Consider the following 115343-nt stretch of genomic DNA (forward strand, 5'->3'; position numbering starts at 1 on the left):
TGCAACAGCGTCTGCAATCAATGGGGCAACAGCTGACAGATTTATTTGCCTTCAAAGACCAGCAGTTAGCGCAAAAAGCACCTGAAAAAACGGACCCCTTAAGTGAAATGCAGTTGCAAAAGTGGATTTTAGAAATCAACACGCAATGGTTATTAGCGGGCAATATTGTCCAAACCCAACAGCGTTTGCAGGCCTTAGAACAGGCGGCGGGCTTAAGTGATTTTTCACAAAAAATGCACTTGATGCGTCTTATCGGAGAAGACTTGGCGCGTTTAGATAATCTGAATACAACAATGGCTACTGCGCTATGGAAACCTGAGGCATCTAGTGCCTTAAAAGTCTGGTTGTCAAAACAGTCGCAACAAAAACAGGCGGCGAACCCAGAAAACACAGCGCTAAAAATGCCGCTGTCAGAAGAATCAAACATTCAAACCCCAGAAACACTTTCGCCCTGGCAGCGTTTGCAACAGGCATTTGCATCGGTATTTACCGTTAAAAAGCGCGAATCTGATCAAGACCTCACGCGTGTTGAGCAAAGCCTGATGCAAGATGTGTTGTTACAGCGTGCTTATTTGTGGGTAGAGCAGTTGGATTGGGCAATGCAATCTGGCTCTGAAATCAAAAAGCAGCAGGCCTTAACGCAACTCAATACCTATGTTAGCCAGTATTGGCCAACATCAAACCAGGCAGAATTAGACAGCTTATTACAGCCCTATGAGTCTGTGCAATTTAAAGCACTACAACCCTTAAGCGTGGTGAATGCATTATGAGTCATTTAACCAAATGGGGCTTAGCACTTTTTGTGGCAACCCTAGTGACCAGTCTGGCACTTTTGGACAATGGCCAAGTGTCGATGGTTTGGCAAGATTGGGTCATAGAAACCTCCATGACCTTTGCCTTAGCAGTTTTTTTGGTGGTTTTTGTGCTCAGCTATTTTGTGGTGCGTTTGGTGATGAACTTAATCGGTTTTCCAGCCTTTTGGCGTCGTCGTCGCCAAATCAAACTTTACAGCAAGGCGGAGTCGTCTATGGCGCAAGGCATGTTGGCGTTAGAGTATGGAGATTGGAAAACTGCCGAGCGTCAGTTACTGCGTTCGGCAAAAACCTCACAAGTTGGGTTGGTACACTATTTAAATGCCGCCAAAATGGCGCATAATCAAGCCGCTTATGACCGCCGAGAACAATATTTGGCTGAAGCGCGCCGTCGTTTCCCAGATGAATATATAACGATTGGGTTGGTCGAGAGCCGCTTGCTCAGCGACAAACAGCCAGAAATTGCCCAAGCCATTTTGGCGGAATTGCATGAGCAAAATCCCAGTCATCGATTATTACTCAAAGAATACGCAGGCGTTTGCGAAACCCTAAATGACTGGGCGCAGGTTGAACAATTATTGCCCAAATTAAAAAAAATCGGCGCCTTGCCTAAGTTAGAGATTCAAGCCTTAGAAGAAAGATTGGTGTCAGGTAAGTTAATGAATGCCACTTCTGTGGAAGCTTTAGAAGCGCTCTGGAGCAGTCTGTCTTCTGCGGTTCAACAGTCGCCAGCGGTATTGGCGGAGTATGTTGAAAAGCGTTTGGGCTGGGGGCAAGAAGTGGGCTTGGCACAAGCCATTGAAAAAAATCTGCGCAAACACTGGGATGATCGATTGGTTTACCAATATGGTCGCATTACCTTAGGGCCTGCGTTTGAACGCCTTAAAAAGGCAGAAACCTGGTTAAAATCCCAACCGGAAAATCCGGTGTTATTTTTAACGCTTGGTCGTTTGGCTTGTATGAGCCAATTATGGGGTCAAGGTCAGCATTTTTTAAAGCAGAGTTTAAAGTTGCGAGCCGAGTTAGAAACTTTTCATGCGCTCGCAAAATGCTACGAGGCAGAAGGGGAAGAAGGGCGCGCTGCGCTGACTTACAAAGAAGCCATTTTGCAGCTGGAAAAGAAATCCTAACGCAGATATCTAGGCAAAGAAACTTACTCAACTCTTAAGCTTAAGCCTATTTAACCTAACTTAACACTAAGTTGCTGCTAGGGTTATTTGCCCATGCGTTCTAAAGCCGCTCTGGTTAATCCTTTGCTTTCAATCGCATCATCTGGATAAGTCGCATAGCCGACGGTAATGTTATAAGCCAATTTCACATCATTTTGACAGTCAGGGTCGCAAAAGCGATTGATGAGTTTTTTGTGGAACTCGACCACGGTCGCTTCATCCATTTCAGGCGCTAGTAACACAAATAGGTTTTCTGAAATTCTAAAGGGCATATCAGAGTTACGAATGTGTTCGCGTACTAACTGTGAAAAGGTCAGCAACTTTTGTTGCATGGTGCGATTTTGCGTTTTATCTAAATCTTCAATGCTGTGCAATTTGATGGTGATGAGCGAGAATTGATGTTGATAACGCTGACACCGATAGATTTCAAATTTTAAGGCTTCATTAAAGTGATTGGCTAAGAAGAAGCCTGTTTCATGTTCGGTGACTTGAACCGCATCGAGTTTGTCGTAGATATTTTTAAATTGCGCAATATTGGTATGGATAGCCGCATCAATATCATCAATTTCTAAGATGGCATGCGGGTTACGCTGCCATTCTAGTTGTTCATCTAAACGAATGGTACCTAGCTGATTAGAAATCAGTTTTAGCGGTTGAGTAATGGTGTTTTCCAAGAAATGTTTTAGCAGTAATGACGCTAACAATAAAAAACTCAACAGAAAGACGACCATAAATAAAATGCCCGTACCCAGCGAGATTTTATAGCCAGACATGGGGGTGTTAAAAAGCAGTGTGCCGGCATATTCGCCTAATTTAGCGGTGCCTTGATGACACTTGAGACATTTTGATTCAAAAAATATCGGAGTGCCGCCCACAATACTGCCTTTCATTAGGCTGATTTCAGTCAGGTGCGTTTGCTGAGTTTCAATTTGATTAAGCAAGTTCTTCATATTGGAAGACAGTTTTTCACGCTCATTTTGATCGCGCGTTGGGGATTTGATTAACGCAAAGTTGTGTTCAGGATAGGCAACATTTAAATGATGAAACAGGGCGGCGACATTGGTGGGTGTCCAGCCAGTGGCTAAATGATCATCAATTTCTTTGGCCGAAAGCCATTGAATTTGTTTGATGTCATTTTTGACAACCGTGCCCATAATCGCGAAAACCGTTGCGCCAGTCACAGCTATGGCAACGAAAATCGACGCAAAACTGATGAGCGCGAGTTTTATAAGTAATAAATTGCCAAAAGCACGAGGTTTAATCACGGAATTGCTCATCGTATGGGTTAATCTAGGACAGCTTAGCGCACTATAATTTTCACATATTAACACCAAATGGATGCGTTTGCCAAAGGCACAAATTGGACTTAAGTTTTAGCAAACTTGGCCGTTATCCTAACTGGAAAGTTTTTATTAAAAATAACCTGAAGTGCTTAATGTGAAAATTAAGTTATGTAGCAGGTTACTGAAAGGAGTCCAATATGGAAATCTCAGCAAATGGCGCGGTTAACGCAGCTCTGGCGCAGCAAGAAGTCTATGCACAACAAAATGTTCAAGTCAGCATGCTTAAAAAAGCCATGGATGTGCAAACGGAAGGTGCGCTTGCTTTAATCAACAGTTTGCCAACCCCGCCTACATCACAAGGCTTGCCCGACAATTTGGGTAAAAATATCAATACCACGGCTTAGTCTTTTAGCCATAAAAAGCCTCAAATGTTACCGCTGGTTAATTTTGGGGCTTTTTTTGAGTTTTAAAGCAGGTTTTAACCCTGCAAAACATCCAGGGTTTGTTGGGCAATTTCGAACTCTTCATCGGTTGGAATGACCCAAGCTTGTATGCGACTGCTGGGGAGTGTGATGCAAGTCATGCCTCTGGCAGTTTCGTTGGCTGCGTAATCAATTTCGATGCCCAAGCGCGTTGAGAAGCCATTTAAAATCATCTCGCGCACCATGGGTGCATGCTCACCGATACCACCGGTAAACACCAGTGCATCTACTTCGTCCATCACCGCCAAATAACTGCCGGCAATTTTGTTGATTCGGTAGGTAAATAAATCTAACGCCATCTGGGCATCGCCATCTCCGGCATTGGCCGCATCAATGACATCACGCATATCATTAAATCCGCACAGACCTTTTAAGCCACTTTCTTTGTTAAGCAGATGGTCTACTTCAGCGGCGCTGTAGCCGAGTTGGCGAATTAAATATAACGGAATCGCAGGGTCAAGATCGCCCGTGCGTGTGCCCATCACCAAGCCTTCAAGCGGGGTAAAACCCATGCTGGTATCGATGCTTTCGCCGTGTTCAATGGCACAAACACTGGCGCCATTGCCCAAATGCAGCGATATCAAATGCACTTCATCATCTGGCAGTTCTAAAATATCGGCCAAGGTTTTGGCGATGTATTGATGACTGGTGCCATGAAAACCATAACGGCGAATTTGGTGTTGTTCGTACAGGTCTTTGGGAAGTGCATAATGAAACGCATAGTCTGGCAAAGTATGATGAAAAGCCGTGTCAAACACGGCAATTTGCACCAGGCCTGGGTATTTTTCGGCCAAAATTCGCATGGGCAACAGGTTTGCTGGATTATGCAAGGGCGCAAGCTGGCTTAGGTCATCAATAGCTTGCATCACGGTTTCATTGACCAAGGTCGCCTCATGAAAAGCTTCGCCGCCATGCACCACACGATGGCTCACGGCATCACAATCTCCTAAGTGTTTGACTAATCCAGCTTCTAAGAGTTGTGCTTCCACTTCTAGCAGGGCATCCGCATGGGTTTTGGTGATGCCGGTGACTTCGTGAGGTGTTTCGCCAAGATGTTCAATCAAACCATGCAGCGCAAGGTGGGAATCGGCGCCCACAAATAGGCTGTATTTAAGGGATGAACTGCCAGCATTTAGGACAAGAATTTTCATGAGGGTTGCTCCATTTGTTGGGCTTGAATGGCAGTGATGGCCACCGTATTAACGATGTCGTCAACGGTGCAACCACGACTCAAATCGTTGACCGGTTTGTTAAGTCCCTGTAAAACAGGGCCAATGGCAATCGCCCCCGAGGCGCGTTGTACCGCTTTATAGGTGTTGTTACCGGTGTTTAAATCGGGGAAGACAAATACCGTGGCTTGTCCGGCAACCGTGCTGTTGGGCATTTTTTGACGCGCGACTTCCGCATCAATGGCCGCATCATATTGCAGCGGGCCCTCAATTTCTAAGTCGGGGCGTTTTTGGTGCGCCAGTTGGGCAGCGGTTCTGACTTTATCGACTTCGTCGCCATGCCCAGATTCGCCGGTGGAATAAGACAATAAAGCCACTTTGGGTTCTATGCCAAATTGCAACGCGGTGAGTGCAGAGCTGATGGCGATTTCTGAGAGTTGGTCAGCATTGGGGTTTTGATTGACCGCACAATCGCCATACACCAAAACTCTGGTATTAAAGCACATAAAAAAAACGCTGGACACCAGCGAGATACCCGGTTGCGTTTTGATGATTTGTAATGCAGGGCGCACCGTGTCGGCGGTGGTGTGGGTGGCACCAGAAACCATGCCGTCGGCCAAGCCTTTGTAAACCATCATGGTGGCAAAGTAACTCACATGCGCCATAGAGTCACGGGCTAAGTCCAAGGTCATGCCTTTGGCTTTACGCATTTCGTAAAACTCATTAATAAACGCACCTTTCCATTCGCTGGTATCTGGGTCGATAATGGTAATGCCGTCTAGGTTAATGCCGAGCAAATTGCATTGATAGTGAATTTCGTCAGCTTTGCCCAGCAAAATGGGGTTAACCACTTGGCGGCGCAACAGAATTTCGCAGGCGCGTAGAATGCGTTCATCTTTGGACTCGGGCAAGACAATGGTTTGCAAATCTTGTTTGGCACGCTCAAACAAGCTGTATTCAAACATAATCGGTGTGGTGACTTTTTTCTGGCTGGTGACAAACTTGGCCAGCAAACAGTCTTTTTTAACATACTGATCAAACAACCCTAATGCCAAATGGTTTTTCCCCTCGTTTTCGGCAAACAAATGGGCGCGCACCGCATGGGCGCGCATGGCGCTGGGATAGGTGTCGGCTTCAACCGATACCACGGGAATGTCAGTGGCCTGAAAACCTTCCAATAAATCCATAATGATTTTGGACGGAATCAGCCCGCCGGTGAGAAAAATGCCAGCAATATTGGGCAAATTGCGCGAATAAATACTCATCACAGACGCAGTGAGAATGTCGGTGCGATCGCCAGGCACTATGATCAGATCACCTTCTTTAACACGGGTTAAATAGTTTTCCACCGTCATGGCCGCCACGGTGGGGCGTTTGACCAAACGATTAAGCGGCGCCTCGGCATTAAGCAGGAGTTTGCCGTCCAGTGCTTGGCACACTTCTTTTACGGTGGGGGTGTTGAGGTCTTGTAAATAAGGCAGATAAAAAACCGGCACAGGCCATTGCTCGGAAACCGTTTGGCAGTCTTCGGGCGAAAGCATGTGGCTGACTTGGTTGGCAAAAATCGCAAATAAACTCACGCCGCTTTGTTCGGCACTGTGAATTTCCATTTCGATTTCTTTGTGAACCTCGTCCTCTGATTTTTCGTGGGCATTGAGCACCGCCACAAACGGCGCATTAAAATGCTTGCTCAGTTCGGTGTTGATGTCAAAGTCAATGACACTGGCATGGCGTGTTAAATCCATGCCATGCACCATGACAAAATCATGTTCTTTTTGCAGTTGTTGATAGGCGATGATGAGGTTTTCAAACAGCTCATGTTTTTTATTTTGGCTGAGCAGTTCAGTCGCATCCGAAAGGGTCATGCCCACCATCCGTTCCAAGGGCATTTCAAAGTCGAAGACTTCTTTCATATAATGGCAGTCAGCATCTTCGGCATCAATCACTAAAGGGCGAAAGAAAGCGACCTTTTCATATTGTTGGCGTAGCAAACTCATTAAGCCTAACGAGATGGCTAAACTACCGGCGTGGCGTTCGCGTGCGGCGATGTATAAACAATCGGATTTCATGGCTTTTCCCAAAATTAAATCAAGTTATGCTATCTTAGCAGACCCATTTGACGACTTGATGAAAAGAATGATTTCAAAGACTTTTAACCATGCAATTTAGCCAGCCCATCCCGCTTAGCCTTTATGTTCACTACCCTTGGTGCGTGCAAAAATGTCCCTATTGTGACTTTAACTCGCACACCCTGGGTCAAAACGATGAAGCCGCTTATATTGATGCCTTATTGCGTCAGTTAGAGCAAACTTTGCCCAGCATTTGGGGGCGACCGATTCATAGTATTTTTTTTGGCGGTGGCACGCCGAGTTTAATGTCGCAAGCGGGGTTAGAGCGTTTTATGTCGCAAGCGCGCGCTTTGTTGGGGTTTAGGCCGGACATTGAAATTACGCTGGAAGCGAATCCGGGCACAGTCGATTATGAAAAATTTGCGGGTTTTCGCGAGGCAGGCATTAATCGTTTGTCGATGGGGATTCAAAGTTTTGACGATACCAAGCTCAAATCCTTAGGACGCATTCATTCTTCTGGTGAGGCACAAAAAGCCATTCAAGCCGCCAAAGATGCTGGCTTTAAAAATTTTAATTTGGATTTGATGTTTGCACTGCCTAATCAAACGCTTGAAGAAGCCTTGGCGGATATCGAAATGGCCTTGAGTTTTGCGCCACCGCATTTGTCGCATTACCAACTGACCTTGGAACCGAATACCCCATTTTATAAAAACCCACCGGTATTGCCCGAGGATGATTTGAGTTGGGACATGCAGTTGGCTTGCCAAGCACGCCTTAAAGAGGCCGGTTTTGAGCATTATGAGGTGTCAGGATTCACCAGGCCTGGTCAGAATTGCCGTCATAATTTGAATTATTGGCAGTTTGGTGACTATATTGGTTTGGGCGCAGGTGCGCATGGCAAAATCACCGACATGGCGTTGGGGGTGATTAGCCGCACCCAAATGCCAGCTTCGCCCGGTGGTTATGTGGACATGATTCAACAAGGCAAGCTCGGACGCACCACGCCAGTGGCGGAAGATGAAGTGGTGTTTGAATTTATGCTCAACACGCTTAGATTGCAAGCGGGTTTTGCTTTGAGTTTGTTTGAACAGCGTACCGGCTTGCCTCTGGAGATGTGTCAGGTGCAATTGGATGAGATGCAAAGCAAAGGTTGGGCAAGTATTGATGAGGGCGTGTTGCACTTAACGCAGCAGGGTAAGACTTACTTGAATGAAGTCTTGCAAATATTTTTGGCGTAAAATAACCCGTAACTAATTCAATGACTGCTAATAACAAGAAGAAAAGATGGTGCTAAACGAAGAGTTGTCGAGTCACATGCCTTTAGAAAATCGTCCTGAGTTGCGAGTAGACCCTCGTTCAGACCTTATATTAGCGGCAAACGCAGCCGCTTGCCAATTTTATCAGCAGTCAGAATCGACTTTAATGCAAACGCCTTTGCATGAATTGCTGTCGTCTAGGTCCGCTCAACTTGATCCTCTAACGCAACTACCCAATCGCCAATTATTTTTAGACCGGCTTCAACAATCGTTAACAGAATTGCAACGCTCGCCCTCTGGACTGGCGGTTTTATTCATTGATTTAGACAGATTTAAACCCATTAACGACTCTTTAGGGCACCAAGCCGGTGATGCAGTATTGATTGAAGTCGCGCAACGATTGCAGTCATTGCTGCGTAAGCAAGATACCTTAGCGCGCATTGGCGGTGATGAATTTGTGGTGTTGTTAAAAGAGGTGACCGCCATTCAAGCGGTGGAGCGCATCGCGCAAACCCTTTTAAATGCGCTGGCGCTGCCATTTGAGATTCCGCAAGGCGTGGTTGAAATTGGCGGTTCGATTGGTGTTGCGATGGGCCCGCAGGATGCCCAAACGGCAGAAGCCTTGTTGCAGAAAGCCGATTTGGCAATGTACCGTGCTAAACATAACGGCCGCCAACAATGGATGTTTTTCTCGCAAGCTCTGGGTCAAGAAGCGCAAAGAAAGTTTCACATGGAACAAAGTCTGCGTGAAGCACTGGAGGCCGATGAGCTTAAGTTGCAGTTTGAACCCATTATTAATGCGGCCGAAACCAAGCTGTTTGCGCTGGAGGTACAGGTATGCCAGCAATCCTTAGATTTGTTGGGGCAAGACTGGGAAAGTTTGTTGCCGGTGTTGAGTCAGTCTATTTTGGGGGTGCAATTTAGCGAATGGCAGCTCCAAGCCGCTTTAGAAGTTCAGCAGAGTTTGAGTCAGTCGAGTCTTTTTGTGCCTATGGCAGTCAGTGTGCCGGGTATTCATTTTCGCCAAAAGAGTTTTGTCGATTTTGTAGAAACTGCACTTCATGAAAGTGAAGTCGATCCGCAATTGTTAATTTTGCAGTTGGATGAAAGCAGTCTAAATCACAGTTCGATGGATGTGGCGCAGCGGATTCATGCGTTGAACGAACTTGGGGTACAAGTGGTGCTTGAGCAATTTGGCTTGCAGGGCGTGTCTTTGTTGCAGTTGGCGCGCTTGCCATTTGCTGCCATTAAGGTGGGAGACTTAGGCTTGCGTAACTTAAGTCACGGGCGACGGGTGCCAATGCATGAAAATACCCAATTGGCAGCGGCCATTTTGGCATTTGCATATCAATTAAATAAAACTTTAATTGCCACGCAAATTTATTCAAACGACCAGTGGCATTTTATGCAAAGCCAGCATTGTCAATGGGGGCAAGGGCCTTATTTGGGCAAGGCAATGTCTGCAGAAGCCTTGGTGGATTATTTGGTAGATTTAAACGCCCAGCGTTTAGAACCTGTTGACAGGGATGATTGTGATCCTTTATATGAAAATTTTGACGACTGATTAACTTGAGATGTTTTAAATGACTTATCAAACACGCGTATGGATTCAACGCTTTACCTTGGTTTCCATGGTTTTACCTTTATTAGTTGCACTGGGATTTGTCAGTGCCATGCTATTTATGGACTTTAATCAATATAAACCACAGCTGGTGAAGTTGATTTCGGATAAAACTGGCTATCAAGCCCGAATTGATGGCGACTTAAAAGTTGGGCTACTGCCGTTTTCACTGACCTTGCATGAAGTGGGCATAAAAAATCCTGCAGGCTTTCATGCGCCAGATTTGGCAGCCATTGAAGCGGTTCAAGTGCAGCTGTCTTTGTGGGCATTATTTGTGGATAAGACCTTGCGATTGCAAGGGGTCGAGTTGGAAGGCGCGCATCTTAATTTAGAGATGTTAGTGGACGGCAAAAGCAATTGGCAAGGCATAAAGTCTTTGAGCTTTTTGACAGATGATGCCGCAAAACAACAAAAAGTGTCTTTAGGATTAGAGCCTTTGGCAGAAGGTTTGCGTTATGCTGCTGTGGCAGATCAAGAAGTGCCTTTAGCTGCGCCTGCGCCATCACCTGAGCAGTCTTTAATTAATTTTTGGATGTTCGATAGCCTAACCCTGCACAACAGTCAGGTGTTGTTTCAAGTGTATGAAGCGGGTTTGCCAGAGCCTAAACAGATGGTTTTGAGTAACATTGATTTGATGGCTTTTGATGTAGCACCCAATAAACCTTTTCAATCGTCCTTGTCTATGACCTTGCACTCGAGTGATTTGCCGCAGACTTGGCACTTGGAAGGCTTAACCACTTTAAATGTGGATGCGTCACTTAAAACATGGCAGTTTAATAATTGGAACGCCAGAATACGCCTGAATTTGCCCGCTGAGATGCAAGTGCCAGAAATGCATTTAACTTCTGAGGGCGAGGCTTTGCGCTTGGATTTTGCGCAACAGCGCTGGGTGCTACAAAAAGGACTCATGACCATGAGCCCTGCAAAGGTCGCTTTGGATATGCAAGGTCGTTGGGGCTTGGAAGGTTTTTATGAAGGACATTTAAAAGCCGAGAACTTTAATGTGCCGAAATGGTTGCGCCATATTGGTTTGCCATCGTTAAACTTTGTGAATGACAAGGCCTTAACCCAGGTAGCGGGTGAATTTGATTTTAAAGCCAATGCCGAAGAAAGTAGCTTGCGCAATTTAGCCTTAACGGTGGATGGCGCTACTTTGGTAGGACAGGTTTGGCAGAATCAGGACGCTAGTAAAACTTCTAAAACCCTTGGGTTTGACTTGGATATTAATGATTTGGATATGGATATTTATCAAGTCAGACATATCCAAGCGGCTAAAGAGGGTGCGGACAAATCAGCCGCTTCTAATGCTCAGTCAAACGCTAAAGATGACAAGGCATTACCCAGTGCAGCGCAATCAACAGAAGTCTTAAATGCAACCTATTTGCCCTTAGCCTTGCCGATTGAAACTTTGAGAAGTTTAAATGCGCAAGGTCAGTTGACACTGGGTAAATTAAAAATTTGGCAGCATCGTTTTGAAGCGGTTGATATTCATGTTTCTGCAAAAGAGGGGCAGTTGGCTTTAGCGCCTTTAGATGCGCAGATGTATCAAGGGCAACTCCAGTCTAAGTTGCAATTGGATGTGAGCGGTAAAACGCCCGCTTATGTTTGGCAAGGTAAAATGAAAGGCTTAGATTTGAGTGCCTTTTTACAAGAAGGTTGGCAGAACGCTCAGGTTTCGGGTGTTTATGACGGATATTTTGATTTAAGAACTCAGGGGGTTAACGCTCAGTTATTGCGTCAAAATATGAACGGACAATTTTCGGCCTATGTTAAGCAGGGCGCGGTTAAAGGCATCGATTTGAATAAGCTGTTGTCTGGCCAAACTTCGGGCGCAAAAGATGCCACGGCCTTTAAAGAGTTGGTGGTGGATGGCAAAATTAAAAATGGCATCTATGGTTTGCAAAAACTGACTTTAATCAGTGACCGCTTTAAAGGATCAGGGTTTGGTCAGGTGGATTTGGTGTCTGGCGCAGTGAAAGCACAGGTGAACGGTTTGGTGATAACACCACCGCCCAGCTTACCGAATTTGGCCGGCATGGAAGTGCCCATTCAGTTGCAAGGTCCTTTGGCTAAAGTGCGGTGGTCGGTTGATTTAAAAGGGTTGTTAAATCATCCGGGTAATCAAGAGAGATTATTAAAAGAAGTCAGTCGTTTGTTTGAATCTTAGGTTTTGGGTTTAATTTCTCCCCTAAATTTAACCAGGCGTGGTTGAATTTAGGGAGCTTTTGCGAAATTAAGGCGCTTTTTTAACGAATATTAAATCCCAAACGCCATGGCCTAAGCGATGGCCGCGTTGTTCGAATTTGGTCAGCGGGCGATAATCCGGTCTTGGGGTGTATTGGCCTTCGCCTGACAAGTTGGTGTAGTCGGGCGCTTGGCTCATGACTTCCATCATGTGTAGTGCATAATCTTCCCAGTCGGTTGCCATGTGAAATTGTCCGCCAGGTTGCAAATGTTTTGCCAAAGTGGCGGCAAACTCTAGCTGTACAATTCGGCGTTTTTTGTGACGGCTTTTGTGCCAAGGGTCTGGAAAAAATAAATAAACCGCAGAAAGACTGTTTTCTGGGATTTGTTTGGCTAAGACCTCAATAGCATCATGGTTAAGCACACGAATGTTTGTTAGCCCTTTTTCTTTTACCAGCTTAAGTAAAGCCCCTACGCCAGGGCGGTGGACTTCAATCCCAATATAATTGTTCTCAGGGTGTTCTTCAGCCATTTGTGCCAAGCTAGCCCCCATGCCGAAACCGATTTCTAAAATGGTTGGCGCTGTTCTGCCAAACAGTTCAGTAAAATCCAACAGCTTGTCTTCAAACTCTAACCCAAATTGCGACCAGTTGGTGTCTATCGCAGTTTGTTGTCCAGCGGATAAGCGGCCTTGGCGACGCACATAGCTTTTGATACGCAGTTGGTCTGGTGTTAAATGAGAAAGGTCGCGAGTTTTGTCTGCGGATTCTGTGATGGAGAGGTTGTCTTCTGGTGTGTTGGGCGTTGAGTCAGTCATGTTGGTTCTTATTCTAAGCAAAAAAAGCTATTATACCCTGATGCGCATTTGGATTAAATTTTAGTCATGTCTGAACACTTTTCAAAAGATCTACTCGCCTGGTACGACCAGTTTGGCCGCCATGATTTACCTTGGCAAACCGATATGACACCTTATCGAGTTTGGGTGTCGGAGATTATGTTGCAACAAACCCAAGTGCAAACGGTTATTCCTTATTACTTAAAATTTATGGCATCTTTTCCCAGCGTGTTAGATTTGGCCAATGCCTCTCAAGAAGCGGTTTTGGCGCACTGGTCTGGGTTGGGTTATTACGCACGGGGGCGCAACTTACATCGCACCGCACAAATTATTCGCGATGAATATGGGGGGCAGTTTCCGGCAGATTTTGATACGGTGGTTTCTTTGCCCGGAATTGGTCGTTCAACAGCCGGAGCAATTTTAGCCTTGGCATTTAAGCAGCGTTATGCCATTTTGGATGGTAATGTTAAGCGAGTGCTGTGCCGTTATGATGCTATTGACAGTTGGTCGGGCTTGCCTAAAACGCATGAAGCTTTATGGCAAAGAGCAGATTCCTTAACGCCACTAGAGCGTTTTGATGACTATACCCAAGCCATTATGGATTTGGGTGCTACGCTTTGTAAGAGAAGCCGGCCGATGTGTGAGCGTTGTCCGGTTGCGGCAGGGTGTGTGGCGCTTAAAGAAAATCGAGTGAAGTTCTTTCCTGTGTCAAAACCTAAGGCTGAAAAACCAACCCGTGAAACCCTAATGTTGGTCTGTCGAAATGCTCAGGGACAGATTGCATTGCAGCAACGACCTCAAACGGGTATTTGGGGCGGCTTGTGGAGTTTGCCTGAGTTTAACGATGAAGAAAGTTTGCGTAATGCGTTAGCCAACACCTATTGTGAAGCAGATTTGGTAGAATGGCCGAAGTTTAAGCATACCTTTACCCATTATCACTTATGGATTACCCCTTATTATTGGTGCTTGAGTGATTCTTTAGACGGTTTGTCGCAGTCAAATTGGGTTTGGTTTGATTTATCACAAGCGTTCGCTTTAGGGTTGCCGGCGCCTGTCAGAAAAATTTTAGAAAATGGAGATTATTATGTCTAGAAAAGTTATTTGTAGCAAGATGGGAGAGGAATTGGATGGTTTGGATTTTGCCCCATTTCCGGGTGAGTTAGGCCAAAAGATTTATGAAAGTGTTTCTAAAGAAGCATGGAAGCAATGGTTGGCTCAACAAACAATTTTGATTAATGAATATCGTTTATCCAGTCTGGATAAAAAAGCGCAGATTTTCTTAAAAGAAGAAATGCAAAAATTCTTATTCAGTGGTGAAGAAGTCGCTATGCCAAAAGAGTTTAATGCGATTTAATTTAATAATTGATTTTATAAATTGAAATAATTCGCTTATCATTACTACTTAGTGTTTCAGTTCATCATCAAAGCAATTGTTTGCGAGAGTTAAATTTATGTCTCAGTTAGTGGATATCTATGTTGGTCGTCAACCCATTTTCGACACGTCTATGCGCGTATTCGCCTATGAATTGTTGTTTCGAAGTGGCTCAGAGCAAAATCATGCCGTGATTTTAGGGGGCGATACCGCCTCAGCTCAAGTGATGATGAATGTGTTTGGTGACCTAGGTTTGCATGAAGTGGTCGGTGAGCACAAAGCCTTTATTAATTTTACAGAAGGCTTGTTGCTGAGAGAAAACCGCCCATTTTTCCCGCGTAAGCAAGTGGTGATTGAAGTATTGGAAGATGTTAAGGTCACCCCAAAACTGATTTCTTCTTTAAGAGCCTTGCGCGAAGCCGGGTTTACCATTGCATTAGATGACTATGTATTTAATCCGGAATTAACGGAGTTGGAATCTTATGCAGACATTATCAAGGTGGATATTTTAGCCGTAGGCCCCAAACGCCTAGTAGAGCATGTTGTTCAGCTCAAGGAAAAAGGCATACGCTTGTTGGCCGAAAAGGTTGAAACGCGTGAGCAATTTGAGTTTTGTAAGCGCATCGGATTTGATTATTTTCAAGGCTACTTTTTTGCCAAGCCAAAAATTATCAAAGGGCAGCGTCTGCCGACCAATAAGTTAACGGTGTTGGAGTTGTTGTCTTCTGTGTATGACCCTAATATTGATATGCATGTCTTGAGTAAGATTATCAGTAAAGATGTGGCGCTCAGTCAAAAGCTGATGAAGTTTGCTTCTTCTTTAGGTAATGGACGTTTTGAATTGACTTCTATCCATGATGCGGTCATGCGCTTTGGGATGGAGCGTCTCAAAAGCTGGTCGAGTATGTTGGTATTGTCTGGTGTGGATGATAAGCCAGTAGAATTATTTATTACCTCTTTAGTGCGTGCTAAGTTCTGTGAACTGGTGGGGGCAAAAGTAGGCGATATGTCTAAAGATACCTACTTTACCGTTGGATTATTTTCTACCTTAGATGCGGTGATGGATGTTTCTTTAGAAGAGTTATTGGTGCAAATGAAATTTGATCAACGCATCAGCAAGGCTTTGTTAGAGCAGCATGGCAGTTTAGGTATTTGTTTAAAGGCTGTGATCTCAATCGAAAAAGGCGAAGTGGGCTTTGAGTTGCCTAGAGGTTTAACGGCCACAGAAGTGACTCGGTTTTACTTAGAAGCCATGCAGTTTGCGGAGTCTATTGATTTAGCTTAGCCTCTTTCGAAAAAAATTCAAAGCCGTCTTAAAGCACCTTATAAAGGTGCTTTTTTGTTTAAGGCGTGCTCACTTTTCCAAGTGAACCCAGGATGTCATTAATTTGGGTGCGTTGTGGGCGGTAACTTCTGGGTGCGTCTTTTAGACTGCCGTCACTCAAAGAGCCGGCGCATACCAGTCTGAAAATATTGGGGTTTTTGGCGGTAGGCTCTAAATATAGCATGACCGTATCCATGGTTTCGGGGCGCTGAGAGTCGCTGTCATTGTTTGCCAGTAAGCGTTGTTCAAGGCTCGGCAAGTCAGTGAGGGTTTGCTGTTGTGCCATGGCAAGCAAGGGCAAAGCGTTGCTGGCTACTTGTTCTTCACCAATTTGCACTTTTGAAATGGTGAAGGTTTCTGGAAGTAGTGTTTGCGGCTGTTCCGACAGTTGTTTAATTTCGATGCGGCAATGGGGGTCGAAGCGGCTAAATCCGTTGCGACTGCTGAGTTGACCAAATTGAATAAATTGGGTCGCAGCATCTGCGGCTATTGTGATTGGCTGGTTAAGGGTAAAAAATTCGCCTGTTTGAATGTTCATCATGCTTTTGGGTGGCGTGGTGCTACAGCCAGTGATTAACACCAGTCCAAGCGCGGATAAAATTTTGATGGGGCGGGTTAAGAAAAAGGTTTTCATGGCTTCTCCTAAAAGAAATGTATTAGCGAACCCTGATCATACGCTTTTCTATCGGATTTTACAGTGAGTTTTTGTGCTATAATCCGCTGTTTTTAAACTGGTTTTCAAATTAAAGCGAGTTTTCTCAGCTTTCAATCGTATTTGGGTGAGGTTGCCAATGAATAGCAGCAGTATGGTTAATTATGAAGTCATTGTTGTCGGTGGTGGTCATGCCGGTACAGAAGCGGCTTTGGCTTCTGCGCGCATGGGCGTGAAAACATTATTGCTCACCCACAATATAGATACGCTGGGCCAAATGTCTTGTAACCCTGCAATAGGCGGGATAGGTAAAGGCCACTTGGTGAAAGAAATCGACGCTTTAGGTGGCGCGATGGCTTTGGCGATTGATCAATCGGGTATTCAGTTTCGCACGCTCAATGCTTCTAAAGGGCCAGCGGTGCGCGCGACTCGTGCACAAGCTGACCGAGTGTTATATCGCCAAGCGATTCGCCAAAAGCTAGAAAATCAGCCAAATCTCACTATTTTTCAGCAGCCTGTTGAAGATGTCATTATGAGTGGCGAGCAGATTTGCGGTGTTGAAACCAAAATGGGTTTAAAGTTTTTTGCTCAGCAAGTGGTTTTGACGGTAGGTACTTTCTTAGCCGGTAAAATTCACATTGGCCTGCAAAATTACGAAGGCGGTCGCGCGGGTGAGCAACCTGCCATGCGTTTGGCGGCGCGTTTGCGAGAGCTCAATTTGCCGGTTGGGCGTTTAAAAACCGGCACGCCACCGCGCATTGATGCGCGTACGGTTAATTTTGATGCCATGCAAGTGCAGCCGGGCGATGATCCGGCGCCGGTGTTTTCGTATTTAGGTACGCCTGACATGCACCCACAACAAATGCCTTGCTGGATTACCTATACCAATGAACAAACCCACGAATTTATTATGAACTCGTTGGATCAATCGCCTATGTATTCTGATGCGGGTGAGATTGATTCCATTGGACCACGCTATTGCCCATCCATTGAAGATAAGGTGATGCGTTTTGCGGATAAAAATCGTCATCAGGTGTTTATTGAACCAGAAGGCTTAACTTCTAATGAGTTGTATCCAAATGGCATTTCCACCAGTTTGCCGTTCAGTACGCAAATGCAAATTATCAATTCGATGAAAGGGTTAGAACACGCCAAAATTATGCGCCCTGGTTATGCGATTGAGTATGACTTTTTTGACCCAAGAGGTTTGCGCCCAACCCTGGAAACTCAGGCGATTCAAGGCTTATATTTTGCCGGACAAATTAACGGCACCACTGGCTATGAAGAAGCCGGTGCACAAGGCTTAATGGCTGGCATGAATGCCGCCTTGCGTGCCCAGCAGAAAGACCAATGGTATCCGCGTCGAGATGAAGCCTATATGGGTGTGTTGGTGGATGACTTGATTACCTTGGGCACTAAAGAACCCTATCGTATGTTTACCTCGCGAGCCGAGTATCGTTTGAGTTTGCGTGAAGATAATGCTGACCAGCGTTTAACCACCATGGGCCGAGAATTAGGGTTGGTGGACGATGAACGTTGGCGTGCCTTTGAAAGCAAAATGGCAACGCTGGGCGAAGAAGTGCAACGTCTAAAAACTACATGGATTTACCCCGCACACCCAGAAGCGAAGCAGGCCGAAGCCTTAATGGATTTACCCTTGAGCAAAGAACAGAACTTATTTGATTTGCTCAAGCGCCCTAAAGTGACTTATCAATCTTTAGCAACCTTGAGTATGTTTGGTGAGGGCTTGGTTAGACAGGATGTGATTGATCAAATTGAGGTTGAAGCCAAATATGCAGGTTACATTTTGCGTCAGCAAGAAGAAATTGATAAGTTGCGCCGCTCAGAATCGGTTTTGATTCCAGAGCATTTAGATTTGGATGCGATTTCTGGATTATCAAACGAAGTGAAGCAAAAATTACGCGACCATAAACCTGCCAATATCGGGATGGCCTCTCGTATTTCGGGAATTACGCCGGCAGCCATTTCACTGTTGCTGATCAGTATCAAAAAACAGCGCGGTGCTAAGGTGTTGAATGCGGAGCAAGCCAGCTGATGTCGAATGTTTTAACGGAATTAGAATCCGCTTTTGAAGCCTTAAACTTGCCTAAAAATGACCAGGCCTGGTCAAAATTGGCACACTATTTAGCCCTTTTACAAAAGTGGAATCAAGTTTATAACCTCACGGCCATTCGAAATCCGGATGAAATGTTGGTTAAACATATCTTTGATAGCTTGGCTGTTGCGCCACATGTGACCAGTGAGCGTTTAATAGATGTGGGTACGGGTGGTGGCTTACCCGGTATTCCGTTGGCTATTTTGTATCCTGAAAGACAAATTGATTTATTAGATAGTAACAGTAAAAAAACCCGTTTTTTAATCCAAGCAAAAGCTGAGTTGGGTTTAAAAAACACGCAAGTTTATCATTGTCGGGTTGAGGAGCATCAGCCTGTGCCACTTTATGATGGCATCATTTCACGCGCGTTCGCCTCTTTAGAAGATATGTTGAACTTAACGTCGCATTTATTGGCACCAGACGGTTGTTGGTGGGCAATGAAATCACAGCGCACCCAAGATGAACTTGAAAATCTGCCAGATTTTGCCAAAATGACGCAGGTGATTGAGTTGCAAGTGCCGCAATTGGATGCCGAAAGAACCTTAATTCAACTTCAAAAGCAGAGTAGTTAATCCATGGGAAGAGTTATTGCGGTTGCAAATCAAAAAGGTGGTGTGGGCAAAACCACCACCAGTGTCAATTTGGCTGCGGCTCTGGCAAGATTTGAAAAAAAGGTTTTGTTGATAGATATGGATCCACAGGGAAACTCCACTGTTTCTCTAGGTATTGAAAAGGATGACTTGCAAACATCAGTGTTAGAGGTGTTGGTTGGCGAATCTAAAATCAAAGAAGCCATTTTAGAAACCCATGTTGAAAATCTTTTTTTAATGGGTTCTAACAGCGACTTAACCGCTGCCGAAGTCGCGTTGATTGATGATGATAAGGGTTCTTTGAAGCTGAAAAAAGCCATCAAAAAACTCAAAGGCGAATATGACGCCATCATTATCGATTGTCCGCCCACTTTAAATATGTTGACCTTGAATGCGCTAGCGGCTGCGGATGGTTTGCTTGTGCCGGTGCAGTGCGAGTATTTTGCCTTGGAAGGGCTATCGGCCTTAATGGACACTATTCAAGCGGTGCAGCAATCTTTAAATTCAGAATTAACCATAGATGGTTTATTGCGCACTATGCATGATCGCCGTAATAATTTAGCCAATGATGTTTCCAATCAATTGGTTGAGCACTTTGGCATGAAAGTTTTGCAAACCATTATTCCTAGAAATGTCAGGTTGGCCGAAGCGCCGAGTCATGGCGAATCTATTTTAGAATATGACATAGGGTCTAATGGTGCTGTGGCCTATCTAGCATTGGCCAATGAGTTAATGCGTAGAACGCAAATATAGAAAAGTAGGGTGTAACATGTCGAAAAAACGAGGAATGGGTTTGCGTGGCGTCAATGCATTAATAGGTGGCAAGCAGAAAACAGAAGCCAATGTGTCGGATATGCGCATAGAAAAGATTGCGATAGGTGATCTAGTGCCTGGCATTTACCAGCCGCGTTATAAGTTTGCAGAAGAAGCCTTGAATGAATTGGCGGACTCTATAAAAGTTCAAGGCATTGTACAGCCAATCATTGTGAAATTAGTCGATGGACACTACGAAATTATTGCGGGTGAGCGTCGTTGGCGAGCTGCCAAAATTGCAGGCCTAGAAAAAGTCCCAGTTGTGGTGCGCCAAGCAGACAATCAAGCGACTCTAGCGATGGGCTTGATTGAAAATATGCAGCGTGAAGACCTTAATCCGATTGAAGTTGCGGTGGGGTTAAAGCGACTCATGCAAGAATTTGAATTGACCCAGCAAGAAGTTGCGGACGCTGTTGGGCGTTCGCGTTCTGGTGTCACCAACTTATTGCGCTTGCTAAAGTTACCAGAAATGATTCAAGAATGGTTACATGACGGATTGCTAACGATGGGTCATGCAAGATGCATTATTACTTTTCCACAAGAAATACAATTGGAGTTGGCACAAAAAGCCATTGATCGTAATTGGTCGGTCAGAGAAATTGAGCGTGCGGCTCAAGAAATTTTAACGCCCAGGGTCATTAAGAAAAAGCCATTGAGTGAGGTGCAGCAAAAGTTACTTGATAGACAAACCCATATTTCAGAAAAAATTGGTTCAGCTTGTAAAATCCAACATCGTGATAATGGCAAAGGCCGTTTAGAAATAAATTATTCCTCACTTGAAGATTTGGAAAGAATTTTACAAACCCTGCAATTGGCTCGTTGAATTTTCTTAAGTAATAGAAAGAACTGATTAGTGTCATAAAAAAATAATATTGATTAGCAGAAAATATTAATCACTATATCTAGTAGGTTGAAAATTAAAATAATCTGTATGTAGTGGGTGGTAGAAATATCTTGTAATAAAGCTAGATTTTGGTCGGATAAACCGCTATTATTCACGCCGTTTAACTTGAACGAATATATCGTTGCAAGTATCATTCATGAGGCTCGTCAGCTAGATGACAAATACCGATCACAAGAATACGGGTAAGCAACCACCTCATAAACCTGCATTAAACTTTCTTTTGATTGGTGCGGGCTCTATGTTTACCAGTATGATTGTTGCTGGTTTTTTGGTGGGTTACGCCTTGGATGAGGTATTTGATACTAAACCAATATTTCTACTAAGCTGTGGATTGCTAGGATTTATTGGTGGAATGCAAAAAATTCAAAGACTCTTGAGTAAAATGGATCAACTTGATCCTCCGAAGGCAAAAGATGCAAGTGAAAAATCTGAGTAACACCCTAAAAATACAAGGTATTTTAGGGTTGGTTATGGTTGTCATCTTTGCAACTCAAGGGTCGGTTTGGGCCGCAGTTTACGGACTGTTTATTGGGTTATTTAACGCATTGTTGCTGGGAATAACTTTTAAAAAGGCCAATGAGAAATCTGCTGAAAACCCTAAATCAGGGATTTTGGTTTTATATCTGAGTGCAGTTATTAGATTTATTCTATTGGCTGTGTTGTTTATTTTGGGGCTGCAACTTTTCAAGCTAGATCCCTTGGCTGTCGTGCTTACTTTTGTCGTAATGCAGATTGGTCAAGTTTTTAACTTGAAGGGTAAGCAGCGATTGACTGACTAAGGAGTAGACCCTTGAGTGCTGAAAAAATGGGAACTGTCGAGTATATTCAACATCACTTGACTAACAATACACTCGCTTTAAATGCAGAAGCACAAGAAGCCATCAACAATGGACAAATGACTTTCTGGGCGTTAAACCTAGATACCATAGCCATCAGTTTTTTACTGGGTGCGTTAATTGTTCTTGTTGCGGCGCGTTTAGGTAAACAATTAGAAACTGGCACTCCAGGCGGGTTTCAGAACTTTGTTGAAAGTATTTTAGACTTCGTTTCAACGAATGTTCGTGACGCATTTCCAGGTCACAACCCTTTAATCGCTCCTTTAGCACTAACCATTTTCTTGTGGGTGTGGGTAATGAACTTCATGGACTTAATTCCTGTTGATTTATTACCTTACCTTGCTCAATTGGTAACAGGCGATCCACATTTTCATTTGAAAGTTGTTCCTACAACTGACTTGAATACAACACTTGCAATGGCAACTGCGGTATTTGGTTTAATCTTGTACTACAACATCAAAATCAAAGGGGTTTGGGGCTTCATTAAGATGTTCCTTTTCCACCCATTTGGTAAATTCTTAGTACCTGTAAACATGGTAATGACGCTGATTGAAGAGGTTTCTAAACCTTTATCACTTGCACTGCGTTTGTTCGGAAATATGTTTGCTGGTGAACTTGTATTCTTACTGATCGCTTTGATCGGTGGAACCTTGGCAGTGGGTGCCGCTGCCTTTTTCTGGGCACCTTTGCAAGCTCTGTTAGATCTTGGTTGGTTGATTTTCCACTTGTTGGTTATCACACTCCAAGCTTTCATCTTCATGGTGCTTACAATCGTTTACTTGGGAATGGCTCACGACGAAGGTCACTGAGTTTAACCGCGTAAGCGTTTAAGAATCCGCTAGTCTTTTACTGGTTAGAAGATTAGCAAAAGGTTTAAGCGCACCTACTTCAAGTTTTCAACTTAAGTAAAAAGCTTTTTTTAACTTTAACTTTAACTTTTAAGGAGTAATCTAAATGGAAGCTCAATTTATTGCGGACATTTACGCTGCTACAGCAATCGGTGTTGGTGTTATCTTAGCAGCAGCGGGTCTAGGTTCAGCTATCGGCTGGGGTTTAATCTGTTCTAAGACACTAGAAGGTATCGCACGTCAACCAGAAATGCGTCCTGCTTTAATGACTAACATGTTTATCTTCGCTGGTTTGATGGAATCTTTCCCATTCATCATCTTAGCTTTCGCAATGTGGTTCTTATTTGCTAACCCATTCGTTGGTGCGATGAAAGCAGCTTTAGGCGCTTAATCGAAACTTTATTTAGTTTACCGAAAATAACTATTAATAACGAATGGCGAGGTAACCACCGTGAGTATTAACGCAACGCTTCTCATCCAAATCATTGCTTTCTTGCTGTTGATTTGGTTTGTGAACAAAGTGCTGTGGGGGCCGCTTTCAAAGTTAATGGAAGATCGTCAGAAGAAAATCGCTGACGGACTTTCTGCCGCTGAGAAAGGAAAGCATGAACTTGAATTGGCTGAACAACGCGCTAAAGAAGTGCTAAAAGAAGCCAAAGAACAAGCTCAAAATGTACTAAGTCAAGCTGAAAAGCGTGGTTCTGAAATCGTAGAAGATGCGAAAATCAAAGCCACTGAAGAAGCTGACCGTATCAAAGCTTCCGCCCACGCAGAAATCGAGCAAGAAGTAAGTCGAGCCAGAGAAGAACTCCGTAAAGAAGTTTCTGCTCTCGTTGTATCAGGTGCTGAAAAAATCCTTCATAAAGAAGTGGACGCAACTGCTCATAACGCAATGCTTGAAACCTTAGTTAAAGCAATCTAAGGAATAGCTCTATGGCAGAATTAATGACAATTGCAAGACCGTACGCTGAAGCTGCTTTTGCTTATGCAAAAGAACAGAACAAGCTTACTGAGTGGTCGAGTATGCTAAGCAACCTAGCCGCAATCGCCTCTGATGAAGCGATGGCTGGCATGATTGCGAATCCAGCTTACACTGAACAAAATGTCTTAGACATTTTCACAGGTGTAATGGGAGCAAACTTAACTAAAGAAGGTAAAAACCTTTTAGTAACCATGTCTGAAAATAAAAGATTGGCCGCATTGGCACTGGTTTCTGAAGCTTTTGAAAATTTAAAAGCAATCGAAGAAAACCGTATCAGAGCGACCGTTATTTCAGCGTTCGAAGCTACGGTTGAACAGAAGAACAAATTAAGTGCTGCTTTAAATGCTAAGTTTGATGCTGAAGTCGAAATTAACTATGAAGTAGATGCTTCGTTACTCGCAGGCATAAAGATCAAAGTCGGTGATTGGGCCATTGATGGTTCAGCACTTTCTCAACTTAAAAAACTTGGCGCAGCAATCGCCCAATAATGGAGAGGAACAAACATGCAATTGAATGCCTCTGAAATCAGTCAACTAATCAAAGACCGCATCGCTGGCTTTGATGGTGCTGCAGAGTCTGGCAGTGAAGGAACGGTCGTTAGTATTGCTGACGGTATCGCTCTTATCCACGGCGTGTCAGATGTAATGTATGGTGAGATGGTTCAATTCGACGAGAACACTTTCGGTATGGCTCTTAACTTAGAGCAAGATTCTGTTGGTGTTGTTGTTTTAGGTGAATATGAACACATCTCTGAAGGTGACAAAGTCACTTGTACTGGTCGTATTTTAGAAGTCCCAGTTGGCCCAGAAATGATGGGTCGCGTTGTAGATGCTTTAGGGCGTCCTATCGACGGTAAAGGTCCAATCAACGCTAAGATTACATCACCTATCGAGCGTATCGCTCCTGGTGTTATTGATCGTAAGTCAGTTGATCAGCCTATGATGACTGGTATTAAGTCAATCGATTCTATGATTCCTGTTGGCCGTGGTCAGCGCGAATTAATTATCGGTGACCGTCAAACTGGTAAAACAGCAATCGCTATTGATGCCATCATTTCGCAGAAAAACACAGGTGTTAAATGTGTTTATGTAGCGATGGGTCAAAAAGCATCTACCGTTAATAACGTAGCTCGTAAATTAGAAGAATACGGTGCAATGGATAACACAGTTATCGTTGCTGCAAACGCTTCTGATCCAGCTGCTTTACAATACCTAGCTGCTTATGCAGGTTGTGCGATGGGTGAATACTATCGTGACCGTGGTGAAGACGCATTGATTATTTATGATGATTTGACAAAGCAAGCTCAAGCTTACCGTCAGATTTCATTATTACTTCGTCGTCCTCCAGGGCGTGAAGCTTTCCCTGGTGATGTTTTCTATCTACATTCTCGTTTACTTGAGCGTGCTGCTCGTGTTAATGCTGATTATGTTGAAAGATTTACAAACGGTGAAGTCAAAGGTAAGACAGGTTCATTAACCGCTCTTCCGATTATTGAAACACAAGCAGGTGACGTATCTGCATTCGTACCAACTAACGTAATCTCGATTACTGATGGTCAGATCTTCCTTGAAACGGGTTTATTCACTCAAGGTATCCGTCCTGCAGTTAACGCTGGTTTGTCTGTATCACGTGTTGGTGGTGCTGCTCAAACTAAAGCGATTAAGAAATTAGGTGGTGGTATTCGTTTAGACTTAGCACAATACCGTGAATTAGCGGCATTTGCTCAGTTTGCATCAGACTTAGATGCAGCAACTAAAGCACAGTTAGAGCGCGGTAAGCGTGTAACTGAATTAATGAAGCAGAAGCAATTCTCTCCATTAACTATTGCTGAAATGGCTATCTCTTTGTTCGCTGCAAACGAAGGTCACCTAGACGATATCGAAGTGGATAAGGTATTACCTTTTGAAGCTGCTTTGCATGCTTACCTAAACTCACAACACGCTGACTTAGCCGCCAAGATCAATGAGAAAGGCGACTGGAATGATGACATTATTGCAGGTGTAAAAGCTTGTATCGCTTCATTCAAAGCAAACGGCGTTTACTAAGATAAGGGGTAGGCCATGGCAGGCGGTAGTAAAGAAATACGGGCCAAAATTGCGTCCGTAACCAATACCAAAAAGATCACCAAAGCCATGGAAATGGTTGCGGCTTCTAAAATGCGTAAAGCGCAAGCTCGCATGGAAGCGACGCAACCATACGTCGAAAAAGTGAAGAGAGTCATTGGACATGTTGCCAGTGCTCATCCAGAGTATAAGCATCCTTATACAATGGTGAGTGACAAGGTTAAGCGTGTTGGTTTAATAATGATCTCTTCTGATCGAGGTCTATGTGGTGGTTTAAACTCAAACTTATTCCGTAAAGCTTTACCTATGCTTAAAGCATGGAAAGAGCAAGGCGTTGAGGTTGAGCTTGCTTTAGTTGGTAATAAGGCACAGGCATTTTTCCGTAGCTACGGTGGAAATGTGGTTGCTTCTGTTACTGATTTAGGCGATGCACCTCACATTGAGGATTTAGTCGGTACGATCAAGGTTATCTTAGATAAGTTTGAATCAGGGGCTTTGCAAGAAGTTTATTTAGCTTCTAACGAATTCGTTAACACGATGGCACAAAACCCAACCGTTGAAAAAGTAATTCCTCTAGTCGCTGAAGCATCAGATAAAACTCATTGGGACTACCTATATGAGCCTGATGCAAAAACTGCGTTAGATTTATTGATGCGTCGTTATGTAGAAAGCATGGTTTATGGCGCGGTTGTTGAAAATGCTGCATGTGAGCAAGGCGCTCGTATGATGGCAATGAAGAATGCAACCGATAACGCAGGTGAAATGATTAGCGAACTTAAGTTGTCATACAACAAAGCTCGTCAAGCCGCGATCACAGCTGAATTGTCTGAGATTGTTGCTGGTTCAGCTGCTGTATAAGTTTGAAGTTTTCAATAAAAGGTTAAAGATTATGAGTGGAAAAATAGTACAAATTATCGGCCCGGTTATCGACGTCGAATTTAAAGGTGCTGCTTTACCAAAAATCTATGACGCGTTAACTGTTGATGCTTTGGGATTAACTCTTGAAGTACAACAACAAATCGGTGATAACCAAGTTCGCGCAATCGCGATGGGTTCTTCAGACGGTTTAAAGCGTGGCATGGCTGTTACAAATACAGGCGCAGCGATCTCTGTTCCTGTTGGTAAGGCAACTCTTGGCCGTATTTTCGATGTATTGGGTAACCCAATCGACAATGCTGGTCCAGTAGAAGCAGAAGCTAAGATGGTTATTCACCGTGCAGCACCTAAGTTCGATGAACTTGCGGCTTCACAAGAATTACTAGAAACTGGCGTTAAAGTTATCGACCTAATTTGCCCATTCGCTAAGGGTGGTAAAGTTGGTTTGTTCGGTGGTGCTGGTGTTGGTAAGACCGTTAACATGATGGAATTGATCCGTAACATCGCGATTGAACACTCAGGTTACTCAGTATTTGCTGGTGTAGGTGAGCGTACTCGTGAAGGTAACGACTTCTATTATGAAATGGAAGAAGGTGGCGTACTGGATAAAGTTGCGTTGGTATATGGTCAGATGAATGAGCCACCAGGAAACCGTTTACGCGTTGCCTTGACTGGTTTAACCATGGCTGAATACTTCCGTGATGAAGGTCGTGACATTCTGTTCTTCGTAGATAACATTTACCGTTATACCTTGGCTGGTACAGAAGTATCTGCCTTGTTAGGTCGTATGCCTTCTGCGGTAGGTTACCAACCTACTTTGGCTCAAGAAATGGGTCAAGTACAAGAGCGTATCACTTCTACTAAGACAGGTTCTATCACATCTATCCAAGCAGTATATGTTCCTGCGGATGACTTGACTGACCCTGCACCTGCAACCACATTTGCTCACTTAGACGCGACTGTTGTATTGAACCGTTCTATTGCTGAAACAGGTATTTACCCAGCAATCGATCCATTAGATTCAACTTCTCGTCAGCTAGACCCACAAGTTGTTGGTCAAGAGCATTATGATGTTGCTCGTGGTGTTCAAAAAACATTACAGCGTTATAAAGAGTTGAAAGACATCATCGCCATCTTAGGTATGGATGAGTTGTCTGAAGAAGACCGTTCATTAGTTGCGCGTGCGCGTAAAATGCAGCGTTTCTTCTCTCAACCTTACTTCGTTGCTAAAGTATTCACTGGTGAAGATGGGCGTTATGTTCCACTAAAAGAAACCATCCGTGGTTTCAAAATGATCCTAAGTGGTGAAATGGACGATACACCTGAACAAGCATTTATGTTTGCGGGTGACATTGACGAAGTTTTAGAGAAATCTAAAAAATATAAAGGGTAATACATCATGGCAGTCTCAATGCAAGTCGATATTGTAAGTGCAGAAGGATTACTGTTTTCAGGTAAGGCTGGAATGGTATTTGCACAGGCTGCCAATGGTGAAGTAGGTATCCTACCTCACCATACCCAGTTCTTAAGCCAGTTAAAGCCTGGTCAAGTTCGTGTTGTGAGCGGTGATGAAGAAGATAACTTCTACATCAGTGGTGGCATCATCGAAATTCAACCTTCGGTTGTGACTATCCTTGCGGATACAGCAATTCGTGCGGAAGACCTTGATCATGCGGCGGCTGAAGAATCAAAACGCCGTGCTGAAGAAGCCATGTCACAAGCAAAATCAGATACTGATATTGCGCGTGCTCAGGTTGAATTGGCCGAAGCGGTTGCACAGATTCAAACGATTACAAAAATGCGTGATCGTTTACATAAAACTGGGTTGGCTTAATTTTAAGATAACCTTTGAAGAAAAGCGCCTTAGGGCGCTTTTTTTTTAACTCAAGCATCGCAGACGATTTTGTAAAAACTTATAATGTTGAGTAATTTTTTACAAAGTCGTTTAAAGAATAGGGGATTAAAACATGGCTCTAAAAGTCGTTATTTTGGCAGCAGGCAAGGGGACGAGAATGCGTTCTAATATCCCAAAAGTTTTACAACCCCTGGCACAAAGACCCTTATTACAACATGTGGTCAATACCGCAAAACAACTGGATGCTGAAACCATTATCACTGTGATTGGCCATGGAGCCGATCAGGTTGAGCAGGTCATGCAAGGCCAAAATCTGGTGTATGCTTATCAACTGGAACAAAAAGGTACCGGCCATGCGGTTCAACAAGCCATTCCATTTTTTGGCGATGAAGATACCGTTTTAATTTTATATGGTGATGTACCCTTAACCGCTATGTCAACTTTAGAAGATTTGCTGTCCTTGGTCGATGACCAACATCCTTTAGCTTTGTTGACGATCAACTTGGATAATCCGCAAGGTTACGGGCGAATTGTTCGTAATACTCATCATGCGGTACAAGCCATTGTCGAACAAAAAGATGCTTCAGTGAGTCAGTTACAAATAACCGAAGTGAATACGGGAATGATGGCGGTCAAAGGCGCTCACTTGCGCCAGTGGCTTGGCCAACTTTCTGCTAATAATGCACAGGGTGAATATTATTTAACCGATATTATAGCTGCCTGTGTTAATGACGGCTTTGAAGTCCACACCACACAACCGCAAGCTGAAATTGAAGTCTTAGGTGTTAACAATAAACAACAACTCCAGGACTTGGAGCGCCAATTTCAACGACAATTAGCGGATAATTTAATGCAGCAAGGTGTCACGCTGATAGATGCCAATCGAATTGATATTCGTGGGGAGCTGAAAGCGGGTATGGATGTCTCGATTGATGTTAATTGTGTATTCGAAGGCAAAGTTGAACTCGGCGATGGCGTTACGATAGGCGCCAATTGTGTTATTAAAAATGCCAAGCTGGCTTCAGGGGTTATCATCTATCCCTTCTCGCATCTTGAGGATGTCGTCATGGGTGAAAACGCCAGCGCAGGGCCTTATGCGCGTTTGCGTCCAGGCACAGATTTGGGCGCTGATGTTAAGATTGGGAATTTCGTAGAAACCAAAAATGCCAAAATCGCTCAGGGTTCAAAAGTGAGTCATTTAAGTTATATTGGCGATACGGTTATGGGGCAGGATTGTAATATTGGTGCCGGTACAATTACCTGTAACTACGATGGTGTTAATAAGCATCTCACCCAAATTGGAGATCGCGTATTTGTGGGGTCGGACACGCAATTGGTTGCACCCGTTGTGGTGGGAGACGATGCAACCATCGGTGCGGGTTCAACCATTACCAAAGCCGTGCCTGCTGCTGAGTTAACCTTGTCGCGCTCTAAACAATTGACCATATCGGGCTGGCAAAAGCCGGTAAAAAAAGCAAAATAACCCCAAAACGGAGCTAAAAATAACCAGGCCTGGTTAAATTAAGGCCGGTTTTATCGATTTATGAACCCTACTAACACAACGCCTCTGTCATTCAAACAAACGCTATGGGCTTATATTCAGCTAATGCGTTTGAATCGTCCTGTCGGTATTTATTTAGTCCTTTGGCCAGCACTTTGGGCGCTTTGGTTGGGGGCAGGCGGTTTTCCTGGGTGGTTGATCTTGAGTGTTTTTGTGTCGGGCGCTGTATTAATGCGCTCGGCAGGTTGCGTGATTAACGACTATGCTGATCGCCATTTTGATGGTCATGTCGCTCGAACCTGCCAAAGACCGATTGCGGCAGGGTTAATTAAGCCCAAATCTGCATTGGTGTTTTTTTTGATTTTATGTCTGATCGCTTTTGGATTAGTTCTATTGCTAAACCCTTTAACCATCAGTCTTTCTTTGGGCGCTGTTTTACTTGCCGCACTTTATCCGTTTATGAAGCGTTTTACCTATTGGCCACAAGCATTTTTAGGTGCCGCTTTTGCATGGGCGGTTCCCATGGGGTTTGCGGCAACTGCCAATGCAGTTCCCTGGCAGGCATGGCCAATTTTTATCATTACACTGATTTGGGCGCTGATTTATGACACGGCTTATGCCATCGGTGATAAAGAAGATGATTTAAAAATTGGCGTTAAATCAACCGCCATTTTATTTGGTGAGCGCGTGCAAGCCGTCATTGGCGTTTTCCAAATACTGATGTTATTGGGTCTGATTTGGATAGGTCATTTATTTGCATTAGGTTGGGTCTATCACTTGAGTTTAGGTGCAGTGGCAGGATTATTTTTATACCACCAAAAGCTATTAGGCTTAAACCAACCGTCTATGGCTTTTAAAGCCTTTCTTAATAATCATTGGGTTGGTTTTGTTGTTTTGCTTGGCATAGCGTTTGATCAGAACTTGCAATCACTGGGCGTGAACTAGCGCTACTGTAAGGTGACTTGCTCTGGCAGTTGTAAGATGGGGTCCAAGACCAATTGCCAATCCGCTTTAAGGATAGCCTGTTGCAAAATTTTACTTAAGGCACCAGTCAGTTCCGGTCTATAAGACAATGCTATGCCTTTGCCTTGATCAGGTTCAAGCACAATTTGAGGATTGTCACCCTCCAAATCTTTAAAGGTCATCTTTGCTAGCAATATAGGCACTTCTCCTAACGGTTTTTCAACTGTTTCGGGTTCTTGATAAGGGCTGTCAAAGTTGCCCTCTTGTTGCATTTTTTGACTGCTCATTTGAGCCATTGCATGTTGCTTGGCGGGCAAAAGGGGGGCGCCTGTTTTAGGGTGTTGGCCTTGCAGCGCAGGGATCAGTAATTGTGTATAACGACGCGTTAACCAGGCTTGCAAACTTTGATCGCCGGTGTGCAAACGCAACAAAATGCGGTCTTCAATAGGGTCGAAACTGGCTTGAATTTGTTGAATACTACTGGGCATATAAATCTGACTTCTTAATAAGATTGCCTTATTATAAGGCTTTAAGATGTTTTCGATAGACTACTCGATGAAATATCCACTTTCCATTGTTACCGTTTTGCTGATTCTGTTAACCCTAAGCACAAAATTGTCTGCGGAACCCTTGCCCGACATTAAACTTGAAGCAGGGGATATCCTAAGCAATGAAGAAGGGATGGAATTACTCCCTTTAATTCCCTTTCAAAGAACTTCTATCCCTAAAGACCAAATTCAACAAGATTTTTGGGGGCGTGACAGCAAAAAAGCTTATTACTTACAAGGCTCAGAAAATAACATAGATGGTGCCGCTAAAATGGTCACAGAGTTGTTAGAAACCTTAGAGCCTTACCAACAAAGTTTGGGTACGCGCGTCAATCTGCTCGGTCAAGTGGTTGATGAATGGTTGGGCGGCGGAGAACATTTTCAACGCACACGCAGTAATCGGCTAGAAGTGAGTTTTCCATTAACTTATGGATTTTATAACAACCAGTTCAGCTTTAATCCGCTAGTTCAAGCCAAGTTTTATTTTCCCAATACCAATCGGCGCTGGAGTTTAATGGTTGAAAGTGCGCAAAATAAAATAACCACCAATAGCGCAATCACACAAACCCAAGCCACGCCCAATTTGAAAGAAGACCAAGATTTTAATATTACTTTGCAAAAAGTGGTACTCGACAATCAATACTTTACGGTGCGTACCGATTTAGGGGGCTCTTTTAGCGGGCTAGAGCCAGATCCTTTAGCAGGTGTTCGTCTTGAGTATTTATTGCCCACTTCAGACATTCATCAAAATACCCTTGTCCATAAAGCCTATTGGCAGCGTTTAAAAGGCAATGTGTTTGACACGCTTTATCGGCACGATTGGTTATTGGATTCAAAGCATTTAGTCAGAAGCGACAGCCAAGCCATTTGGTGGCATTCAGATCAATACTGGGATTTATTTCAAACATTTGCTTTGTATCAAAACATTAATCATCATCGCAACTTTGCCTACACGCTGCGCAGCGACTGGCAAACACAAAAGGGTCATTTACAACATTTAAGTTATGGCGCAGGTTGGGGATGGCGTGAAGATATTTATCAAAAATGGGTGTATGCGTCCCTCAACCCCTACTTGAATTGGCGACATGATTTCGTCACCGACCGCTATGTGTCCGAACCCAGTATTACCCTCAGTTTAGAAGTGCATTTTTTTCAGGATTCAGTGGATTAAACTGGTTACAACGAGGTCAAATGTTTTGGCGTGAGATGTCGGTCACAAATCAAGTAAAAGGCGGGCTAAAGCCTGCGCCCCCAAAAACTTAAGTCTCAAGGGGCGAAGCCAAAGAGCTAGCAAAGGTTAAAGTTTGTCACGAAACATAAAATAAACTGCGCCCAATAAGCAGAGTGCGGCCCACACAAAGTCCATTTTTAAAGGTTCTTTTAAGTACCAAATGGCAAAGGGCACAAAAACCGACAAAGCGATCACTTCTTGCAAAATTTTAAGCTGAGCAATTGAGAGTTCTTGATAGCCTATGCGGTTGGCAGGCACTTGCAACAAGTATTCAAACAACGCAATACCCCAACTGATGAGGGCGGCAATGATCCAAGGTTTATTGTTTAACTCTTTTAGGTGCGCATACCAAGCAAAGGTCATAAACACATTACTTAAAGTGAGCAAAAAAATGGTTATCGCCACAGGTGGCAGGTGATTAAAAAATGTCATACGGCAAGCTGCAAAAAGACTTCAGTTAATAATAAAGTGGCATGGGCTTTGGTAAATTTGGATTGTCTTGCCCAGTAACTGCGCTTTTGAAAATTTTCGCGCCCTAACAGGGTTCCGCATTTGGAAGGGCATAACACTTGGTTGCTTTTAAGCCAAGAAAACGCGGTGCGATGAATTTTTTTGGACTTAAACAGCACTTCTCCCAAAGGCTGGTTTCCTAAGCGTTTGATGGCAAACCAAGGGTTTCCCGATTGCATTTGGGGAATGACGGTTCGGGCATAAATGATGGGCGTTGTATCGCAAGTTAATAATACACACCTTACCCAAACGGTTTCGCCCGTTCGACAATGCAATTGCGCAGACTCACTCGGCAGTGGCAGGGCTTGACCTTCAAATAAGACTTCAACTTTCATCTGTGGGCAAAATTGGCGAATTTTAGCTGTGAGGGATTGGGTGTTTAAAACCCAATCTTGTGCGCTTAAATGTGGGCGATGTCGTCCCCAAAGTTTGGCCGGTTTCCAATGCTGGATAAGAGGGCGTTGCTGAGTTGATTTAGGCATGCTTGTATTCCACTTTATGTCCAACCCAGCGTTCTTGTAGTCGAGTCATCAAATCGGGATGACTGGTAGCAAGGTCTTCGGCGTGGTGTTTGACCAAAGCAATCCAATGTTGGTCGCGCATTAAATCGGCCATTCTAAACTGTAAACCGCCGGTTTGGCGCGTACCTAAAATTTCCCCAGGTCCGCGAATGCGTAAGTCCTCCTCAGCAATTCTAAAGCCATCTGTGGTTTCACGCATGATATTGAGCCGTGCTTTGCCGGTTTCAGACAAGGGTGCTTGATAGAGAAGAACACAATGGCTTTGTTTGTCGCCACGCCCCACACGCCCACGCAATTGATGTAATTGCGCTAACCCCAAACGCTCGGCATTTTCGATAATCATTAAGCTGGCATTGGGCACATTTACCCCCACTTCAATCACCGTGGTGGCCACCAATAAATCCAGTTGATGCGCTTTAAAAGCATTCATGACTAACGCCTTTTCTTCGCCTTTTAAGCGCCCATGAATCAAGCCAATGCGCAAGTCAGGATAATAATCACTAAATTGTGTGGCGGTCACTTCGGCAGCTTGCGCATGCAGCAATTCAGATTCTTCAATCAACGGGCAAACCCAATAGGCTTGTACGCCGTCTTTGCATTTTTGATAGAGATGTTCCATCACTTCAAGGCGCTTTTGATTGCTCAATACAGCCGTGTCGATGGGTTTACGCCCGGGGGGTAATTCGTCAATCACCGATAAATCCAAGTCGCCATAAGCGGTCATCGCAAGGGTTCTGGGAATCGGCGTTGCCGTCATGATAAGCTGATGGCTGTGAACATCTTCCGTTTTGCCCTTTTCGTGGAGTGCTAGGCGTTGATGCACGCCAAAGCGATGTTGCTCATCGATAATCACTAGGCCTAGTTTTTGGAACTCCACGGCATCTTGAAAGAGCGCATGAGTCCCCACCACCACCTTAGCTTCGCCACTGACCACTTGCGCCAGCATAAAGCGTTTTTCGGCGGCTTTCATCCGACCATTTAACCAAGCAACCGGGATTCCCAAGGGTTCTAACCATTCACAAAATGCATTGCGATGTTGTTCGGCTAAGATTTCGGTGGGCGCCATAATCGCCACTTGATAACCGGCATCGGCCGCTTGAATGGCTGCTAAAGCGGCTATGACCGTTTTGCCCGAGCCGACATCACCTTGTACCAAGCGTTGCATTGGATAGGGTTTTTTAAGGTCTTGTTGAATTTCGTGTAGAACCCTCAATTGTGCGCCGGTTAATGAAAATGGCAGCGAAGCTAATAGGGCATTTACCGTTTGGCTTGGGGGAAAGTTGGGTGCTTGGCGTTGTTGTTCGGCTTGGCGCAGGGTTTGTAAGCCCAATTGGTGGGTCAGTAATTCTTCAAAAATCAGGCGTTGTTGCACCGGGTGCTCGAAGTGTTTGATTTGTAACAAATCATCAGAGGGTTGAGGCTGATGAAGGGTGCGCAAACTTTGGTTAATGCCAGGTAAATGGAGTTCTTGGCACAGTTGACTTGGCAAGGCTTCGGTGAGCGGATATTGTTCTAACAAGGCTAAGGCTTGTTTGATCAGTTTTAACAAGCTGGCTTGCCCCAAGCCTTCGGTGGTCGGATAGATGGGGGTAAGGGTATCCTCTAATTCTGGGCTTTGCCCCTTGGCAAAGAGTTGATAGGTAGGATGCACCATTTCAAAACCGGTTGGGCCAGAGCGCACTTCGCCATAGACTCGCATTGTTAATCCGCGTTTGAATTGCTGCGCTTGGCGAAATCCAAAATGAAAAAACCGACAAGTGAGTGATTGACCTTCTTCAGAAATCAGTTTAACCAGTAAGCTAGGATTGCGACTTTGCGTCATATGTTGGCTGATGATTTCGCCTTCTAATTGGGCTTCGTCGCCCAAGATAATTTGGCTAAAGGGGGTTAATTTGGTTTTGTCTTGATAGCGCAATGGTAAATGAAACAACAAATCTTGCACGGTCACTAGCCCTAATTTATGGTATTTTTCAACCAGTTTTGGGCCGATGCCTTTGAGCGATGTGAGGGTCATTTGTGCCAGCATGATGCTTGTGTCTTTAGCCATAAAGCACACATTTTAGCAAAAGCTTGACTTGCCAGTGGTAAGGTTTGATTGGATCCCGTTAAAGGTTAGTTGAAAGTGCGTTAATTTTAAGCCAACACCCATTGTCCTTTGCCACGGCGTTTGGCGGTATACATGGCCTGGTCGGCATCTTTAAGCAACTCATCAACATTGGGTTCTTGTTCACCGTCAAAGATTTTTAAACCCACCGAAGCGCCCACTTTGCCATAGAATTGCCCGTCTTTTTCTAAAGGTTCTTGCAGGGTTTGAATGATTTTTTGCGCCACACTGGCCGCAAAGTTATCGGTTTGAATATTGTCGAGCAACACCACAAATTCATCCCCACCAAAACGCGCGGCCAAGTCGGTTTTGCGTATGCAGCTTGAAATGCGTTCAGCAGCGGTTTTCAAAACCCAGTCCCCGATATCATGTCCCAGGGTGTCGTTAATGTTTTTAAAGCCATCCAGGTCAATAAACAGCAGGGCATGGGTTTGATTGAGTCGCTCAAGTCGATCCAGGGTGCGGCTAAGTTGGTCAATCAAAACACGGCGTTTGGCAAGACCGGTTAAATGGTCGTAATTGGCCATGTGGTAAGTTTCATTCAGCAGGGTTTCTTTTTCGGCGCTGAGTTGATTAAAGGCTTGGGTCACATGGTTGTAATAGTTGGCAATCAGCGCCGCCTCAGAGAAAGGGTCAACCACGATGCGTTGAGTAAAGTCTTGTGTTTTGGCTTGTTTATTCATAGCAGAGGCCAAATCAAACATCGAAGTGGTGGCCTGGTGTTCACTGATATTTAATCCCATGATTTCTTGGGATTCCGACACGCGTAGTGTGAAGAAGTGATTGAGTAAGCGCAAAAAAACATAGGTGCTAACGAAGGACAGAAGTCCAATGGCGACGATACCAATCAGCTGACTTTTGAGTTGGGTTAAAAAATCCACATCTGGCACCAAGAAAGCCACCGCCAGCGTTCCAGAAACGCCAGCGAACAGGTGAACCGGAACGGCTTCAATGGCGTCGTCAATTTGATATTTGATGAGAAGGAATTTGCCAAGCGAATAAGATAAATACCCCAATAAACCAATCAACATGGCATTCAGTGGCGAAGCCAATTGTGCAGAAGCCGTAATGGCGACTAGGCCTGCTAAAACGCCGTGCATGATGTCATTCACTTGATAATGATGAGTGAGCGCTTTACTGAACAATAACCCGCTGATGCCACCAATGGCGCCTGCAATCAGGGTATTTAAAATAACAACACCGGTCTGAGCGTTAAGGGCTAAAACACTGCCGCCATTAAAGCCAATCCAGCCTAACCAAATCAAAAATACACCTAAGGTACTGAAAGCCAGATTGGATTGTTCAAATCCTTGGTTGCCCTTATCAAAGCGACCCAGTCGCGGGCCAATAATTAATATGGCCGCCAACGCCGCCCAGCCACCAACCGAGTGCACCACGGTTGAGCCGGCAAAATCAATAAACCCTAACTTAGCCAACCAGCCATCCACATTCCAAGCCCAGTGGGCTTGCATCGGATAAATGAATAAAGACACTATGACGGCAATCCATAAGTAAGCGGAATATTTAGTACGCTCCGCAATGGCGCCCGAAATGATGGTGACTGCGGTGGTCGCAAACATGGCTTGAAAGATGACAATGATGATTTGAGAAAAATCGGCTTCGTAATAAAACAACGGTGACCAGCCAATCAAACCACCATAGCTGTTGCCCAGCATAATGCTTGCACCAAAAGTGATAAATATCATAAAGGTGATGAGAAAGTCGCTGAGGTTTTTGAGCGCGGTCGAAATCGAGTTTTTAGCACGCGTTGCACCGGCTTCTAAAGCCGTAAAGCCTGGTTGCATCAGGGCAACCAAAACGGCGCTCACCAAAATCCATAGGTTGTTAATCAAGCTTTCTGCCATGGTGTTTGCTCTTTAAATGGACGAAGACCCTAGAAAAAGCAAGTTTTATACCTTTATTAAAAAATGCAAGTATATGAATGACCAGTCAATTTTGGCTTAAAGATCAAAGACATTTGATTGAGGTTTTGTTTGTATATGGTGCGTTTTTGAATGCGTATGTCCCATTTTGGTTAGTGAGCGCATACGCAATTTGAAAGGGTGTTGGGTTTAGGTGTTGAATTTAGTAAGAAGACAAGGCCATGATGCCTTCCATTTCAATGTCCGTGTCTTTAGGCAATTGCTTAACCGCCACCGCAGCACGCGCTGGGTAAGGTTGTTGAAAGTATTGCGCCATAATTTCATTGACCGTCGCAAAGTGCGCCATGTCAGTTAAGAAGATATTCATTTTCACGATGTCTTGCAAGGTGCCACCAGCCGCTTCGCAAACCGCAGACAAGTTTTTAAAGACTTGATGAATACGCACCGAAATATCGCCTTCGGCCAGTTGCATTGTTTCGGGAATAAGGGCAATTTGGCCTGATAAATAAACGGTGTTGCCAAAACGCACGGCTTGAGAGTAAGTGCCTATGGCCGCTGGAGCTTTATCGGTAGAGATGACTTGACGCATGGAGCTTTCCTTTTAGAGGTTTAAAATCGATTTATTCTATCCAAAAACAACCAGGCCTGGTTATTTTTAGGCTGAAATTAAGCCATTTTAGGGGTTGAATTAAAATGAGTCGTACCTAATTAAAAAGTTAGTCATGGCTAATCTTTTGGATTTTATCTATAATCAATTGCTTATTTAATACAGAGTTTAGGATATGCGTTTTAAAAAACTGCTGATGGTTGGGTTGTTTTGCTTAGGTCTTTTTAGCTTGCCAGCGCAAGCTCAGCCGTTGAAAGTGTTGGTGACGACTGGCATGATCGCCGATTTGGTTGAAAATATTGGCGGCTCTGCGGTGGAAGTCACCGCCTTAATGGGCAGCGGCGTAGACCCACACTTATACAAAGCCACCCAAGGGGATGTGCGCCGTTTATTGCAAGCGGATGTTATTTTTTTTAACGGCTTGCACCTCGAAGGCAAAATGCAGGATATGTTTGATAAATTGCAGCGCAAACAGCCAGTCTTTGCTGTGAGCGCCAACATTCCAGAAAATCGCTTACGCCATTTTGGCGCAACAGCGCATGACCCGCATATTTGGTTTGATGTGTCCTTATGGTTAATGGCTGGCGAAACGGTTTTACAAAAACTCAGCGCACAAGACCCAGCGCATCAGGCGGATTATCAGGCCAATGCCCAAGCCTATTTTGCCAAGTTAAAAGCCCTGGATACTTGGGTGCGCGCGCAAATTTTGCAAATTCCTGCCCAACAACGCGTGTTGATTACCGCTCATGATGCGTTTGGTTATTTTGGCGATGCCTATGGCATGGAAGTACGCGGCTTGCAGGGCATTAGCACCGCTACCGAGTTTGGGTTGCGTGATATTAAAATTTTGAAAGATGTCATCGCCGAGCGCAAAATCAAGGCAGTGTTTGTTGAGTCCAGCGTGCCGAAGAAGTTTATTGAATCCTTGGTGGCTGGCGTGCAAGAGTCGGGGCATCAGTTGGTGATCGGCGGTCAATTGTATTCAGATGCCATGGGATTGACTGGCACACCCGAAGGCACTTATATCGGCATGGTCACTGCCAATGTCAATACCATTGTCAGTGCGTTAAAGTAACGGAATTAAAGATGCAAAACCTGATTGAAAATTCTCCATTAGTTGTGAAGCAACTCAGTATGCGTTATCACCATAAACCGGTGTTGACCGATGTCAGTTTCTCGATTCCAGAAGGTAAAACCATTGCCATTATTGGCCCAAACGGCGCTGGCAAATCGACCTTATTAAAAGGCATTATGAATTTAGCACCGACCATGTCGGGCGAAGTGGCGTTTTTTGGTGAGCCTTTAGATAAAAAACGCTTAGCAGTCGCTTATGTGCCGCAGCGCGAAGAGTCGGACTGGGATTTTCCTATTCAAGTGATGGATGTGGTGTTGATGGGGCGGCACGGCCAGTTAAAATTTTGGCAAAGACCCAGCGCACAAGACCATCTGATTGCTGAACAAGCTTTAAGTGATGTGGGGATGCTTGAGTTTAAAGACCGCCAAATCAGTCAACTCTCGGGCGGTCAACAACAACGCGTTTTTTTGGCGCGTGCTTTGGCGCAAAAAGCCAGCTTGTATTTAATGGATGAACCCTTTGCCGGGGTGGATGTCACCACCGAAAAAGCCATTATTGATTTGTTTAAAGAACTCAAAGCGCAAAATAAAACCGTGGTATGCGTGCATCATGACCTTAGCACAGTGGGGGAATATTTTGATTGGGTGGTGATGATCAACGCCCGTTTGGTGGCGTCAGGCCCCGCTGCAGATGTTTTGACACCTGAAAACCTCAATAAAACCTACGGCGGGCGCTTGTCATTGCTCAGCGAAATGACCGAAAAACTCTATCGCTCTAACTTGAGCAAGGTGCATGATGAATAGTGCCAGTAGTGCCAGCCTAGTGCCACTCGATTTTTGGGTGTTAATGCGCGAGTTTTGGTCTTTTCAAGATGCCAATGTGCTTTGGGTAGTGGTGGGTTCGATGTTATTAGGCATTGCCGCTTCGGTGGTGGGCAGTTTTGCATTTTTACGCAAACGCTCTTTAATGGGCGATGTCTTGGCACACGCCGCTTTACCGGGGGTGATGACAGCGTTTTTATTGGCACAAACCAATACCCCTTGGGTCATGTTTGTTGGCGCTTTGTCGAGTAGTTTTTTAGGGCTGTTGTTGATGGATTGGATACCCAAAAATAGCAAAATCAAACCCGATGCCGCCATGGCCATTACCCTATCTTTTTTCTTTGCTTTGGGGTTGATGGAGCTGTCTTATATTCAAGGGTTGGAAATCGAAGGCAAAAGCGGCCTAGATAAAATGCTGTTTGGGCAAGCCGCCGCCATGTTGCCAAAAGACATTGCTTGGCTCAGTGGTGTAGCAGTCTTGATTTTAGTCACCATTGGCTTGTTTTTTCATAAGTTTCGATTGATTGCGTTTAATCGAGTCTATGCCCAAACCCTGGGTTTGAATTTGGCATTTTATGAGTTGATTTTAGCCTTGCTGATTGTGTCTGCCGTGGTCATTGGGCTGCAAGTGGTCGGGGTGGTTTTAATGGCGGCGGTGCTCCTAACCCCCATAGCGGCAGCCAGATTTTGGAGTCAGCGTCTGAGTCATTTGTTGTGGATTGCGGCCATTATTGGTGGCTTAAGCGGACTTATCAGTGCCAATATTTCTTATATGGCACCTGCCATGCCCACCGGCCCTTGGATGGTGGTGGTTTTATCGTTATTCTTTTTGGTATCGTTTTTGTTTGCGCCAGAGCGAGGCTTGGTTGCCAATGCAAGAGCGCTCAAACGCCTGCGCCAACAGGTGCAAGAAGAAAATGTTCTTAGAACTTTTTATGTGCTGAATGAGCGCCATCCATCGCACCATGCAGACCAAGCCTTGCACCTAGACAAGCGGTTTCATCAAGAAGATATTTTGGCCAATCGCGCCATGTCAGTTTCGGTGCTAAAACGCACTCTGCATCGTTTGGTAAACAAGGGCTGGGTAGAGCAAACGCCCTTTTCAATTACCTTAACACCTGCGGGCGCACAAGAAGCCAGCCAACTCACGCGTCGTCATCGACTTTGGGAAAACTATTTGATTGAACAGGCCTCCATTGATTCCAGTCAAGTGCATCTGCAAGCTGAGCATATTGAGCATTTGTTAACCGATGTCGAAACCCGAGAAATAGAGCAAACCCTCAGCGGTGCTTCACACGACCCGCACGGCAAGACCATCCCATCAGCCGTCGGTGTGACTTTGGAGAAGCCTCATGCATGAGTTTTGGATTTTAGCCACCGCCAGTTTGGTGGCCATCAGTGCCTCTATGGTGGGTGTGTTTTTAATCTTGCGCCGCATGGCGTTGTTGGGCGATGCCATCAGTCACTCGGTGTTGTTGGGTATCGTGGGCGGTTATTTGTTATCGGGTAGCCGCTCGATTGCGGTGATGCTGATCAGTGCCACTTTAATCGGTTTATTGACCGCTTGGTTGTCTAATGCCTTGCACCGCTTGGGCAAATTACAAACCGATGCCAGTATCGGCATAGTGTTCACCTTGTTTTTTGCTTTAGGGGTTATCTTGGTTTCCCTGTTTTCCGGACAGGTGGATTTAGACCAAGAGTGTGTGCTGTATGGTGAGTTGGCATTCGTGCCCTTTGATACGATTACCTTTGGCAATTTAGAAGCAGGCCCTCGCGCTTTTTGGATGATTGGGCTGGTGTTTTTAATTAACCTTGGGGTTTTGGTCTTGGCGTATGAGCGTTTTAAATTGGTGTCCTTTCATCCCGCCTTGGCGATTTCACTGGGGGTGAATGTTGCCTTTTGGCATTATTTATTGATGACACTGGTGTCCTTAACCACGGTGGCTTCCTTTGAGGCAGTTGGAGCAATCTTGGTGGTGGCGTTACTGGTGATTCCTGCGAGTAGCGCTTACTTATGGGCAAAATCGTTAAAATCCATGCTGTGGATTGCGGCGGCTTATGGTCAGGCATCGGTGTTGATTGGCTACGCGTTAGCGCGTTGGCTGGATAGTTCTATTGCGGCTTCGATTGGGGTGTCTTCTGGTTTGTTATTGTTTTTAACCTTGGGCATTTTGCAAATTCGTAAACTCAAACAAAAAACCTATGTTGACCATAGTTTGAAAGCAGAAGCAGTGGAGCTTTAGAGGTCAAACGGTCATCTCTCTTTTTAATCCCAAATTTTTGCATAGCGCAATGAATCATGAGTTCTATTTATACCTTTCTTTAAGTTTATTCCATCCTTTACCGGCTAGATTTTTGCTAAAATCTCATAAATTAAAATCATACTAGGTCTAAGGAAAGGTTATGAACCAGAATATTCGTTTGGCAGCCAATGTGGATGCTGATGGAAAGATAATATACATCAATAATGACTACCTTAAATGGACGGGCTACGATGCCGCGGAATTAATCGGCCAGTCTGTCTTAAGCCTTCGAGCGCCTAATTTTCCTAAGTTAATTCAAACGACCATTTATGAGCAAATGCGCAAAAATCAGTCGGTGCAGTTTCCTGTGCAAGAAGCTAAAAAGAATGGTGAGCTTTATTGGGCCGACATGGCTATTCAGCCTATTTTTGAAGGGGGCGTTTATCAGGGTTACACCTCGGTTAAGCGCATCCAAGAGGACGCCAAGCGCATCGCAGAAGCTGAAAAACTGTATCAGCAAATTCAACAAGGTAAGTTGGTTTACACCAATGGTGACTGGGTCAGTGCCGCTAAGCATAAATGGTTGACCGGCTTACGCCTACAAACCGCTTCACTGATGACCAAAACAGTGGGTGCTTTATTGGTGGTTTCGCTGATTATTTTAGCCATAGCTTTTGTCGATGAGCAGGCGAGTTTGGCAAAAATTGAAAAAGATGCTGCGGAACTGCGCGCCCAAAATATCAAAGATGTGATTGATAACAAAATGGACAAAAAAGCAGAGGTGGGTTTAACCAATGCATTAGGCATCACCTTTACTGAGCAGATTCAAAAATTGATTGCTGAAGAAAATGTCCCAGAGCTATTAGGAATGCTCTCTGGTATGGGTAAACACTATGCCGATCAATCGAATTACAAAAATATTAAGTTACATTTTGTGAACGAATATGGCGTGTCTTTTTTAAAGTCTTGGTTGCCACTCAATAAACAAAAAGCGGCAGATATGTCTGATCGTGGATACATCAAAGCCATGATGCAAAAGCCTGAAACTCTGGTGGCGAATGCCTTATCTTCAGCAGGTTTCAATGTGAAATCAATTGTGCCGATTGTGATTAATGGTCGTTATGAAGGATTTGTTGAGTTTATCCAAGGGGTTGGTTCAATTCGCCGTGATTTTGCCAACTTGGGACAGCAATATTTGATTGCTATGTCGGTTGACTATGCCATGAAAGGCGATGAATTTAGACAGAAAAACGCCCAAAACATTCCCGTTTCGGCTGATAAAAAATGGGTGGTTGGTAACGATAAACACTTCTCTATGGAAGTGTCTGGGCCACAAATTGAAGTGCTGCGTCAAACTGACTTAGATACCTTATTTAAACAGGGTTATTTAGTGACTTCTGAGTATTATCACGCGGCTGTCCCCGTTTACGATCATGGTCAAAAACTGATGGGATACCATATCGTTACCGAGCCAGTCGCTAACTTTGCTAATTATGTGAATGAATTATCGCAAGTGGTTAAGGATGATTTTCAAAAGCTAGTGTTTGCATTGGTGTTATTGATGTTGTTGGCTTCATTGCTCTTATGGAACATGATTATCAAGCCGCTTAAAGCCGTACAAAGCACCATGTTGCATGCCGTTGAAAACCACGATTTATTTGCGCGTGTTCGCCATTACAGTAAAGACGAAATTGGTCAACTCGGCCGTGCCTATAACCAACAGTCCATGTTGTCACAGTGTTTAGTGGCCGAAGCGAATGCCGCCATGGAAGAGTTGCAGGCAGGTCGTTTATCTTATCGAATCAATACACCGTTTGATTCAGACTTTGGCTTCTTAAAAGATAGAATCAACCAGACCTGCACCACGCTGGAAAGTACTTTTGCAGTGGTTGAGCAGTCCATGGAAGCTTTAGTTAAAGGTGAGTTTCATCAACGAGTGCCTCATGATTTACCGGGTGAATATGCCAAGGTGGTGTTAACCTGTGAAACCGCCATGGTGCAGTTGTCAGAAGTGTTTAAAGACATTAACGAGGTTATGCAGTTTGCTGCCAGAGGTAAGCTTGATGAGCGTATTCACAAGCTTCAACATGGTGACATTGCGCTGTTACAAAACAGCATTAACGAGTCTTTAGCGCTGATTCAAAAAGGGTTCGGTGAAGTGATTGCGGCCAGTCAGCGCATGGCAAAAGGGGATTTTAGTGAGCCTATGACTGGGCAGTATGAATTTGCATTAAATGACGCTAAACAGGCTATTAACGACAGCATGCAAAGTTTAACGCGCACCTTATCAGAAATGAAAGCAGTGGCTTTCCAAGTGAATGACAATACCTTAAATGTGGCGGAAGGCACGCAAAGTTTAAATCAGCGTACTCAAGAGCAAGCCGCTTCTTTAGAGCAGACTTCGGCGGCCATGGAACAAACCACGGCGCAAATTCGCAGTAACTTAGAAAATACCCAAGTCGCTGCTCAAATTGCACACAAACAGTCAGCACTTTTGGCCGATGCCAATCAGTTAATGATTGAAACCAAATCTTCTATGCACAATATCGAAACGGTGTCGCAGCGTATTCGTGAAATCACCGGTTTGATCGATTCGATTGCCTTCCAAACGAATTTGCTTGCCCTCAATGCGGCGGTCGAAGCCGCCAGAGCTGGTGAGCATGGGCGTGGATTTGCGGTGGTCGCTGCCGAAGTGCGTAGTTTGGCAGGTAAGTCTGCTGATGCAACCAAGCAAATTGGAGCCTTGATAGAGTCTACGGCGCAAGCGGTTCAAATAGGGGTGTCGCAAGTTGATAAGGTGGGGAGTTCGTTAGAGCAGATCACTTCTGAAACCCAGCGTATGAGCAGTTTGGTAGAAGAAATAGAACGTGCTTCACAAGAGCAATCGCAGGGCGTGGATGAGGTGAATAAAGCTATTTCAAACATTGATAGCATGACCCAGCAAAATGCTGCATTGGTTGAGGAAACCACTGCGGCAACCGAAGGCTTGCAACAATCATCAGAGTCTTTGCAGCAGTCAATCAATCAGTTTAAATTGCAAAATCAGCTCAAATAAAAGGTTAAACGCCCTAAACAAAAAACCGCCGACGGCGGTTTTTTAGTTTTAGGCATTTCGCTTGTGCCAGATTGAGAAAATCTTAAATGCGGTGAATTTTTTCGACAATCGGTAAGCGTTTTAAAGTGCGCATGACATCCGCCAAGTGTTTACGGGTGCGAACTCGAATCACTAAGTTCATTAGGCTGTAAGTTTCGTCTTTGTCTTCTGAGCGCACCCGGTCTATGTCGGTTTTCATTTCAGCGATTTTACTGGCAACGGTTGCCAGTGCCCCGCGACCATTCAAAACTTCAATTTGTAATTCAACATTGAAAGTTTGATTAATGTCTTCTTCCCATTTCACATCCAGCCATTTCTCGGGATGATTCTTGAAGTTTTTAACATTTGGACATTCTTGGCGATGAATCACCAAGCCTTTTTCGGCACTGATAAACCCTAAAATATCATCCCCAGGAATTGGATGACAGCAACCTGCATAGTTCACCACCATGCCTTCTGTGCCAGAAATAACCAGTGGCACGGATGCGTCTATGCTGCCTTGATAGTGGAAGATGGAGTCTTCTGTGCCTAAAACCACATCGTGAATTTGTTTGGCGACCAAATTTGCCAGGCGTTGTCCTAATCCAATTTCTTGCAGCAAATGATCCCAGTCAGTGAGCTTTAATTCCGTAACGATACAATTGCGAATGTCTTCAGTTAAGCCTTGATACGACATATTGAAACTGCGAATCGCTTTGGTCAGCAAGCGTTCACCTAAGGAAGTGGCTGATTCGGATTGCTGATTTTTTAAGAAATGGCGAATCTGAGAACGGGCTTTTGCCGTGGTCACAAAATGTAACCAGGCGGGGTTAGGTTGTTGTTCTTGGCTACGAATAATTTCAACGGTTTGCCCAGACTCTAAACGCGAGCGTAAAGGCACAAGCTTTTTATCGATGCGACAGCCTACCGTTGAGTGTCCAACACTGGTATGGACTGCATAAGCAAAGTCCACCGCCGTAGAGCCTGTTGGTAAGGTGATAATTTCGCCTCTGGGGGTGAATACATAAATCACATTGGGGAAAAGGTCAATTTTGACATTCTCTAAGAAGTCCAGCGAATTACCAGCACTTTGCTGAATCTCTAACAGGTTTTTGACCCATTCTTGAGCACGCAACTCAACCGCATAACGGCCCTTATCAACTTTTTGGCTGGTCGCTTCGCCTTCCGCACTGCCTTCTTTATAGACCCAGTGTGCGGCGATGCCGTGCTCAGACACCTCATGCATTTCTTGGGTGCGCATTTGCACTTCAATGTAAGCGCCAAAGGGGCCAAATAACACCGTGTGCAGCGATTGATAACCGTTCGGTTTAGGGATGGCAATATAATCTTTAAAACGCCCTGGGAAAGGTTTGTACAGCGAATGCACAGAGCCCAAAACGCGATAGCATTCATCGGGTGTATTGACAATCACGCGGAACGCAAAAATATCTAAGATTTCATTAAAACTCAGGCGCTTGTATTTCATTTTTTTATACAAGCTGTATAAATGCTTCTCGCGTCCCACCACATTTGCCGGAATTTTATCCAAAGCTAAACGATTGGTCAGTGCCTCATTGATTTGATCAATCACTTCTTTGCGATTGCCACGCGCTTTTTTAACTGCGTTTTGTAAAACCGCATAACGCACCGGATACATGGCTTTAAAGCCAAGGTCTTCCAGTTCGATACGGAAAGCGTTAATGCCTAAGCGCGCGGCAATGGGTGCGTAAATATCGAGGGTTTCGTGGGCAATGCGGCGTTGTTTGTCTGGGCGCATGACACCCAAAGTGCGCATGTTGTGTAAGCGGTCGGCCAGTTTAATCAAAATGACGCGTAGGTCACGCGACATGGCCAAAATCATTTTACGGAAACTTTCTGCTTGGGCTTCTTGCGGGTTATCGAATTCGAGTTTACCGAGTTTGGTAACACCATCGACAATTTCAGCAACATTTTGACCAAACTTTTCAGCGACTTCAGCTTTGCTATGAGGGGTATCTTCAATGACATCGTGCAAAATCGCAGCGATTAGACTTTCGTGATCGAGTTGGATTTCAGCCAGAATTTCAGCGACCGCAACCGGGTGCCAAATATAGTCACCGCCCGATTTACGGGTTTGACCTTGATGTGCAGCAGCCCCAAATTCGAACGCAGCCTTAATGAGTTTAACTTGCTTCTTGCGTAGGTATTTCGACGCTTTTTCGATTAAACCATCAAGGCTAGTAGGGGTGGGCATGGGGAGTGCCTAGTGCGATAAAAAGGAATTAACGGAAAAAAGGTGGGGTGTCTGGGTCAGACATGACCACATCTTTGTCAATGGTGCTTTCAGCCAATTCACGCAAAGCCATAACGGTTGGCTTGTCATTTTGACGCTCTAAAGTGGGTTCTGCGCCATTTGAAATTTGGCGAGCACGCTTTGCAGCTAAAATAACCAATTCAAAACGGTTTTCAACTTGAGATAAACAATCTTCAACGGTAACACGAGCCATGAGACTTCCTTAAATTTGAGGGTAAACTATTATTTTAACGGATTTTTTATAAATTTTTTAAAAATTTTATGAGCTGGATGCTTTACGCAATTGTTTTTGGAGGGTTTTAAGGTAGTCCTCAAAAATATGGCTTTGGCTCAAGATCACCTGTTTAGCCGCTTGTCCCATCTGTTCGCAACGCTCTGGTTGTTGCAGTAAGCTTTGCATGGTCTGGCTAAGTTGTTCATAATCTTGGCATTGAATCAGTGCATTTGCTTGTAATAACAGTTCGGTTTCGGGGATAAAGTCCGACATATCTGGACCTGTGACAATGCACTTGCCTAGTGCAGCAGGTTCTAAAACATTGTGGCCACCTTTGGGAACAAACGCACCGCCCATAATGACCAGTTTGGCATGGCTAAACCAAGGCATTAAAACGCCTATGCGGTCATCTAGGTATATTTGTGTTTCTGAAGTTAGGGGCTTTTTAAGGCTATGCACTGCAAATGGCACCTTCAGCGTGGCTAACTGTTGTTGAATGGATTCACTGCGTTTGGGGTGGCGTGGCACAATCACTAAGCATTCTGGGCGTTGCAGCTTAAGCCAGCGTTGGGCAATATTGAGTTCTTCAGCGTCATGGCTTGAAGCCAGCAAAACATATTCTCGAGGGCTGAGGTTTGGGTAATCCTGGGTTTGTTCGCTTAATAAGCCGTATTTTAAATTCCCTAAGATTTGCAGCTGATCAGGACGAGCGCCAAGCGTGATAAAGCGTTGTGCCTCAGACTCGCACCGCGCCAAAATCTGTTGCGGATATTGCAGGGTTTGACCATATGCGGTCTGTAACCACTTGGGTGCTTTAAGGGTTTTGGCGGACAAACGGGCATTGATAAGGGTAATGGCAATATGATTTTGTGCAGTGAGCCGATAAAGATTTGGCCAAAGTTCGGTTTCCATGACCCAGAGCACTTGGGGTTGGGTGGCTTTTAAAAAACGACCGACGGCGCTGCTAAAGTCAAAAGGCAAATAAACATGATGAACGCTTTGGCCAAATAGGCGTTTGACCAGGTCTGCGCCAGTCGGGGTGTTGGTGGTAATGAGCATTGTATGGTTGTGCGCAAAGTGCTTAATTAAAGGTTCTGCGGCTTTGACTTCGCCCACCGATGCGCAATGTATCCAAATAGGATGCGTGTTTAAAATGGGATAACCAAAACCCAAGCGTTGTTTAAAAAAGTGCCAACCACCTTTGCGCTTGTAGGCTTCAATGGCCAGTACCAAGACAAACAAAGGGCTGAGAATTTTAATCAAAAATGTATACATGAATTGACGGGCTTTTGGTTTAAAAAGGCCTTAAAAACAACCATACCCTAAAGGGCATAAAGGCCTGGTTAAAATTAGGATAAAAAACGCTTAAAAATATGAAAAAAGGGCTTTTCAAAGCCCTTTTAAATCATCTTGGTTTTGTTTAATGACCCGCCAATAATAAGGCTTCCATCATCTCTAGGTCACCGGGAACATCCACTTCGGGAGAATCCCATTGACTCAGAACAACCTTAATAGGCATACCATTTTCTAAGGCGCGCAATTGCTCAAGCTTTTCTATGTTTTCTAAACGACTCACTGGCAAAGCATTAAAGGCATCCACAAAACGCTTGGTATAGGCATAAACGCCCAAGTGTTTAAAGGAATCATGATCCCAATAATCTCGGCCATGCGGAATGGTTGCGCGCGAAAAATACAATGCCATGCCATTCACATCAGTGACTAATTTCACATCTTTGGGGCTGGTGATTTCGGCTTCGTTGACAATTTTAAAAGACAAGGTAGACATTTCAAACTGCCCACGATAATCATCTGCTTTAAAAGGCGAAATCACCGCTTCAATCGAACCTGGATGGATTAGGGGTTGGTCGCCTTGCACATTGATAATCAAATCGTCATCGGCTAAACCCAAAGCGCGCGCGGCATGGGCAATGCGGTCGGTGCCAGATTCCGCTTCGGGTGGTGTCATGACCACTTGGCCACCAAAGGTTTCAACCACTTCACGAATACGCTCATCGTCGGTGGCGACATACACACCATCCAAACCTTCGGCTTTGGCAACGCGCTCAAACACATGTTGAATCATCGGCTTGCCGGCAATCAGTTTCAGTGGCTTGCCGGGTAGGCGTGATGAGCCGTAACGCGCAGGAATGAATACAATTGTTTTCATGTTTAACCCTTACATACGAGAGAACAAGCCGCGCAGAAGTTCTGGCGTGACTTTTTCTTTCCAAGAAGGACCGTAAACATTGTCCCAAAGCGGCGCAAGACCTTGTGAAGTACGAATCATTTTTTCCATTTGTGCTTCAGTGACATCTTTCATGATGTTTTTGGGTAAATCGATATTATGTTTTGCAACCATTTTACGGAAAGTCGCTACGCCTTCTGGGTAGAAATCTTCCAACACATTAAAGGCGATACAGTTACCAATACCGTGATGGTAGCCCAAAACATAAGACAAACCATAAGACAGCGCATGACACGCCCCCACTTGGCTATAGGCAATAGACTGACCGCCCATGTAAGAAGCCATCATCAATTTTTCGTCTGATTCTGGATGGTCTTCTAGGAAGACTTGATGGCAAAGCGCCATGGATTTTTCACCAAAGGCACGGGCAAATTCGTTGATATAAGTGCCTTCAAGCGCTTCCACATTGTGGATGTAACAATCCATACCTGTGTAGAACCATTGGTTTTTAGGAACGCCAGCAATTAAATCTGGGTCCATAATGATTTGGTCAAATACCGTGTAGTCTGAGTTCATGCCCAATTTTTTATCTGGTCCGGTTAAAACCGTGGTGCGAGAAGCCTCAGCACCTGTACCAGAAATGGTGGGAATGCCGACATGATGCACGGCTGGATTTTTGATTAAATCCCAGCCTTGGTAAGAGGCCGCGCCGCCTGGATTGTTGAGTAATAAAGCAACCGCTTTGCCGATGTCTAACGATGAACCTCCGCCAAGCCCGATCACGGAAACTGGGTCTTTACCATTTTTATGTGCTTTGGCATAGGCTTGAACTTGTTCGGTCAGCGCATCAACATATTTGGTTTTTGGCTCGTCGGTGACATCTAGCCAAATCAGCATATCGCCGTCTTGCTGAGGAATGCGCCCTGCGAGCGGTTTGTCTTTATGGATTTCATCGACCAAGAAAACCACATAGTCATCTGCGCTTTTGCGCTCAACCATTAAAACATCGTCCAACTGGTCAAATGCGCCACGGCCAAAAATCATTTTAGGGACGGTTTTAAAATTACGGTGCTTCATGAGGTTTCCTTACTTAAAAATTTTGGCAAACGCATCTAGGCGCTTTTGAATGTCGGCATCTGTCCATGATAACTGAACCAGCATCGAAAAGGTGCGGCTCATAATGTCATCAGACTTGGGCGTTTTGACTTGTGTGTAATCTGGGCGGTCGGCAATTAGCTCAATCGGTAACTTGGCTGGGCCTTTCATTTCTTGGATGTGTTTCCAGTTTTTGAAGTAATGCCAGTTATTGCCATACCAATAAAACACCGCAGGAATACCTTCTGCACCCAATTGTTTGACCACGTCACGAGCGCGTTCTTCTGATGGCATAATCAAACTTAAAAAACTAGCGTTATCGCCGGCTTCATCTGGAATGTCACGGAATTTGATTTCAGAGAACTGTTTTAAGAAGTCCTTCAGCGCTTTTTTATTGCGGCGCTGAATCTCCAAAATACGATCCAGTTTTTTCCATTGCGCCACACCCACGGCGGCATTCATTTCAGAGATGCGATAGTTGCTGCCCATAATCGGATGGGTTTCGGCACCGCGGTCTGAGCCAATATGGTCGTGGCCGTGGTCTGAATATTGGTGGGCATTATTGTAAATGTTGGTGTCGTTGGTTAAAACCGCGCCGCCTTCACCACAAGAAATGGTTTTGACCGAGTCAAACGAGAAGGTGCCAACTTGCCCCAGCGTGCCTAAGTATTCGCCTTTGTAAGTTGCGCCTGTTGCTTGGCAAGCGTCTTCAAGTAATACCAAATTGTGTTTTTTACAGACCGCTCTGACGGCATCCATGTGTCCGCCATAGCCACACATATGAACATAATTGACTGCACGGGTGCGTGGGGTAATGGCAGCTTCAATCCCTTCGGCAGACAAACATAGGGTTTCGTCAATTTCGGCAAAAATTGGAATGGCACCTGCCAAAACAATCGCTTCTACCGAGGCCACAAAGGTAAAAGGGGGCACAATCACTTCATCACCCGCGCCTATGCCGGCTGCGGCAAACGCAGTTGAAAGAGCCGTTGTTCCGCTGGACACCAAGTGGGCGTGTTTGACTTTAATGGTGTCGCAAATCATGCTTTCCAGTTCGCGCGATTTCCAAACGCCATTACGCATGCCGTCAAAGTTGTAGCGAAAGGTAAAGCCTTTTTCCATGACTTCGTTGACTTGAAGTCTTTCTTGTTCATCAAATAGTTCAAAACCGGGCATGAGTGCGTCCTAAATAAATTAAAGTTGTGTAGGGTCTAAAAGCGATTGTATGAGGCTGCGATGGTTGTCTTTTTGGACGCAAGTTCTCAAACGATTCGCGGTAAAAATGCTGTGGAGCTGATTAAGCGCCGTTTCAAAATGGTTGTTAATCACAACATAATCAAATTCAATATAGTGACTCATTTCACTGATGGCGGCACTCATGCGGCGCGCAATGACTTCTTCAGAGTCGGTGCCTCGCCCCGTTAAACGGCGCTCTAGTTCACTCAAAGAAGGTGGCAAAATAAAGATGCTAATGGCTTCTGGGATGAGTTTGCGCACCAGTTCTGCCCCTTGCCAGTCGATTTCGAGAATGACATCTTTGCCATCACTTAATAAGTTTTCAACCGCTGCTTTCGAGGTGCCATAAAAATTATCAAACACTTGCGCACATTCTAAAAACTCCCCTTGGTGTTCCAAGGTTTGAAATTCGGCGACGGATACAAAATGATAATTTACCCCTTCTTGCTCTCCTGGGCGGCAAGCACGGGTGGTGGTGGACACGGAAACTTTAATCGTGCTGTCTTTCTCCAGCAGTTTGCTGACCAAGGATGTTTTGCCTGCTCCCGAGGCCGCGGAGATAATATAGAGTGACCCTCGCATGGCGAACTCCCCTTTAAGTTTGAGTTAATCTTGTTATTTTAACAAAGGTCACTAAGACTTTGATGTGAAATTTCGATCACTTCCGCTACAATAGCGCTATGCATAAAGAAAGTATCTTTTTAATTGGCCCCATGGGGGCTGGTAAATCTACGGTAGGCCGAATATTAGCGGACAAACTCAACTATCAATTTGTGGATAGTGACCATGAGATTGAAGCGAAAACCGGTGCCACCATTCCAATGATCTTTGACATAGAAGGCGAGTCAGGTTTTCGTGCGCGTGAAGCGCAGGTGATAGACGAACTCACGCAACGCCCAGAAACGGTTTTGGCGACCGGCGGTGGGGCGATTATTATGGAAGACAATCGTAAGCATTTGCGTTCCCGAGGGTTTGTGGTGTATTTAAAATCGCCGGTTGAAGCCTTGGTGCAGCGCACCGCGCATGACCGTAATCGCCCCTTGTTGCAAACAGCTGATCCAGAAGCCGTTTTGCGTCGTTTGCTGACCGAACGCGAACCTTTTTATACCGAAGTGGCCGACCTGATTATCGAAACCGAACAGGTTTCGGTGCATCGTGTGGTGCGCCAAATTCTGGACGCACTTGAGCGCGAAGACATTATTTAATTCCATCCATTTAAGAACTAAGGAACTGTTGTGAAGACACTGACCGTTGATTTGGGCGATAGAAGTTATCCCATTTTTATAGGACAAGGTTTGTTAAACCAAGCCGAGCTGGTGAAGCCTTATGTTAAGGGTTCGCAGGTTTTAATCGTGTCGAACACCACAGTCGCCCCTTTGTATATGGCGCAAGCCAAACAAGCCTTTGCGGGGTTTGATGTGCAAGAAGTCATCTTGCCAGACGGTGAAGAATACAAAAACCTTGAAACCTTAGATATGATTTTTGCCGCCGCACTGAAGCATCGCTTTGATCGTAAGTGTACCTTTGTGGCTTTGGGCGGTGGTGTCATCGGTGATATGACTGGCTTTGCGGCAGCGGCTTATCAACGCGGCGTGAACTTTATTCAAATGCCCACCACGCTGTTGGCGCAAGTGGACTCATCGGTTGGTGGCAAAACGGGCGTTAATCATCCATTGGGCAAAAACATGATTGGTGCGTTTCACCAACCACAATGTGTCGTTATCGACACCCTAACGCTCAATACCTTGGCAGACCGTGAGTTGTCGGCTGGTTTGGCAGAAGTGATTAAATATGGCTTGATTCAAGATGCGCCTTTCTTTGCTTGGTTAGAGCAAAATCTACCAGGCCTGGTTAAAAAACAGCCAGATTTGATTGTAGAAGCGATTGAACGCTCTTGCCAGTGTAAAGCCGATGTGGTCGCCAGTGATGAAAAAGAATCTGGGGTTCGCGCCCATTTGAATTTGGGTCATACTTTTGGCCACGCGATTGAAGCGGGCATGGGATATGGCAATTGGTTACACGGCGAAGGCGTGAGTGCAGGCACCATGCAAGCGGTGTATTTGTCGCGATTACTGGGGGATTTAACCCAAGCCGATCAAGACCGTATTCAGGCGATTTTTGAACAAGCCAACTTGCCGGTGTTGCCCCCCTCACAAAGCGCATTGCCCAATCAAACCTATTTGGATTTAATGGCTGGCGATAAAAAATCGCAAGCGGGCAAAATTCGATTTGTTTTATTAAAAGCCATCGGCCAAGCCTATGTGACGGGTGACTATCCCGCGGAGCTGCTCACCCAAACCCTCAATGAGTGGCGCGCCACTGCTTAACATTTTTTGAAGGCCTTTCTTGTAAAGGCCTTTTTTATACAACAACTCAAATCGCAAACTGCTTAGGAGGCAAAATGCCCAGTGAATTAGCCAAACAATTTAATGCCAAAACGGTCACTTTTAAACTGCAAGAAAACCTCACCATGATTGAAGTGGACAATGCTTTTGCCACCGCCAAAATCACCACACAAGGTGGCAGTGTGTTGAGCTATATTCCTAAGAGCAACAATGGCTCGGGTGCGGATATTTTATGGGTCAGTGAAACGGCGGTTTACGATGGTAAAAAGCCAGTGCGCGGTGGCGTGCCCGTGTGTTGGCCGTGGTTTGGTGGGCACCCAGCCGACAAAACCGCGCCCGCCCATGGGTTTGTGCGCGCGGCACTTTGGCAAGTGAGTCAGGTGGCAGATTTGGCAAATGGTGCCACCGAAGTGACCTTGAGCTTTAAGCCTTCTGAAAAAACCTTGGCACTTTGGCCGTTTGAATTTCATTTAGAACTCAAAATCGAAATCGGTGAAAAGTTAGTCATGTCGATGACCACTTCAAACTTAAGCGACAAGCCTATGGAAATCACCGAAGCTTTGCACACTTATTTTACGGTGGCTGATGCGCGTGACTTGGTGATTGGTGGTTTAGAAGGCTCAGTGCATTTAGATAAACTGAGCAATGCCGCCGCTGAAACACAAACTGACACGGTGGTGTTGCGCCCACCGATGGATTCGGTGTATTTAAATCACACGGCGACAGCGGTGATGGAAGATGCGGGTAATCAGCGTCAAATTTTGGTCGAAAAATCCAATGCCAGTTCTTGTGTGGTTTGGAATCCAGGGCCAGAAACAGTCAAAGGCTTTGCCGATATTCGCGATGAAGATTGGCCGACTTTTGCTTGCGTAGAAGCGGGTAATGTCTTGGATAATGCCATTCAGATTCCAGCCGGTGCAAAGCATACCTTTGTGATGAAGCTGTCTAGTCGCACGGTTTAATTTTTAAAGTTTGTTATCCATGCGAAAGCCCTGCTAGGTTTGTCCTAGTGGGGCTTTTTTTTGGGCGACTGAATTTGAAAGGCAATAAAGCAGGCTAAAAGCATTGCAAAGTAAAAGGGGCGAAGGCTTTAGCCTTCTTGTTAAATTAGGGTTCTCTAAGGTAGGCTAAAGCCTGCGCCCCGAAGGGATTGCGGAAAAAAGGGGGGAGGGCATCAGCCTTCTTGTTAAATGAGGTTTATGTATGGCAGGCTAAAGCCTGCGCCCCGAAGGGATTGCAGAAAAAATGGGGCGAAGGCTTCAGCCTTCTTGTTAAATTAGGGTTCTCTAAGGCAGGCTAAAGCCTGCGCCCCGAAGGGATTGCGGAAAAAAGGGGGAGGGCTTTAGCCTTCTTGTTAAATGCGTTTTATCTAAGGCAGGCTAAAGCCTGCGCCCCGAAGGGATTGCGGAAAAAAAGGGGGAGAGCTTCAGCCTTCTTGTTAAATTAGGGTTTTCTAAGGCAGGCTAAAGCCTGCGCCCCGAAGGGATTGCGGAAAAAACGGGGCGAAGGCTTTAGCCTTCTGTTTTTAAGCCCATTAACCTCGGCTTTGAATGTTTGTCAGAAAAGACAAAGTTAATCAGAAAAACGCGTGGGGTTTCCGAGATGTTGCATGGCATTGTCGAGTTCGCGTTTTAGGTAAAAACCGTAATAGTCGTAACTACCCGATAACAAGGGCGGCACGATTTGTTCGCCATGTCCATCGACAAACACCAATGCGGGTAAGCTGGTGACATTAAACAGCCCTTGAAACTCTTTGGCTTCGAGCGGCTCGTTATAAAAATCAATCAGCGTTTTGGGTACATTGACTTCAATTTCCCTAAACAACACCTTGCCGTCAAATACTCCGCTGAGCAGGTTGGGATAAAGGGCTTCTTCTTTAAGGTTTTCGGTGGATTTTAAGCCTTTAAAATCTAACAAAATGGCAATGGGAATATTTTTTTGGAGGGCTTCTTGACCATCTAAATAGAGGTTTTCTGCAAGAGGCATGTCTTCGGCCGCCATGAGTTGGGGGCTAGTCAGCAACCCACTGAATAAAACGGCTAAACCCAGCGGTAAAAAAGTCTTCAATTAGGTTTCCTCTGGATGAGCGAATAGGCTGACGACGCGGTTTCTACCCTGTTCTTTGGCTTGATAAAGGGCTTGGTCAGCACGCTCTACAGTGGGTGTTAGGGTTTCAAGTTTTTGCGTTAAGGTGACCCCAAAACTGGAGGTTACGCTTTCAACACAGTTATATTTGATATTGGCAATTATCTCTCGCAGGGTTTCTGCCAATTGTGTGGCTTGCTCGGGGTGAGAAACTTCAGACAAGATAATAAACTCTTCACCACCCCAGCGGATTAAAACATCCGAACCCCTCAGGCGTTCGCCTACCTGTTTACTCAGGGTTTTGAGCACTTCGTCTCCGCAATTGTGTCCAAAGTTATCGTTTACATTTTTGAAGTGGTCAATGTCAAACAAGATAAGGGCTAGTTGGCGGCCTTTTGCGGTGGCGCCTTGCGATAAGAGGGAGAAGTGGTGGTCAATAAAGTTGCGGTTATACAGCCCGGTTAAGGGGTCATGTTGCGATTGGTATCTGAGTTCATCGAGCTCTTTGATGCTGTTGGTAATGTCGGTTAATACAATAATATTACGCAAATCATCAAAGGGGTTGGTATGAACATTAAATGCATGAATTTGCAATGTTTTTGGGTTTTTGATAAGCACTTTGCGTTGTGACAAAGGCAGTTTACTGATGATGTTTGACCAAAGTTCGCCCTCGGGCACTTTTTCTAGGCTGAAGAATTTGGGGTTTGGCAAAAAGAATTCGCACACACATTGATGCTTTAGTAAAAAGTGGTTAAGGTCGTTATATTGGAAAAACTCATAAAAGCTATTGTTGGCAAACGACATGGTTGCGCCATTGGTGAGAATAACAATATTGTCTTGCAAGTCTATGATTTTTTGAAGGTTTTCTTGCGCCAGTTTTTCTTGGGTGCGGTTTTGAATGATGCCGTCTAAATGGCAACTGTCGTTTTCATCTAGGATGCGTTGGGTATTTTCGTGCACCCAAATAATGTCACCCTTATCATTGTGCATACGATATTCAATGTCGAGTTTAACGCCATGGTTTAGGGTGTTTTCTAGGGCTTTTAAATAGGCCAGGCGATCGGATTTGTGAATGAGGCGATTAAGACTTTTATCTTGGTTGTATTTGAATTGTTTAGGGGTGAACCCCAAGTTTTCTTGAACAGCATCGTTGATATATTCCACCGTTCTTTCAATGTTACATTCCGCGCGATAAATAATTTCTGGGACATTTTTCAGTAAGGTTTCATAAGAAAGGCGAGCCTTTTCGAGCTCGCTTTCAAACATTTTTAATTCAGTGATGTCTAAAAGCATCCCTAAAACATGACAAACTAATCCATCACGATCTTTTTCAATGCTTAGGGTGTGTCTAACGGTGCGGATGATGCCGTTGCTACGGACGATGCGGTGTTCTATTGAAAAGTCATGTCCCCTCTGAATGGCGCGTTGGTAAACCTCTTTAACCATTAAACGGTCTTTCGGGTGAATAAACTCCATTAAAAGCTCTAAGGTGGGGAAGATATCGCTGCTAGAACAGTCGAGTAGGTGGTAAAGTTCGTCACTCCATTGCATTTGATTGGTATTGATATCAAGCTGCCAAGAGCCGAGAGAGCTGATGGTTTCAATACGGTTGTGTATGGTTTTTTCAACTTCTAACGCGCGTTTTTGATTATCAATGTGGCGGTAAACCAGCAGGGCAAACCCAACAAATAACAAAATGGCTAAAATGGTTAAAGACAGTTTTTGGTAAAGCGTGGCTAGGTCCTCATGCTCGCGGGCACTTAAGATATAAGCCACGGGTTCATGAGTAACCGCATTGCTGATGCTGATGCCTTTAATAATGTAAAACTTGCTTTTTATTTTTTGAAGCGCAACAAAGTCGTTGCCGTCTAGGGTGTGTTCTTTAAGATACTCATCCATTAATTGGTTAATCAGTTCGCGGTTGCGGGGTTTAATACTGGCTTCATGAAAATATTCGTTGTTAAATTGGGCTGTTTGATAGTTTTTTTGTTCGGATTTAAAAACCTTGTTTTCTACAACGCTCCGTTTAATAATGAAGTCATTATCAAATGCTAGGTTTTTTTGCATTTCTTTTAGAATAATCGCAATAGAAACCGAAGTTTCTACACTGCCTAAATAGTCTTTACCATCAAATAAGGGATAAACAAAACGATAGCCGTTATAAATGCGCCCTTCTTCAAACCCTTCGATTTTTTCGTGAGTGCGATTGACATATTCAACAGTTTTGCGCACGCCGGTTAAGTCATCCCCAAACACTTCTGGGCGGTGAAAACGCAGAAAACTCTGGTTATTGGGCAGATGAAAATGCAATTGTTTGAGCTGAAAATGGTTCATGGTTTGATACATGTCCAGCAGGTTGTGGTACAGACTATTGCGAATTTTGGCTTGGGTTTCTAGGTCGGCATCTTTGGCGTTTTTGAACAGATTGATGACTTCTGGTCGATTGATGCGGTTGATATAGAGAATTTCTGACTGGTATTCAAAAGAGTCCACCACGGATTGGTAGGTGTTGAGTACGAGTTCTTTTTCTGAATCCAAATGGGATAAAACGCGTGACTGATAAGAATTGATGCTAAAGGCAATCAACACACCGGTGATGCTGAGGTAAATGAATAGGTACTTTAGCGTTTGTTTGAACATCTCTTAGAGTCTTGGCGTCTTGATGGATATAGGTTTCACTATACTAGGAAAAATTTATTTGGAAAACAAATAAATTGATTTTATGTGGTATTGAAGTTTTTAAGCGACCCTTTGAAAAAGTCGCTTAGGTTAGAGCGTTAAAGATTAAACCGTTGGCAGAATTTTTGCCAAGGCATCCAGTAAGGCTTGCATTTCGGCGTCTGTGCCGATGGTAATGCGCAGGTGTTGGTTGATTCTGGGTTTGTTAAAGTAGCGCACCACGATGGCGTGTTCTCTAAGCGCCTGAAAAATGGCGGCGGCATCTTTATCTGGATGTTTGGCAAACACAAAGTTGGCGGCAGAAGCCACCACCTCAAACCCCAAGGCTTCTAAGCCTTCGGTGGTGGTTTTGCGGGTATCGATGATGGCTTGGCAAGTTTTGTTAAAGTAATCTTTGTCTTGCAGCGCCGCCACCCCACCTTTAATGGCAAGCAAATCCATAGGGTAAGAGTTAAAACTGTTTTTAACGCGCTCCAGCGCTTCAATTAACACCGGGTGACCAACCGCACAACCCACGCGCAGTCCTGCCAGCGAACGAGATTTTGAAAAACTTTGCGTCACCAGTAGGTTGTCATATTTATTGACCAATTTAATAGCGGTTTCGCCGCCAAAATCGATATAAGCCTCGTCAACCACCACCACAGAACCGGTGTTTTTCTTTAAGAGTTTCTCAATATCTTTGAGCGCTAAAAGTTTGCCAGTGGGGGCATTTGGGTTAGGGAAAATAATGCCGCCGTTGGGTCTAATGAAATCTTCAACATCAATCGAAAAATCGGCGCGCAGAGGAATCATCTCCTGGTTAATGCCATACAGCTTGCAATAAGTTGGGTAAAAACTATAAGAAATGTCTGGGTACAATAAAGGTTTGCTATGCTTTAACAAGCCTTGAAAAGCGTGCGCCAATACTTCGTCTGAACCATTGCCCACAAAAACCTGATTGACTTCTACGCCATAATACTCCGCAATGGCTTGTTTGAGCTCTAGCGCATTGGGGTCTGGGTAGAGTTTTAAGCGCTCGCCATTGGCTGCAGCGATGGCTTGAAGCACTTTGGGCGACGGCGCGTAAGGGTTCTCATTGGTATTGAGTTTAATGAGGTTATCCACCTTGGGTTGTTCGCCTGGAACATAAGGGGTTAGGTTTTTAACTAAATCACTCCAAAAACGGCTCATGATAAGGTTCATCTCAATTATAGGTTTTAAAGCGCATATTTTAACGCCAAATTTAACCAGGCCTGGTTAAATTTGAGCGAAATTTAGAGGTTTTTAATCAGTTTTCAGGCTTGAAAAAAGCAACTTCATCCCCATGAATAGGCTAATTAAACATTTTGTTGTCCAATTAGGGCTTAAAGGAAATTATGCAGTATCAAGATTATTATGAAACGCTCGGTGTTAGCCGTAATGCAGATGAGACCGAAATTAAAAAAGCTTATCGCAAGTTGGCTGGCAAATATCATCCCGACAAAAAAACGGGCGATGAAGCGAAGTTTAAACAAATCAACGAAGCCTATGAGGTATTGAGCGACCCAGAAAAACGCAGTATGTTTGATCGTTTGGGTCGCAATTATCAAAATGGCCAAAACTTTCAACCGCCACCAGATTTTGAATCGATGTTTGGTGGACATGGTGGTTCTCAAGGATTTGGTGGCGCGGGTTTTAGTGACTTTTTTGAGTCGATGTTTGGCGGTCAAGCAGGTGGTTTTGGTGGACAAGGCGGCGGTCGTGGATTTGCTCGCAAAGGCGACGACCAGGTGGTTAAAGTGCTCATTACCTTAGAAGAAGCGGTGATGGGCGGGCAAAAAACCCTTAACCTACAAGTACCAGCGGCTGGCTCGCAAGGCCGTGTGCACATGGAACCCAAACAAATTAAAGTTAAAATTCCAGCGGGTGTTAAGCAGGGCGCGCGCATTCGCTTAAGCGGACAGGGTGCGCCCGGTTATGGCGGCGGGCCTAAGGGCGATTTGTTTTTAGAGATGGATTTGCAAGCGCATCCGCTTTATAAAGTGGATGAAACCGATGTGATTCTTAATCTGCCATTAACGCCCTGGGAAGCGGCTTTGGGGACGAAAGTAGAAGTGCCTACGCTCAAAGGCAAGGTAAACCTCGCCATCGCTCCGGGCACACAATCTGGCGCCAAGTTGCGTATCAAGGGGCGAGGTTTGGGTAAAGAAGGCGAAGCGGGCAATCAATATGTGGTGGTTCAAATCATGACACCCCCTGCAACCAGTGATGCCGACAAAGCCTTTTACGAGCAAATGGCGCAAGCCCTGCCTTTTAATCCTCGCACACATTTCTAAAATCTTATCTGAATCTCCTCTATTGCGGTGGCGTTGAATCTTTTAATGCCACTGCAGTCTTGTTTTAAATCAATCAATCGCATAAAACACTGCGGTTTTCATGGCTATCTTGGTCTTAGAGGATGCCTTTGCCAATCCTCGGTGGTACAATTTCAGGTCATTAAGTGCAATTTTAGGAAACTTTATGCAACTCAAGGAACAACTCGTTGGTGCAAGAGCCATTATTGGGCAAACTGGCATGATTTCTATGCCTAAAGAAGTGATTGAATTGCAACGCTTGTTCATGAAGTACGAAGTGCCTAACTTTGCCGATGTGTCTAATATTATTGGTCAAAATGTGGTGCTGGCGGGTGAGGTGGTGCAAACCGCTAATTTGCCGTCTGTTAAAGGACGCTACCCCAAAGAAATTTTAAGTATTAAAGATGCGGTGGATGTGTTGGGCGTGTCGCGCCTTAAGAACTTGGTGAAAGCCATCGGCTTAAAACTAACGGTTGCGACAGCGGGGTTGGATATTTTAATCAAACACAGTTTAAGTGTTGCCACGGTTTCGGCGGTGATTGCCCAACAAACCAAGTTGATTTCAACTGATGAGGCTTATCTGCTAGGGCTTTTTCACAATGTCGGTGCAATCGTGATGGCAAAGTATGATGCCGCCTATCTGACCCATTTTCAAAAAAGCTTATCTGCCCCTATTTCCAGTATGCCCATCGAAATCGAACGCTATAAAGCCTCGCATGGCGTGGTTGGCCTGTTAGTTGCCGAGAATTGGGGGCTGGAAGATGTCTTTAAAAAAGTCATTATTATGCATCACGAAAGTGACTTAGCGGTGATGCGCAATGTCGAAGTTCGCAAGCTGGTGGCGGTGATTCAATTAGCCAACACCATCGTTGCCGAAAAAGTTTTTCAAGTCTATATGACCCCAGAGTTACAAACGATGGCCGCACAATGCGTTGCCAATTTAGAGCTCAACGAGGACCAGATTAACGAAATTTGGCGTGCGGTCTAGTTAATTTGCCCTTAATTGGGCGATTCCTTTTTAATAACCTGTCAATTCATCCAACGGAGGATACATGACGATTCAGAATAGAGTGTGGCTAATGATTGCTGTGGCCCTAGTGGGCTTATTGGCATTGAGTGCGTTTTCGTTGCATTCACTACGCGACAATATGTTGCAGGAAAAACAGTTACAGTTAACCAAATTAGCGGACACTTTATTCAGTCAGTTGGCTATTTATGAACAAAAAGTGAAAGATGGACAGCTTTCTCAGGCAGAGGCGCAACAACAAGCCGCAGCGTTTATCAAAACCGTGCGTTATGGGCAAGGTGACTATTTTTGGATTAATGACCGTCAACCAAAAATGATTATGCACCCGACTAACCCTAAACTAGATGGTAAGGACTTGTCACAAAACAAAGACAAGGCGGGCAACTATTTGTTTGTGGACATGGTGAAAGCCGTTAAAGCCAATCCTAAAGAGGGCGGGTTTGTGCATTATTACTGGCCAAAACCCAATAGTGATGCGGCGGTTGAAAAACTGTCTTATGTGCGCGAGTTTGCGCCTTGGGGTTGGATTATTGGCACCGGTATTTACATTGATGATATTGATGCCCAATTTGCGCAAAAATTAAAAAGCGAAGTCAGTGTGATTGGCTTGATTTTATTGTTGGTGATTGGCATGGGTTGGTTGTTGATTCGTTCGTTAAAACAAGCGATAACCAGCTTAAGTCAGCAAGTGAGCCAGGTGTCGAAGGACATGCATTTTTCGGCACGCTTTGAACCCCGCAAAGATGAGCTCAATAAGGTTGGGCAAAGCCTAAATGGTTTGTTAGGTGATTTGGAAACCTCAATCAATGAAGCCAATCATGTGGTGAGTGCCATAGCCGATGGGGATTTTAATCAGCGGATGCAAGCGGACTATGTCGGCGATTTAGCAACCCTGAAAAACGGCGTGAATGGTTCCGCCGAAGCCGTGGCTTTTAGCATGAATGAATTGGCAAAAGTCATGCAGGCACTGTATCAAGGTGATTTTTCGGCCAGAATGGATGAAAAAGTCCCTGGAGAATTCCGCAACCTCGTACAAAATGCCATGACGGTGCTGGATTCCGTGATCGGTGAAATCAATCAAGCCATGCAACAAATGAATCAAGGCGACTTTAGTGGCCGAGTACGAGTTGAAGCCAGAGGCAGCTTGGCGGAACTGAAAACGCGCATTAACGATTCCATGGAAAATATGGCGCACACGGTGGATGTCATTAGCCAGGTGGTGACGGCGCAAGCGGCTGGCGACCTAACCCAGTCTTTAACCGGTGATGCCTTTAAAGGGCAGTTAAAAGATTTACAAAACGCCATCAATGAGTCGGCGGCTAAAATCAAATCGGTGGTGACCGTCGCTATTGAATCGGCTGAAGTGGTTAGGGGCGCGGCTCAAGAAGTGTCGCAGGGCTCTATGAATTTAAGCGAGCGCGTGCAAGAGCAAGCCGCAGCACTCGAGCAAACCTCATCAGCTATGCATCAAATGAACAGCCAAGTACAAAGCAGCAACGAAAATGCACTGCACGCCACTCAAGTGAGCCAGCAGGTACAAGAGAAGGCGCATGAAGGGGTGGCAGTTATGCAACAAACCATCAATGCCATGCAGATGATTCAAGATTCTAGTCATCAGATTTCTGACATAGTCACTCTGATTGACAGTATCGCCTTCCAGACCAATTTATTGGCGCTGAACGCTGCGGTAGAAGCCGCCAGAGCTGGAGAACATGGTCGCGGATTTGCGGTGGTGGCCAGTGAAGTGCGTAACTTGGCACAAAAATCGGCAGATGCCGCCAAAGACATTAAACGCTTGATTGACCAAACGGTAGACAGGGTTAATCAAGGTTCGCGTTTGGCTTCTGAGTCGGGTGAGGTGTTAGAAGTGATTAATCAATCGGTACAAACCGTTACTGAAATGATCAGTCAAATTGCCACCGCTTCTGCGGAGCAAGCGGATGGTGTGCGCCAAGTGCATCATGCCATCACTCAAATAGATGGTGCGACACAACAAAATGCGGCGTTGGTTGAAGAAACCAGCGCTGCTTCTGAAAGCTTGAGTGAGCAAGCCAGTTTATTACAAAAAGAAATGGCGTTTTTCCGTACGGGCATGACGGCAGGGCGAAATGTTGCGCGCACTCAGGTGGCGCAATCGGTTTCGAGCAAGCCTGCGCTAAAACCAGCCGCTAAAGCCACCACTAAGCCTGCTGCAAAACCAGCATCACACGCTAAGCCAAGTTCAAGCAGCTTTGCCAGCCTAGGCCTGGTTAAAAAGAGTGTGCCCAATGCTGCCATCGCAAAGCCGAACGCATCTGACGAATGGAGTGATTTTTAAAGCATGAAAAAATTAAATATTTTATTGGTGGATGATAATGCCATTATGCAGCTCATCCAAAGCACGCTGGTCAAAGGCTATGGTCACGATGTGACTACAGCCGGCAGCGGCGAGGAAGCCATGCAAATGCTTGCTAATCAAGCATTTGATTTGGTGTTGATGGATTGTCAGATGCCCGGAATGGATGGGATGCAAACAACACAAAAGTTGCGTCAGCAAGGTAATCGTACGCCCATTATTGCCTTAACCGGTAATGATACTCATGAAGATAGAGCGGCTTGCCAAGCCTCGGGAATGGATGGTTTTTTAGCCAAGCCGATGGAAAAACCGGCTTTTGAAAGAGAAGTGGCTAGGTTTATTTAAGACAAGAACGCTTTCAACAAAATCATCAGAAGGCTAAAGCCTTCGCGCCTTTATATGCCTCTACTTGGGGCGCAGGCTTTAGCCTGCTTTCAACTTAAATCAAAAAAATTTTTCGATTCTTTTATTAAGGTCGCTTTTTGGATTTGTATGTTTTAACAGGAACTTGTTCTTAGCGCCCTTGTCACTTTTTGGCTCGCCCAAAAAGTAACCAAAAAGTCGACCCTATCATCATTTCTATGCTCCTAAAACTCAGGACTGGAAAGTGGCGAACTCGCTTCGCTCAAACAGCGCCACTTTTATCCCAGTCCTTTCGTTAAGGGGCATCACGAAATGATTCAAAGGGGAGCTTTAGGCATTCTGACAAAGCAGTTTGCTCCAACAGAAGAAAACCCAATCCCCCTTGAAGACAATTCGTAAGCCCTCTTAGTGAAGGCGCCAGATAAAGAGCTGCGCATGTTTGAGCGAAGCGAGTTCGCAGCTGTCTGGCGACAAGCTTAGAGGGCTAGAATTGGATGAGTGGGGTCGCCTTTTTTGGTGACTTTTTTGGCGAAGCAAAAAAGTTACATGGGCGCGGGGCACAAAACATAATTCAAAAATGCAAATTGCAAAAGCGACCTTAAAATAAAGGTCTGAAATGATTGGAATGGTAAAGCCGATAAAATCAAGAAGGCTAAAGCCTTCGCCCCTTTATTATGCTTTACTTGGGGCGCAGGCTTTAGCCTGCTGTGTAGGTTAGGTTCAAAACCCAAAATTTGAAATTAAAGGTAAAGGCGCATTTAACGCAGTAAGCTGCTCACAGAATGTTCGGTTTCGCGGCGGTTGATGGTTAATTCGGTAGCGCCACTGTCAAAACATACCCATTGATTGGATTTCACTTGAGTGGCGTTGATTACCTCTTCAACCGTTAAATAAATGTCTAAACTTTCGTCTGCTTCATCAACCACCAGTTTTAACACATCGCCATCTATGATGCCTTGATTGATATAGTCTTCAAAGGCCGCTTCATAAAAAACAAAACTCTGCACCAATTGGCCATTCATTTTGATGCTTTTTGCGGTGCGCAGCGCCACCATCAAGGGGGTGTTTTCGTGGGTAAATAAACCGGATTTCACCATGATTTTATCCACATCTGTCCAGCTCCAGCCTTCGGGTAATTGCTCAAAGTGGTGTTCTTTTAACTCGGCACGATATTTTTCGGACAACATTTTAGCCGCTGAAACCAATTCATCATGTTCAGACTCTATGGCAAGACTGGCAGCATCGATATAATTATTACCTAAATAGAGTGCGATATCTTCATCGGCAATTTTAATCAGCCAAACCGTGTCATTGGCATTGGATGGTGGTTTGTTAAAGGATTGTATAATCGGTTCGGTCAAGGCTAGTTGTTGGGCTTGTTCAAGCATTTGATGCACTTTAGCGGTGGGCAGATGAATGTTTTCGTCGATTAACAATTCTTGTAAATAGTGCGCGAGATTGGCGAGGTGCTTGTTGTCTAAAGCCGTTTTGGAGCATTTAGGGGTTGGGCTTGGTTCGCTAGCGGCTATTTCCGCCAGTTCCTCTTCATCCGCAGCCTGAACCTCATACCAACTTTTGGCTTTAAACTCTGGGTGGGTGTCTTGAAATCTTAAACAGCTTGCATAGTCACCTAAAGCAGGGGTATTTGGGGATTGAGAGGCGAGATGTTCGTTATAAAATGCCAATACCAATGCTTGCGCTTCAGTTTCATCAAAGACGATGTCGGTATCTGCAACTTGGTCTGGGGTGTCTTGAAAAAACACCTCTATCAAAGCGCTGGTATTGTTTTGGGGCATGATGGATTCAAGTCACTTTTGGGTTAAAAGCATATTTTTAAAGTATAACAAAATAAATTCAGCAAGGGAATCTTAGCGTGCTTGTAACGCTGCGCCACTGAACTGAACACCGGACCAACCTGTCTTCATAAAGTTACGAATATTGCCATGGTCATCGCCATTGGGATTGAGCAACACATCTTGGGTGTAAAACTGCCCAAACGCATTTAAGGTGGCTTGTTCACTGAGTTGATGCATTTGCGCAAAGGCAAAAATCTTGCAAGAACCATTATTGGTATTGGCGGCATTCAATTGTTCACCATTATGAAATTCTGTTGGGGTAAAGGTGTAATGATTTTCGATGGTTGCGATGACTTGCGCAAACTCTACGGGGTGTTGGTTAAGCTGTTCGATCAGTTCAATGGGTGTCATGGTGTGTTGCTCTTGCTAAATTAGGTTGGGTTTAAAGGGCTCTGTCTAACCAGACTTGTATGATTTTTTGGATTTTATTCGGCTCAAAGGGTTTGGTCATAAAGTCATTCATGCCACTTTCAAAAGCGGCCTTGCGGTCTTCTTCGGAGGTGTTGGCGGTTAAGGCGATGGTTGGGGTTTTATTGTTCATGTGTCTTAGGCGGCGCGTGGTTTCAAAGCCATCCATGACAGGCATTTGGCAATCCATAAAAATCAAATCAAAGGTTTGTGACTCAACCACTTTGAGTGCCTCAAAACCACTGTCTACACAGACCACCGTGTGCCCAAATTTTTCGAGTATGCGACTGCCAATTTGGCGATTGATGAGGTTGTCGTCTACCAATAAAATTTGTGCTTTGGCGGCCACTTCAAATTTGCTAGATTGTTTTTCGTTAGGCAAGTTCAGGGGCTCGGCTATTCGATAGGGTAGGCTCGCCCAAAAGCAAGAGCCTTGTCCGGGTTGGCTTTGCACCCCAACCGCACCACCCATCAGTTCGATGAGCTTTTTGGTAATGACCAACCCTAATCCTGTGCCACCAAAGCGGCGACTGGTTGAGGCATCGACTTGCGAGAAATCTTGAAAGAGCTTTTGTTGTCCGGCTTCTGAAATACCTATGCCGGTATCGATCACCTCAAACACAATCTGAGTGTCTTTAAGTAAGACTTTTACCGTCACAGAGCCTGATTCGGTGAACTTGATGGCATTACTGATGAAATTATTGAGCACTTGGCTGAGTCGTAAAGGATCTGTGGCTATCCACTCAGAGACTTCTGGGGCAATTTGCGTGCTGAAAGTGAGATTTTTTTGCTGGCAAATGGGTTTAAAGGTTTCGGTCATGTGGCGCAGTTTGACAGCCAGATTAATCGGCACGCATTCAATTTGCATTTGCCCCGCATCGATTTTAGAGAAGTCTAAGATGTCGTTGATAATTTGCAGCAGTAACTCAGAAGAATGATGGGCAATGGAGACCAAGTGGTGGCATTCTTCAGATAGGGTTTCAGACTCTAAGAGTTTGAGTGCACCGATAACGCCATTAATGGGGGTGCGAATTTCATGGCTCATGGTGGCTACAAATTCGGATTTGGCTTTGCTCAATGCCAGCGCTTTATTGCGCTCATTTTCAAGTTCCGCCGTGCGTTCAGCCACTTTTTGTTCTAGATCGTCTGCCAATTTTTGCAACTCAAGGTTGCTTTGGTAAAGCTCTAGCGATTTATTTTCCAGCAGTTTTTCGGCTTGTTTACGCGCATTGCGCTCGCGTAAAAAGCGTTTTTCAAAAGGGTTGCTGGCTTGGGCGGTTTCTGTCACGCGATTTTCCTAAGCGGCTGCAGAGTCAACATCAGTCTTGTTTAACCAATTCAAAAACCACTTTGGTGAGGTTTTCTGCAGATTGGTCGATCATGGTCACGGCAATATTTTCGCCGTAATGGGTCGCGGAGCCTTTAATCAAACCATAAGCCAAGGCTGAAAAGGGGCGTTTAGAGGTATAGGTTAAGTGCATCACATTAGGTTGGGGAAAGGTGGCGCTAAAGGTGGGCAGTTCTGCTTCTGGGTAGAGTTTTTTCACTTCGACATGCACACGATTTTCTATGGTGTCTAAAAACTCAAAGCAAGTGTTCACGCCTTCAAAGAACACGGGATAGGCTTCATAAAAACGCCCCAACAAATGTTCGCCAAAAACCTGCACTAGGGCTTCAACTGAGATGCCCGTTTTTTGACTGAGTAGCGTCACTAGGGTTAACAGCTCATGGTGGTCGTAAGTGCCTACGGTGGTGTAAGCGCCGCCCGATGGTAGGTCAGCTTCATCAATAATATCGTCGGCCATTTCAAAGCCAAACTTGTCTTCAACCAGTTCTAGAAATTCAGAAAATACAATCCCTTTCATAAAGTGTCCTTCGGCATGATTGGCTTATTTGAGTTGTTTTTGCGTGATAAAAGTCGCCACGCTGTCTTGGAGTTTTTTGGCTTGCACATCCACATTATCCGCATGCGAGGCAAGGTTTTCAACCAGCGTGGCATTCTGCTGAGTTGATTGGTCCATTTCTGTCATGGATAAATTTACCTGCGAAATCCCCGTGGCTTGTTCAGCGCTGGAGTGGCTGATGTCATTAACTATGTCATTGACCTGCTGAATGGCTTGATTGATGTCATTGAGCGATTGACTTGATTGATTCACCAAACGCGTGCCCTGTTGAATTTGTTGCCCAGCATTGCCAATTAAGGTTTTGATTTGATTGGCCGCTTCGGCGGAGCGGCCAGCTAGGTTACGCACTTCGGCAGCCACCACGGCAAATCCACGACCCGCCTCACCTGCACGAGCGGCTTCAACCGCAGCATTTAAAGCGAGCAGGTTGGTTTGAAAGGCTACGCTGTCTATCAGGCCAATAATGTCATTAATTTGATTGCTGGCGGTTTCAATGCCTTTCATGGCATCGATGGTTTGTTGCATAACCTCAACGCCTTTTTGGGTGACACCGCGCGCATTGGTTGAGAGTTGGGCTGCGCGCAAGGCGTGCTCGGAGTTACCTCTAACAGAAGCGGTCATTTGCTCCATCGCCGCGGCGGTTTGTTCAAGGGCGGCGGCTTGTTGCTGGGTGCGTCCATTTAAGTCTTGGCTGCTATTAGAAATTTCATTGGCACCGTGCGTCACCGTATTGGCCGCATGACGCACCCCTTCAATCATTTGATTGAGGTGTTCAATAGAATGGTTGATGGCTTGTTGTAATTCGTGTAATTCGCCTTCGTGTTTGCCTTTGGCAAGTTGCGTCAAATCGCCTTTGGCGAGCGCCTTGGCGGAGTCGGTGATTTCATCAACCGCAGATTGAATTTCAGTGAGCGAAAGGTTGACCGAGTTTTTCAAACGCGCCATGTCGCCTTTTAAATCTCCTTCGACTCGATGCGAGAAGTTACCTTTGGCGGCATATTCCATGGCATCGGTAATGGTGAGGATGGCTTTTTCCATTTGGGTCATGGCAAAGTCAACTTGGGATTTTAATTCGCCTTGAATACTGGCATCTAATCTGACTGAAAAATGCCCTTCAGAGATGCCTTGCATCACTTCTGAAAGCGCATTCATGGTTTTTTCAACACTGTCGGCAGACGCATTCACAAAGGTTTTCAGCTGGTCTAAATCTCCATGTAAATCGGCCGTGATGCGCTCTTTGAATTCGCCTTTGGCGATGGCGCCCATCACTTTTTCAATGTCATTAAAAGAGGCTTCAAGGTTTTGCATCAGCGCATTCAGTGCTGTTCCCGCTTGTTGCATTTCAAAACTATCGTTGCTGTGGGAAGCGTGTCTGAGTTTAAAGTCACTGCTTTGATGAACATGATGCAGCGTGTCCACTAAACGGTGAATGGGTTGTGCGATACTGCGTGCCAAATAAGCCGCAATTAAACTGATGAGAAGGATCGACAGCAATCCAATGCTGAAGGCTAAATTCAGTAGGTGGTTGGAGGAGGCAAAGGCTTCTGCATTTTGCATTTCTGCCAAAATGGCCCACTGAGTTCCTTTGATGTTGATGGGTGCATACGCAGTTAGGGTGGGTGTTTGCGTATAGGACTCGGAATCGGTAATGCCGGTTTGATTGTTGAGCGCTAAATCGACCGCAGGATGTTGCATTTTATGATTGGCTGGGTCTGCAAAAGCCGCTTCGATATTAAAGCGTTCGGGCATTTTTTGGGCATTGGTTCTGAGGAGTTTGTCTTGTCCAACCAAGAAAGTTTCACCGGTGCTGCCCATGCCTGAACGGTCAAATAGAATATCGTTAATGGCATCATGGTTAATTTCAATGATCAAAATCCCCAGTGTTTTGCCTTCGTAAACCACGGGCGTACTGACAAACGCCACTGGCAATCCTTGGGTGGCGGCATAGCTGGAAAAGTCGGTGAAATGGGTTTCACCTTGCTTTAAAGATTTGCTGGCTTGGTAAGCACGCGCCAAACCGGTTTGGTCATAGGGCGCTTGATTCAGATTAATGCCAAAGTCAGCAGATTTATTGACCGAATAGAGCACATCGTGGCTATTTACATCCACCAGATAGAGGTCTAAGAAGTGCGCGTTTTCAATGAATTTGTGTACCACCGGTTGCATTGAAGTGTGAATGGCATGGTAGGCGGTTGCGCTTTTGGCTTTATTGAGTTTCCAGCGGTTTTTCAAATCATTGGGGTTGTTGAGTAAATAATCGGTTTGCATCATCACGGCAGTGGGGGAGAGTTGTGCCACATAATTGGGCATGCTTTGCAAAACTTGCGGATGATTTTTTTGATAAAACTGGGTTAAGGCTTGTTTGTAGCTGGGGAGTTGGTCGGCGTTTTTGTCAGCTAGGGCGGTGTAGGTTTTGACTTGAGTTGGCAAATAAAACATGGCTTGTAAAACCACTTGGGTATCTGCCAGGGTAACCACTTGGGCATCTATGGTTTGAAAATAACGCTCGATGGTTTTTTTCTTTAAATCTCTCACGGACTCAAGTTGTTGATGTGCTAAGGATTTTAATCCACTGTCGGCCGTATTCACCGAGATAATACCAAACACCAGCAAGGGTAAAATGCCTAGGGTTAAAAAACTGATAATGAGTTTGGGGGTGAGTTTCATCAAAACCCTCCTATGCTAAAGCCTGAGTAATTAGGCGCGAAAACGACCTGATTAGCCTGTTATTCTAAACATAATGCGCTTAAATACATAATAAAAAATGAATTGCCCAGCATAACCTAGAGTGAGGGGTAATTTGCGTTTATAATTCAACGACTCTAAATGCTTAAGGAGCAATCATGAACAGAAGAGATTTTATTGGTGCGCTGGCTGGCGCAACCGCAGCAACGGCTATGACTGCTTGTGGTCAAAAAGAAGAAGCCACCACCACTGCCCCTGCTCAGCCACAACAAACTTTTGAATGGAAAATGGTCACGACTTGGCCTAAGAATTTCCCAGGCTTGGGCACCGGCGCTAACAATGTTGCACGCCTAATTGAAGAAATGTCGGGCGGGCGCATTAAGGTTAAGGTGTATGGCGCGGGCGAATTGGTCGGTGCTTTTGAAGTGTTTGATGCCGTGTCGCAGGGTAATGCTCAACTCGGTCATGCGGGTGCTTATTATTGGAAAGGCAAAATTCCTTCAGCACCTTTTTTCTCGTCGGTGCCTTTTGGCTTAACGGCGACCGAAATGAATGCTTGGCTATATTATGGCGATGGCTTGACCCTGTGGGAAGAAGCCTATAAACCTTTTGGTTTAATACCCAATCCTGCGGGCAATTCTGGAACCCAAATGGGCGGTTGGTTTAATAAAGAAATTAATAGCATGGATGACTTGAAAGGTTTGAAAATGCGTATGCCAGGCTTGGGTGGTGAAGTTTTAAAACGAGCTGGTGGTTTACCGGTCACGCTACCGGGTGGCGAAATTTTCCCATCTTTGCAGTCGGGCGCTTTGGATGCCACAGAATGGGTTGGACCTTATAATGATTTGGCATTTGGCTTGTATAAAGCGGCCAAGTATTATTACACACCCGGTTGGCATGAGCCAGGCACCACGATGGAATGTATGATTAACGAAAAAGCCTTTAATGAATTACCGGCAGATTTGCAAAGTATCGTGCGTAACGCCATGAAGGTGGCTAATTTAGAAATGTTGTCTGAATATACCGCGCATAATCAACAGGCGTTAAAAACCTTAATTGAAAAACACGGTGTGGTGTTGAAACATTTCCCCGATGAAGTGTTGCGTGAGCTAAAGCGTTTGTCGCTAGAAGTGGTCGAAGAAGCGGCTAAGTCGGATGCCTTGTCTGGCAAAGTTTGGGCATCGCAGAAAACCTTTATGGCGCAAGTGAGTAAATGGACAGAAGTGTCTGAACAAGCATTTGTGGCATCACGCGCACTTTAAGCTGCCGTACCTTTAAGTCTATACACCTTAAAAAGCCCCCAAATTTAACCAGGCCTGGTCAAATTTGGGGGCTTTTTGCATTTAAGTGTTAGCTAATATCAAATTGACTTATCTTAGATAAAAACCTTTTGGTTTCGCTTTGTGAGGTTGCGAGTAAACTTGCTGAACGATTATCTAAAGAGAAGGACTCGTTTATGAAGCAAGTGTTGATCAATGCCGCTATGGCATCTGTTTTGGTTTTAACTGCAACTCAAGCTAATGCCAATTGGTTTGGCAATAACAATGGTTACAATAATGGGTATAACGATTGGCCAGAATGGACACCTATGTATTGGGCACAAGAAATGGTTGATCAAATGGACGACAACTATTACAACAACGGTCCTTTCTATGGTAACAATGGGCCTTATCCTTATACACCTTATTATGGCGCACCCATGCCTTATCCTTATCAGCCAGCGCCTTATTATGCGCCACCAGCACCTCAGCAAAATATGGCACCAGCGCCTGCGCCTCAGCAAAATACGGCACCCGCACCCAACTATGGTCAGCCTTATCCCATGCAGCCACAAGGTATGCCTTACCCTATGCCGCAAGCACCTTATTATCCTCAGCAACCGATGCAGAGATAATTCAAAAGTTTTATAAAGTTCTAAAACGACAAACCCCAGCAAAGGCTGGGGTTTTGGATATTGAACTCAGCTGGGTGTTGACCTTGCTGAGTTTTTTTATGGGCGCTCTAAAAGTTAAGCTTTTGGCTTTCTTTTATTCAAAGAAAAACGCTTTTTAGCGGGTGAAGTCCCATCTTGCATTTTAGATACATTCAGTTGTTGTCCACAAACCCAGGCACGCTTTAAGTCGCCAAGCGCTTCTTTAGACAGGGTTGCTGGCAAATCCACCGTACAGAAAGTATCTTCAATGTTGAGCTTTTGAATGAACTCACCATCAATACCCGCTTCGTTAGCGATACAGCCGATGATATTGCCTGGCTTAACACCATGGGTGCGGCCCACTTCTAAACGGTAACGCTCCATGCCTTCGTTGGGTGGCGTTTGTGCGCGTTTTTCGCGAGGTGCTCTTTCAGGACGGTCGCCGCGAGGCGCTCTGTCTGGGCGATCACCACGAGAACCACGGTCATTGCGCTCACCGCGTCCGCCACGATCTCCGCGGTCTTCATATTCGCGCGCTTTGCTTTGGGCTTTTTCATCTAAGAAGAAAGGCACGTCACCTTGTAATAATTTAGCCAAACCAGCCGCAATTTCAATCGCAGGAATGTTGCTTTCAGATTCAATCGATTCAACCATTTTTTGGTAGAAATCTAAATCGCCACTTTGCGCAGCATCGATGATTTTGTCTTTAAAGCGCACGACACGACCATCGTTGATTTCTTGTGCGGTCGGCAAAGTCATTTGGGTAATTTTTTTCTTGGTTGAATGCTCGATAGAAGCCAATAAGCGTCTTTCACGAGGTGCGACAAACAAGATAGCCGTTCCGCTACGACCCGCACGCCCAGTACGACCGATACGGTGCACATAAGATTCGTTGTCATAAGGAATGTCGTAGTTAATAACATGACTGATACGCTCAACATCTAAACCACGCGCTACCACATCGGTAGCGATTAAGATGTCTAACTTGCCAGATTTTAAATGGTCAACAATACGCTCGCGCTGGTTTTGCGCAATATCACCGTTTAAGGCAGCGGCGGCATAACCACGCGCTTCAAGTTTTTCAGCCAATTCAACGGTCGCAGTTTTGGTGCGCACGAACACAATAATCCCATCAAAGGTTTCGGCTTCTAAAATACGGGTTAAAGCATCTAACTTGTGTAAGCCGCTCACTAACCAATATTTTTGGTCAATGGTGGTCGCCGTGGCCGTGGCTTGTTTGATGATAACTTCAGTTGGGTTTTGCAAATAAGTGTTGGCAATGCGGTGCACTTCTTTTGGCATGGTCGCAGAGAACAAGGCAATCTGACGCGTCTTAGGCGTGTGCTTTAAAATCCACTCAACATCATCAATGAAGCCCATGCGTAGCATTTCGTCGGCTTCATCTAAGACCATTGCTTTCAACTGGTCTAATTTTAGAGTGCCTTTGGTGATGTGGTCCATCACTCGTCCAGGTGTCCCAACTACCACGTGAACGCCACGCTTTAGCGCACGAATTTGGGTGCTGTATTCTGAACCACCGTAAATCGGTAGTACATGCAAGCCTTTGATATTACGAGAAAAAGTTTGGAAGGCTTCTGCAACCTGAATCGCCAATTCACGGGTAGGTGCTAGTACTAACACCTGTGGGTCTTGTTGGTTGATGTCAATCTTTGACAAAATCGGTAAGGCAAAAGCGGCGGTCTTACCGGTACCCGTTTGCGCCATACCCAATACATCGCCACCTTTTAATAAAACAGGAATGGCTTTTTCTTGGATAGGAGATGGGGTTTCGTAACCGATTTCTTCAAGTGTTTTTAATATGGCGTCAGACAGACCTAGATCTGAAAATTTGATCTCTGTATTCATGGATATCCTTTTACTACAGTCGAGAGTTGCTGAATTTCAAATATGAAATTCTTGTGAGCAAATGCACGCCCGTATAGTCTCGTTTGTAACGAGGCGGAATCCCTTAGATATTACTAGAGTTTGCGAATAACAATGAATAACAGACAGGCAGGCATTTAGAAGTTGCGTATTGTACCGTAAATTAAAATAAATATCTGAATTTATTTAATTTTTTTATGCGGATATTAAAAACAGTGCAGATTTTTGGTTAAAAATGCGCTAAAAATAACCAGGCCTGGTTGTTTTTGGCGATAAATTTTGTCAGTTAAGCGATTTTGCTACTGACTTGTTGCGGTTTGATATAGCGCTCTTCAAAGTCAGCGGCGGGCAAGGGGCGACTGTAAAGGAAACCTTGTAACAATACTTGGTCATATTTTTGAGTTAAGAAATCTGATTGTGCTTGGGTTTCAACGCCTTCGGCGACAATTTTGAGGTTTTTGGTGCTGGCCAGTTGGATGATAGAGTCAACAATGGCTTCGTCATCTGGATTGCCTGGCACTTGGGCGATAAAACTTTGGTCGATTTTGAGTTCGTGAATGGGCAGTTTTTGCAAATAACTCAGTGATGAATAACCCGTGCCAAAGTCATCGATTGACACCTCAAATCCTAAACTCACTAGGTGTTGAATTTTTTGCAAAGCCAATTTTGAGTTGCGAATCAACACCCCTTCGGTCAATTCAAGCGTGATGGTACGCGGGTCAACTTGGGTAAACTTCATTAGCCCAATAATCAGCTCAATAAAACTTTGTTCGTGGAATTGAATTGGGCTAATGTTGATGGCGATGCGAATAGGGCGGTATTTTTTGTTCCAGGCTTTGGCCTGCAAAAAGGCTTTGTGCATCACCCATAAACCTATTTTAATAATTTGACGGCCCTCTTCTGCCACGGGAATAAATTTGGCAGGAGATACAAACCCCAGCTCTGGGTGAAACCAGCGCAATAGGGTTTCGGCAGAAATGGTTTCACCTGCTTTGTTCACTTGCGCTTGAAAATAAATCTGAAATTCATCATCAAGTTCAGAGTGGTTAAGCGCTTCTATGAGCTCTAATCGCTGTTTGGCTTCTTCAATGAGTGATTTTTCGAACAGATAAGTTTGATTGCCGCCGAGTTTTTTGGCTTCAGACATCGCCATATCCGCATAACTGATGATTTGGTCTGAACGACTTTGTAAGTGATCTTCTGCAGTGGGGAAAATACAAATGCCAATGCTGGCTGCACTGTGAATGGAATGTTGTTCAATTTTATAGCGACTGTCGATGGCATCCAGCAATTTGCCACCAAACGCCAAAGCATCTTGAAAGGCGATGTCGCGGTCTTGTGTAGCGTTAGGACAAAGCACCATAAACTCATCGCCACTGAGGCGCGCGAGGGTGGCTTTTTCGCCCACCAATGGCAGCAAGCGTTCTGCAACCTGAACCAGCAATTGGTCACCCGCATTATGACCGAAAGTATCATTGATGATTTTAAAACCATCCAGGTCTATAAAAAATAAAGTGCCAAAGGTTTGGTGTTGTTGGCAGTTTTCAAAGACGCGTTCAATGCGTTCTTGCAATAAAGTGCGATTGGCCAGGCCGGTGAGTTTATCGTAAAAGGCCAGTTGGTTGATTTCTGATTGGGCTTCAAGAATATCGGTGATGTCTTGTAAAACGCCAATAATGTGTTCCACATTATTGGCTTCGTCCACCAGCATAGACAACGAAAGAATGGCACTAAAACGCGCTTCTTTGGACGCAAAAATTTGCACCTCTCCTGACCAGCTTTGTTCATCTAACAAGGCGCGCATAATGCTGTTAAATGGAACTTTAAAGGTGACTTGCTTTTGTAGCCAGTCAATATAAGTCATTTTTTGGAGTTGTTCTGCCGTGAGTCCGGTATAGGCGCAAAACGCATAGTTGGGTTGGGTGATTAAGCCTTGAGCATCGGTGATAAATTGCCCCGCGTAACTGGCATTCATGAGTTTTTGTTGGGCATCCAGTTGAATGTGGAGCGATAAATCTTGAATAACCAGAAGGGTGTGCTCAGTGTTATCTTGGGTTTTTAACAGGTGGCGTTGCAACTGAATTGGTCGTCTGGACGAGCGATTGGGCATTTTTAGCCACAGGGTTTGGCTGGTTTCGTTGTGTGGATTGGCAAGCCAGTCTTGCAAGTTAAAGGCCAGTTCGCCTCTTTTATGGGTGCAGAGCCATAAAGGGTCTTGTAAAACATCGAGCGCTTGCTGAGGGTGCCAGTTAAAAAACGCAGGATTGGCGTGCAAAGGATGATAAGTTTCATCAAACAACACCATGGCTTCTTTCAGTGGAGCCAAAATCGCCGCTAAGTCACTTAAAGATGCGGGGCGTTTTGATAATAAGTTGTCGGTTGAAATACGATTCAATCGAAAAATCCATTGTTAAGTAGAATTGCGAAAGCCTTTTGTTTAGTGGCTTGCAGCCGTGATGAGCGATTGCTATTTGAGCGTTATCATACGATAAGTTTTTAGGATAGAAAACCCATAAAGGTGCTTTTTGCATAAAAAAACGGGATTTTTTAGAGGGTTAAGAATTGCTTTTCAAATTCTTGGGCGGTTTCTGGGTGGCTGAAAAAATAACCTTGCATCAAAATGGCGCTTTGGTGGGCCTTGAAGAAGTCCACTTGGGCTTCTGTTTCCACGCCTTCGGCCACAATGGTGAGGTTTTTACTCTTGGCCAGTTGAATGATGGTTTCGATAATGGCGATGTCTTCTTCACTGCCAGGCAAGTGTTTCACAAAACTTTGGTCGATTTTAAGTTCGTGAATCGGCAGTTTTTGGAAATAACTTAAAGAAGAATAGCCGGTACCAAAATCGTCAATCGATAGTTGATAGCCCAATTGAGCTAAGGCTTTGATTTTGGTGAGGGCATCTTCGATATTGGAAATTAAGATACCTTCCGTCAGTTCGAGGGTAATGTGTTGTGGATTGACTTGCGTTTTGCGTTGTATTTCTAAAATGCAGTCTACAAAAGTCGGCTCATGGAATTGAATCGGGCTGATATTGACCGACAAATGTACCGGCGTTGCACTTTTTTGATTCCATTGATAGGTTTGGGTAAAGGCTTTTTCTAAAATCCATTGCCCGAGTTTAAGAATTTGCTTGGTGTCTTCTGCAATGCCAATAAATTGGTCGGGTCGAATGTTGCCCAAAATGGGGTGCTGCCAGCGAATCAGGGTTTCGGCACTGATTTGTTGGCTGTGATTGGCCACTTGTGCTTGATAAACCAAATAAAATTCTTGGTCGTAATTGGCGTGCTTCAGGGCTTCTTCTATCTCGCGGCGGCGTAAAATCTTTTCGGTGAGTTCGGTTTGGTAAAAATACAGCTGGTTTTTGCCGCGTTGTTTGGCTTCGTACATGGCCAGGTCAGCACAGCTAATCAGATACTCTGGGGTTTCGTCCGCCGAACCCGGGATAATATGAATCCCCACGCTGCTGGCGTTGGGAATAATGTGTTCTTCAATCAATAAATCTTGGTTGAGGGTTTGGATGATTTTACTGGCTAAGGTGAGCGCGTGTTGTGCCGCTAGGTCACGACTGAGCACTTTATAGCGCGTTAAAATAATAAACTCATCACCGCTGATGCGCGCCACCAAGTCTTCAGCTCTGAGCAGCTCGGTCAGGGTGTTGGCCGTTTGTTTAAGTGCAGCATCGCCAACCGCATGGCCGTAAATATCGTTGATTTCTTTAAAGTTATCTAAGTCTAAATAAAGCAGGGCGCTATAGGTGTGATTGCGTTTGTGATGCAGCAGGTCTTTTTCAAGGTGTTCAATAAATAGGCGACGATTGGGCAGTCCAGTCAGGTCATCAAAATAGGCCAGACGTTCGACATTGGCTTGCGACTCTTTTATATCGGTGATGTCTTGTAGCGTGCCCACATAGTGCTCGATGTTTTTATCATTGTCCATCAACATCGATAAACTTAAAACCGCATGGAAAGTGGTTTCTGGATTTGGGTGGATTTGAACTTCGCCACTCCATTTTTTGTCGAGTAGTAGGGATTTTAAAATGTCTTCAATTTGAATAGAGTCTTTGAGCGTGACCTGTTTTTTCATCCAATGAATGATGGTCATGCTATTGAGCTCGGTCGGTAACAAGCCCGTGTAAGCCGAAAAAGAAAAGTTGGGCTTGATGATATAGCCTTTTTCATTGGTAATGAATTGCCCATCATAGCTATTAAAAGCCGCTTCAAGAATGCGATGTTGTTCATCGGAATGCGCATAGATGGTTTGATCGTAAACCACTAAGAGCAGCGCTTGAAAACTGCCGTCGGTATTGAGGATGGGTTTTGCCGATAATAAAACGGGAGTTGAGGGTTCTTCCGAGCAATTGGGTTTAACCCAAATATAAGTTTCTTTGGGGATGTTTTGCGCCGCATCGATCACTTGCTCGAGCCAGCGTTTCATATTGAATTTAATGGTGCGCTTTTTGTTTTTGAAAAACTCAAGATCAACAAAAAACTCATCACTGTTTGGGTTAAAGCACATCAAGCTTTGTGCCGCATCATTTATGATTTGTAATGATAAGTGTTGGCTAAAAACCAAAATACCATCGTGAAGCGCATTGATGATGTCACGCTTAAACTGACGCTCATTTTTCAGGCGTAGAATGGTGGACTTGAGTTCGGCTTCGAGAGTTGTGTTTTGCATAATAGGCATTATTTTAGGCGAACTTTAACAAAATACCGCACAAAAAATATTTATAGTCAGTTTGCATCAATATGAGTTGCTCTGTTGAGCGGGCAACCAAGTCGCCAATTCTGGCCAATAGGCGATTAAACAAAGCACTAATAGTTGAATACCAATAAAGGGCATCACGCCTAAATAAATATCTTTAGTTTTAACACCCTGTGGGGCAACGCCTCTTAAATAAAACAGTGCAAAACCAAAGGGTGGCGTTAAAAAAGCGGTTTGCAGATTAATAGCAATCATAATACCCAGCCAAATAGGGTCAATGCCCATCATCAGCAAAATGGGGGCGACAATCGGCACCACCACATAGGTGATTTCAATAAAGTCTAAAAAGAAACCCAGCACAAACATAAAGACCATTACCAACAACATGGCGGTAAATACCCCACCCGGCAGGTCAGCTAATAAACCATGGATGAGGTCGTCACCCCCCAACCCTTTAAACACCAAAGAGAAAAAGGCGGCCCCAATGAAAATCATAAAAATCATACTGGTGACCATCAAGGTGTCACGCATCACTTGATTAAGTATGGCCAGATTTAAGCGGTTTTTTAAAGCCGCTAAAACCAGCGCGCCTAAAGCACCAATCGAAGCGGCTTCGGTGGGCGTGGCAAAGCCCCCTAAAATAGAACCCAAAACCAAAATAATTAACACCAAAGGGGGCAGTAAACTGCCCAGCACTCTTGTCCAAATGCCAGCGGGTATACTGGCGCTGGATAAGCCGGGTGCGGTTTCGGGTTTTAGCCAAGCCATGCCAAAGACATATAAAATATAAAATAAAACCAGCAACATACCCGGCAACAGCGCACCAATAAAAAGGTCGCCGACAGACAGAGTTTCGGGTGAAAAAATACCTTGATTGAGTTGTGCCTGTTGGTAAGCCGAAGACAATACATCGCCCAATAAAATCAACACGATAGACGGTGGAATAATTTGCCCCAAAGTCCCTGAGGCGCAAATGGTGCCGGTGGCGAGTTTAGGGCAATAGCCTTGCTTAATCATGGTTGGCAAAGCCAGTAATCCCATGGTGACCACCGTTGCGCCAACAATGCCGGTGCTGGCGGCTAAGAGTGCGCCCACCAAAATAACCGAAATCCCTAAGCCGCCTATAAAACCACGCATCACTTCATCCATGGTGGTTAAGAGTTGTTCGGCAATTTTGGACTGCTCTAACATAATGCCCATAAACACAAATAAGGGCACAGCCAGCAGTGTGGTGTTGTTCATAATGCTGAAAATACGATTGGGCACACTGTTTAAAAACGCCATGTCAAACGCGCCAAAAAGGGTGGCACCCAGCGCGAATATTAAAGACACGCCTGATAGGGTAAAGGCGACCGGAAAGCCAAACATTAAGGCGATTAAAACAAGGGCAAATAAGCCAAGCGCAATGTATTCCATGGAGTTTCTCTGGGTTCTCTTAGAGTTTAGCCGAGCTGGCTTCTGGCGTTTCTGAAGGCGTGGGTGTTGAGTCGGTCAATTGCAAAGCCGATTCCGCTGCCAGCGTGAGGGCTTGCAAACTGACCAAAGCCGCCATGACTAAAATAACGGTTTTTAACAAATACACAAACGGCAGTCCACCGGGTTCAGACGAGGTTTCGTGGATGCGCCAACTGACTTCAACATATTCCCAGCTGGCCCAAGCAATAAACAGCAAAGTCGGTAAGGCTAAAAACAGCGCGCCAATCAAATTGACCCAAGCCTTGCGCTTAGGCGACATGGTTTCATAAAACACATCCACCCGCACATGTTTATCTTGCTGTAACGCATAGCCCATGCCCAGCATAAATACCAGCGCATGGTTGTAAAGCACGGTTTCTTGTAGTGCAATCGCACCGGCATCAAACCCATAACGCAAAATGACCACGCTGGCCGATAACACAACCAAGCTGAGTAATCCCCAGGCGACAAAATGCCCCAGCATTTTTTGAAAACGATTTTGTTGATGGATAAAAAGCGTTAACCAAGTTTTCATAAGCGGTCTTTCAGTTGAGGGCCGGTCGGCAAAGGGGTTTGTTTGACGCCACGCGCTTCTTGATTTTTGTCGGCGTTTTGGGCGCTGGGCGTGGCTTGTGAATGCGAGTCATCGTCTTGCGAACAGCTACTTAAGCTGAAGGCAATCGGCAATAAAATCAATAATAAGGTGTTTGTTAGACTTTTTTTCATGAGGGTTATTCTGCAGACTTTTAATGGGATAAGCAAGCCTGATATGGGTTGAGAAAGGGAATTGTGTCATAATGATTTATTAAATTTTTGCCAGAGAGATTTGCGTGACCATCATTGAAGTGGCTGTTGCAGGGCCTTTTTTAACCCCATTAAGTTATCTGTTGGATTCGACAGCAACGGCCGCTTTGCCGGTGGTGGGCGGACGAGTGCGCGTGCCGTTTCGCAGCAAATCTTTAGTGGGTGTGGTGATGGCTGTGCAAACCTTTGTGGATGAGCAGGCTTTACAGGCGGGTTGCGCAGCCTTATCGCTCAACCTTAAAAAACTTAAGTCGATTGAAGCGGTGTTAGACACCGCACCACTATTTTCCGCTAAAGACATGGAATTGTTGAAGTGGGCAAGTTTTTATTATCACGAACCGATTGGCAATGTTATGCAAACCGCGCTGCCCAAACGCCTGCGGCAAGGTGAAGTGCCCGAGGTAGAAGGGGTAACCTCTTGGGTTTTAGCGCCGCAGTCGATTCGAGAAACCTTGCCGCCCTTGCCCGCCAATGCTAAACAGCAGTTGGCGCTAATCGATTGCTTGTCAGAATCTCAAGCGCTCAGTGCTGAACATCTTAATGCGCAACTCAATCATTGGCGCACGCCCATGAAGCGTTTGCTAGATTTGGGTTGGGTGCAAGAAACCACCTCGCCTTGTTTAAATTGGCACTCAAAACTGACCAGGCCTGGTCATATTTTGAATGCAGAACAGCAAGTAGCGGTCGATGCGGTTGATTTTGACAAAGGCTATCAAGCCTTTTTATTAGAAGGAATTACCGGTAGCGGCAAAACAGAAGTCTATTTGGGCATGATTGAACGCTGTTTGCACTTGGGAAAACAGGTGTTGGTCTTGGTGCCCGAAATTGGCTTAACCCCGCAAACCGTGCAGCGCTTTGAAGCCTATTTGCAACAGCCCGTGGCGGTGATGCATTCTGGGCTCAACGACAAAGAGCGCCAATGCGCTTGGTGGCTGGTGCAATCAGGGCGCGTGCAAGTGTTATTGGGCACACGCTCTGCCGTTTTTACGCCTTTTGCCAATTTGGGTTTGTGCATTATGGACGAAGAGCATGATTTGTCTTTTAAACAGCAAGATGGTTTTCGCTACTCAGCGCGTGATTGTTTGGTGCGCCGCGCCCATCTTGAAAAAGTGCCCGTGGTGTTGGGTTCGGCAACGCCCTCTCTAGAAAGCTTATATAACGCTCAAACCCAGCGTTATGCTTGGTTAAAACTGCAGCAGCGCGCCGCCGGCGCACAGTTGCCAAATGTACAGCTATTGGATATTCGTGGTGAAAAACTGGCCGAAGGCGTATCAACGCCTTTGCGTAAACTCATGGCACAGCACCTTGCAGACCAAGGTCAGGTGTTGTTATTTTTAAATCGCCGTGGATTTGCGCCGGTGTTGATGTGTCATGACTGTGGTTGGCAAGCAGCCTGTCCCAGTTGCGATGCCAATATGACCTATCATCAACAGGTGAATGAATTGCGGTGTCATCATTGTGGTTATCAACACAAAGCACCGCACACCTGTCCGCATTGCCAGTCGGCAGAATTTGTTAAGGTCGGTCAAGGTACCGAGCGTTTGGAAGAAACCATTCAAAGCTGGTTTCCCGAAGAAAGCCTGTTGCGGATTGATGCCGACACCACACGCCTCAAAGGACAAATGGCCGAACTCACACAGCAAGCCAAAGAAGGCAAGGCGCGTATTTTAATCGGCACGCAAATGCTGGCCAAAGGGCATCATTTTCCGCAGGTCACTTTGGTCGGTTTGTTGGACATTGACCAAGGATTATTCAGCAGTGATTTTCGGGCAGCGGAACGCATGGCGCAGTTAATTGTGCAGGTGTCGGGGCGTGCTGGGCGCGCTGAAAAAACCGGTACTGTGATGATACAAACCCATCATCCTGAGCATCCGTTATTAAAAACCTTGGTTGCCGAGGGCTACGAAGCTTTTGCCAAACAAGCCTTGCTGGGTCGTGAAGAGGCCGGTTTGCCGCCTTATGAATACCAAATTTTAATTCGTGCCGAAGCCATCGATGCCCAAGCGGGTTGGCAGTTTTTAAATGAAATCAAATTCAGTCTGCAATCTCTCAAACCGACGCTCTTAGCGCAAGCGTCAAGTCAGGTGAACGCTCAGGTGATGGGGCCGGTGGCGGCGCCCATGATGCGACGCCAAGGGCGCTATCGTTATCAACTGCTGTTGCAATCCAATCATCGCGGCACTTTGCATCAATGGTTAGGGCAAGTAGAGTCCAGAATTTACGCTTCAAAACTCACCGCCAAAGTGCGTTGGAGCATCGATGTCGATCCGCAAGAGATGAACTGAACCAGCTCAAATGTTAAGTTGGCGAGTAATTTGCTTATAAATTTTTTTTGATTTAATGGAGCTTTGTGCATGAGATTACTAGGTGTTTTGCCGCTGGCGGCAATTGTGTTTCTGCAGGGATGTGACTTGGGAATTGAGGATAAAAAAACTTCAGCTCCAGTTGCGCAGGTCACTTCAACTGAGCTGAAGGCTTTGTTTGAAAGTTTTATTCTCATCCAAGATCAAGAAATGATGCTAACAAACTTGGCGACTCAATTGCAGGGTGTGGATACGGTTTCAAGTGTTGCTGGTTTGTTAACAAACACCAGCTCAACAGGTGTTTGTGGTGGAACATCAGCTTTATCAGCTGATCTGACTGCGGTAAGTGGTGATTTTGATAATACCTTAACCTTAAATAGTTACTGCACGGATAGCTTAGATTGGACAGGTAAGTTAACTCAGTCTGGCGTTGTAACTGCTACTGGCAGCGATGCCGATAATTATGAAATGGTGTATGGTAATTATATTTATAAAGTTGAATCGGATGATGCTTTTACTGTAACCCTAGTAGGGACTATGGAAAAGGCTGTAACGGCGACAGCGACAACACATTATTTTAATAGGATATCAGCCTATAAATACCCTGATAACCTAACGGTTGAGGCTCTTAAATGGCTCGTCGCAACTTATGATGCTGGCAAAATTTATACTGGTAGTTTGGTTCATCCTACTTATGGTACCGTTGCTGTGACTACGGTCCCTTCTTTTCCAGTCACGACGACACAAGACGGCCCCTACCAAAAACCCATTAGTGGCAAACTTAAGTTAACAGGGCTTGATAGCATTGGTTATATCACTTTCAATGGATTGGGAAGTTACACCCTAGATGTCGATGCGGATGCCGACGGTATTGTTGATTTAACTGAAACCCTGTCTTGGTAATTTCTTATTGATTGAAATGATTGTGAATTTACCCAAATTCGTTAAAATGATGGTCTTTACTAATTATTACTGAGGCAATAATGGGCTTAATACTCAAGTTGTTTAAGGCACTCAACGCCAATCAATATCCGGGGCAAATTGCCCTGTCTTTTGTATTAGGGATGATATTGGGGTTAACCCCCTTATTTTTTGCCCATAATTTACTCACGCTGGCGCTTATTTTTATGTTGCGGGTGAATCTTGCCGGTGTGGTGGTTGCTTGGGCATTTTTCAGCGGACTGGCCTATTTACTGGATCCTATCTTTAATCAGCTGGGGCTTTGGGTGTTACAAATGCCTGCTTTAGAGCCTATGTTTACTGAAGCCTATAATTCTGCTGTTTGGCGCTTCTTGCACTTTAACAACTCTATTGTCATGGGCAGTATTTTGGTGTCCTATTTGTTGGCGATTCCAGCCTTCATTCTCTTTTTGATTTTGATTAAAACTTATCGCAAAACCTTTTTGGCTTGGGTCAGTAAATTCAAAGTCGTGCAAATGTTAAAAGCGGCTGATAAAGCCAGCTTAGTTTCTTAAGGAGAATGCAAATGACTCAAACAGCCATTAAAAATCCTTCTCCGACTTCTGCTGCACCTGCACCTGCATCCACGCCAGCCCCTAAAGGCTGGATTCGTTGGTCGGGTATCGCTATTTTTAGTGCCATTATTGGTGGCATCGTTGGCTTGTCTTATTTGGGTATCAGTCTTTTTCTAAAAAAAGAAATTCAACATTACGCCAGCCAAGCTTGGGGTGCCCAGGTGGACATTGGCTCTTTGGGGCTTAGTTTTAGTCCACTGGGTGTCGAGGTGAATCAAATCGCCTTAACCGACCCTGAGCAGCCCATGCAAAATTTACTGCAAATTCAACAAATCAAAGCCACGATGAATTTGTATCACTGGGTGGTAGGGCGTACAGTAATTGAAGATGTGAATTTCAATGGCTTTGCGATGCATCAGCCTCGTCAGAGCGCCGGTGCGATTTATAAAACTGCCGAGGAAACCGCGGCGCAAAAAGCCGATAAAAAAGCATCGCAAGCTTTTAATTTGCCACAAATGAGCTTACCTGATCCGCAAGAAATTCTGGCCCGTGAAACCCTAAAAACCGTGACAGCAGGGCAAGAAATTCAAGCCGAAATTGCCAAAATTGACCAGGCCTGGTCAAATTTGCAGGCAAAATTGCCAAATGAAGCAACGGTTAAAGACTATCAAAAACGCTTTGAAGCCCTGTCTAAAGGTGACTTTAGTAATCCTGCGGTGATTTTACAAAAGCAAAAAGACTTTGAAGCCCTCAAAAAAGAAATCGAAGCGCACAAGAAAACCCTGGATGAAGGTCAGGCGTTACTAAAACAAGTCAATGCCCTCAAAACCCAAGCGCAAAAATTACCAGATTTGCCTCAGCAGGATTATGACCGACTCATGGCCAAATATAGTTTCAGCGAACAGGGCTTGTCTAATGTGACCTATTTGTTGTTTGGGCCCAAAATTCAAGGCTGGTTGGATACGGCTCAAGCCTGGCGCGTTAAGTTACAACCCGTGATTGAGTATGCCCAATCCTGGCAAGCCAAACGAGCCAAAGAAGCCGCCGAAGCCGAAGCAACCAAAGCTGCCAGAGCCTTTGGCACCGTGGTGAACTATCGGGAATATGACCCACAACCCAAGTTTATCGTTAAGCGCATTCATGGCGATGGCAATATTGATTGGGGTCATGTCGAGCTGGCAATTAAGCAACTCAACTTTGATCATGCGGTTTCTAAAATCCCGGTCACTTTTAAAATTGATGCTTTGCCGGTAAAGCAAAAATCGCCTTTAATCATTATGGGTGAAAGCAACTATGTGCACCCTGAAAAACCAATTAATCGAGCCAACTTTACCCTTGCCGATTATGCGCTCAGTGAAGCGCGTTTGTCGGACGATAAAACCTTGCCTGTAGTTATGAAGCAAGGCCAGATGAGTTTGCAGGGGCAAATGTCATGGTTAGGTGGCGATCAGATTAAAGCGGACGTTGACACGCGTTTTAGTCAGGTTGCGTTGGATGCGACAGCGTCTGACTCTAAAGAAGTGAAAAAATACATTGCGCCTATCTTTGCCGATATCTCAGAATTTACGGTGCAAAGTGCCATCACTGGTGATGCGTTCGCGCCCAAAGTGGATGCGAAATCTGATTTGGATAAGTTGTTGTCAAAAGCATTTAATAAAGTTTTAGATGCGGAAATCGCCAGTGCTAAGCAGCAAGTTAAACAATATTTAGACACATTGTTGAATGAGCAAATGGGGCCTATTAATCAACAGTTGAGCAAACTCTTGGGCGAGCAGTCGACCTTAAAGGCGCAAGACTTGGATTTGGATGCCATTTTAAATGGCAAGTTGCCGGGCTTGGACCAAAAGTCGCTAGAGAAAAAAGCAAAAGCTGAGGCCGAAAAAGCGCTTGAAAAAGAAAAAGAAAAATTGAAAGCACAGGCGCAAGCTGAAGCCGAAAAAGCGATTAGCGACAAAGCCAAAAACATCTTAAAAGGCTTTGGCTTTTAATGTTCTGCTGTCACCGTTGATAGCCTAGGAAATGATATGAGAAAAAATCTGCCCATCACCCAGCATGAATATGTCATTCCCGAAGGTCGAGTATTGGTCTCTGAAACAGACTTGTTGGGCAATATCACCTATGCCAACGATACTTTTATCGAAGTGAGTGGTTATTCTTGGGAGGAACTTAACGGCCAACCGCATAGCATGATTCGTCATCCGGATGTGCCAGAGGCGGTTTTTAAAGACCTTTGGGATACTTTAAAACGCGGTGAGCCTTGGCATCAATATGTTAAAAATCGTCGCAAAAATGGCGACCATTATTGGGTAGAAGCCAATATTGCGCCAGTGTTGCACCATGGCAAAGTCACCGGTTATAAATCGGTTCGTAACACCATCAAGCGTGAGCAAATTCCCCAGTCAGAAGCCGCTTATCAAGCGATTGCCGCCGGCAAAATCATCTTAAAATCCGGCGTTCCAACCACACCTTTTGCTGAAAAAATGGCCGCGTTGAGTCCCTTGCCCAAAAAGAGTATTTTGGGCAAAACCATGATTCCGTTGATTTTAATGGCGATTCTGTGGAGTATCGTGCTGCAGTTGTATTTACAAAATGTGGCCGACAATCTCTACCAAGAAGCGGTGCACGACAGACAAACCTTGCTCAGCTCTAATTTAGACAGCGAAATCGCCAGCCAAAGCCAAATTGCCCTGACCAATGCCGTGGGGCTAGCGGGGAATTCAGCCTTGATTTATGGCCTATACGACCATCAAAAAACGGTGATTTGGCAAATCCTAGAAGTGAATTATCAGCAATATGTCAAACGCGCCAATATGGATGGCATGGGCTTGGCGGTGTTTGATGCCGATTTAAACCTGGTGTCTGGCAGTGGCGTGAGCATTAAGGTGGATGCTATGCCCAAAGAACCGCTGACCCGCATACAGTTTCAAGCCGAAGGTGGATTTTTGCAGGCTCTAGTGCCGGTGCCTTACGGTGACAAGGTCATAGGTTTGGTGGGGGTGAGCTTGCCTTTAACGCAGGTCAGTGCGTTAGAAAAACAAGCCAATCACCAATATGCAGCCTTTGCAAAACAACAAACCACCTATCAAGCGGCGCAAGGGTTTGAAAATTCGCCCGCGTTGCAAAGTTTTCAATTGCTAAAACCTCAAGAGCAGCAGGACTTGTTTAAGTCACTGTATCTCGTCAAAAATAATCATTTGTTTATTTGGTCGCCGGTTGAAGCAGGCGGGCAGATAGTAGGCGCACAATTGATTGTCGAGCCAATGGAGATTTTAAGTCGTTTGCTCAGCAACACCTATTTTATGATTTATGTTGCTCAAGCCGCCATGTCGGGTGGTTTTATTTTGTTATTGATTCAAGTGTTTTGGCGGTTGCGTAAATTCATCTTAACGCCCCTGAAAAACCTCACCGATAAACTGAAAATTGCCTCAGAACAAGGGTCGTTATCGGTGCGCGCGGATGTGCTCACCACTGATGAAATCGGGCAAATGGGTGAAAATTTCAACCATTATGTGACCGCTGTGCAGCATTTGATGATCAGCGTGTCTGACATGATTGATGAACTGGCAAAAGGGCGTTTATCAAAGCGGATTCAGGCAGATACCAAGGGGGATTTGAATATCCTTAAAAACTATGTCAATGATTCGGCAGACAATATTCAGTTTGTCATTAAAGAGATCGAAAGTGCCATTCACGCGATTCGTGACGGGCATTACAGTTTTGACAGTAGCCAAACCTTTAGGGGCGAGTTTGCGGTGATGATGGAAGACTTAAAACTTGCCATGAATGATACGCATGATGCCGTGGTGGGTATCAACACCACCATGAAGTCGATTGCAGAAGGTAACTTCTCGCGCCGCCTAAATGCTCAACTCAGTGGTGAGCTTGAGGCCTTAAAAACCAATATCAATGCATCGCTCGATCAACTAGAGTCGGGCATTACCGAAGCGGTTGAAGTTTTGGTTGCGCAGTCGGAAGGCGATTTAACCCAGCGAGTGCAGGGCAAATATAGTGGCAAGATGGGGGTGATGGCTGAAGCGGTGAATACTTCATTGGATAATATTTCCAGTGCCATAGCTGAGTTGATGTCAGCTTCTCATACCGTCAATGATGCCTCTGCACAGATTGCCGAAGGGTCGAGCAATTTATCTGATCGTATTCAAAGCCAAGCGGCGACCTTGCAAGAAACGGTTGCCGCTATGGAGGTGATCACCGATACGGTGCGCAAGAACGCCGAAAATGCCAATGAAGCAACTCTCTTAGCCAGTGCGGCCAAGCAGCAAGCAGACAATGGTTCGTTGGTCATGCAACGCACCAAAGATTCGATGGCGAATGTGGCCCAGTCCAGTCAAAAAATAGCCGATATTATCGGCTTGATTGACTCGATTGCGTTTCAAACCAACCTGTTGGCCTTAAACGCAGCGGTAGAAGCGGCGCGTGCCGGTGAACAAGGCCGTGGATTTGCCGTGGTGGCGGGCGAAGTGCGCAATTTGGCAGGTAAGTCTGCCGAAGCCGCCAAAGAAATTCGTGGGCTCATCGAAAATACCGGTGTGCAAGTCCGCCAAAGTGTCAGCTTGGTTGAGTCGTCAAATAAAGAATTTATGTCGATTGTGCAGGTAATTTTAAAAATGCACGAGTTCATTGCGCAAATTGCCTCCGCTAACCAAGAGCAAACGCGTGGTGTTGAGCAAATTAACTTAGCCATGGAAGGCATGGACAGCGTGACTCAGCAAAACGCTGCCTTGGTTGAAGAAACCGCCAGTGCAGCACAAACCTTGCGCAACGAAGCCGACGAAATGAAAGGCCAAGTGAGTTTCTTTAATACCAAATCCAGCGAGTTGGGCGCGGGTGTCAATCGCAGCCATGCGGTGATTCAAAGCTTTAAATTTCATGAGAAATCCACTGGCCCAGAGGCTTGGGATATGGCCTTGGCTGAAAGAGCCCTGCGTAACTGGGTGAATAAATTAAAAGCCAGCTTAAATGGCGTAGGGCAAATTACCCGCGAAGAATTGTCTGCCAAAACGGGCATGACCCATTGGTTAGCACAAGAAGGGCGTGATGCGTTTGGTAGCTTGCCAGAGTTTGCTTTGTTGCAACAACTTTACCCAAGTTTACGCAGCGAGTTTTTGAAAACCTTGGATCTCAAAGAGTCGGGTAAGCTAGAAGATGCACAGCTTCATTTTATTGTGGTTAAAGAATTGTCTGCTGCGGTGCTGGATATTTTAGATAAGCTAGAAGCCCAATTACACTGATGCCATTGAGATAATCAATGGGGCGCAGGCTTTAGCCTGCTGAGTGAGGATGGATTGCAGAATAGAAGGCTAAAGCCTTCGCCCCAAAAGTTGACGGGAGTTAATGGGGCAGGCCTAAGCATGCTGAGAGTTTATGCGTTATTTAACAGAATGCAGACGGGAGTTATGGGGCGCAGGCTTCAGCCTGCTTAATGTTGATAGTTTATTTAACAGAAGGCTAAAGCCTTCGCCCCGAAGGCAGACGAGAGTAAATGGGGCGCAGGCTTTAGCCTGCTGGGCGGGGTGTAAAGGCTTTCAGTTTAAATGGGTTTTAAACCACTTTTAAACTGATCAAGCGAAATTTCTACCAGGCCTGATCTATCACGATTGGGGCCTTTAATCACTTCTTGTGCCGCCCAAGCATGCCCATGCACCACTTCATAGGTGGCGGGAATTTTTTGATCTGTGCGTGGCGCTCTAAATGCTTCGTAGTGCTCTAACATTTGGGTAAAGCGTTGCTTGCCCATCAGGCCTGCACCACGGTCTTGATTAGCAAGGGTTGCGCCTATGGCTTTTAAATCTTTCAAAACCCCAATGGGTTTGTCATAGGTCAGCACAAAGTCTTCTACATCCATCACCGGTTGTCCAAAACCATTGCGTATTAAAGCATCGCCAATATCGTGCATATCAATAAAGGTGTTTACATGGGCTTTTTGGTCGGTTTTTGACCAGGCCTGGCGCAGTTCTTTTAAAGTATCTGGACCAAAGGTGGTGAAAATCAACACACCTTCGGGTCGCAATACGCGGCGAAATTCTTGAAACACGGCATCCAAATCATCGCACCATTGCAACATCAAATTACTCACCAATAAATCCACCTGACCAGAAGCAAGCGGCAACGCATAGGCATCGGCATTGATAAAGTGCTGCTGTTCACTGCTAAACAGCGATTTGGCTTTTTGCCCAAAGCTGCGTTGTTGTTGATAATGGTGCTGCGCTTTTTTGAGCATGCCCAATGCCAGGTCTACCGCCATTACCTGCGCTTTGGGGTAACGCGCGCGCATTTTTTGCGTCAAAATCCCAGTGCCAGCACCGACATCTAACACCACTTGCGGTTGAATGGCAATTAGGTCAAGGCGTTCATCTAAATGGTCGGCCACTTGGCGTTGCAAAACGGCCGCTTCGTCATAGCTGACGGCGGCATGATCAAAGTGTTGGCGAATGTGAGCGCGGTTAAAAGTTTGCATTAAGGTTAAGTTTCTATCTGGGCGTGAATAAAGTGAATCAATGCATCAGCGGTGTCCTGCGGATGCGAGAAAAAAGGCATATGACTGGCGCCCTTGATAATGTGTAATTGGGCGCTGGGTTGCAAATCGTGCAACTGTGTTTGCAGGGCTTGCGGAATGAGTGGGTCATGTTCGCCAAACAACCATAGGGTAGGTTGGGTGATGTCTTGCAAATGGGGGCGGTTGTCGAGGTCGCGCAATAATTTGAGCCCTTGGGTGAGTCCCGCCAAGGACGGTAAATTTCGGTTGCGCATTTGGGCACTGAGTTGTTTCATCAAGGGGCGCGCATTATCAGAGCCTTGTAACTGTAAATTCCAAAACTGTTTGAGCAGGGTGAGTGACTCAACGCCCAGGGCTTTCATAAAGTTGGCCATGAGTTCTGGGCTGACGGCATTGGGCCAGCCATCTTGCTGGGTAAAGCGCGGCGTAGAAGCCAGGCAAATTAAACTTTGCACCTGTCGCGGATATTGCCAAGCCAGTTGTTGACACAGCAAGCCGCCCAGTGACCAGCCGAGCAGATGGGATTTGGGGGGTAGTGCTTGTGCCAAGGCATCACACCAAGCGCCATTCAGGTCGTTGGCAATTTGAGTTTTGCTCAGTTCTGGGCTTTGTCCAAACCCAGGTAGATCAATTAAATGAACCTGAAAATGGGGCGTTAGGAATTCTTGAGCCCAATCTGCCCAGCCGGCACTTTCAGCCGCCCAGCCATGCACCAGTGTCAGGTGTTCGGCATGGGGTTGGGTGCTGGGTAGCATTTGGTGATAAAGTGCGTGAGAAGTTGGCATAGCGTTATTTTACCGTGAAAGCGTATGGCTGTGCTGACAAGCGGCCAAAGCTTCTAATAGAGAATCGACTTGTTCAGCCGTATGAGCCGCACTGAGGGTGATGCGCAAGCGCGCGGTGTTGTGCGGCACAGTGGGTGGACGAATCGCGCCCACCCAAAAGCCTTGTTGCTTGAGCTGTTCACTCCAAGCTAAAGCGGTCGCGGCATCCCCTAAAACGATGGGTTGAATGGCGCTGGGAGAATCCATTAACGGCAGTCCCAGTTGGCTCGCGCCTATACGAAATTGTTGTATGAGCTGATTAAGGTGTTCACGACGCGCATCCGCCTGCTTTACCAAGCGCAAGGCTTCACGCCCCGCCGCGGCCATCATGGGTGACATGGCGGTGGTGTAGATGTAAGGTCGGGCAAAGTTAATGAGGGTTTCTATCAGCGTTTGACTGCCGGCCACAAAAGCACCGCTCACCCCAAAGGCTTTGCCGAGCGTGCCCATTAAAATGGTGTTGGTATCGGGTTGACAATCAAAGTATTCAAAACAGCCTTTGCCGTGTTTGCCCAGCGCGCCAAAACCGTGGGCATCGTCCAAAAACAACCAGGCCTGGTTATTTTTAGCCAGTTTTTGCAGTTCTGGCAGCTTTGTCAAATCACCATCCATGCTGAATACGCCATCGCTGACAATCAGCGTTGCACTGTCGGCGTGTTGAGTTTTGCTGAGGCGTTTCTCAAGAGCGCTCATGTCGTTGTGCGCATAGCGTTTGAAGTCGGCATCACTTTGTAATGCGCCATCAATCAAGGAGGCGTGGTTGAGTTTGTCGCCTAAAATCAAATCACCCTTTTGCATTAACACCTGTTGCACTGCAAGGTTGGCCATGTAACCGGTCGAAAACAACAGTACACGCTCCACGCCAAGCCAATCGGCTAATTCGTCTTCTAATAGGTGATGTTCTAGGCTATGACCAGTGACCAGGTGCGCGGCACCGGATCCCACACTGAGGTTTTGACTGAGGGTTTGTTGCAAGGCATTTTTCAGTTCGGGTGCATTGGCAAGCCCCAGATAATCATTGGATGAAAAGTTGATGACCTGTTTGCCGTTGATTTGCATGCTAGGCTGCTGCGCACTGAGTGCCAAAGGTCGGGCACGATACAGGTTTTGCGCCTGGCGTGCTTGTAGCAGTGGGGCAAAACGCTGTTCGATGGAAGGTTTGTTCATGGGGTTTGCAAAACTTAAGCGGTGAGCTCGGTGATTTGTTCGGCCATTTTTTGCGATTGCAATTTGGCTTCGGCGTTTTCTTGCATTTTGATGCCCAGCTTGGCAAATAACATCAAGTCGTGGTCTGACTCGGGGTTTTCAGTGGTTAAGAGTTTATCGCCATAAAAAATGGAATTAGCGCCCGCCAAGAAACACAGCGCTTGAGCTTCGTCGGTTAGTGACATACGCCCTGCCGAAAGTCGCACATAGGTTTGTGGCATTAAAATACGCGCCGTGGCAATCACGCGGATAAATTCAAATGAATCGGTTTTGTCTTTCATGTGCGCCAAAGGCGTGCCTTCAACCGCTACCAAGAGGTTAATTGGCACGGAATTAGGATGAAAGCGCATGGTGGCAAAGGTGCGCAATAATTCGGCACGGTCTTTGTGTTCTTCGCCCATACCAATAATACCGCCCGAGCAGACATTGATGCCCGCTTTTTGCACCTTGTCGATGGTGTCTAAACGGTCTTGATAGTTGCGTGTGGTGATGATTTTAGGGTAAAAGGCTTCTGAGGTATCAAGGTTGTGATTGTAATAATCCAATCCCGCTTCTTTGAGTTGCGCTACCTGGTCATCGTTGAGCATGCCCAAGGTTAAGCAGGTTTCTAGCCCTAAATCTTTAACGACGCGCACCATTTCTAACACCCGCGGAAAATCTTTTTTGGTGGGGTTGCGCCAAGCCGCACCCATGCACAAACGAGTGGCACCACGCTCTTTGGCAACCAGAGCTTGTTCAATGACTTCTTGCACTTCGAGCATTTGTTGTTTTTCAAGGTCGGTTTGGTTGCGCGCGCTTTGTGAGCAATAAGCACAGTCTTCAGCACAACCGCCCGACTTAATGTTTACCAAAGTACTGGTTTGAATTTCGTTGGGATTAAAGTACATTCGGTGAACCGACTGGGCTTGGAACATTAAATCGTTAAAAGGTTGGTTCATGATTTGCTTGATTTCTTCAAGCGTCCAATCGTTGCGAATTTGTCCAAAGGGGGCTGCTTGGGTCATGGTTATTGCTCATCCAGTTGAAATATCGGGTTATTATAACGGATAACCAGTTCAGATTGGTCAGGAAAGGAGGGGGTGTGAATCGGTTAGAGCGTTGGGTATTTCCGCCCACTTGTGTGCTCACGCACCAAAAACTATCCAATAATAGTCAATTTGATTTGGCTCAGGCGATTTTGGAAGGGTTTTCGCAAACCCAAGCAGTCTGTCCGATTTGTAATGAGGCCACGCCAAATGCTCAAGTATGTGGCGCTTGTTTAACCCAAAAACCGAGTTTTGATGTCACCTTAACGGCATTTGATTTTGAGGGTGATTTAAGGGAGTTGATTTTGCAGTTTAAATATCAACCGGCGCTACATTTAGGTAAATTACTGGCCGATATTTCAGTGCATCATTTTAAAGGTCGAGCGGTGGATGCGCTCTTGCCCGTGCCGATTCACCTGGAGCGTTTGTTAAATCGCGGATTTAATCAATCAACTCTGTTGGCCAGGCATTGGGGTAAGCAACTCAATCTCCCTGTCATCACCGATGCGATTGAGCGTATCAAAGCCACGGAAACCCAAACTCATTTAACCGCCAAAGAGCGCCAAGAAAATTTAAAAGGCGCGTTTGCCGTCAATGTAGCGGCGTTGGCAGGCTGCAAAAGTATTGCGTTGGTGGACGATGTTATTACCACAGGTGCCACCATGCAGGCAATTGCAGGCGTTTTAAAGACTCACCTTCCTGCATTACGAATAGAGGCATGGGCGGTCGCAAAAACACGCTGATAAGTGTGGTTTATAGGGTTATAAGAATTAATTGAATTTTGGCGTTTTAAAATCAGTATGATAAAAGAATAGGTGTAATTAAGAGATTGTTTTATGAAGTATTTTTCAGTGTTATTTACAGTTTTATTGATGTTGTCGCCGCCCACATTTGCAGAGTCTCAATATATCCGCTCCCTTCAGTGCAAGTTAATGGAGTCGCCAAACTTTAAGGCAGAAGTGGTGGCGACCTTGTCGCAAGGACTTGAGGTGAGTGTTTTAGAAAAGAAAGGGGTTTGGGTAAAAATTGAAACCCCAGAGAAAATCAGTGGTTGGGTTTCTAAATTTTTATTGTCGCCTGTTAAGCCAGATGAGAATGCAACCAGTATCTTGGACTTTAAAGAAGAAGATTTAAATAATGTTAGACAACGAGCATCGGTGATTACCACAGCCGCTGCTGCCCGTGGCTTAACGGCTAAAGAGGTGAGTGACGGAGTCAATACGCCAGTGGTGGGTGGGCAAAATTTTGATGCGCTCAAGTTGATGGAAAGTTATCGCCCCAGTGATGCTGAAATCGAAGCGTTTATTCGCTCTATTCCCATGTCTAAATAAGTGCAGAGGTTGAAAGTGATTTTACGATTACTGGTTTTGGGGTTGTTAAGTAGCTTAAGTTTGCAGGTGCAAGCGCTGCAAAACACGCGCATGAGTGTGCTTGAGGCTGCGGACGAATGGACACCACAAGACCTAGAGGCAGAAATCTATTTTGGTCGCAATTTAGCGGCCAAAATGTTGGGGCAGTCGCCTTTGTATGCTGATGAAGTGGCGCAGGGGTATGTGAATGAGTTAGGCGCAAGTTTAGCTAAAAATAGCAATCGTCCTGATTTAAAGTTTTATTTTGCAATTTTGGATGATGAACAAATTAATGCCTTTGCAGCACCAGGAGGTTATGTATTTATCACCAAGGGAGCGATTGAGTTTTGTGAAAACGAAGCAGAACTGGCCGGTATTCTAGCGCATGAAATAGGCCATGTGACGGAGCGACACATCGTTAAGCAACTTAAAATACGCGGTAAAAACGCCGATCAAATGACAGGCTTAATGTCCTCGATGATTATGGGTGGTGGTCAGACTCTGACATCCGCTTTTAGCATGGCAATGGACGAGGCGCTCGATACTTGGAAAGGCGCGGGGCTTAAAGACCGAAAAGATGAATATCAAGCCGATCAAATATCGACAGAAATCCTCTTAAAAACAGGCTACGACCCCAAAGCCTTGGCAGGCTACCTCGCTCGTGTAAGCGAGCACAAGGAAGAAGTCAAAGATAGAGTAAGAACACACCCGCCTTTTCATTTGCGTATTAAAGCCATAGAACAGCAGTTATATGGCACAAAGCCACTTGATCAATTTGAGAATCCACAGCGTTTAAATAACAACTTAGCCTCCATCTTCAAATATGTGGAAGAAGAAACCTTAGCTAAAAATCTATTTTTATATGCGCCACCTCTTGAATCAGAAAGTTTTCAAAGTTACTTAAATCAAATGAATGGCGCAGTTAATGCTGTTCAAGGTAAGAAAAATGTTTTGCCTGTTTTTGCAGTTTTGTCAGATGAAGTTTTTTATAAGCGTTATGATTATTTCACGGTCATTTCTAGTGGTTTGTTGTCTCAACTTGAAAATGAGGCACAATTAGCCTCGCTCTTGACGGTATTTTCTATTCCAGAAGGACAGAAAAATATTGATGATGCGATTAGCATGGCAATGATTAATTTAGGTTATAACCCGATGGCATGGGTTGAAGTTTTAAGCCACTTTGAAGCTCAAATACAAGATTTTGAGTTTCAAAATGCTAAGGTTAGGTCGCAACAACTGCGGAAGGATTTATCTGATGATGGTGCTTTGAATCAAAAGCGTTGGCAAGAGCAATTTAAATTTGCTTTGGCTGAAACCGTTGAAAAAGGAATCTTGCCGTTAGCCTATATGGCGCAAATTGATGCATCTGAAAAGCGCAACCGTTATTTGAACTTGGTTGCCTATTCGATTGCTAAAGCAATTGGGTATGAAAATTTTAATGGGTTGTTAGTTATTCAGTCAGACCTCCCAATGATGCGGCTTCAAGTAAACCAAGTATTGCTGTCCTCTAGTGTATTAAACGAGCTAAATAATGAAGCTGAGTTAGCGGGTCTTATTGCAAATACTATGCTGTATGGCTTGAATCGTCGTCAAAATCTTCAAAAACACTCTGATGAAATTTACCTAGAAGCGGACTCCTCAACCATGAGCTTGTTAAATGAGTTAGGTTACGGCCCAGCGCATTGGTTAGCTTATTTAAAAGCGCGTGAAACCAAAGGAAGTTCAGAGTTCAAAAATCTTATTAATCAATCCAATATAGATGACCGAACAGCCATTTTGACTCAAAAAACGCAAGGCCGACCTGCCTGGAAACGCTTTGGACAGAGTCATGAACAGCGTTTTAAAGAATATATGAAAAGTTAAAATAAGAAGCAGAAAATTATGAAGTATAAGTCCACCGCAATTTTATTTAGCAGCATCTTATTGCTGATTAGCACTAAAGTGTATGCTGATCAGTATCATTATAGTGATATCTTAATCGGTGACAGAGCGGCAGGTTTTTCTGGCGCCTATACTGCGATTTCTGATGATCCGTCGGGGCTTTATTACAACCCAGCCGGCATAGTGCGAGCGCCAGATGGCCAGCTTTCTGCCAGCGCAAACGCCTATAATCAAACTGCTTACAAATATTCTAATATTAACGCTGGCGGACATACCTGGGAAAGAAAATCGAATGCCAATATTGCTAATTTTTTCGGAGCCTTTCAACCGTTTGGTGAATTCATGGTTGGGTTTTCAATCGCAGTACCAGATTCTAACAAAGCCAGCCAAGATGAATCTTTTCATAATTATGAAGCAGCTGACCCTAATTGGACCATCCAAGATGAAATCATCAACTACAAAGAAGACGATACGACCTTACTATTTGGTCCAAGTTTGGCCTACAAGTTAAATGACAAGTTATCACTGGGCGCAACGCTTTATATTCATGTCAGAAATGACGAATTTACCTTTAGACAAGAAACTCGAGCCAGCAATAATGCCAGTGGAGATATTGTTTATGACATTCTGTTTCAAAAGTATAAAACTAATGAGATGGGCTTAAAACCAATGTTAGGTGTCATGTGGGATGCCTCTAAAACTTTTTCAGTGGGTGCAACCCTCGCTCAAACATTTATGCTTTCTCAAGATCCTATGGCACAAAACAGTCAAATTACCAATGCCAGTATAGATAAAACCTCTGGTGTAACGGTGATTACTAAAGTAGGCAATAATGTCGATGCTGGAAATTATTTTCCGGTCGGCATGTCTAAAGCACCTGATAGACAGTTGCCATTAGAAGCCAAGCTTGGGTTTGCTTGGTTTCCAGACTCTCGTTTAATTGTGTCAACCGATATCCAATATTACGGAGAAACTTCGGACTATGCTTCGGTATTAAATATTGCAGGGGGCATGGAGTATTTCTTTTCTCCCAAAATATCTACCCGATTTGGCTTGAATACCAATAATTCAAATAACAAATCCCTAAATCAGCCAGGGTTTGATGTGGATATGCTGGGTTTAACATGGAGCTTAAGTCAACACAATCGCTTAAGTGCCTTAACATTTGGCTTAAATTATAGTCAAGGAACAGGGAAAGCCAGATTGTTAGAAGGGTCTAATCGCATTCAAGATTTAACCGTGCAATCATTAACCGCGTACATCGCAACATCAATGAATTTCTAATGGATTCTTAAATGAATTGCAAACTGCACTACCCTAAAGTTTTTTTAATTTCCTTATTTATTGGTGGGTTAAGTGGCTGTGACTCACCTTCAAAATTAGATGCAGAAGGTATTGGAAAATATATTTCAGGCGTGGGCAATATTGTTATGTCGGGCTTGGTCGTTGACCCTGCTATTGGTGGTGCAACAGTTTATATAGATGCGAATGGCGATGGCGTCATAGATGATAACGACCCCCAAGCCCAAACAGATTCATTAGGTTACTTTAACTACAATCCTGTAACTAATGTTGACTATTGTGCCGTAGGGCCGTCAGCTTATTGCTTTCCAATGAAAGAAGAATATGCAGGCCAGGTTTTGAGATCTTCTGGCGGAACTGATTTAGTCACCAACAAGCCATTTGAAGGCGAGATGCAGCTAAAGTTATCAAGTGAAGTAAATGAAAATCAAACCGAAGGCATTGTCATAACGCCGTTATCTTCGATAGTAGCTTTCATGACAGACGAACAGAAAGCTTCACTTAAAAGTCTTTTAAACCTTAATGAAAGCGATGATTTAAATAAATTAGATCCCCTCGACTTTAGTGATGCAAAATATCCCACAGCAGAAGACAAAGCTAAGCAACAACAACGCTTAAAAATAATTGTTAATATTCAAAACACCGTACAAGCCTTAACCAGCGCACTTGCCACTAGCGATAAAACACAAAATAACGCACTGAATGAAGCAGTTTATGCAGTTGTGGCGCAAAATGTTACAAGTTTTACAACCGATTTACAACGAGCAGATAATCAACCCACAAACACCGACAACTCTGTCGATAGCTTATTAGATAAAGTGATTATACAAGTCTCTCAAAGTACTAAAGTTAGTAATGCCGTTAAAACACAGGCACAATCCTTATCAACCACTTCACCCAATGCCAACCCAACTACCAGAAATGCCCTGTTGAATAATGTAAGCGCCTTAAGTGCCGCATCTAATAATGTTTTTAATACCACAACAATCACAACCAACGCCAATGCGTCTAAGGTGCTATTTAAAACAGAAGTTGTTGGTGAAACCGTTAATGCTACACCTTTTGATATTACCAATACTCAAACAGCCATCACCATTATCAATTCAACAGTTGTCAATAATCTAATAGATGGAAGTACAGCCGACTTTACTCAACTCACCAATATAGCAATTACACAAAACATTACTTCAGAAGAAGAATTAGGTGGAATTATCGACAGTGGTGTTGGTACAGGGGATCCCGTACCGGGCAATACAGATATAGGAACCACAACAGGAGACGGAACCACGACAGGAGACGGAACCACGACAGGAGATGGAACCACGACAGGAGATGGAACCACAACAGGAGATGGAACCACGACAGGAGGGGGAGGGACGACGATTCCACCAATAACCAATACCGCACCAGTTGCAGTGGATGACAGCATCACCGCCATCGAAGATACCGTGTTTACCTCAACGATAGACTTAGATGCGAATGACACAGATCTAGATAGCAACACCCTAAGTGTTGTGGCAGGAACCTTCTCAACTGCTCAAGGTGGTACCTTGATTTTGGCTTCAAATGGAAGCTACACTTATCTTTCGGCAACTAATTTTAATGGCACTGATACGGTTGACTACACAGTGACGGACGGCGCATTAACTGATATTGGGACTTTAACAATTACAGTTGAACCCGTTAATGATTTGCCGACCGCCAATGGTGAATCAATCACCGTTTCAAAAGATGTTGAATATATTTCTTCAACTGTTAATTTGTTAGCGAATGATACGGATGTGGACGGTGATGATTTAAGCATTGTTTCTGGTACATACACTACTCAAGCTGGCGGTTCAATAACCTTAAACGCCAATGGGAGTTTTTCTTATACACCGGCAGCCAATTTCAATGGTACAGATGCTTATGTTTATGAAGTCAGTGATGATGGCGGGGTTAATGCAAGCGCTACGCTAACGATTATAGTCACCGATGCGATGAGTGATGCAGATGAAACAGTCACAACAGCTGAAGACACGGCGTTGACAGGCAATGTTATGTCAAACCTCACAGATGCCGACAGCAGCTCACACTCAGTGACCAGCTTCACAGTCGAAGGCCAAACCTACCAACCAGGTAGCACAGCGACGATTACCGGTGGAACCATCACCATCGCTGCGACCGGAGCTTACACCTTCACGTCAAGTGAGAACTTCAATGGATCGGTGCCTGCGATCAGCTACGCGATGGTAGACAACACCGACGCCAATGACACAGACACCTCAACCTTAAACATCAGCGTCACTGCGGTGACCGATGCGATGAGTGATGCAGATGAAACACTCACAACAGCTGAAGACACGGCGTTGACAGGCAATGTGATGTCAAACCTCACAGATGCCGACAGCAGCTCACACTCAGTGACCAGCTTCACAGTCGAAGGCCAAACCTACCAACCAGGTAGCACAGCGACGATTACCGGTGGAACCATCACCATCGCTGCGACCGGAGCTTACACCTTCACGCCAAGTGAGAACTTCAACGGCACAGTGCCTGCGATCAGCTATGCGATGGTCGACAATAACGACGCCACTGACACAGACACCTCAACCTTAAACATCAGCGTCAACTCAGTTGATGATGTGCCTGTGGCAGTGGAGGACAACTTCACCTTAAATGAAGATGGCGCAATCACAGACACCCTAGCCACAAACGACACCCTCAGTGGCGATGGTGGCAATGTGTTCACAAAAGCCACAGATCCAGCGCACGGCACAGTGACGGTAAACGCAGACGGCACCTTCACCTACACCCCAGCGGCCAACTACAACGGAGCTGACAGCTTTAGCTATACGATCACCGATGCAGATGGAGACACCTCAACGGCAGTGGTCAACCTAACGGTGAACTCAGTTGATGATGTGCCTGTGGCAGTGGAGGACAACTTCACCTTAAATGAAGATGGCGCAATCACAGACACCCTAGCCACAAATGACACCCTCAGTGGCGATGGTGGCAATGTGTTCACAAAAGAGACAGATCCAGCGCACGGCACAGTGACGGTAAACGCAGACGGCACCTTCACCTACACCCCAGCGGCCAACTACAACGGAGCTGACAGCTTTAGCTATACGATCACCGATGCAGATGGAGACACCTCAACGGCAGTGGTCAACATCACAGTTGTTGCAGTAACCAATGCCATGAGTGATGCAGATGAAACCCTCAGCACCAACGAAGACACCGCGCTCAGTGGCAATGTGATGTCAAACCTCACAGATGCCGACAGCAGCTCTCACTCAGTGACCAGCTTCAGTGTGGCAGGAGTCGCCACAAGCTATACACCAGGTCAAACAGCTACGATTGTAAATTTAGGAACCATCACCATTGCCACAAACGGCGACTACACCTTCACGCCAGCGGCCAACTTCAATGGGTCGGTGCCTGCGATCAGCTATGCGATGGTAGACAACAACGACGCCAATGACACAGACACCTCAACGCTCAACATCACAGTCGATGCAGTGAATGATAGCCCTGTAGCTTTATTGGCAAGCACATCTTCTCCTATTATTGGTAATCCGTTTGATTTAGAAAGTGGTTTAACAGCCGAAGGTTTGATTGAACTGGATAACCATAAAATTCTGATTTATGGATTAGATAAGATCAATAATAAACTTTATATCTCGCGATGGTTTGCAAATGGCAGGGTTGATACTACCTATGGAACGGATGGAATATTGACAGTTAATGTTGATGCCAATGCGGAAATTGATGCTGTAAAACAATCTGATGGTAAGGTAAATTTTTTAATAGCTTACCCGACTGCAGGGGCTGCTCAAATTAAAATCATGCAATTGGATAGCGAAGGTGTGGTGAATATTACATTTGGAACAAGCGGAGTCAAACAACTGTCTATTATCAACTCACCAAGCACTTTCACTCAAGTCAGGTTGTTAATGCAAGGCACTAAAATGATTGTACTGGGTTTGGATGATAGTAGTAACACACTTGTTATGCGCCTTCTCTCTACGGGTGTATATGATACAACTTTTGGAGATTCATCAAATGGCTTAGCATACGGTGAAGGATTTCTAGACAATCTGAGTGATGTGGTAATAGGTAGTGACGATACTATTTACTATATGGGCGCTTATAATAGTGATATTTTCATATCAAAATTAAATGCTGATGGAACCATAAATGCTGCTTTCAACAGTAATGCAAGATTAGAATTGATTATTGATGCATTAGGAGTTTTTACTGCATCTAATTTGGTATTAGATGGGTCTGCATTGATGTATTTGTTAGCTTATAAAGATGAAGATTCAAACAATAAACTTATTTTAGGAAAGGTATCAGCGGCAGATGGAAGTGCCGTTATAGATTCATATTTTTCATTAGGTTACAAAATCTTGGATTTAAGCGATGCACCACAAATGTTTCCCACGAGTGTTGAGATGTTGCCTAATAATGGTTTGTTGATAGGAGGCTATAACCCAAATACGGTCAATAGCATCAGTAACACCCTAAAACTGGCAAAGTTTAATTACTCAACAGGTGATTTGGAATATTCTTTTAGTGGCAACGCTGGAGTTTATATAAGTCAAAGTGTTGGAAAAGTGTCTGATATTGCACTGATAGGTACTAATAATGATGAAATTTGGATGCTCGGTGACAGATTATCAGAGTCTGTAGGCAATAACGGTACATTCAACATCACTCGACTTGATTTGGGTGGTGTGGTCGTTAACTATGACTTGGCTTATGATGTCAATAATGGCGTGCTGCCTACAGCGGTAAGCGTGTCAATACCAGCCTTTGATGTGGAAGGTGATAATTTTACCTATAGTCTACTGGGTACGGCGTCAAATGCAGCTTCAGTTACGCTCGATTCTGCAACGGGTGAGTTAAGTTATTCAAATGATAATTGCTATGCGGCTGGAACGCAGGTGGATGGTTTAGGTCATTATTATGACTTGGTAGATTTTAATATGACAGATTCTCAAGGTGCAACCTCAAGTACACAGACATTTACAGTAAGATTATTTAACTGTGGCGCTTAATAAAAATTAGCCTTTAGATTGGGTGTTTTAACGATTAAAAGCGCTGTTCTTTCTCTTTCTGCAATCTCACTGTAATGGCATCGGCTTCTAGGGGTTTACTGAAAAAATAGCCTTGGAAGTAGTTGCCGCCAAAACTGGCGAGCTGTTCTAGGTTTTCGATGGTTTCTACGCCCTCGGCAATCACATCTAATTTAAACGAATGGGCTAATTTGATAATGCTTTCTAACATGGCTTTATCGGTTGGTGAGTACTGCGTTTTGTAGACAAATTCTTTGTCAATTTTGAGCGTATGCACTGGAATTTGCGCAAGGAAAGACAGGGACGAATAGCCAGTACCAAAATCGTCCAGTGACAATTTAAACCCAAAGTTTCTCAGATCGTTTAGCTTGCGATAATTATCTTGCTTCACAAGTAGGGCATTGTGTTCTGTGATTTCAAGGTCAATCGCACTGGGCGGCAATCCGTAATATTTAAGGGTTTCCAGCAGTTCTTGGCAGAAATTGGGTCTGTCAAAATCGTAAGCCGATAGGTTGACACTCACCATAAAATCGGGTTCTATCACGCGCCATAGTTTTAGATGTTTACAGCTCTCATGAAAAACAAATTGCGTTATTTTGGACACCAAGCCTGCCGCTTCGGCTAAGGGGATAAATTTTTCAGGGGATACAACGCCATGCTCGGAATGCGCCCAGCGAATGAGTGCCTCAACGCCTACGGTTTTAATGGCACCCTGTTCAAGGTGTTTAACCTTGGGCTGAAAAACCACTGAGAAGCCTTTTTGCGCAATGAAATTTGGGTCGCTTAGGGCTTTACGCAAGGCTTGTTCTAAATTGGTTTGTGCCATGCGTTCTTCAGCAAAGTAATCTTCAAATATCTGGTAGCTATTTCGACCAATGCGTTTGGCATGGTACATAGCAATATCGGCATTTTTAATCAGTGTGCTTGGGTTATCGCCATTGGCGGGATAGGTGGCAATTCCTAAGCTGGCTGACAGACGCAGGTGATGGTCGCCAATGGTAAATGGATGCCCGAGTTTGTTGATAATATTTTCTGCAATCTTAATAACAGGAGCTAGGTCGTTGATATTGGGCAGTAACACCACAAATTCATCACCACCAATTCTAGACACCGTATCAGATTTTCGCACAGACAAAGAAATCACATCGCCCGCCATTTTAAGCAGTTTGTCGCCAGTAGAGTGACCATAAGTGTCATTGATGGGTTTAAAGAAATCTAAGTCAATATAGATGGCGCCAATCAGCGTTTGAGTGCGTTGTGCAGCAGTAATGGCTCTTTCAAATCTGTCTTGTAATAACACACGATTTGCCAACCCCGTTAAGCTGTCGAAATTGGCTTGGTAATCAATTAAAGCGGTTTTTTCAGCGAGATTTTTATGCGCTTTTTTGAGTTCTTTAATGGCTTCTTCAAGTTCTTGTTGTTTGTCGCGTAAATCACGCTGGCTAATCATTAAAGAAGTAAAGTCATAGATAATCAGGGCGACTTGCTGTTTTTCCGCATCGTAAGGCATGATGGCAGCATCTTGCTGCATAAACGGAAAGGTGTCAGCTCGCGTGATTTTTTGATTGGTGATGGGGATTAAATAACCTTCATGTTCTGCAGACAAAAAGCTGGGCGCATTCAAGAAGAGCGCGCTTTTGACTTTACGGTTAAGCATGGCTCTTTCTGATTGGCTGAGTTCAAAGGCTTCAAACAAAGAGGTACCTGGCGTAATGCTTTTTTTGGCGTAGGCTTCAATCCATTCATTGCTGTATAAAATCTCGTAGCTGTCATTAGCAGTCGAGATTAAGATGACGCCGGCATTGATATTGGAGAGGATTTGCTTGAAGTTCATAGGTTAAAAACTCAGGGAGTCGGCCAAGATTTTGAGCGAGGGTTTTTTGAAGAGGTAGTGGACTTCAGAATGAATATTGGCCTCTGGGATATCTAAGATGGTGGTAATGGTGACCACGCTTTCGTATTTTTGGATATTTAAGTGCGCCAGTAAATCCATTTTTTGCACGATCTCAGCAACCGGTGTGCTGTAAGACATAGGCAAATTAGAGATGTCGGCGAGCACTTTTGTGGATGAGGTGGTGATGATATTGCCCACATCATAAGCGCAAGCAATAATTTCTTTATTGTTGGGGTCAGCCACCTTATGCATGATTTTGGCGAGGGTTTTGGCAGACGCTCGGTCTAAAATCAGTAGGGTTTCACCAGAAATTTGGCCGTTAAAGTTTTGCTGTGAAATGACGGTTTCATTGGTTAAGCGGGTCTCTATTTTTTGGTAAAAGGCTTCGTAGCTTTCAAATTTCACCTCTGGAATATGCAGGTGAATGTCGTGCCCTGTAAATTCGTGCAATAAACCTGCGGCACGGCCAAAGGCGATATTAATCAGTTCTTGAAAGTAATCAATCTGATCTTGGTCAAAAAAAACTTCTTGTTCGCTCATAACCAAATACTCATCTTTCGAGCAATTTTGTCGGCTGAAATGGGCTTGTTAATAAAGTCAATTGCACCCAGTTGCAAGGCTTTGTCGTGGGTACTTTTTTGAGTGTCCGCGGTGACGATGACAATTTTGGCTTTGGGATGACTTTTGAGAATGCGCTCTAAGGCTTCCATGCCATTCATTTTGGGCATGGTCAAATCAAAAAAACTGAGTGCGGGTTGGTTGTCCATAAATTGTTGAACGGCCTCTTCGCCATCAACCGCATAAATGATGTCGTGGGACTCTTTTACATCTGCGCCGATGGCGGCGGTCATCATCATTCTAGAGGTACGGGTATCGTCAGCAATCAGAATTTTGGGTTTCATGTTGGGAGTAGCCTTTTAACCGTATTAATGGGTGAAGCAGTCTATTATGCCGAGTTTTCTATGGGATTTCTATAAATAATGTTTCGAGTTGACTAAGCCAGTCTTTAGTTGGCTTGAACTTGGGTGTGAATATCGTGATGGATTCAAAAGCAGGCTAAAGCCTGCTCCCAAAATTGGACTAGAGTTTATGGGGCGAAGGCTTTAGCCTTCTATTTACGAAATCATTACTGTTAGCGTTTGATGGCTCTCAGCCACTTCCATAAATTAAAAAGGCTAGAGAGTGAGGCCGCCACATAAGTCATGGCGCAGGCACGCAAGATTTGTTTAGCCTTTTTTAAGTCGGACTTGTCGAGGTATTCGCCTTCTGCCAATAAAGGCAGGGCGCGTTTAAAGCTGGCATCCATTTCTACCGGTAGGGTACTTAGGTGAATGAGTACAGGAATGCCCATGCCGATAAAGCCAGCCGCAAAAGTGACTAAGCCAATCATGGGTGTGTGCATCAAGGGAATCAGCACCGGCGTTATCATCAGGGCAATGCCACTGAATTTTTGCATCCAACTGGCTCGTTGAATCATTAGGGTGCGTTGCAACAAAGGTTCGTAATGTGCTTGGTCTTGCAGGGCGTGACCAATTTCGTGAGCAACGGTGGTGATGGCGGTCAGCGAATTGCTGTGGTAGTTTTCTGAAGAAATGCGCACCACTTTTTGAATGGGGTCATAGTGGTCACCTTGCTGAGTTTCTTCTAGGGTGACTTCAAGCTGATATTTTTTGATGAGGTGTTCGGCAAACTGAGCGCCAGTGCCTGGAATGGTAGGGTGCGGCTTTTGGTGTTTTTTTAGAATGGCCTTAGTCCAAATATTGGGCAAGGACGTTAAAATAAAAAGGGCAACAAAGCCGATAATTAAAAAAGCCATTAGAGGGTTCTTAAATTGATGGGTTGCGGGTGACGAATGCCAGAATAACTAAGTGGCAATAAGGGCAAGATTAGGGGTAAAACAGATTGGTTCTTAACGCTCAATAACTGCCAAAAGGGCACTAAAAACAACCAGGCCTGGTTGTTTTTAGGCAGTTTTTGGGCTTTATTCTGGTTTTTTAGGTGTTTGACTCGCATCCACCTCAACCTCGTCATTATTAGCATGATTAGAGTCAGACTTGTTTTGTTCAGCTTCTTCTGCAGCTTTAGCAGCGGCATCTTGTTCTGCTTGTTCGGCCGCTTGACGCTCCATATATTCTCTTTCAAGCGTCATAAATTCTGAGTCAATTTGTTCGAACTCTTTATCCCAGTCTTTATCGTCATCTAATTGGTCGGCATAACGATTGTCAAACTCAGGTTCTGCAGCAGTCGCCGCCGCTGATGCAGCGGTTGTAGCGGCTGCGCCCGCAGTTGCGGTGGTTGAAGTGGATTCATTGTTCTCTTCTGCAGCCGCTTCTCTGGCTTCTTTACTAGCCGTGCGCGCCTTGAGCACTATGCCACCCACAATAATCCCAGCTTCATACAACAACCACATGGGTACGGCGAGTAAAGTTTGCGAAATAATATCCGGTGGTGTCAGCAACATACCGATCACAAAAGCGCCCACAACAATATAGGGGCGAATGTGGCTGAGTTTTTCAGGCGTTGCCATGCCCGTTAAAATGAGCAGGACCACAACAATCGGTACTTCAAAAGCGATACCGAAGGCGAAGAACATTTTGATTACAAAGTCTAGGTAAAGTGAAATGTCGGTGGCAATGGTCACGCCATCGGGTGCGGCGGTGGATAAAAATCCAAAGACTAAGGGGAAAACCACATAGTAGGCAAATGCGCCACCGGCATAAAATAAAAATGAGCTGAAAAACAGCAAAGGTGCAACCAGTTGTCTTTCGTGCTTATAGAGTGCAGGTGCTATAAATGTCCACACCTGGTAAAGCAACACGGGCATTGCCAAATAAACCGCTAAAACCATGCTGAGTTTAAAGGGTGTTAAAAAGGGCGATGCAACACCGGTTGCTATCATGCTGGCGTCTTGCGGCAAGAAACGGGTTAAGGGTTCTGCTATGTATAAATAAAGGTCATTCGCAAACGGGAACAGGCACACAAACAAAACAATGATGGCAATAATGCCTTTTGTTAAAGCATCACGCAATTCAAGCAGGTGTTGAACCAGCGTCATTTCTTGGTCGTTAGGCGGTAAGGCTGTTTGACTCATGATTTAACCGTGTTGTTTTCTGCTGGAGTTGGTGGCGCTTGGTCAGCAGGTTGTGTGGAAGCAACAGCAACTTTTGGCGCAGTTTGCTGCTCAACAGGCTTTTCGATGACTGGTTCAGGAGTCGCAGTTGCAGGAGCTTGTGGCGGTAGCGGTTGGCTGGGCGCTTTATTAAATTGGCTACCAGTGGTCGGCGCGGGGGCTGGTCCACCAAAAGTTGGGCGTTGAAACTCGTTCATGTCAATTTCTTGCGTCATGCTAGAAAAGTCATTGTTAAGGTCTTGGCTGATTTCGTGAAGTTGTTTGCGTTCTTCTTCGAGATTAATCGATGCTTGAATCTCACGAACCGTGTTTGAGAGTTCGCTGTCTTCTTTCATGGTGTTAATAAAGCGTTTGGTTTTGCCGACAAATTGCCCAATTTTTCGAGCGACTTCAGGCATACGCTCTGGGCCAATCACCAAGAGCGCAATAATTAAAACCAGCAATATTTCCATTAACCCAATGTCAAACATCGAGAATCTCGCTTTTTGGTATGAGAAGTGAATAACCCGGCGTCTGCTAGACGCCTAGGTTTAGGCTTTGGGTGGCGTGGTGTCAGCAGGCTTTTTTTCTTCTGCTTTTACATCAAACACATTTTCGCCTGGCTTTTGTTCAAGCTTTTGCTCACTAGCGGCTTGTGCTGCATCTTTATTGTCTTCGTCTTTAACAGCGCTTTTGAAGCCTTTAATGGCGTTTCCAAGGTCGCTACCAACATTGCGAAGACGCTTGGCGCCGAACAAAACCAAAACGATTGCTAAAATAATTAATAATTGCCAAATGCTAATGCCCATGGGTTTCTCCGAATGTGTTCTTGCTTATGAATATGAATGCTGTGTCAAAATGACTGGCAATAATATCAGAATGTTCTAATGAATCCAATTAAGTTGTTTAATTACCTAATAAGTGAATATGGATATGGAACACTTCTTGGCCACCGGCTTCGCCGGTATTGATTTGCGTTCTAAAGCCTTTTAATCCTTGCGATTCCGCTAACTGGGGCAGTAATAACATCATGTGTCCCATCAAATCTTTATCTTCTGGTTTAAGATTAAATAAAGTTGGAATGGCCTTTTTAGGAATCACTAATAGGTGGATTCGGGCTTTGGGGTTGATGTCTTTGATGACGATGCATTTTTCATCTTCATAAATAATATCGGCCGGAATTTCACGGTCGATGATTTTAGAAAAAATAGTCGGTTCGTACAAAGTGCTCATGGATTATCCTTTAGTTGGAACGGTTAGCTTTTTCTTCATGCCCTGAGAGGCCAAAGCGGCGTTGTAATTCTTGGGTGATGTCTTGACTAGAAAGGTTTTGATGAGCCAACAGGACTAGGGTGTGAAACCATAGGTCTGCGACTTCATAAACCAGGTGATTTTTATCACCATTATGCGCTACATCCTTGGCGGCCATAATGGTTTCGGTGGCTTCTTCGCCAACTTTTTTCAAAATTTTATCCAATCCTTTGGCGTATAAACTGGCGACATAGGATTCTTCAGCGGATTGGCTTTTACGGGATTCTAAAATACCATCTAATTGTTGCAAGATATCGTTCATAGTCGTACCTCTATGCCTTGTTGTTGCATGGCGAGTTTGGCCTCTTCAACGGTATGTTGTCCAAAATGAAAGATACTGGCCGCTAAAACGGCTTCGGCATGACCTTCGGTAATGCCCGCAGCCAGATGACTCAATTCGCCGACACCCCCCGAGGCGATGACGGGAATTTTAACGGCATCAGCGATGCCGCGAGTGAGTTCTAAATCAAAGCCAATTTTAGTGCCATCGCGATCCATACTGGTCACTAATAATTCGCCAGCACCCAAATGCTCCATTTCTTTAGCCCATTCTATGGCATCAATGCCAGTAGGGTTGCGGCCACCGTGGGTAAAAATTTCCCATTTGTCGGAATCACCGGGTAAAGATACTTTTTTGGCATCAATCGCCACCACAATACATTGTGAGCCAAAGGTGTCACTGGCTTCTTTAACAAATCCTGGGTTAAAAATGGCCGCAGAGTTAATAGAAACCTTGTCTGCACCGGCGTTGAGCATTTTGCGAATGTCTTCAACGCAGCGAATCCCCCCGCCAACCGTCAGTGGAATAAACACTTGGCTGGCAACTTGTTCGACAACATGCACTAAAGTGTCACGATTGTCTGCAGTGGCTTTAATGTCTAAAAAAGTGATTTCGTCTGCCCCTTGTAAATCGTAGCGTTTGGCCACTTCGACTGGGTCGCCAGCATCACGAATATCAACAAATTGCACGCCTTTGACTACGCGACCATTGTCAACATCTAAACAGGGAATAATTCTTTTGGCTAAGCTCATGAGGTCACTCAGTTTTGGCTGGATAATTGGTCAGATAATGCCTGACCTTCTTTGAAGTTCAAAGTGCCTTCGTATATGGCGCGACCCGTAATCGCACCACTCACACCATCTTTTTCAATCGTGGCTAGGGCCTTTATATCATCAAGGTTGGTAATGCCACCGGATGCAATAATCGGAATGCTTAGCGCTTTGGCGAGCGCTTGAGTGGCTTCAATATTAACGCCTTGCATCATACCATCTCGACCTATGTCGGTATAAATGATGGCTTCGACGCCGTCATTTTCGAATTGTTTACCAAGGTCAATTACATGATGGTCAGTCACTTCTGCCCAGCCATTAATGGCAACCATGCCTTCTTTGGCATCAAGCCCTACCATAATGTGTCCTGGGAATTGTTTGCAGGCTTCGGCAACAAACTCTGGGTTGTGAACCGCTTTTGTTCCGATAATACAATAGCTGACACCGGCTTTTAAGTAGGCTTCAATCGTTTCTAAATCGCGGATTCCACCCCCAATTTGAATGGGCAGGTCTGGGAAGGCTTCGCGCACTTGATAAACGGCTTGCCCATTAACAGGCTTGCCTTCAAAAGCGCCGTTGAGATCAACCATGTGTAGACGACGCGCACCTTGAGAAACCCAGCGCTCAGCCATAGCAACGATGTCGCCAGAAAATACAGTGGCATCTTCCATTAGGCCTTGTCTGAGTCGAACACATTCGCCATCTTTTAAGTCAATTGCAGGTATTAATAGCATAAAAATCCTTATTAAATTCTGGGTGCTTTAGCTTAACGCTGGCCATTCCAGCTGAGAAAGTTTTTAAAAAGTTGAATGCCGGCTTGCGCACTTTTTTCTGGATGTGCTTGAATGGCAAACAGTTGGTCTTTGGAAAGGCAGGCCACAAAGGGCGTTCCATGTTGGCAAGTTCCGGCGATAAGATTTTGATCTTGTGGGGCAACATGGTAACTGTGTACAAAATAAAAACGATTGTCTTGTTCAATGTTGTGCCAAAGCGGATGGTCAAGGGTTTGATGAATTTGGTTCCAGCCCATGTGCGGCAATTTAAGTTCTGGGTAGTTATCTAGTTCGAATTTTTTGACCGTTCCAGGAATGATATCTAAACAAGTCACGCCATTATTTTCATCGCTGTGCGTCATTAATACCTGCAAGCCCATGCATATACCTAGAAAAGGTTTTTGAGCAGCGGCTTCAATCAGTGTATGGGTCATGTTGGTGTCTGCAAGTGCTTGCATGCAGGCTTTTGCGGCTCCTTGGCCAGGAAAAATGATCGCATCAGCATCTTTAACCACCTGTGCATCACTGGTGACAACAATGCGAGTTGAGTCTGTGGCAACATGTTCGGCTGCTTTGGAAACTGAGCGTAAATTCCCCATGCCATAGTCGATGACGGCAACCAGTTTTTGATTGGCCATTTACAAGGCCCCTTTGGTTGAGGGCAATTGGCCAGCCATACGCTCATCCGTTTCTAAAGCCATGCGCAATGCGCGACCGAAGGCTTTAAAAATGGTTTCGACCTGATGGTGTGAGTTGTGGCCCTTAAGATTGTCAATGTGCAGAGTTGCTTGGCTGTGGTTGACAAAACCTTGGAAGAACTCAAAAACCAATTCGGTGTCAAAGCGACCAATCGCAGCGCGGGTAAATTTTGCATTAAAGTCTAATCCTGGGCGTCCAGACAAATCAATCACAACGCGTGAAAGTGCTTCGTCAAGCGGAACATAGGCGTGACCATAGCGTTTAATGCCGCGTTTGTCGCCAACGGCTTTGGCAATGGCTTGACCGAGCGTAATACCTATATCTTCAACAGTATGGTGGTCGTCAATATGGTTGTCACCATTGGCGTGAATGCTTAAGTCAATCAGTCCGTGACGAGCAATCTGGTCAAGCATGTGTTCCAGGAAAGGAACGCCTGTATTGAAGTCAGTTTTACCTGTGCCATCAAGATTGACGGTAACTTGGATTTGCGTTTCTAGGGTGTCACGATTGACGGAAGCTTGGCGCATAACATATCCATTTTATTTCGTAAATTGTTGAATATAAATAACAAAGCCTTGATGTCGTATGGC

99 protein-coding genes and 2 pseudogenes (1 of these 101 cut by a window edge) are annotated in these 115343 nt (G+C 44.9%); 51 read left to right on the top strand and 50 right to left on the bottom strand.

The window, feature by feature from the left end; all coding sequences use genetic code 11:
• On the top strand, positions 1–770 hold the 3' portion of the coding sequence (locus tag THMIRH_RS00605; protein WP_173289747.1) for a hypothetical protein. Its footprint begins 598 nt before the window's first position; 770 of the gene's 1368 nt are visible here — the last part of the coding sequence; the start codon falls outside the window, past its left edge; the stop codon is at positions 768–770.
• Positions 767–1942, top strand: a complete 1176-nt coding sequence (locus THMIRH_RS00610; RefSeq protein ID WP_173289749.1) for a heme biosynthesis HemY N-terminal domain-containing protein — start codon at positions 767–769, stop codon at positions 1940–1942. Before THMIRH_RS00605 ends, THMIRH_RS00610 begins: the two co-directional genes overlap by 4 nt.
• 83 nt (positions 1943–2025) lie before the next feature.
• Here THMIRH_RS00610 and THMIRH_RS00615 read toward each other — a convergent pair whose 3' ends face one another.
• Positions 2026–3246 carry a diguanylate cyclase domain-containing protein gene (locus tag THMIRH_RS00615; RefSeq protein ID WP_173289752.1) on the bottom strand — a complete coding sequence of 407 codons (1221 nt, stop codon included), beginning with the start codon at positions 3244–3246 and terminating at the stop codon, positions 2026–2028.
• Between the two features lie 215 nt (positions 3247–3461).
• Between THMIRH_RS00615 and THMIRH_RS00620 the strand changes: the two genes are divergently transcribed.
• Complete coding sequence (locus THMIRH_RS00620; protein WP_173289754.1) at positions 3462–3668, top strand: YjfB family protein; 207 nt, start codon at positions 3462–3464, stop codon at positions 3666–3668.
• 74 nt (positions 3669–3742) lie between these two features.
• Here the strand turns inward: THMIRH_RS00620 and THMIRH_RS00625 are convergent, their stop codons facing one another.
• Positions 3743–4897: an acetate/propionate family kinase gene (locus tag THMIRH_RS00625; protein ID WP_173289756.1), complete on the bottom strand. Its 1155-nt coding sequence runs from the start codon at positions 4895–4897 to the stop codon at positions 3743–3745.
• Positions 4894–6984 (bottom strand): phosphate acetyltransferase, encoded by a 2091-nt coding sequence (pta, locus tag THMIRH_RS00630; protein WP_173289758.1) that lies wholly within the window; start codon positions 6982–6984, stop codon positions 4894–4896. The genes THMIRH_RS00625 and pta overlap by 4 nt, the downstream gene beginning before the upstream one ends.
• Positions 6985–7073: 89 nt before the next feature.
• On the opposite strand from pta, the gene hemW reads away from it, so the two are divergent.
• Genes hemW through THMIRH_RS00645 form a run of 3 tightly spaced genes read left to right on the top strand, consistent with a single transcriptional unit; the run spans position 7074 to position 12028 of the window.
• Entirely contained in the window at positions 7074–8222 is a 1149-nt protein-coding gene (hemW, locus tag THMIRH_RS00635) for a radical SAM family heme chaperone HemW (protein WP_173289760.1), read from the top strand.
• Between the two features lie 46 nt (positions 8223–8268).
• Positions 8269–9804 (top strand): putative bifunctional diguanylate cyclase/phosphodiesterase, encoded by a 1536-nt coding sequence (locus THMIRH_RS00640; RefSeq protein WP_173289762.1) that lies wholly within the window; start codon positions 8269–8271, stop codon positions 9802–9804.
• Between the two features lie 19 nt (positions 9805–9823).
• On the top strand, positions 9824–12028 hold the full coding sequence (locus THMIRH_RS00645) for an AsmA family protein (protein WP_173289764.1): 2205 nt from the start codon (positions 9824–9826) through the stop codon (positions 12026–12028).
• Between the two features lie 66 nt (positions 12029–12094).
• Here the strand turns inward: THMIRH_RS00645 and trmB are convergent, their stop codons facing one another.
• Positions 12095–12862, bottom strand: coding sequence for a tRNA (guanosine(46)-N7)-methyltransferase TrmB (gene trmB / locus THMIRH_RS00650; protein WP_173289766.1), 768 nt, complete (start codon positions 12860–12862; stop codon positions 12095–12097).
• 66 nt (positions 12863–12928) lie between these two features.
• Between trmB and mutY the strand changes: the two genes are divergently transcribed.
• The 3 genes from mutY to THMIRH_RS00665 all read left to right on the top strand — a co-directional run bounded on the left by mutY (position 12929) and on the right by THMIRH_RS00665 (position 15537).
• The gene (gene mutY / locus THMIRH_RS00655) at positions 12929–13972 is read left to right on the top strand and encodes an A/G-specific adenine glycosylase (RefSeq protein WP_173289768.1); all 1044 of its coding nucleotides are present in this window, start codon (positions 12929–12931) and stop codon (positions 13970–13972) included.
• Positions 13965–14234, top strand: a complete 270-nt coding sequence (locus THMIRH_RS00660) for an oxidative damage protection protein (RefSeq protein ID WP_173289770.1) — start codon at positions 13965–13967, stop codon at positions 14232–14234. The genes mutY and THMIRH_RS00660 overlap by 8 nt, the downstream gene beginning before the upstream one ends.
• 97 nt (positions 14235–14331) lie before the next feature.
• The gene (locus tag THMIRH_RS00665) at positions 14332–15537 is read left to right on the top strand and encodes an EAL and HDOD domain-containing protein (RefSeq protein ID WP_173289772.1); all 1206 of its coding nucleotides are present in this window, start codon (positions 14332–14334) and stop codon (positions 15535–15537) included.
• A 58-nt stretch (positions 15538–15595) separates the two neighbouring features.
• Here the strand turns inward: THMIRH_RS00665 and THMIRH_RS00670 are convergent, their stop codons facing one another.
• Positions 15596–16210 carry a hypothetical protein gene (locus tag THMIRH_RS00670; RefSeq protein ID WP_173289774.1) on the bottom strand — a complete coding sequence of 205 codons (615 nt, stop codon included), beginning with the start codon at positions 16208–16210 and terminating at the stop codon, positions 15596–15598.
• Positions 16211–16367: 157 nt separating this feature from the next.
• Here THMIRH_RS00670 and mnmG point away from each other — a divergent pair, with 157 nt between their 5' ends.
• The 16 genes from mnmG to ubiA all read left to right on the top strand — a co-directional run bounded on the left by mnmG (position 16368) and on the right by ubiA (position 30557).
• Positions 16368–18284: a tRNA uridine-5-carboxymethylaminomethyl(34) synthesis enzyme MnmG gene (gene mnmG / locus THMIRH_RS00675; RefSeq protein ID WP_173289776.1), complete on the top strand. Its 1917-nt coding sequence runs from the start codon at positions 16368–16370 to the stop codon at positions 18282–18284.
• Entirely contained in the window at positions 18284–18916 is a 633-nt protein-coding gene (rsmG, locus tag THMIRH_RS00680) for a 16S rRNA (guanine(527)-N(7))-methyltransferase RsmG (RefSeq protein ID WP_173289778.1), read from the top strand. The genes mnmG and rsmG overlap by 1 nt, the downstream gene beginning before the upstream one ends.
• A 3-nt stretch (positions 18917–18919) precedes the next feature.
• Positions 18920–19687 (top strand): ParA family protein, encoded by a 768-nt coding sequence (locus tag THMIRH_RS00685; RefSeq protein ID WP_173289780.1) that lies wholly within the window; start codon positions 18920–18922, stop codon positions 19685–19687.
• Positions 19688–19703: 16 nt separating this feature from the next.
• Positions 19704–20570, top strand: coding sequence for a ParB/RepB/Spo0J family partition protein (locus THMIRH_RS00690; RefSeq protein ID WP_243831458.1), 867 nt, complete (start codon positions 19704–19706; stop codon positions 20568–20570).
• Positions 20571–20805: 235 nt separating this feature from the next.
• A complete protein-coding gene (locus THMIRH_RS00695) occupies positions 20806–21087 on the top strand; it encodes an AtpZ/AtpI family protein (RefSeq protein ID WP_173289782.1) in 282 nt (93 codons plus the stop codon).
• Entirely contained in the window at positions 21065–21430 is a 366-nt protein-coding gene (locus THMIRH_RS00700) for an ATP synthase subunit I (RefSeq protein ID WP_173289784.1), read from the top strand. Before THMIRH_RS00695 ends, THMIRH_RS00700 begins: the two co-directional genes overlap by 23 nt.
• 11 nt (positions 21431–21441) lie before the next feature.
• On the top strand, positions 21442–22296 hold the full coding sequence (atpB, locus tag THMIRH_RS00705) for a F0F1 ATP synthase subunit A (RefSeq protein ID WP_173289786.1): 855 nt from the start codon (positions 21442–21444) through the stop codon (positions 22294–22296).
• 145 nt (positions 22297–22441) lie between these two features.
• Positions 22442–22726, top strand: a complete 285-nt coding sequence (gene atpE, locus THMIRH_RS00710; RefSeq protein WP_024852123.1) for a F0F1 ATP synthase subunit C — start codon at positions 22442–22444, stop codon at positions 22724–22726.
• 60 nt (positions 22727–22786) lie between these two features.
• Complete coding sequence (locus THMIRH_RS00715; RefSeq protein WP_173289788.1) at positions 22787–23257, top strand: F0F1 ATP synthase subunit B; 471 nt, start codon at positions 22787–22789, stop codon at positions 23255–23257.
• Positions 23258–23268: 11 nt separating this feature from the next.
• Entirely contained in the window at positions 23269–23805 is a 537-nt protein-coding gene (locus tag THMIRH_RS00720; protein WP_173289790.1) for a F0F1 ATP synthase subunit delta, read from the top strand.
• A gap of 15 nt (positions 23806–23820) precedes the next feature.
• Entirely contained in the window at positions 23821–25362 is a 1542-nt protein-coding gene (gene atpA, locus THMIRH_RS00725) for a F0F1 ATP synthase subunit alpha (RefSeq protein WP_173289792.1), read from the top strand.
• A 15-nt stretch (positions 25363–25377) separates the two neighbouring features.
• Positions 25378–26238, top strand: a complete 861-nt coding sequence (gene atpG, locus THMIRH_RS00730) for a F0F1 ATP synthase subunit gamma (RefSeq protein WP_173289794.1) — start codon at positions 25378–25380, stop codon at positions 26236–26238.
• Between the two features lie 28 nt (positions 26239–26266).
• Positions 26267–27649, top strand: a complete 1383-nt coding sequence (gene atpD, locus THMIRH_RS00735) for a F0F1 ATP synthase subunit beta (protein WP_173292334.1) — start codon at positions 26267–26269, stop codon at positions 27647–27649.
• Between the two features lie 6 nt (positions 27650–27655).
• Positions 27656–28090: a F0F1 ATP synthase subunit epsilon gene (locus THMIRH_RS00740; protein WP_173289796.1), complete on the top strand. Its 435-nt coding sequence runs from the start codon at positions 27656–27658 to the stop codon at positions 28088–28090.
• A gap of 133 nt (positions 28091–28223) precedes the next feature.
• Positions 28224–29594: a bifunctional UDP-N-acetylglucosamine diphosphorylase/glucosamine-1-phosphate N-acetyltransferase GlmU gene (gene glmU / locus THMIRH_RS00745; RefSeq protein WP_173289798.1), complete on the top strand. Its 1371-nt coding sequence runs from the start codon at positions 28224–28226 to the stop codon at positions 29592–29594.
• A gap of 60 nt (positions 29595–29654) precedes the next feature.
• Positions 29655–30557, top strand: coding sequence for a 4-hydroxybenzoate octaprenyltransferase (gene ubiA / locus THMIRH_RS00750; RefSeq protein WP_173289800.1), 903 nt, complete (start codon positions 29655–29657; stop codon positions 30555–30557).
• A 2-nt stretch (positions 30558–30559) separates the two neighbouring features.
• Here the strand turns inward: ubiA and THMIRH_RS00755 are convergent, their stop codons facing one another.
• Positions 30560–31063 carry a hypothetical protein gene (locus THMIRH_RS00755; RefSeq protein WP_173289802.1) on the bottom strand — a complete coding sequence of 168 codons (504 nt, stop codon included), beginning with the start codon at positions 31061–31063 and terminating at the stop codon, positions 30560–30562.
• Between the two features lie 46 nt (positions 31064–31109).
• On the opposite strand from THMIRH_RS00755, the gene THMIRH_RS00760 reads away from it, so the two are divergent.
• The gene (locus THMIRH_RS00760) at positions 31110–32294 is read left to right on the top strand and encodes a hypothetical protein (RefSeq protein WP_173289805.1); all 1185 of its coding nucleotides are present in this window, start codon (positions 31110–31112) and stop codon (positions 32292–32294) included.
• 126 nt (positions 32295–32420) lie between these two features.
• On the opposite strand, the gene THMIRH_RS00765 is transcribed toward THMIRH_RS00760, so the two are convergent.
• The 5 genes from THMIRH_RS00765 to THMIRH_RS00785 all read right to left on the bottom strand — a co-directional run bounded on the left by THMIRH_RS00765 (position 32421) and on the right by THMIRH_RS00785 (position 37961).
• Complete coding sequence (locus tag THMIRH_RS00765; RefSeq protein WP_425335807.1) at positions 32421–32786, bottom strand: DMT family protein; 366 nt, start codon at positions 32784–32786, stop codon at positions 32421–32423.
• Positions 32783–33346: a chorismate--pyruvate lyase family protein gene (locus THMIRH_RS00770; RefSeq protein WP_173289807.1), complete on the bottom strand. Its 564-nt coding sequence runs from the start codon at positions 33344–33346 to the stop codon at positions 32783–32785. The genes THMIRH_RS00765 and THMIRH_RS00770 overlap by 4 nt, the downstream gene beginning before the upstream one ends.
• Complete coding sequence (recG, locus tag THMIRH_RS00775) at positions 33339–35432, bottom strand: ATP-dependent DNA helicase RecG (protein WP_243831459.1); 2094 nt, start codon at positions 35430–35432, stop codon at positions 33339–33341. Before recG ends, THMIRH_RS00770 begins: the two co-directional genes overlap by 8 nt.
• 86 nt (positions 35433–35518) lie before the next feature.
• Positions 35519–37354 (bottom strand): ammonium transporter, encoded by a 1836-nt coding sequence (gene amt, locus THMIRH_RS00780; RefSeq protein ID WP_173289809.1) that lies wholly within the window; start codon positions 37352–37354, stop codon positions 35519–35521.
• Positions 37355–37574: 220 nt separating this feature from the next.
• Positions 37575–37961 (bottom strand): RidA family protein, encoded by a 387-nt coding sequence (locus THMIRH_RS00785; protein WP_173289812.1) that lies wholly within the window; start codon positions 37959–37961, stop codon positions 37575–37577.
• A gap of 193 nt (positions 37962–38154) precedes the next feature.
• On the opposite strand from THMIRH_RS00785, the gene THMIRH_RS00790 reads away from it, so the two are divergent.
• The 6 genes and pseudogenes from THMIRH_RS00790 to THMIRH_RS12175 all read left to right on the top strand — a co-directional run.
• The gene (locus THMIRH_RS00790; protein ID WP_173289814.1) at positions 38155–39054 is read left to right on the top strand and encodes a metal ABC transporter solute-binding protein, Zn/Mn family; all 900 of its coding nucleotides are present in this window, start codon (positions 38155–38157) and stop codon (positions 39052–39054) included.
• Between the two features lie 11 nt (positions 39055–39065).
• Positions 39066–39857: a metal ABC transporter ATP-binding protein gene (locus THMIRH_RS00795; protein WP_173289816.1), complete on the top strand. Its 792-nt coding sequence runs from the start codon at positions 39066–39068 to the stop codon at positions 39855–39857.
• Positions 39850–41235 carry a metal ABC transporter permease gene (locus THMIRH_RS00800; RefSeq protein ID WP_173289818.1) on the top strand — a complete coding sequence of 462 codons (1386 nt, stop codon included), beginning with the start codon at positions 39850–39852 and terminating at the stop codon, positions 41233–41235. The genes THMIRH_RS00795 and THMIRH_RS00800 overlap by 8 nt, the downstream gene beginning before the upstream one ends.
• Positions 41228–42118, top strand: coding sequence for a metal ABC transporter permease (locus tag THMIRH_RS00805; RefSeq protein ID WP_173289821.1), 891 nt, complete (start codon positions 41228–41230; stop codon positions 42116–42118). The genes THMIRH_RS00800 and THMIRH_RS00805 overlap by 8 nt, the downstream gene beginning before the upstream one ends.
• 160 nt (positions 42119–42278) lie before the next feature.
• Positions 42279–43826: pseudogene (locus THMIRH_RS12170) on the top strand (PAS domain S-box protein); the annotation flags it as partial.
• Between the two features lie 792 nt (positions 43827–44618).
• Positions 44619–45173 (top strand): annotated as a pseudogene (locus tag THMIRH_RS12175) (methyl-accepting chemotaxis protein); the annotation flags it as partial.
• 82 nt (positions 45174–45255) lie between these two features.
• On the opposite strand, the gene THMIRH_RS00815 reads toward THMIRH_RS12175, so the two are convergent.
• The 7 genes from THMIRH_RS00815 to gmk all read right to left on the bottom strand — a co-directional run bounded on the left by THMIRH_RS00815 (position 45256) and on the right by gmk (position 52796).
• The gene (locus THMIRH_RS00815; protein WP_173289825.1) at positions 45256–47424 is read right to left on the bottom strand and encodes a RelA/SpoT family protein; all 2169 of its coding nucleotides are present in this window, start codon (positions 47422–47424) and stop codon (positions 45256–45258) included.
• 28 nt (positions 47425–47452) lie between these two features.
• Complete coding sequence (gene rpoZ, locus THMIRH_RS00820) at positions 47453–47677, bottom strand: DNA-directed RNA polymerase subunit omega (protein WP_173289827.1); 225 nt, start codon at positions 47675–47677, stop codon at positions 47453–47455.
• A gap of 66 nt (positions 47678–47743) precedes the next feature.
• Complete coding sequence (locus THMIRH_RS00825) at positions 47744–48973, bottom strand: 3-deoxy-D-manno-octulosonic acid transferase (RefSeq protein WP_173289829.1); 1230 nt, start codon at positions 48971–48973, stop codon at positions 47744–47746.
• Positions 48974–49118: 145 nt separating this feature from the next.
• Positions 49119–49865 carry a 3-deoxy-manno-octulosonate cytidylyltransferase gene (gene kdsB, locus THMIRH_RS00830; RefSeq protein WP_173289831.1) on the bottom strand — a complete coding sequence of 249 codons (747 nt, stop codon included), beginning with the start codon at positions 49863–49865 and terminating at the stop codon, positions 49119–49121.
• A 9-nt stretch (positions 49866–49874) separates the two neighbouring features.
• Positions 49875–50960, bottom strand: a complete 1086-nt coding sequence (locus tag THMIRH_RS00835) for an iron-containing alcohol dehydrogenase family protein (protein WP_173289833.1) — start codon at positions 50958–50960, stop codon at positions 49875–49877.
• 9 nt (positions 50961–50969) lie between these two features.
• On the bottom strand, positions 50970–52154 hold the full coding sequence (locus THMIRH_RS00840; RefSeq protein ID WP_173289835.1) for a DegT/DnrJ/EryC1/StrS family aminotransferase: 1185 nt from the start codon (positions 52152–52154) through the stop codon (positions 50970–50972).
• An 18-nt stretch (positions 52155–52172) separates the two neighbouring features.
• Complete coding sequence (gmk, locus tag THMIRH_RS00845; RefSeq protein WP_173289837.1) at positions 52173–52796, bottom strand: guanylate kinase; 624 nt, start codon at positions 52794–52796, stop codon at positions 52173–52175.
• A 98-nt stretch (positions 52797–52894) separates the two neighbouring features.
• On the opposite strand from gmk, the gene aroK reads away from it, so the two are divergent.
• The 3 genes from aroK to THMIRH_RS00860 all read left to right on the top strand — a co-directional run bounded on the left by aroK (position 52895) and on the right by THMIRH_RS00860 (position 55521).
• A complete protein-coding gene (gene aroK / locus THMIRH_RS00850) occupies positions 52895–53419 on the top strand; it encodes a shikimate kinase AroK (protein ID WP_173289839.1) in 525 nt (174 codons plus the stop codon).
• A 30-nt stretch (positions 53420–53449) separates the two neighbouring features.
• The gene (gene aroB / locus THMIRH_RS00855; protein ID WP_173289841.1) at positions 53450–54541 is read left to right on the top strand and encodes a 3-dehydroquinate synthase; all 1092 of its coding nucleotides are present in this window, start codon (positions 53450–53452) and stop codon (positions 54539–54541) included.
• Between the two features lie 74 nt (positions 54542–54615).
• Positions 54616–55521: a D-hexose-6-phosphate mutarotase gene (locus THMIRH_RS00860; RefSeq protein ID WP_173289843.1), complete on the top strand. Its 906-nt coding sequence runs from the start codon at positions 54616–54618 to the stop codon at positions 55519–55521.
• A gap of 610 nt (positions 55522–56131) precedes the next feature.
• On the opposite strand, the gene THMIRH_RS00865 is transcribed toward THMIRH_RS00860, so the two are convergent.
• From THMIRH_RS00865 to hisC, 3 genes are all read right to left on the bottom strand, one after another.
• The gene (locus THMIRH_RS00865) at positions 56132–56626 is read right to left on the bottom strand and encodes a hypothetical protein (RefSeq protein WP_173289845.1); all 495 of its coding nucleotides are present in this window, start codon (positions 56624–56626) and stop codon (positions 56132–56134) included.
• Positions 56627–59284, bottom strand: a complete 2658-nt coding sequence (locus tag THMIRH_RS00870; protein WP_173289847.1) for a sensor domain-containing diguanylate cyclase — start codon at positions 59282–59284, stop codon at positions 56627–56629.
• A gap of 144 nt (positions 59285–59428) precedes the next feature.
• Positions 59429–60493 (bottom strand): histidinol-phosphate transaminase, encoded by a 1065-nt coding sequence (hisC, locus tag THMIRH_RS00875; protein ID WP_173289849.1) that lies wholly within the window; start codon positions 60491–60493, stop codon positions 59429–59431.
• Positions 60494–60678: 185 nt separating this feature from the next.
• Between hisC and THMIRH_RS00880 the strand changes: the two genes are divergently transcribed.
• The 4 genes from THMIRH_RS00880 (at position 60679) to THMIRH_RS00895 (ending at position 65342) form a co-directional block, all read left to right on the top strand.
• On the top strand, positions 60679–61617 hold the full coding sequence (locus tag THMIRH_RS00880; RefSeq protein WP_173289851.1) for a DnaJ C-terminal domain-containing protein: 939 nt from the start codon (positions 60679–60681) through the stop codon (positions 61615–61617).
• Positions 61618–61801: 184 nt separating this feature from the next.
• Positions 61802–62623: an HDOD domain-containing protein gene (locus THMIRH_RS00885; RefSeq protein WP_173289853.1), complete on the top strand. Its 822-nt coding sequence runs from the start codon at positions 61802–61804 to the stop codon at positions 62621–62623.
• Positions 62624–62687: 64 nt separating this feature from the next.
• A complete protein-coding gene (locus THMIRH_RS00890; RefSeq protein ID WP_173289855.1) occupies positions 62688–64979 on the top strand; it encodes a methyl-accepting chemotaxis protein in 2292 nt (763 codons plus the stop codon).
• Between the two features lie 3 nt (positions 64980–64982).
• The gene (locus THMIRH_RS00895) at positions 64983–65342 is read left to right on the top strand and encodes a response regulator (protein ID WP_173289857.1); all 360 of its coding nucleotides are present in this window, start codon (positions 64983–64985) and stop codon (positions 65340–65342) included.
• Between the two features lie 776 nt (positions 65343–66118).
• Here THMIRH_RS00895 and THMIRH_RS00900 read toward each other — a convergent pair.
• The 5 genes from THMIRH_RS00900 to THMIRH_RS00920 form a co-directional block, all read right to left on the bottom strand.
• Positions 66119–67156, bottom strand: coding sequence for a hypothetical protein (locus THMIRH_RS00900; RefSeq protein WP_173289859.1), 1038 nt, complete (start codon positions 67154–67156; stop codon positions 66119–66121).
• 72 nt (positions 67157–67228) lie between these two features.
• Positions 67229–67567: a HopJ type III effector protein gene (locus tag THMIRH_RS00905; RefSeq protein ID WP_173289861.1), complete on the bottom strand. Its 339-nt coding sequence runs from the start codon at positions 67565–67567 to the stop codon at positions 67229–67231.
• A gap of 31 nt (positions 67568–67598) precedes the next feature.
• On the bottom strand, positions 67599–68912 hold the full coding sequence (locus THMIRH_RS00910; RefSeq protein ID WP_173289863.1) for a response regulator: 1314 nt from the start codon (positions 68910–68912) through the stop codon (positions 67599–67601).
• Between the two features lie 31 nt (positions 68913–68943).
• Positions 68944–69489, bottom strand: coding sequence for a heme NO-binding domain-containing protein (locus THMIRH_RS00915; protein ID WP_173289865.1), 546 nt, complete (start codon positions 69487–69489; stop codon positions 68944–68946).
• A gap of 24 nt (positions 69490–69513) precedes the next feature.
• Positions 69514–72195: a methyl-accepting chemotaxis protein gene (locus tag THMIRH_RS00920; protein ID WP_173289866.1), complete on the bottom strand. Its 2682-nt coding sequence runs from the start codon at positions 72193–72195 to the stop codon at positions 69514–69516.
• Positions 72196–72371: 176 nt separating this feature from the next.
• On the opposite strand from THMIRH_RS00920, the gene THMIRH_RS00925 reads away from it, so the two are divergent.
• The gene (locus THMIRH_RS00925; RefSeq protein ID WP_173289868.1) at positions 72372–73475 is read left to right on the top strand and encodes a TRAP transporter substrate-binding protein; all 1104 of its coding nucleotides are present in this window, start codon (positions 72372–72374) and stop codon (positions 73473–73475) included.
• 194 nt (positions 73476–73669) lie between these two features.
• Complete coding sequence (locus THMIRH_RS00930) at positions 73670–74107, top strand: hypothetical protein (RefSeq protein WP_194240844.1); 438 nt, start codon at positions 73670–73672, stop codon at positions 74105–74107.
• Between the two features lie 114 nt (positions 74108–74221).
• Here the strand turns inward: THMIRH_RS00930 and THMIRH_RS00935 are convergent, their stop codons facing one another.
• The 6 genes from THMIRH_RS00935 to THMIRH_RS00960 form a co-directional block, all read right to left on the bottom strand.
• Positions 74222–75991, bottom strand: coding sequence for a DEAD/DEAH box helicase (locus tag THMIRH_RS00935; protein WP_173289870.1), 1770 nt, complete (start codon positions 75989–75991; stop codon positions 74222–74224).
• A gap of 304 nt (positions 75992–76295) precedes the next feature.
• Positions 76296–78404: a putative bifunctional diguanylate cyclase/phosphodiesterase gene (locus THMIRH_RS00940; protein ID WP_243831460.1), complete on the bottom strand. Its 2109-nt coding sequence runs from the start codon at positions 78402–78404 to the stop codon at positions 76296–76298.
• A 152-nt stretch (positions 78405–78556) separates the two neighbouring features.
• Positions 78557–80686, bottom strand: a complete 2130-nt coding sequence (locus THMIRH_RS00945; protein ID WP_173289872.1) for an EAL domain-containing protein — start codon at positions 80684–80686, stop codon at positions 78557–78559.
• A gap of 66 nt (positions 80687–80752) precedes the next feature.
• A complete protein-coding gene (locus THMIRH_RS00950; protein ID WP_173289874.1) occupies positions 80753–82129 on the bottom strand; it encodes a TRAP transporter large permease in 1377 nt (458 codons plus the stop codon).
• Between the two features lie 19 nt (positions 82130–82148).
• Positions 82149–82703, bottom strand: coding sequence for a TRAP transporter small permease subunit (locus tag THMIRH_RS00955; RefSeq protein WP_173289876.1), 555 nt, complete (start codon positions 82701–82703; stop codon positions 82149–82151).
• A complete protein-coding gene (locus tag THMIRH_RS00960; RefSeq protein ID WP_173289878.1) occupies positions 82700–82894 on the bottom strand; it encodes a hypothetical protein in 195 nt (64 codons plus the stop codon). Before THMIRH_RS00960 ends, THMIRH_RS00955 begins: the two co-directional genes overlap by 4 nt.
• Positions 82895–82998: 104 nt before the next feature.
• Here THMIRH_RS00960 and THMIRH_RS00965 point away from each other — a divergent pair, with 104 nt between their 5' ends.
• The 5 genes from THMIRH_RS00965 to THMIRH_RS00985 all read left to right on the top strand — a co-directional run bounded on the left by THMIRH_RS00965 (position 82999) and on the right by THMIRH_RS00985 (position 91999).
• A complete protein-coding gene (locus tag THMIRH_RS00965; protein ID WP_243831461.1) occupies positions 82999–85257 on the top strand; it encodes a primosomal protein N' in 2259 nt (752 codons plus the stop codon).
• A gap of 69 nt (positions 85258–85326) precedes the next feature.
• Positions 85327–86178 (top strand): hypothetical protein, encoded by an 852-nt coding sequence (locus tag THMIRH_RS00970; protein WP_173289881.1) that lies wholly within the window; start codon positions 85327–85329, stop codon positions 86176–86178.
• Positions 86179–86258: 80 nt separating this feature from the next.
• The gene (locus THMIRH_RS00975) at positions 86259–86750 is read left to right on the top strand and encodes a DUF2062 domain-containing protein (RefSeq protein ID WP_173289883.1); all 492 of its coding nucleotides are present in this window, start codon (positions 86259–86261) and stop codon (positions 86748–86750) included.
• A gap of 11 nt (positions 86751–86761) precedes the next feature.
• Positions 86762–88738, top strand: a complete 1977-nt coding sequence (locus THMIRH_RS00980) for a TIGR03545 family protein (RefSeq protein WP_173289886.1) — start codon at positions 86762–86764, stop codon at positions 88736–88738.
• A 36-nt stretch (positions 88739–88774) separates the two neighbouring features.
• Positions 88775–91999, top strand: coding sequence for a methyl-accepting chemotaxis protein (locus tag THMIRH_RS00985; protein WP_173289888.1), 3225 nt, complete (start codon positions 88775–88777; stop codon positions 91997–91999).
• A gap of 299 nt (positions 92000–92298) precedes the next feature.
• On the opposite strand, the gene bioC is transcribed toward THMIRH_RS00985, so the two are convergent.
• Genes bioC through bioB form a run of 4 tightly spaced genes read right to left on the bottom strand, consistent with a single transcriptional unit; the run spans position 92299 to position 96298 of the window.
• Positions 92299–93225 (bottom strand): malonyl-ACP O-methyltransferase BioC, encoded by a 927-nt coding sequence (gene bioC / locus THMIRH_RS00990; protein ID WP_173289890.1) that lies wholly within the window; start codon positions 93223–93225, stop codon positions 92299–92301.
• A gap of 5 nt (positions 93226–93230) precedes the next feature.
• Positions 93231–94049 (bottom strand): pimeloyl-ACP methyl ester esterase BioH, encoded by an 819-nt coding sequence (gene bioH, locus THMIRH_RS00995; RefSeq protein WP_243831462.1) that lies wholly within the window; start codon positions 94047–94049, stop codon positions 93231–93233.
• Positions 94050–94058: 9 nt separating this feature from the next.
• Positions 94059–95255 (bottom strand): 8-amino-7-oxononanoate synthase, encoded by a 1197-nt coding sequence (gene bioF / locus THMIRH_RS01000; RefSeq protein WP_173289892.1) that lies wholly within the window; start codon positions 95253–95255, stop codon positions 94059–94061.
• Positions 95256–95269: 14 nt separating this feature from the next.
• Positions 95270–96298: a biotin synthase BioB gene (bioB, locus tag THMIRH_RS01005; protein WP_173289894.1), complete on the bottom strand. Its 1029-nt coding sequence runs from the start codon at positions 96296–96298 to the stop codon at positions 95270–95272.
• Between the two features lie 77 nt (positions 96299–96375).
• On the opposite strand from bioB, the gene THMIRH_RS01010 reads away from it, so the two are divergent.
• The 5 genes from THMIRH_RS01010 (at position 96376) to THMIRH_RS01030 (ending at position 105899) form a co-directional block, all read left to right on the top strand.
• Positions 96376–97062 carry a ComF family protein gene (locus THMIRH_RS01010; protein ID WP_173289896.1) on the top strand — a complete coding sequence of 229 codons (687 nt, stop codon included), beginning with the start codon at positions 96376–96378 and terminating at the stop codon, positions 97060–97062.
• Positions 97063–97155: 93 nt separating this feature from the next.
• The gene (locus tag THMIRH_RS01015) at positions 97156–97650 is read left to right on the top strand and encodes an SH3 domain-containing protein (RefSeq protein ID WP_173289898.1); all 495 of its coding nucleotides are present in this window, start codon (positions 97156–97158) and stop codon (positions 97648–97650) included.
• Between the two features lie 15 nt (positions 97651–97665).
• Positions 97666–99531, top strand: a complete 1866-nt coding sequence (locus THMIRH_RS01020) for a M48 family metalloprotease (protein ID WP_243831539.1) — start codon at positions 97666–97668, stop codon at positions 99529–99531.
• A gap of 18 nt (positions 99532–99549) precedes the next feature.
• Entirely contained in the window at positions 99550–100833 is a 1284-nt protein-coding gene (locus tag THMIRH_RS01025) for an OmpP1/FadL family transporter (RefSeq protein WP_173289902.1), read from the top strand.
• An 11-nt stretch (positions 100834–100844) separates the two neighbouring features.
• On the top strand, positions 100845–105899 hold the full coding sequence (locus THMIRH_RS01030; RefSeq protein ID WP_173289904.1) for a tandem-95 repeat protein: 5055 nt from the start codon (positions 100845–100847) through the stop codon (positions 105897–105899).
• Positions 105900–105933: 34 nt separating this feature from the next.
• Here the strand turns inward: THMIRH_RS01030 and THMIRH_RS01035 are convergent, their stop codons facing one another.
• From THMIRH_RS01035 to hisB, 14 genes are all read right to left on the bottom strand, one after another.
• The gene (locus THMIRH_RS01035) at positions 105934–107751 is read right to left on the bottom strand and encodes a putative bifunctional diguanylate cyclase/phosphodiesterase (protein ID WP_173289907.1); all 1818 of its coding nucleotides are present in this window, start codon (positions 107749–107751) and stop codon (positions 105934–105936) included.
• Between the two features lie 3 nt (positions 107752–107754).
• On the bottom strand, positions 107755–108351 hold the full coding sequence (locus tag THMIRH_RS01040) for a hypothetical protein (protein WP_173289909.1): 597 nt from the start codon (positions 108349–108351) through the stop codon (positions 107755–107757).
• Positions 108348–108713 (bottom strand): response regulator, encoded by a 366-nt coding sequence (locus THMIRH_RS01045; RefSeq protein WP_173289911.1) that lies wholly within the window; start codon positions 108711–108713, stop codon positions 108348–108350. The genes THMIRH_RS01040 and THMIRH_RS01045 overlap by 4 nt, the downstream gene beginning before the upstream one ends.
• Before the next feature lie 230 nt (positions 108714–108943).
• A complete protein-coding gene (locus THMIRH_RS01050) occupies positions 108944–109627 on the bottom strand; it encodes a zinc metallopeptidase (RefSeq protein WP_173289913.1) in 684 nt (227 codons plus the stop codon).
• On the bottom strand, positions 109627–109824 hold the full coding sequence (locus tag THMIRH_RS01055; protein ID WP_173289915.1) for a hypothetical protein: 198 nt from the start codon (positions 109822–109824) through the stop codon (positions 109627–109629). The genes THMIRH_RS01050 and THMIRH_RS01055 overlap by 1 nt, the downstream gene beginning before the upstream one ends.
• Positions 109793–110902, bottom strand: coding sequence for a twin-arginine translocase subunit TatC (gene tatC, locus THMIRH_RS01060; RefSeq protein WP_173289917.1), 1110 nt, complete (start codon positions 110900–110902; stop codon positions 109793–109795). The genes THMIRH_RS01055 and tatC overlap by 32 nt, the downstream gene beginning before the upstream one ends.
• Positions 110899–111411 (bottom strand): Sec-independent protein translocase protein TatB, encoded by a 513-nt coding sequence (gene tatB, locus THMIRH_RS01065; protein WP_173289919.1) that lies wholly within the window; start codon positions 111409–111411, stop codon positions 110899–110901. The genes tatC and tatB overlap by 4 nt, the downstream gene beginning before the upstream one ends.
• Before the next feature lie 60 nt (positions 111412–111471).
• Positions 111472–111729: a Sec-independent protein translocase subunit TatA gene (locus THMIRH_RS01070; protein WP_173289921.1), complete on the bottom strand. Its 258-nt coding sequence runs from the start codon at positions 111727–111729 to the stop codon at positions 111472–111474.
• Positions 111730–111826: 97 nt separating this feature from the next.
• Positions 111827–112153, bottom strand: a complete 327-nt coding sequence (locus THMIRH_RS01075) for a histidine triad nucleotide-binding protein (RefSeq protein WP_173289923.1) — start codon at positions 112151–112153, stop codon at positions 111827–111829.
• A gap of 10 nt (positions 112154–112163) precedes the next feature.
• Entirely contained in the window at positions 112164–112493 is a 330-nt protein-coding gene (locus tag THMIRH_RS01080) for a phosphoribosyl-ATP diphosphatase (RefSeq protein ID WP_173289925.1), read from the bottom strand.
• Entirely contained in the window at positions 112490–113263 is a 774-nt protein-coding gene (hisF, locus tag THMIRH_RS01085; RefSeq protein ID WP_173289927.1) for an imidazole glycerol phosphate synthase subunit HisF, read from the bottom strand. Before hisF ends, THMIRH_RS01080 begins: the two co-directional genes overlap by 4 nt.
• A gap of 8 nt (positions 113264–113271) precedes the next feature.
• Entirely contained in the window at positions 113272–114015 is a 744-nt protein-coding gene (hisA, locus tag THMIRH_RS01090) for a 1-(5-phosphoribosyl)-5-[(5-phosphoribosylamino)methylideneamino]imidazole-4-carboxamide isomerase (RefSeq protein WP_173289929.1), read from the bottom strand.
• 32 nt (positions 114016–114047) lie between these two features.
• The gene (gene hisH / locus THMIRH_RS01095; RefSeq protein ID WP_173289931.1) at positions 114048–114692 is read right to left on the bottom strand and encodes an imidazole glycerol phosphate synthase subunit HisH; all 645 of its coding nucleotides are present in this window, start codon (positions 114690–114692) and stop codon (positions 114048–114050) included.
• The gene (gene hisB, locus THMIRH_RS01100; protein ID WP_173289933.1) at positions 114693–115280 is read right to left on the bottom strand and encodes an imidazoleglycerol-phosphate dehydratase HisB; all 588 of its coding nucleotides are present in this window, start codon (positions 115278–115280) and stop codon (positions 114693–114695) included.
• Positions 115281–115343 lie beyond the last annotated feature (63 nt).

Source organism: Thiosulfativibrio zosterae, assembly GCF_011398155.1.
Taxonomy (GTDB): Bacteria; Pseudomonadota; Gammaproteobacteria; order Thiomicrospirales; family Thiomicrospiraceae; genus Thiosulfativibrio; species Thiosulfativibrio zosterae.

Excerpts from the sequence above, each read along its gene's own strand:
- THMIRH_RS00610 (WP_173289749.1), top strand. The coding sequence starts at position 767 with ATGAGTCATTTAACCAAATGGGGCTTAGCACTTTTTGTGGCAACCCTA.
- THMIRH_RS00620 (WP_173289754.1), top strand. The coding sequence starts at position 3,462 with ATGGAAATCTCAGCAAATGGCGCGGTTAACGCAGCTCTGGCGCAGCAA.
- THMIRH_RS00625 (WP_173289756.1), bottom strand. The coding sequence starts at position 4,897 with ATGAAAATTCTTGTCCTAAATGCTGGCAGTTCATCCCTTAAATACAGC.
- pta (WP_173289758.1), bottom strand. The coding sequence starts at position 6,984 with ATGAAATCCGATTGTTTATACATCGCCGCACGCGAACGCCACGCCGGT.
- hemW (WP_173289760.1), top strand. The coding sequence starts at position 7,074 with ATGCAATTTAGCCAGCCCATCCCGCTTAGCCTTTATGTTCACTACCCT.
- THMIRH_RS00640 (WP_173289762.1), top strand. The coding sequence starts at position 8,269 with ATGGTGCTAAACGAAGAGTTGTCGAGTCACATGCCTTTAGAAAATCGT.
- THMIRH_RS00645 (WP_173289764.1), top strand. The coding sequence starts at position 9,824 with ATGACTTATCAAACACGCGTATGGATTCAACGCTTTACCTTGGTTTCC.
- trmB (WP_173289766.1), bottom strand. The coding sequence starts at position 12,862 with ATGACTGACTCAACGCCCAACACACCAGAAGACAACCTCTCCATCACA.
- mutY (WP_173289768.1), top strand. The coding sequence starts at position 12,929 with ATGTCTGAACACTTTTCAAAAGATCTACTCGCCTGGTACGACCAGTTT.
- THMIRH_RS00660 (WP_173289770.1), top strand. The coding sequence starts at position 13,965 with ATGTCTAGAAAAGTTATTTGTAGCAAGATGGGAGAGGAATTGGATGGT.
- THMIRH_RS00665 (WP_173289772.1), top strand. The coding sequence starts at position 14,332 with ATGTCTCAGTTAGTGGATATCTATGTTGGTCGTCAACCCATTTTCGAC.
- THMIRH_RS00670 (WP_173289774.1), bottom strand. The coding sequence starts at position 16,210 with ATGAAAACCTTTTTCTTAACCCGCCCCATCAAAATTTTATCCGCGCTT.
- mnmG (WP_173289776.1), top strand. The coding sequence starts at position 16,368 with ATGAATAGCAGCAGTATGGTTAATTATGAAGTCATTGTTGTCGGTGGT.
- rsmG (WP_173289778.1), top strand. The coding sequence starts at position 18,284 with ATGTCGAATGTTTTAACGGAATTAGAATCCGCTTTTGAAGCCTTAAAC.
- THMIRH_RS00685 (WP_173289780.1), top strand. The coding sequence starts at position 18,920 with ATGGGAAGAGTTATTGCGGTTGCAAATCAAAAAGGTGGTGTGGGCAAA.
- THMIRH_RS00690 (WP_243831458.1), top strand. The coding sequence starts at position 19,704 with ATGTCGAAAAAACGAGGAATGGGTTTGCGTGGCGTCAATGCATTAATA.
- THMIRH_RS00695 (WP_173289782.1), top strand. The coding sequence starts at position 20,806 with ATGACAAATACCGATCACAAGAATACGGGTAAGCAACCACCTCATAAA.
- THMIRH_RS00700 (WP_173289784.1), top strand. The coding sequence starts at position 21,065 with ATGCAAGTGAAAAATCTGAGTAACACCCTAAAAATACAAGGTATTTTA.
- atpE (WP_024852123.1), top strand. The coding sequence starts at position 22,442 with ATGGAAGCTCAATTTATTGCGGACATTTACGCTGCTACAGCAATCGGT.
- THMIRH_RS00720 (WP_173289790.1), top strand. The coding sequence starts at position 23,269 with ATGGCAGAATTAATGACAATTGCAAGACCGTACGCTGAAGCTGCTTTT.
- atpA (WP_173289792.1), top strand. The coding sequence starts at position 23,821 with ATGCAATTGAATGCCTCTGAAATCAGTCAACTAATCAAAGACCGCATC.
- atpG (WP_173289794.1), top strand. The coding sequence starts at position 25,378 with ATGGCAGGCGGTAGTAAAGAAATACGGGCCAAAATTGCGTCCGTAACC.
- THMIRH_RS00740 (WP_173289796.1), top strand. The coding sequence starts at position 27,656 with ATGGCAGTCTCAATGCAAGTCGATATTGTAAGTGCAGAAGGATTACTG.
- glmU (WP_173289798.1), top strand. The coding sequence starts at position 28,224 with ATGGCTCTAAAAGTCGTTATTTTGGCAGCAGGCAAGGGGACGAGAATG.
- ubiA (WP_173289800.1), top strand. The coding sequence starts at position 29,655 with ATGAACCCTACTAACACAACGCCTCTGTCATTCAAACAAACGCTATGG.
- THMIRH_RS00755 (WP_173289802.1), bottom strand. The coding sequence starts at position 31,063 with ATGCCCAGTAGTATTCAACAAATTCAAGCCAGTTTCGACCCTATTGAA.
- THMIRH_RS00760 (WP_173289805.1), top strand. The coding sequence starts at position 31,110 with ATGTTTTCGATAGACTACTCGATGAAATATCCACTTTCCATTGTTACC.
- THMIRH_RS00765 (WP_425335807.1), bottom strand. The coding sequence starts at position 32,786 with ATGACATTTTTTAATCACCTGCCACCTGTGGCGATAACCATTTTTTTG.
- THMIRH_RS00770 (WP_173289807.1), bottom strand. The coding sequence starts at position 33,346 with ATGCCTAAATCAACTCAGCAACGCCCTCTTATCCAGCATTGGAAACCG.
- recG (WP_243831459.1), bottom strand. The coding sequence starts at position 35,432 with ATGGCTAAAGACACAAGCATCATGCTGGCACAAATGACCCTCACATCG.
- amt (WP_173289809.1), bottom strand. The coding sequence starts at position 37,354 with ATGGCAGAAAGCTTGATTAACAACCTATGGATTTTGGTGAGCGCCGTT.
- THMIRH_RS00785 (WP_173289812.1), bottom strand. The coding sequence starts at position 37,961 with ATGCGTCAAGTCATCTCTACCGATAAAGCTCCAGCGGCCATAGGCACT.
- THMIRH_RS00790 (WP_173289814.1), top strand. The coding sequence starts at position 38,155 with ATGCGTTTTAAAAAACTGCTGATGGTTGGGTTGTTTTGCTTAGGTCTT.
- THMIRH_RS00795 (WP_173289816.1), top strand. The coding sequence starts at position 39,066 with ATGCAAAACCTGATTGAAAATTCTCCATTAGTTGTGAAGCAACTCAGT.
- THMIRH_RS00800 (WP_173289818.1), top strand. The coding sequence starts at position 39,850 with ATGAATAGTGCCAGTAGTGCCAGCCTAGTGCCACTCGATTTTTGGGTG.
- THMIRH_RS00805 (WP_173289821.1), top strand. The coding sequence starts at position 41,228 with ATGCATGAGTTTTGGATTTTAGCCACCGCCAGTTTGGTGGCCATCAGT.
- THMIRH_RS00815 (WP_173289825.1), bottom strand. The coding sequence starts at position 47,424 with ATGCCCACCCCTACTAGCCTTGATGGTTTAATCGAAAAAGCGTCGAAA.
- rpoZ (WP_173289827.1), bottom strand. The coding sequence starts at position 47,677 with ATGGCTCGTGTTACCGTTGAAGATTGTTTATCTCAAGTTGAAAACCGT.
- THMIRH_RS00825 (WP_173289829.1), bottom strand. The coding sequence starts at position 48,973 with ATGTATACATTTTTGATTAAAATTCTCAGCCCTTTGTTTGTCTTGGTA.
- kdsB (WP_173289831.1), bottom strand. The coding sequence starts at position 49,865 with ATGAAAACAATTGTATTCATTCCTGCGCGTTACGGCTCATCACGCCTA.
- THMIRH_RS00835 (WP_173289833.1), bottom strand. The coding sequence starts at position 50,960 with ATGAAGCACCGTAATTTTAAAACCGTCCCTAAAATGATTTTTGGCCGT.
- THMIRH_RS00840 (WP_173289835.1), bottom strand. The coding sequence starts at position 52,154 with ATGCCCGGTTTTGAACTATTTGATGAACAAGAAAGACTTCAAGTCAAC.
- gmk (WP_173289837.1), bottom strand. The coding sequence starts at position 52,796 with ATGCGAGGGTCACTCTATATTATCTCCGCGGCCTCGGGAGCAGGCAAA.
- aroK (WP_173289839.1), top strand. The coding sequence starts at position 52,895 with ATGCATAAAGAAAGTATCTTTTTAATTGGCCCCATGGGGGCTGGTAAA.
- THMIRH_RS00860 (WP_173289843.1), top strand. The coding sequence starts at position 54,616 with ATGCCCAGTGAATTAGCCAAACAATTTAATGCCAAAACGGTCACTTTT.
- THMIRH_RS00870 (WP_173289847.1), bottom strand. The coding sequence starts at position 59,284 with ATGTTCAAACAAACGCTAAAGTACCTATTCATTTACCTCAGCATCACC.
- hisC (WP_173289849.1), bottom strand. The coding sequence starts at position 60,493 with ATGAGCCGTTTTTGGAGTGATTTAGTTAAAAACCTAACCCCTTATGTT.
- THMIRH_RS00880 (WP_173289851.1), top strand. The coding sequence starts at position 60,679 with ATGCAGTATCAAGATTATTATGAAACGCTCGGTGTTAGCCGTAATGCA.
- THMIRH_RS00885 (WP_173289853.1), top strand. The coding sequence starts at position 61,802 with ATGCAACTCAAGGAACAACTCGTTGGTGCAAGAGCCATTATTGGGCAA.
- THMIRH_RS00890 (WP_173289855.1), top strand. The coding sequence starts at position 62,688 with ATGACGATTCAGAATAGAGTGTGGCTAATGATTGCTGTGGCCCTAGTG.
- THMIRH_RS00895 (WP_173289857.1), top strand. The coding sequence starts at position 64,983 with ATGAAAAAATTAAATATTTTATTGGTGGATGATAATGCCATTATGCAG.
- THMIRH_RS00900 (WP_173289859.1), bottom strand. The coding sequence starts at position 67,156 with ATGCCCCAAAACAATACCAGCGCTTTGATAGAGGTGTTTTTTCAAGAC.
- THMIRH_RS00905 (WP_173289861.1), bottom strand. The coding sequence starts at position 67,567 with ATGACACCCATTGAACTGATCGAACAGCTTAACCAACACCCCGTAGAG.
- THMIRH_RS00915 (WP_173289865.1), bottom strand. The coding sequence starts at position 69,489 with ATGAAAGGGATTGTATTTTCTGAATTTCTAGAACTGGTTGAAGACAAG.
- THMIRH_RS00920 (WP_173289866.1), bottom strand. The coding sequence starts at position 72,195 with ATGAAACTCACCCCCAAACTCATTATCAGTTTTTTAACCCTAGGCATT.
- THMIRH_RS00925 (WP_173289868.1), top strand. The coding sequence starts at position 72,372 with ATGAACAGAAGAGATTTTATTGGTGCGCTGGCTGGCGCAACCGCAGCA.
- THMIRH_RS00930 (WP_194240844.1), top strand. The coding sequence starts at position 73,670 with ATGAAGCAAGTGTTGATCAATGCCGCTATGGCATCTGTTTTGGTTTTA.
- THMIRH_RS00935 (WP_173289870.1), bottom strand. The coding sequence starts at position 75,991 with ATGAATACAGAGATCAAATTTTCAGATCTAGGTCTGTCTGACGCCATA.
- THMIRH_RS00945 (WP_173289872.1), bottom strand. The coding sequence starts at position 80,686 with ATGCAAAACACAACTCTCGAAGCCGAACTCAAGTCCACCATTCTACGC.
- THMIRH_RS00950 (WP_173289874.1), bottom strand. The coding sequence starts at position 82,129 with ATGGAATACATTGCGCTTGGCTTATTTGCCCTTGTTTTAATCGCCTTA.
- THMIRH_RS00955 (WP_173289876.1), bottom strand. The coding sequence starts at position 82,703 with ATGAAAACTTGGTTAACGCTTTTTATCCATCAACAAAATCGTTTTCAA.
- THMIRH_RS00960 (WP_173289878.1), bottom strand. The coding sequence starts at position 82,894 with ATGAAAAAAAGTCTAACAAACACCTTATTATTGATTTTATTGCCGATT.
- THMIRH_RS00970 (WP_173289881.1), top strand. The coding sequence starts at position 85,327 with ATGAGATTACTAGGTGTTTTGCCGCTGGCGGCAATTGTGTTTCTGCAG.
- THMIRH_RS00975 (WP_173289883.1), top strand. The coding sequence starts at position 86,259 with ATGGGCTTAATACTCAAGTTGTTTAAGGCACTCAACGCCAATCAATAT.
- THMIRH_RS00980 (WP_173289886.1), top strand. The coding sequence starts at position 86,762 with ATGACTCAAACAGCCATTAAAAATCCTTCTCCGACTTCTGCTGCACCT.
- THMIRH_RS00985 (WP_173289888.1), top strand. The coding sequence starts at position 88,775 with ATGAGAAAAAATCTGCCCATCACCCAGCATGAATATGTCATTCCCGAA.
- bioC (WP_173289890.1), bottom strand. The coding sequence starts at position 93,225 with ATGCAAACTTTTAACCGCGCTCACATTCGCCAACACTTTGATCATGCC.
- bioH (WP_243831462.1), bottom strand. The coding sequence starts at position 94,049 with ATGCCAACTTCTCACGCACTTTATCACCAAATGCTACCCAGCACCCAA.
- bioF (WP_173289892.1), bottom strand. The coding sequence starts at position 95,255 with ATGAACAAACCTTCCATCGAACAGCGTTTTGCCCCACTGCTACAAGCA.
- bioB (WP_173289894.1), bottom strand. The coding sequence starts at position 96,298 with ATGACCCAAGCAGCCCCCTTTGGACAAATTCGCAACGATTGGACGCTT.
- THMIRH_RS01015 (WP_173289898.1), top strand. The coding sequence starts at position 97,156 with ATGAAGTATTTTTCAGTGTTATTTACAGTTTTATTGATGTTGTCGCCG.
- THMIRH_RS01025 (WP_173289902.1), top strand. The coding sequence starts at position 99,550 with ATGAAGTATAAGTCCACCGCAATTTTATTTAGCAGCATCTTATTGCTG.
- THMIRH_RS01030 (WP_173289904.1), top strand. The coding sequence starts at position 100,845 with ATGAATTGCAAACTGCACTACCCTAAAGTTTTTTTAATTTCCTTATTT.
- THMIRH_RS01035 (WP_173289907.1), bottom strand. The coding sequence starts at position 107,751 with ATGAACTTCAAGCAAATCCTCTCCAATATCAATGCCGGCGTCATCTTA.
- THMIRH_RS01040 (WP_173289909.1), bottom strand. The coding sequence starts at position 108,351 with ATGAGCGAACAAGAAGTTTTTTTTGACCAAGATCAGATTGATTACTTT.
- THMIRH_RS01045 (WP_173289911.1), bottom strand. The coding sequence starts at position 108,713 with ATGAAACCCAAAATTCTGATTGCTGACGATACCCGTACCTCTAGAATG.
- THMIRH_RS01050 (WP_173289913.1), bottom strand. The coding sequence starts at position 109,627 with ATGGCTTTTTTAATTATCGGCTTTGTTGCCCTTTTTATTTTAACGTCC.
- THMIRH_RS01055 (WP_173289915.1), bottom strand. The coding sequence starts at position 109,824 with ATGCGAGTCAAACACCTAAAAAACCAGAATAAAGCCCAAAAACTGCCT.
- tatC (WP_173289917.1), bottom strand. The coding sequence starts at position 110,902 with ATGAGTCAAACAGCCTTACCGCCTAACGACCAAGAAATGACGCTGGTT.
- tatB (WP_173289919.1), bottom strand. The coding sequence starts at position 111,411 with ATGTTTGACATTGGGTTAATGGAAATATTGCTGGTTTTAATTATTGCG.
- THMIRH_RS01070 (WP_173289921.1), bottom strand. The coding sequence starts at position 111,729 with ATGGGCATTAGCATTTGGCAATTATTAATTATTTTAGCAATCGTTTTG.
- THMIRH_RS01075 (WP_173289923.1), bottom strand. The coding sequence starts at position 112,153 with ATGAGCACTTTGTACGAACCGACTATTTTTTCTAAAATCATCGACCGT.
- THMIRH_RS01080 (WP_173289925.1), bottom strand. The coding sequence starts at position 112,493 with ATGAACGATATCTTGCAACAATTAGATGGTATTTTAGAATCCCGTAAA.
- hisF (WP_173289927.1), bottom strand. The coding sequence starts at position 113,263 with ATGAGCTTAGCCAAAAGAATTATTCCCTGTTTAGATGTTGACAATGGT.
- hisA (WP_173289929.1), bottom strand. The coding sequence starts at position 114,015 with ATGCTATTAATACCTGCAATTGACTTAAAAGATGGCGAATGTGTTCGA.
- hisH (WP_173289931.1), bottom strand. The coding sequence starts at position 114,692 with ATGGCCAATCAAAAACTGGTTGCCGTCATCGACTATGGCATGGGGAAT.
- hisB (WP_173289933.1), bottom strand. The coding sequence starts at position 115,280 with ATGCGCCAAGCTTCCGTCAATCGTGACACCCTAGAAACGCAAATCCAA.